108 protein-coding genes and 4 pseudogenes (1 of these 112 only partly in view) are annotated in these 113,285 nt (G+C 69.3%); 69 read left to right on the forward strand and 43 right to left on the reverse strand.

Features of this window, described 5'->3' with window-relative positions:
• Positions 1 to 70 carry the start of a hypothetical protein gene (locus AAD496_RS00740; protein ID WP_349826709.1) on the reverse strand. It extends 233 nt beyond the left edge of the window, so only the first 70 of its 303 coding nucleotides appear in the window; the start codon lies at positions 68 to 70; the stop codon falls past the left edge of the window.
• 85 nt (positions 71 to 155) lie between these two features.
• Here AAD496_RS00740 and AAD496_RS00745 point away from each other — a divergent pair, with 85 nt between their 5' ends.
• Genes AAD496_RS00745 through AAD496_RS00755 form a run of 3 tightly spaced genes read left to right on the forward strand, consistent with a single transcriptional unit; the run spans position 156 to position 3,135 of the window.
• Positions 156 to 773, forward strand: coding sequence for a hypothetical protein (locus tag AAD496_RS00745; protein WP_349826710.1), 618 nt, complete (start codon positions 156 to 158; stop codon positions 771 to 773).
• Positions 774 to 776: 3 nt separating this feature from the next.
• Entirely contained in the window at positions 777 to 1,823 is a 1,047-nt protein-coding gene (locus tag AAD496_RS00750; protein WP_349826711.1) for a response regulator transcription factor, read from the forward strand.
• A 1-nt stretch (position 1,824) separates the two neighbouring features.
• Positions 1,825 to 3,135 (forward strand): sensor histidine kinase, encoded by a 1,311-nt coding sequence (locus AAD496_RS00755; RefSeq protein WP_349826712.1) that lies wholly within the window; start codon positions 1,825 to 1,827, stop codon positions 3,133 to 3,135.
• 97 nt (positions 3,136 to 3,232) lie between these two features.
• Here the strand turns inward: AAD496_RS00755 and AAD496_RS00760 are convergent, their stop codons facing one another.
• From AAD496_RS00760 to AAD496_RS00790, 7 genes are all read right to left on the reverse strand, one after another.
• Positions 3,233 to 5,527: a heavy metal translocating P-type ATPase gene (locus tag AAD496_RS00760; RefSeq protein ID WP_349826713.1), complete on the reverse strand. Its 2,295-nt coding sequence runs from the start codon at positions 5,525 to 5,527 to the stop codon at positions 3,233 to 3,235.
• A gap of 5 nt (positions 5,528 to 5,532) precedes the next feature.
• The gene (locus tag AAD496_RS00765) at positions 5,533 to 5,751 is read right to left on the reverse strand and encodes a heavy-metal-associated domain-containing protein (RefSeq protein WP_349826714.1); all 219 of its coding nucleotides are present in this window, start codon (positions 5,749 to 5,751) and stop codon (positions 5,533 to 5,535) included.
• 5 nt (positions 5,752 to 5,756) lie between these two features.
• A complete protein-coding gene (locus tag AAD496_RS00770) occupies positions 5,757 to 6,092 on the reverse strand; it encodes a metal-sensitive transcriptional regulator (RefSeq protein WP_349826715.1) in 336 nt (111 codons plus the stop codon).
• Between the two features lie 156 nt (positions 6,093 to 6,248).
• Entirely contained in the window at positions 6,249 to 6,719 is a 471-nt protein-coding gene (locus AAD496_RS00775) for a hypothetical protein (protein ID WP_349826716.1), read from the reverse strand.
• 45 nt (positions 6,720 to 6,764) lie between these two features.
• Positions 6,765 to 8,183 (reverse strand): adenylosuccinate lyase, encoded by a 1,419-nt coding sequence (gene purB, locus AAD496_RS00780; RefSeq protein WP_349826717.1) that lies wholly within the window; start codon positions 8,181 to 8,183, stop codon positions 6,765 to 6,767.
• Positions 8,184 to 8,214: 31 nt separating this feature from the next.
• Positions 8,215 to 8,604 (reverse strand): TetR-like C-terminal domain-containing protein, encoded by a 390-nt coding sequence (locus AAD496_RS00785; RefSeq protein ID WP_349826718.1) that lies wholly within the window; start codon positions 8,602 to 8,604, stop codon positions 8,215 to 8,217.
• Positions 8,605 to 8,649: 45 nt separating this feature from the next.
• Complete coding sequence (locus AAD496_RS00790) at positions 8,650 to 8,841, reverse strand: hypothetical protein (protein WP_349826719.1); 192 nt, start codon at positions 8,839 to 8,841, stop codon at positions 8,650 to 8,652.
• 446 nt (positions 8,842 to 9,287) lie between these two features.
• Here AAD496_RS00790 and AAD496_RS00795 point away from each other — a divergent pair, with 446 nt between their 5' ends.
• Positions 9,288 to 9,896, forward strand: coding sequence for a LysR family substrate-binding domain-containing protein (locus AAD496_RS00795; protein ID WP_349826720.1), 609 nt, complete (start codon positions 9,288 to 9,290; stop codon positions 9,894 to 9,896).
• Positions 9,897 to 9,928: 32 nt separating this feature from the next.
• On the opposite strand, the gene AAD496_RS00800 is transcribed toward AAD496_RS00795, so the two are convergent.
• The 3 genes from AAD496_RS00800 to AAD496_RS00810 all read right to left on the reverse strand — a co-directional run bounded on the left by AAD496_RS00800 (position 9,929) and on the right by AAD496_RS00810 (position 12,811).
• Positions 9,929 to 11,212, reverse strand: coding sequence for an amidohydrolase (locus tag AAD496_RS00800; protein ID WP_349826721.1), 1,284 nt, complete (start codon positions 11,210 to 11,212; stop codon positions 9,929 to 9,931).
• Between the two features lie 87 nt (positions 11,213 to 11,299).
• Positions 11,300 to 12,133, reverse strand: coding sequence for a 3-oxoacyl-ACP reductase FabG (fabG, locus tag AAD496_RS00805; protein ID WP_349826722.1), 834 nt, complete (start codon positions 12,131 to 12,133; stop codon positions 11,300 to 11,302).
• A gap of 189 nt (positions 12,134 to 12,322) precedes the next feature.
• Complete coding sequence (locus AAD496_RS00810; protein WP_349826723.1) at positions 12,323 to 12,811, reverse strand: ASCH domain-containing protein; 489 nt, start codon at positions 12,809 to 12,811, stop codon at positions 12,323 to 12,325.
• Positions 12,812 to 13,072: 261 nt separating this feature from the next.
• Between AAD496_RS00810 and AAD496_RS00815 the strand changes: the two are divergent.
• Positions 13,073 to 13,909: pseudogene (locus tag AAD496_RS00815) on the forward strand (NAD(P)-dependent malic enzyme); the annotation flags it as partial.
• A gap of 350 nt (positions 13,910 to 14,259) precedes the next feature.
• Complete coding sequence (locus AAD496_RS00820; protein ID WP_349826724.1) at positions 14,260 to 17,214, forward strand: HNH endonuclease signature motif containing protein; 2,955 nt, start codon at positions 14,260 to 14,262, stop codon at positions 17,212 to 17,214.
• A gap of 48 nt (positions 17,215 to 17,262) precedes the next feature.
• Here the strand turns inward: AAD496_RS00820 and AAD496_RS00825 are convergent, their stop codons facing one another.
• Both AAD496_RS00825 and AAD496_RS00830 read right to left on the reverse strand, forming a co-directional pair.
• Positions 17,263 to 17,835 carry a Fic/DOC family protein gene (locus tag AAD496_RS00825; RefSeq protein ID WP_349826725.1) on the reverse strand — a complete coding sequence of 191 codons (573 nt, stop codon included), beginning with the start codon at positions 17,833 to 17,835 and terminating at the stop codon, positions 17,263 to 17,265.
• Positions 17,825 to 17,995, reverse strand: coding sequence for an antitoxin VbhA family protein (locus AAD496_RS00830; RefSeq protein ID WP_349826726.1), 171 nt, complete (start codon positions 17,993 to 17,995; stop codon positions 17,825 to 17,827). The genes AAD496_RS00825 and AAD496_RS00830 overlap by 11 nt, the downstream gene beginning before the upstream one ends.
• 230 nt (positions 17,996 to 18,225) lie before the next feature.
• Here AAD496_RS00830 and AAD496_RS00835 point away from each other — a divergent pair, with 230 nt between their 5' ends.
• Complete coding sequence (locus AAD496_RS00835) at positions 18,226 to 19,959, forward strand: hypothetical protein (RefSeq protein ID WP_349826727.1); 1,734 nt, start codon at positions 18,226 to 18,228, stop codon at positions 19,957 to 19,959.
• A gap of 36 nt (positions 19,960 to 19,995) precedes the next feature.
• Here the strand turns inward: AAD496_RS00835 and AAD496_RS00840 are convergent, their stop codons facing one another.
• The gene (locus AAD496_RS00840) at positions 19,996 to 20,880 is read right to left on the reverse strand and encodes a DNA-3-methyladenine glycosylase family protein (protein ID WP_349826728.1); all 885 of its coding nucleotides are present in this window, start codon (positions 20,878 to 20,880) and stop codon (positions 19,996 to 19,998) included.
• A gap of 27 nt (positions 20,881 to 20,907) precedes the next feature.
• A complete protein-coding gene (locus tag AAD496_RS00845; protein WP_349826729.1) occupies positions 20,908 to 21,729 on the reverse strand; it encodes a MerR family transcriptional regulator in 822 nt (273 codons plus the stop codon).
• A gap of 173 nt (positions 21,730 to 21,902) precedes the next feature.
• Between AAD496_RS00845 and AAD496_RS00850 the strand changes: the two genes are divergently transcribed.
• The gene (locus AAD496_RS00850; RefSeq protein WP_349826730.1) at positions 21,903 to 22,586 is read left to right on the forward strand and encodes a CueP family metal-binding protein; all 684 of its coding nucleotides are present in this window, start codon (positions 21,903 to 21,905) and stop codon (positions 22,584 to 22,586) included.
• 69 nt (positions 22,587 to 22,655) lie between these two features.
• On the opposite strand, the gene AAD496_RS00855 is transcribed toward AAD496_RS00850, so the two are convergent.
• Both AAD496_RS00855 and AAD496_RS00860 read right to left on the reverse strand, forming a co-directional pair.
• On the reverse strand, positions 22,656 to 23,249 hold the full coding sequence (locus AAD496_RS00855) for a nitroreductase family protein (RefSeq protein ID WP_349826731.1): 594 nt from the start codon (positions 23,247 to 23,249) through the stop codon (positions 22,656 to 22,658).
• Between the two features lie 117 nt (positions 23,250 to 23,366).
• Positions 23,367 to 23,693 carry a hypothetical protein gene (locus tag AAD496_RS00860; RefSeq protein WP_349826732.1) on the reverse strand — a complete coding sequence of 109 codons (327 nt, stop codon included), beginning with the start codon at positions 23,691 to 23,693 and terminating at the stop codon, positions 23,367 to 23,369.
• 673 nt (positions 23,694 to 24,366) lie between these two features.
• Between AAD496_RS00860 and AAD496_RS00865 the strand changes: the two genes are divergently transcribed.
• Positions 24,367 to 24,507, forward strand: coding sequence for a hypothetical protein (locus AAD496_RS00865; protein ID WP_349826733.1), 141 nt, complete (start codon positions 24,367 to 24,369; stop codon positions 24,505 to 24,507).
• 63 nt (positions 24,508 to 24,570) lie between these two features.
• On the opposite strand, the gene AAD496_RS00870 is transcribed toward AAD496_RS00865, so the two are convergent.
• Positions 24,571 to 25,500 carry an NAD-dependent epimerase/dehydratase family protein gene (locus AAD496_RS00870; RefSeq protein ID WP_349826734.1) on the reverse strand — a complete coding sequence of 310 codons (930 nt, stop codon included), beginning with the start codon at positions 25,498 to 25,500 and terminating at the stop codon, positions 24,571 to 24,573.
• Between the two features lie 159 nt (positions 25,501 to 25,659).
• On the opposite strand from AAD496_RS00870, the gene AAD496_RS00875 reads away from it, so the two are divergent.
• Together AAD496_RS00875 and AAD496_RS00880 are read left to right on the forward strand one after the other, a co-directional pair.
• The gene (locus AAD496_RS00875; RefSeq protein ID WP_349826735.1) at positions 25,660 to 26,211 is read left to right on the forward strand and encodes a GyrI-like domain-containing protein; all 552 of its coding nucleotides are present in this window, start codon (positions 25,660 to 25,662) and stop codon (positions 26,209 to 26,211) included.
• Positions 26,208 to 27,191, forward strand: coding sequence for a malate dehydrogenase (locus AAD496_RS00880; RefSeq protein ID WP_349826736.1), 984 nt, complete (start codon positions 26,208 to 26,210; stop codon positions 27,189 to 27,191). The genes AAD496_RS00875 and AAD496_RS00880 overlap by 4 nt, the downstream gene beginning before the upstream one ends.
• 75 nt (positions 27,192 to 27,266) lie before the next feature.
• On the opposite strand, the gene AAD496_RS00885 is transcribed toward AAD496_RS00880, so the two are convergent.
• Entirely contained in the window at positions 27,267 to 28,271 is a 1,005-nt protein-coding gene (locus AAD496_RS00885; protein WP_349826737.1) for an SRPBCC family protein, read from the reverse strand.
• A 3-nt stretch (positions 28,272 to 28,274) separates the two neighbouring features.
• Entirely contained in the window at positions 28,275 to 28,610 is a 336-nt protein-coding gene (locus AAD496_RS00890) for an ArsR/SmtB family transcription factor (protein ID WP_433913712.1), read from the reverse strand.
• A 479-nt stretch (positions 28,611 to 29,089) separates the two neighbouring features.
• Here AAD496_RS00890 and AAD496_RS00895 point away from each other — a divergent pair, with 479 nt between their 5' ends.
• The 9 genes from AAD496_RS00895 (at position 29,090) to AAD496_RS00935 (ending at position 37,267) form a co-directional block, all read left to right on the forward strand.
• Entirely contained in the window at positions 29,090 to 30,214 is a 1,125-nt protein-coding gene (locus AAD496_RS00895; protein ID WP_349826823.1) for a thiamine pyrophosphate-dependent dehydrogenase E1 component subunit alpha, read from the forward strand.
• A gap of 107 nt (positions 30,215 to 30,321) precedes the next feature.
• Positions 30,322 to 31,287: an alpha-ketoacid dehydrogenase subunit beta gene (locus AAD496_RS00900; RefSeq protein ID WP_349826824.1), complete on the forward strand. Its 966-nt coding sequence runs from the start codon at positions 30,322 to 30,324 to the stop codon at positions 31,285 to 31,287.
• Positions 31,288 to 31,304: 17 nt separating this feature from the next.
• Positions 31,305 to 32,735 carry a dihydrolipoamide acetyltransferase family protein gene (locus AAD496_RS00905; protein WP_349826739.1) on the forward strand — a complete coding sequence of 477 codons (1,431 nt, stop codon included), beginning with the start codon at positions 31,305 to 31,307 and terminating at the stop codon, positions 32,733 to 32,735.
• A gap of 444 nt (positions 32,736 to 33,179) precedes the next feature.
• On the forward strand, positions 33,180 to 33,416 hold the full coding sequence (gene rpmB / locus AAD496_RS00910; RefSeq protein ID WP_349826740.1) for a 50S ribosomal protein L28: 237 nt from the start codon (positions 33,180 to 33,182) through the stop codon (positions 33,414 to 33,416).
• Positions 33,416 to 33,583 (forward strand): 50S ribosomal protein L33, encoded by a 168-nt coding sequence (gene rpmG / locus AAD496_RS00915; protein ID WP_433913713.1) that lies wholly within the window; start codon positions 33,416 to 33,418, stop codon positions 33,581 to 33,583. The genes rpmB and rpmG overlap by 1 nt, the downstream gene beginning before the upstream one ends.
• A 6-nt stretch (positions 33,584 to 33,589) precedes the next feature.
• Positions 33,590 to 33,895: a 30S ribosomal protein S14 gene (gene rpsN, locus AAD496_RS00920; protein ID WP_349826741.1), complete on the forward strand. Its 306-nt coding sequence runs from the start codon at positions 33,590 to 33,592 to the stop codon at positions 33,893 to 33,895.
• 62 nt (positions 33,896 to 33,957) lie between these two features.
• On the forward strand, positions 33,958 to 34,245 hold the full coding sequence (locus AAD496_RS00925; protein WP_349826743.1) for an HU family DNA-binding protein: 288 nt from the start codon (positions 33,958 to 33,960) through the stop codon (positions 34,243 to 34,245).
• Positions 34,246 to 34,361: 116 nt separating this feature from the next.
• Positions 34,362 to 35,216 carry a nitrilase-related carbon-nitrogen hydrolase gene (locus AAD496_RS00930; protein WP_349826744.1) on the forward strand — a complete coding sequence of 285 codons (855 nt, stop codon included), beginning with the start codon at positions 34,362 to 34,364 and terminating at the stop codon, positions 35,214 to 35,216.
• The gene (locus AAD496_RS00935) at positions 35,213 to 37,267 is read left to right on the forward strand and encodes a bifunctional copper resistance protein CopD/cytochrome c oxidase assembly protein (RefSeq protein WP_349826745.1); all 2,055 of its coding nucleotides are present in this window, start codon (positions 35,213 to 35,215) and stop codon (positions 37,265 to 37,267) included. Before AAD496_RS00930 ends, AAD496_RS00935 begins: the two co-directional genes overlap by 4 nt.
• A 179-nt stretch (positions 37,268 to 37,446) precedes the next feature.
• On the opposite strand, the pseudogene AAD496_RS00940 reads toward AAD496_RS00935, so the two are convergent.
• Positions 37,447 to 38,388 (reverse strand): annotated as a pseudogene (locus AAD496_RS00940) (MFS transporter); the annotation flags it as partial.
• A gap of 206 nt (positions 38,389 to 38,594) precedes the next feature.
• Between AAD496_RS00940 and mmsB the strand changes: the two are divergent.
• The 8 genes from mmsB to AAD496_RS00980 all read left to right on the forward strand — a co-directional run bounded on the left by mmsB (position 38,595) and on the right by AAD496_RS00980 (position 48,564).
• Complete coding sequence (mmsB, locus tag AAD496_RS00945) at positions 38,595 to 39,509, forward strand: 3-hydroxyisobutyrate dehydrogenase (protein ID WP_349826746.1); 915 nt, start codon at positions 38,595 to 38,597, stop codon at positions 39,507 to 39,509.
• An 84-nt stretch (positions 39,510 to 39,593) separates the two neighbouring features.
• Positions 39,594 to 40,343 carry a YggS family pyridoxal phosphate-dependent enzyme gene (locus AAD496_RS00950; protein WP_349826747.1) on the forward strand — a complete coding sequence of 250 codons (750 nt, stop codon included), beginning with the start codon at positions 39,594 to 39,596 and terminating at the stop codon, positions 40,341 to 40,343.
• Between the two features lie 86 nt (positions 40,344 to 40,429).
• Positions 40,430 to 42,379 (forward strand): NHL domain-containing thioredoxin family protein, encoded by a 1,950-nt coding sequence (locus AAD496_RS00955; RefSeq protein WP_349826748.1) that lies wholly within the window; start codon positions 40,430 to 40,432, stop codon positions 42,377 to 42,379.
• Positions 42,376 to 42,870 carry a hypothetical protein gene (locus tag AAD496_RS00960; RefSeq protein ID WP_349826749.1) on the forward strand — a complete coding sequence of 165 codons (495 nt, stop codon included), beginning with the start codon at positions 42,376 to 42,378 and terminating at the stop codon, positions 42,868 to 42,870. The genes AAD496_RS00955 and AAD496_RS00960 overlap by 4 nt, the downstream gene beginning before the upstream one ends.
• A 34-nt stretch (positions 42,871 to 42,904) precedes the next feature.
• The gene (locus tag AAD496_RS00965) at positions 42,905 to 44,428 is read left to right on the forward strand and encodes a tyrosine-type recombinase/integrase (protein ID WP_349826750.1); all 1,524 of its coding nucleotides are present in this window, start codon (positions 42,905 to 42,907) and stop codon (positions 44,426 to 44,428) included.
• Positions 44,418 to 46,181: a hypothetical protein gene (locus AAD496_RS00970; RefSeq protein ID WP_349826751.1), complete on the forward strand. Its 1,764-nt coding sequence runs from the start codon at positions 44,418 to 44,420 to the stop codon at positions 46,179 to 46,181. Before AAD496_RS00965 ends, AAD496_RS00970 begins: the two co-directional genes overlap by 11 nt.
• Positions 46,178 to 48,196, forward strand: coding sequence for a hypothetical protein (locus AAD496_RS00975; RefSeq protein ID WP_349826752.1), 2,019 nt, complete (start codon positions 46,178 to 46,180; stop codon positions 48,194 to 48,196). Before AAD496_RS00970 ends, AAD496_RS00975 begins: the two co-directional genes overlap by 4 nt.
• Entirely contained in the window at positions 48,193 to 48,564 is a 372-nt protein-coding gene (locus AAD496_RS00980) for a hypothetical protein (protein WP_349826753.1), read from the forward strand. The genes AAD496_RS00975 and AAD496_RS00980 overlap by 4 nt, the downstream gene beginning before the upstream one ends.
• A gap of 266 nt (positions 48,565 to 48,830) precedes the next feature.
• Here the strand turns inward: AAD496_RS00980 and AAD496_RS00985 are convergent, their stop codons facing one another.
• From AAD496_RS00985 to AAD496_RS01000, 4 genes are all read right to left on the reverse strand, one after another.
• Positions 48,831 to 49,061, reverse strand: a complete 231-nt coding sequence (locus tag AAD496_RS00985; RefSeq protein ID WP_349826754.1) for a helix-turn-helix transcriptional regulator — start codon at positions 49,059 to 49,061, stop codon at positions 48,831 to 48,833.
• Entirely contained in the window at positions 49,061 to 52,171 is a 3,111-nt protein-coding gene (locus AAD496_RS00990) for a type I restriction endonuclease subunit R (protein WP_349826755.1), read from the reverse strand. The genes AAD496_RS00985 and AAD496_RS00990 overlap by 1 nt, the downstream gene beginning before the upstream one ends.
• Positions 52,168 to 53,265, reverse strand: a complete 1,098-nt coding sequence (locus tag AAD496_RS00995) for a restriction endonuclease subunit S (RefSeq protein WP_349826756.1) — start codon at positions 53,263 to 53,265, stop codon at positions 52,168 to 52,170. Before AAD496_RS00995 ends, AAD496_RS00990 begins: the two co-directional genes overlap by 4 nt.
• A gap of 92 nt (positions 53,266 to 53,357) precedes the next feature.
• Complete coding sequence (locus AAD496_RS01000) at positions 53,358 to 55,319, reverse strand: type I restriction-modification system subunit M (protein ID WP_349826757.1); 1,962 nt, start codon at positions 55,317 to 55,319, stop codon at positions 53,358 to 53,360.
• A 271-nt stretch (positions 55,320 to 55,590) separates the two neighbouring features.
• Between AAD496_RS01000 and AAD496_RS01005 the strand changes: the two genes are divergently transcribed.
• Entirely contained in the window at positions 55,591 to 56,640 is a 1,050-nt protein-coding gene (locus AAD496_RS01005) for a hypothetical protein (RefSeq protein WP_349826758.1), read from the forward strand.
• 571 nt (positions 56,641 to 57,211) lie between these two features.
• Positions 57,212 to 57,553 (forward strand): HNH endonuclease family protein, encoded by a 342-nt coding sequence (locus AAD496_RS01010; protein WP_349826759.1) that lies wholly within the window; start codon positions 57,212 to 57,214, stop codon positions 57,551 to 57,553.
• 24 nt (positions 57,554 to 57,577) lie between these two features.
• Here AAD496_RS01010 and AAD496_RS01015 read toward each other — a convergent pair whose 3' ends face one another.
• The 3 genes from AAD496_RS01015 to AAD496_RS01025 form a co-directional block, all read right to left on the reverse strand.
• Positions 57,578 to 58,591: a hypothetical protein gene (locus AAD496_RS01015; RefSeq protein WP_349826760.1), complete on the reverse strand. Its 1,014-nt coding sequence runs from the start codon at positions 58,589 to 58,591 to the stop codon at positions 57,578 to 57,580.
• Between the two features lie 84 nt (positions 58,592 to 58,675).
• On the reverse strand, positions 58,676 to 59,782 hold the full coding sequence (locus AAD496_RS01020; RefSeq protein ID WP_349826761.1) for a hypothetical protein: 1,107 nt from the start codon (positions 59,780 to 59,782) through the stop codon (positions 58,676 to 58,678).
• 135 nt (positions 59,783 to 59,917) lie between these two features.
• On the reverse strand, positions 59,918 to 62,470 hold the full coding sequence (locus AAD496_RS01025; RefSeq protein WP_349826762.1) for an LPXTG cell wall anchor domain-containing protein: 2,553 nt from the start codon (positions 62,468 to 62,470) through the stop codon (positions 59,918 to 59,920).
• A 245-nt stretch (positions 62,471 to 62,715) separates the two neighbouring features.
• Between AAD496_RS01025 and dcd the strand changes: the two genes are divergently transcribed.
• From dcd to AAD496_RS01085, 12 genes are all read left to right on the forward strand, one after another.
• Positions 62,716 to 63,372 (forward strand): dCTP deaminase, encoded by a 657-nt coding sequence (dcd, locus tag AAD496_RS01030; protein WP_433913714.1) that lies wholly within the window; start codon positions 62,716 to 62,718, stop codon positions 63,370 to 63,372.
• Positions 63,373 to 64,488 (forward strand): hypothetical protein, encoded by a 1,116-nt coding sequence (locus AAD496_RS01035; protein ID WP_349826763.1) that lies wholly within the window; start codon positions 63,373 to 63,375, stop codon positions 64,486 to 64,488.
• A gap of 127 nt (positions 64,489 to 64,615) precedes the next feature.
• Positions 64,616 to 67,693, forward strand: a complete 3,078-nt coding sequence (locus tag AAD496_RS01040) for a Na+/H+ antiporter subunit A (RefSeq protein ID WP_349826764.1) — start codon at positions 64,616 to 64,618, stop codon at positions 67,691 to 67,693.
• The gene (locus AAD496_RS01045) at positions 67,690 to 68,193 is read left to right on the forward strand and encodes a Na(+)/H(+) antiporter subunit C (RefSeq protein WP_349826765.1); all 504 of its coding nucleotides are present in this window, start codon (positions 67,690 to 67,692) and stop codon (positions 68,191 to 68,193) included. The genes AAD496_RS01040 and AAD496_RS01045 overlap by 4 nt, the downstream gene beginning before the upstream one ends.
• Positions 68,190 to 69,746 carry a Na+/H+ antiporter subunit D gene (locus AAD496_RS01050; protein ID WP_349826766.1) on the forward strand — a complete coding sequence of 519 codons (1,557 nt, stop codon included), beginning with the start codon at positions 68,190 to 68,192 and terminating at the stop codon, positions 69,744 to 69,746. The genes AAD496_RS01045 and AAD496_RS01050 overlap by 4 nt, the downstream gene beginning before the upstream one ends.
• A complete protein-coding gene (locus tag AAD496_RS01055) occupies positions 69,743 to 70,414 on the forward strand; it encodes a Na+/H+ antiporter subunit E (protein WP_349826767.1) in 672 nt (223 codons plus the stop codon). The genes AAD496_RS01050 and AAD496_RS01055 overlap by 4 nt, the downstream gene beginning before the upstream one ends.
• Entirely contained in the window at positions 70,411 to 70,992 is a 582-nt protein-coding gene (locus AAD496_RS01060; RefSeq protein ID WP_349826768.1) for an MrpF/PhaF family protein, read from the forward strand. The genes AAD496_RS01055 and AAD496_RS01060 overlap by 4 nt, the downstream gene beginning before the upstream one ends.
• Positions 70,989 to 71,396, forward strand: coding sequence for a monovalent cation/H(+) antiporter subunit G (gene mnhG / locus AAD496_RS01065; RefSeq protein WP_349826770.1), 408 nt, complete (start codon positions 70,989 to 70,991; stop codon positions 71,394 to 71,396). Before AAD496_RS01060 ends, mnhG begins: the two co-directional genes overlap by 4 nt.
• A gap of 34 nt (positions 71,397 to 71,430) precedes the next feature.
• On the forward strand, positions 71,431 to 72,183 hold the full coding sequence (locus AAD496_RS01070; RefSeq protein ID WP_349826771.1) for a response regulator transcription factor: 753 nt from the start codon (positions 71,431 to 71,433) through the stop codon (positions 72,181 to 72,183).
• A gap of 1 nt (position 72,184) precedes the next feature.
• Entirely contained in the window at positions 72,185 to 73,612 is a 1,428-nt protein-coding gene (locus AAD496_RS01075) for a sensor histidine kinase (RefSeq protein ID WP_349826772.1), read from the forward strand.
• Complete coding sequence (locus AAD496_RS01080; protein WP_349826773.1) at positions 73,609 to 74,313, forward strand: hypothetical protein; 705 nt, start codon at positions 73,609 to 73,611, stop codon at positions 74,311 to 74,313. Before AAD496_RS01075 ends, AAD496_RS01080 begins: the two co-directional genes overlap by 4 nt.
• A gap of 68 nt (positions 74,314 to 74,381) precedes the next feature.
• Positions 74,382 to 74,876 (forward strand): cysteine hydrolase family protein, encoded by a 495-nt coding sequence (locus AAD496_RS01085; RefSeq protein ID WP_349826775.1) that lies wholly within the window; start codon positions 74,382 to 74,384, stop codon positions 74,874 to 74,876.
• A 357-nt stretch (positions 74,877 to 75,233) separates the two neighbouring features.
• Here the strand turns inward: AAD496_RS01085 and aroD are convergent, their stop codons facing one another.
• Positions 75,234 to 76,016: a type I 3-dehydroquinate dehydratase gene (aroD, locus tag AAD496_RS01090; protein ID WP_349826776.1), complete on the reverse strand. Its 783-nt coding sequence runs from the start codon at positions 76,014 to 76,016 to the stop codon at positions 75,234 to 75,236.
• A gap of 333 nt (positions 76,017 to 76,349) precedes the next feature.
• On the opposite strand from aroD, the gene AAD496_RS01095 reads away from it, so the two are divergent.
• The 3 genes from AAD496_RS01095 (at position 76,350) to AAD496_RS01105 (ending at position 79,436) form a co-directional block, all read left to right on the forward strand.
• Positions 76,350 to 77,435, forward strand: coding sequence for a quaternary amine ABC transporter ATP-binding protein (locus AAD496_RS01095; protein WP_349826777.1), 1,086 nt, complete (start codon positions 76,350 to 76,352; stop codon positions 77,433 to 77,435).
• 2 nt (positions 77,436 to 77,437) lie between these two features.
• A complete protein-coding gene (locus AAD496_RS01100) occupies positions 77,438 to 78,313 on the forward strand; it encodes an ABC transporter permease (protein ID WP_349826778.1) in 876 nt (291 codons plus the stop codon).
• A gap of 82 nt (positions 78,314 to 78,395) precedes the next feature.
• Positions 78,396 to 79,436 carry a glycine betaine ABC transporter substrate-binding protein gene (locus tag AAD496_RS01105; protein ID WP_349826779.1) on the forward strand — a complete coding sequence of 347 codons (1,041 nt, stop codon included), beginning with the start codon at positions 78,396 to 78,398 and terminating at the stop codon, positions 79,434 to 79,436.
• A 136-nt stretch (positions 79,437 to 79,572) separates the two neighbouring features.
• Here AAD496_RS01105 and AAD496_RS01110 read toward each other — a convergent pair whose 3' ends face one another.
• The 7 genes and pseudogenes from AAD496_RS01110 to AAD496_RS01140 form a co-directional block, all read right to left on the reverse strand.
• Positions 79,573 to 79,827, reverse strand: a complete 255-nt coding sequence (locus AAD496_RS01110; RefSeq protein ID WP_349826780.1) for a hypothetical protein — start codon at positions 79,825 to 79,827, stop codon at positions 79,573 to 79,575.
• 134 nt (positions 79,828 to 79,961) lie between these two features.
• Positions 79,962 to 82,331 (reverse strand): heterodisulfide reductase-related iron-sulfur binding cluster, encoded by a 2,370-nt coding sequence (locus AAD496_RS01115; RefSeq protein WP_349826781.1) that lies wholly within the window; start codon positions 82,329 to 82,331, stop codon positions 79,962 to 79,964.
• Between the two features lie 287 nt (positions 82,332 to 82,618).
• Entirely contained in the window at positions 82,619 to 82,927 is a 309-nt protein-coding gene (locus AAD496_RS01120; protein WP_349826782.1) for a DUF4235 domain-containing protein, read from the reverse strand.
• Between the two features lie 86 nt (positions 82,928 to 83,013).
• Positions 83,014 to 83,322, reverse strand: a complete 309-nt coding sequence (locus AAD496_RS01125; protein WP_349826831.1) for a glycosyltransferase — start codon at positions 83,320 to 83,322, stop codon at positions 83,014 to 83,016.
• A gap of 603 nt (positions 83,323 to 83,925) precedes the next feature.
• A pseudogene (locus AAD496_RS01130) lies at positions 83,926 to 84,036 on the reverse strand (glycosyltransferase); the annotation flags it as partial.
• A gap of 95 nt (positions 84,037 to 84,131) precedes the next feature.
• Positions 84,132 to 85,007, reverse strand: coding sequence for an aminotransferase class IV (locus AAD496_RS01135; protein WP_349826783.1), 876 nt, complete (start codon positions 85,005 to 85,007; stop codon positions 84,132 to 84,134).
• A gap of 81 nt (positions 85,008 to 85,088) precedes the next feature.
• Positions 85,089 to 85,547: a DUF3817 domain-containing protein gene (locus AAD496_RS01140; RefSeq protein ID WP_349826784.1), complete on the reverse strand. Its 459-nt coding sequence runs from the start codon at positions 85,545 to 85,547 to the stop codon at positions 85,089 to 85,091.
• 139 nt (positions 85,548 to 85,686) lie between these two features.
• Here AAD496_RS01140 and AAD496_RS01145 point away from each other — a divergent pair, with 139 nt between their 5' ends.
• From AAD496_RS01145 to AAD496_RS01200, 12 genes and pseudogenes are all read left to right on the forward strand, one after another.
• Complete coding sequence (locus tag AAD496_RS01145; protein ID WP_349826785.1) at positions 85,687 to 86,628, forward strand: aldose epimerase family protein; 942 nt, start codon at positions 85,687 to 85,689, stop codon at positions 86,626 to 86,628.
• Positions 86,629 to 86,719: 91 nt separating this feature from the next.
• The gene (locus AAD496_RS01150) at positions 86,720 to 87,913 is read left to right on the forward strand and encodes a VIT1/CCC1 transporter family protein (protein ID WP_349826786.1); all 1,194 of its coding nucleotides are present in this window, start codon (positions 86,720 to 86,722) and stop codon (positions 87,911 to 87,913) included.
• A gap of 88 nt (positions 87,914 to 88,001) precedes the next feature.
• The gene (locus AAD496_RS01155; protein WP_349826827.1) at positions 88,002 to 88,382 is read left to right on the forward strand and encodes a flotillin domain-containing protein; all 381 of its coding nucleotides are present in this window, start codon (positions 88,002 to 88,004) and stop codon (positions 88,380 to 88,382) included.
• 88 nt (positions 88,383 to 88,470) lie between these two features.
• Positions 88,471 to 89,409 (forward strand): cation diffusion facilitator family transporter, encoded by a 939-nt coding sequence (locus tag AAD496_RS01160; RefSeq protein ID WP_349826787.1) that lies wholly within the window; start codon positions 88,471 to 88,473, stop codon positions 89,407 to 89,409.
• A gap of 127 nt (positions 89,410 to 89,536) precedes the next feature.
• Entirely contained in the window at positions 89,537 to 90,490 is a 954-nt protein-coding gene (locus AAD496_RS01165; protein WP_349826788.1) for a thioesterase family protein, read from the forward strand.
• A gap of 106 nt (positions 90,491 to 90,596) precedes the next feature.
• Positions 90,597 to 91,319 carry an NAD(P)H-binding protein gene (locus AAD496_RS01170; protein ID WP_349826789.1) on the forward strand — a complete coding sequence of 241 codons (723 nt, stop codon included), beginning with the start codon at positions 90,597 to 90,599 and terminating at the stop codon, positions 91,317 to 91,319.
• Complete coding sequence (locus AAD496_RS01175) at positions 91,316 to 92,191, forward strand: DUF1932 domain-containing protein (RefSeq protein WP_349826790.1); 876 nt, start codon at positions 91,316 to 91,318, stop codon at positions 92,189 to 92,191. Before AAD496_RS01170 ends, AAD496_RS01175 begins: the two co-directional genes overlap by 4 nt.
• A gap of 93 nt (positions 92,192 to 92,284) precedes the next feature.
• Positions 92,285 to 92,509, forward strand: coding sequence for a helix-turn-helix domain-containing protein (locus AAD496_RS01180; RefSeq protein ID WP_349826791.1), 225 nt, complete (start codon positions 92,285 to 92,287; stop codon positions 92,507 to 92,509).
• Positions 92,506 to 92,808, forward strand: a pseudogene (locus AAD496_RS01185) (HipA N-terminal domain-containing protein); the annotation flags it as partial. The gene AAD496_RS01180 and the pseudogene AAD496_RS01185, both read left to right, overlap by 4 nt.
• A gap of 90 nt (positions 92,809 to 92,898) precedes the next feature.
• On the forward strand, positions 92,899 to 93,780 hold the full coding sequence (locus AAD496_RS01190) for a HipA domain-containing protein (protein ID WP_349826828.1): 882 nt from the start codon (positions 92,899 to 92,901) through the stop codon (positions 93,778 to 93,780).
• 86 nt (positions 93,781 to 93,866) lie between these two features.
• Entirely contained in the window at positions 93,867 to 94,259 is a 393-nt protein-coding gene (locus tag AAD496_RS01195; protein WP_349826829.1) for a VOC family protein, read from the forward strand.
• Positions 94,260 to 94,498: 239 nt separating this feature from the next.
• On the forward strand, positions 94,499 to 95,065 hold the full coding sequence (locus tag AAD496_RS01200) for a DUF6199 family natural product biosynthesis protein (protein WP_349826792.1): 567 nt from the start codon (positions 94,499 to 94,501) through the stop codon (positions 95,063 to 95,065).
• A 72-nt stretch (positions 95,066 to 95,137) separates the two neighbouring features.
• On the opposite strand, the gene AAD496_RS01205 is transcribed toward AAD496_RS01200, so the two are convergent.
• Positions 95,138 to 95,494 carry an iron chaperone gene (locus AAD496_RS01205; protein ID WP_349826793.1) on the reverse strand — a complete coding sequence of 119 codons (357 nt, stop codon included), beginning with the start codon at positions 95,492 to 95,494 and terminating at the stop codon, positions 95,138 to 95,140.
• A gap of 37 nt (positions 95,495 to 95,531) precedes the next feature.
• On the reverse strand, positions 95,532 to 96,167 hold the full coding sequence (locus tag AAD496_RS01210; RefSeq protein ID WP_349826794.1) for a maleylpyruvate isomerase N-terminal domain-containing protein: 636 nt from the start codon (positions 96,165 to 96,167) through the stop codon (positions 95,532 to 95,534).
• A gap of 166 nt (positions 96,168 to 96,333) precedes the next feature.
• Here AAD496_RS01210 and AAD496_RS01215 point away from each other — a divergent pair, with 166 nt between their 5' ends.
• Entirely contained in the window at positions 96,334 to 98,229 is a 1,896-nt protein-coding gene (locus tag AAD496_RS01215) for a flavin-containing monooxygenase (RefSeq protein WP_349826795.1), read from the forward strand.
• Between the two features lie 12 nt (positions 98,230 to 98,241).
• On the opposite strand, the gene AAD496_RS01220 is transcribed toward AAD496_RS01215, so the two are convergent.
• Positions 98,242 to 99,114 carry a UTRA domain-containing protein gene (locus AAD496_RS01220; RefSeq protein WP_349826796.1) on the reverse strand — a complete coding sequence of 291 codons (873 nt, stop codon included), beginning with the start codon at positions 99,112 to 99,114 and terminating at the stop codon, positions 98,242 to 98,244.
• Between the two features lie 167 nt (positions 99,115 to 99,281).
• Between AAD496_RS01220 and phnG the strand changes: the two genes are divergently transcribed.
• From phnG to AAD496_RS01265, 9 genes are read left to right on the forward strand one after another with little or no spacing between them, the layout of a single operon-like run.
• On the forward strand, positions 99,282 to 99,788 hold the full coding sequence (phnG, locus tag AAD496_RS01225) for a phosphonate C-P lyase system protein PhnG (RefSeq protein WP_349826797.1): 507 nt from the start codon (positions 99,282 to 99,284) through the stop codon (positions 99,786 to 99,788).
• Positions 99,785 to 100,507 carry a phosphonate C-P lyase system protein PhnH gene (phnH, locus tag AAD496_RS01230; RefSeq protein ID WP_349826798.1) on the forward strand — a complete coding sequence of 241 codons (723 nt, stop codon included), beginning with the start codon at positions 99,785 to 99,787 and terminating at the stop codon, positions 100,505 to 100,507. The genes phnG and phnH overlap by 4 nt, the downstream gene beginning before the upstream one ends.
• Positions 100,507 to 101,724: a carbon-phosphorus lyase complex subunit gene (locus AAD496_RS01235; protein ID WP_349826799.1), complete on the forward strand. Its 1,218-nt coding sequence runs from the start codon at positions 100,507 to 100,509 to the stop codon at positions 101,722 to 101,724. The genes phnH and AAD496_RS01235 overlap by 1 nt, the downstream gene beginning before the upstream one ends.
• Entirely contained in the window at positions 101,721 to 102,584 is an 864-nt protein-coding gene (locus AAD496_RS01240; RefSeq protein WP_349826800.1) for an alpha-D-ribose 1-methylphosphonate 5-phosphate C-P-lyase PhnJ, read from the forward strand. Before AAD496_RS01235 ends, AAD496_RS01240 begins: the two co-directional genes overlap by 4 nt.
• The gene (locus tag AAD496_RS01245) at positions 102,581 to 103,447 is read left to right on the forward strand and encodes a phosphonate C-P lyase system protein PhnK (protein WP_349826801.1); all 867 of its coding nucleotides are present in this window, start codon (positions 102,581 to 102,583) and stop codon (positions 103,445 to 103,447) included. Before AAD496_RS01240 ends, AAD496_RS01245 begins: the two co-directional genes overlap by 4 nt.
• 41 nt (positions 103,448 to 103,488) lie before the next feature.
• On the forward strand, positions 103,489 to 104,328 hold the full coding sequence (gene phnL, locus AAD496_RS01250) for a phosphonate C-P lyase system protein PhnL (protein WP_349826830.1): 840 nt from the start codon (positions 103,489 to 103,491) through the stop codon (positions 104,326 to 104,328).
• Entirely contained in the window at positions 104,325 to 105,503 is a 1,179-nt protein-coding gene (locus AAD496_RS01255; protein WP_349826802.1) for an alpha-D-ribose 1-methylphosphonate 5-triphosphate diphosphatase, read from the forward strand. Before phnL ends, AAD496_RS01255 begins: the two co-directional genes overlap by 4 nt.
• A gap of 58 nt (positions 105,504 to 105,561) precedes the next feature.
• On the forward strand, positions 105,562 to 105,987 hold the full coding sequence (locus AAD496_RS01260; RefSeq protein ID WP_349826803.1) for a nuclear transport factor 2 family protein: 426 nt from the start codon (positions 105,562 to 105,564) through the stop codon (positions 105,985 to 105,987).
• Positions 105,984 to 106,448, forward strand: coding sequence for a MaoC/PaaZ C-terminal domain-containing protein (locus tag AAD496_RS01265; RefSeq protein WP_349826804.1), 465 nt, complete (start codon positions 105,984 to 105,986; stop codon positions 106,446 to 106,448). The genes AAD496_RS01260 and AAD496_RS01265 overlap by 4 nt, the downstream gene beginning before the upstream one ends.
• 125 nt (positions 106,449 to 106,573) lie before the next feature.
• On the opposite strand, the gene AAD496_RS01270 is transcribed toward AAD496_RS01265, so the two are convergent.
• From AAD496_RS01270 to AAD496_RS01280, 3 genes are read right to left on the reverse strand one after another with little or no spacing between them, the layout of a single operon-like run.
• Complete coding sequence (locus AAD496_RS01270; RefSeq protein ID WP_349826805.1) at positions 106,574 to 106,816, reverse strand: hypothetical protein; 243 nt, start codon at positions 106,814 to 106,816, stop codon at positions 106,574 to 106,576.
• A gap of 56 nt (positions 106,817 to 106,872) precedes the next feature.
• The gene (locus tag AAD496_RS01275) at positions 106,873 to 108,045 is read right to left on the reverse strand and encodes a hypothetical protein (RefSeq protein ID WP_349826806.1); all 1,173 of its coding nucleotides are present in this window, start codon (positions 108,043 to 108,045) and stop codon (positions 106,873 to 106,875) included.
• Positions 108,046 to 108,091: 46 nt separating this feature from the next.
• Positions 108,092 to 109,795: an N-6 DNA methylase gene (locus AAD496_RS01280; RefSeq protein ID WP_349826807.1), complete on the reverse strand. Its 1,704-nt coding sequence runs from the start codon at positions 109,793 to 109,795 to the stop codon at positions 108,092 to 108,094.
• Positions 109,796 to 109,980: 185 nt separating this feature from the next.
• On the opposite strand from AAD496_RS01280, the gene AAD496_RS01285 reads away from it, so the two are divergent.
• Both AAD496_RS01285 and AAD496_RS01290 read left to right on the forward strand, forming a co-directional pair.
• On the forward strand, positions 109,981 to 110,763 hold the full coding sequence (locus tag AAD496_RS01285) for a sulfite exporter TauE/SafE family protein (protein ID WP_349826808.1): 783 nt from the start codon (positions 109,981 to 109,983) through the stop codon (positions 110,761 to 110,763).
• Positions 110,764 to 110,977: 214 nt separating this feature from the next.
• A complete protein-coding gene (locus tag AAD496_RS01290) occupies positions 110,978 to 112,678 on the forward strand; it encodes a serine hydrolase domain-containing protein (protein WP_349826809.1) in 1,701 nt (566 codons plus the stop codon).
• Positions 112,679 to 112,704: 26 nt separating this feature from the next.
• On the opposite strand, the gene AAD496_RS01295 is transcribed toward AAD496_RS01290, so the two are convergent.
• Positions 112,705 to 113,241, reverse strand: a complete 537-nt coding sequence (locus AAD496_RS01295; RefSeq protein WP_349826810.1) for a DinB family protein — start codon at positions 113,239 to 113,241, stop codon at positions 112,705 to 112,707.
• Positions 113,242 to 113,285 lie beyond the last annotated feature (44 nt).

Below are 113,285 nucleotides of genomic sequence, written 5' to 3' on the forward strand. Positions count from 1 at the left end.
GGTCGGCGGGCGCGCCGGTACCGGTGGAGCGGGGCGAGGAGGGATCGGAGGTGTTCCGCGGATGCAGCATCCCACCATGGTACGGGCCGGGCCTGAACACCGGATCGGAACGGCGGAGATGTGCGTCCGAGGGCACGTGGCAGACTGGGACCACGATGAGACCTCCGCGCCACCACCGCCGTGGGCCCGTGCCATGCGGGTCCGCGCGCACCCTCCTGCGCCCGGCCCTCCTGGCCCCGGTGCTGGTCACGGTGCTCGCGACGGCAGGCTGCGGACCGGACGACTCCCTGCGGGTCGAGTCGACGGGTGTACCGGAGCCGGTCCCGGCGGCGGTGAGTGCGACCTTCGACGAGTCCTGGTGGGAACCCTTCGACGGGGCCGCGATCACCGAGGAGATCCTCGAGGGCGACTCCGGAGGGCAGGACCGCCCGATCCAGCAGGTGCGACGGGTGCTCCAGGACTGTGAGGAGTGCATGGAGGCGCAGAGTCCCCTGTTCGTCGACGACCAGAAGTTCCAGCTCGTCCACGTGAAGGCGGAACCGGGTGCCGAACGGTTCTTCGCGGGCCTCGTCGTCGGTGACGCCGGCCGGGCCCCCGAGATAGAACTCACCGTCACGGGGCACGATCTGCGACTCACGCCGGGCCGGGACGGTAATCTCGTCAAGGAGGAACAGGTGTTCACGGAGGACGACGACCAGCGCGGGGCCGTCACCCTCTACGACTACCGCGACGGTTCGTTCCGGGCCGGACAGCGGCTCATTTCCGGAGGTTGATGCATGCACATCGTGTTGGTGGAGGACGACGAGGTCATCCGGGAGACCACACAGCTGTCGCTCGAACGCTTCGGCTACACGGTCACCGGATTCGAGGACGGCCGTGACGGCTACGAGTTCGTCGCGGCGAACGGGGCGGACATCGTGCTGCTCGACCTCATGCTGCCCACGATGAATGGCGCCTCGATCACCCGCGCGATCCGCGAACGGTCCTCCGTGCCCATCGTCGTGATCTCCGCACGTAGCGAGCCGATCGACATCGTCCAGGCACTGGAGGCCGGCGCGGACGACTACCTGACCAAGCCCTTCGACATGCAGGTGCTCAACGCCCGGATCCGCGCCGTCGTCCGCCGGTTCATCACCGCCGGCAACGCACAGATGGGGTTCTCCCCGGACGAGATGGGCATGACGAGCGGTGGGCCCGCACCCACGGACCGCACGACCACCTCGCCCGCGGCCGCCGCACAGGCCTCCGGCGTGGGCCCCGGCGGGCAGATCGGTGCCGACGGGATCCCCGAGGTCCTGGGCCCCTCGCCGGGCATGTCCGATCCCGCCACCTGGGAACGGCCCCTCTCCGGCGCCGAGGACGAGGACGAGGATCTCATGGGAGTCCCGCAGTCCGGTGCGTCGAACGGGTCGTCCGCCGGCGCCTCGTCGGAGACCCGCACCCCCGCGACCGGGGGACGGGGCAACGCGGGTCGGGCGGCGACCGCACGCGGCGCGGAACCGACCGGGGACTCCGCCGGGCGGGAACAGTTGGGCCCCTACCGCACCCAGCTCGGCTCGCTCGTGCTCGACACCGGGCGCCTGACCGTCATGGTCGACGGTAAGGAGGTCCATCTGACCCCCACCGAGCTGCGTGTCCTCCTGCTGCTCACCGAGGAGCCCGGACACGTGTACTCCCGCGAGAAGATCGCCTACACGGTGTGGGGCTACGAGTGGGCCGGTGACTCCCGCGTGGTCGACGTCCACATCCAGCGCCTGCGTAAGAAGATCGGCGCCGGCATGATCGAGACGGTCCGCGGGTTCGGTTATCGGTTCGCGGGCTGACATGACGACACGGGAGGATCCCGGGACGCGCTCCCGCCCTCGACGTGGCATCAGCCTGTCGCTGCGGTGGAAGATCGCCCTGCTCATCGTCGTGTCCGTGCTCGTCGCGGTCCTGGCCTGTGGCGTCCTCGTCCGGCAGTCGGTGGGCCTCCAGGAGGACGACCGCGTGCGTGAGATCGCCGTCGGTGACCTGCAGAACGCGGAGAAGGTGCTCCTGTCCACCGGCGTAGTCTCGCTCAACGCGACCGTGAACGACCAGGAGCTCCCCTCCGACGTCCGGGAGTCCGCGCTCTCGGGGCGGACCGTGACCAAGCGCGGCGAGGTCGTGAACGAGGACGGGACGACCGTCGAGGTCGTGTGGGCCGCCTCGCCGGTGCGCCTGGGCACGAGCGAGGACCTCTCCGTCCTGTCGATCCGCTCCCCGACGGAGAGTTCGACGGACCTGTTGCGCAGCATCGACACCGCGATCCTGTGGTCGATGGTCGGTGCGGCCGTCGTCATCGGCGGGATCGCGATCATGATCTCCGGGCAGCTGTCCCGGCGTCTCACCCTCGGCGCCCAGGCCGCGCGGCGGATCGCCGGCGGTGACACCTCGGTCCGGATCTCCGACGTCATCGAGGCCGGCGACGACGAGGTGCAGGCGCTCGCCGAGGCGGTCGACTCCGCCGTGCAGCGCCTGCGGGAACGCCTCGACTCCGAGCAGCGGTTCACCTCCGACCTCGCGCACGAGATGCGCACCCCGCTCACCGGTCTGGTGAACGCCGCGAACCTGCTGGAGGAGGACTCCCGGCCGGCGGAACTCGTCCGGGACCGGGTGGGCCGTCTGCAGGTGCTCGTCGAGGACCTCCTGGAGGTCTCCCGCCTCGACGCCAACCGGTCGCAGCCCTCGATGGGGCCGATGAACGTCGACAACTGCCTGCGCAGCCTCCACGCGACCCTGCAGGCCTCCGGCGCGCTCGCCGGTCGGCAGGTCGTCACCGAGCTGCACGCCGGCGACACCGTCATCGACACCGACCAGCGCCGGTTCGAACGGATCGTGTCGAACCTCGTCATCAACTCGATCAAGCACGGCGCGGACCCCGTGACCGTGCGGTCGAGCCCACAGGGGGTCGTCGTCTCGGATGCGGGGGAGGGGTATCCCTCGGACATCCTGGCCCACGGTCCGTCCCGGTTCGTGAGCAGTGGGGGCGGCGGCATGGGCCTGGGCCTCGTGATCGCCCAGGGTCAGGCGAACCTGCTGGGCATCGACATCACTTTCGCCAACGGCCCCGCCGGCGGCGCGGAGACGACGCTCACCTTCCCCACGCGTTGAGGAACCGGCGGCGCCCCCGGCTGCTGAAGCAGAGAAGGCACATGTCGTCGGATCCCGGGCGGAGATCCGACGACATGTGGCTTCTCGCCAGAGGTCTTCAGCGGAACCGCAGCAGCCGGAGGCTGTTGAGCACCACGAAGACCGAACTGAACGCCATCGCCGCACCCGCGATCATCGGGTCGAGCAACCCGAAGGCCGCGATCGGCAGCGCGAGCGTGTTGTAGAGGAACGCCCAGAAGAGGTTCCCCCGGATCGTGCCGAGCGTGCGCCGTGACAGCCGGACCGCCTGTGCGACCTGGCGCGGGTCGTCACGCACGAGTGTGATGTCCGAGGCGGCGATCGCCGCGTCCGTCCCACCACCCATCGCCACGCCGAGGTCCGCACGGGCCAGGGCCGCGGAGTCGTTGACCCCGTCGCCCACCATCGCGACGACCCGACCGCGCTCCTGGAGGTCGGCCACGACCGCCTCCTTGTCCGCGGGTCGGACGTCCGCGTGGACCTCCTCGATGCCGAGTTCGGCGGCCACCGCCCGGGCGACGGCCGCGTTGTCCCCGGTGAGCAGGACGGGGTGGAGTCCCAGCGCGCGGATGTCGTCCACCGCTGCCGAGGCGCCCTCCCGCACGATGTCCGCGATCTGGATGATGCCGCGCAGTTCCCCGTCGACGGCCGCGGCCACGAGCGTGAACGCCTCCTGCGCCTCCTGTGCTTTCTCGGACGGGGTCTGCAGGCTCCCGTCCGGGATCCCGATCCCGCGTTCGCGCAGCAGGTCGGGGCGACCGACGAGCACCCGGTGTCCGTCGACCTCTCCCTCGACCCCGCCGCCGGGGACGTTCGCGAAGGCCGTGACGGTGCGATCCTCGACAGCGCCACTTTCGACACCGCCACCCTCGACCGTACCCGCATGGTCGACGACCGCGCGGGCGAGCGGGTGCTCGCTGCGGGACTCGACGGCGGCCACGAGCGCGAGCGTGGCGGCGTCGAGATCGGTGCCGACCACCCGGGGACGTCCCTCGGTGAGGGTTCCCGTCTTGTCCATGACGACGGTGTCGACGCTCCGCGAGTTCTCCATCGCCTGTGCCCCGGAGACGAGGATCCCCAGCTGGGACCCCCGTCCGGAGGACACCGCGAGCGCCGTGGGCGTGGCGAGCCCGAGCGCGCACGGGCAGGCGATGACGAGCACCGTGAGCGCCGCGTGGCCGCCCGCCACCCAGTCGCCGGTGAACAGGCCCCAGGCGAGCAGGGTGACGACCGCGAGCACGAGCACCGCGGGCACGAAGACCGCGCTGATCCGGTCGGCCAGGCGCTGGGCACGCGGTTTCGAGGCCTGTGCCCGGTTCACCAGATCGGCCATCATCGCGAGTGTCGTGTCCGCCCCGACCCGGGTGGCCCGGACCGTGAGCGCACCGGTCGTGTTGAGCGTGCCGCCGATCACCTCGGCGCCGGGGGACACGTCCTCCGGCACGGGTTCACCGGTGAGCATCGACCGGTCGACGGCCGACTCCCCGTCGACGACCACGCCGTCGACGGGGACGGTGCTGCCGGGGCGGACGAGGAGCAGGTCACCGACGTGCAGGTCGGCGACGGGCACCTCTTCGGCGGCCGAGGCGGACGGGGTGACCGCGGCTCCGTCCGCCGAGGGCAGGCGCAGTGCGGTCGGGGCACCCAGGTCGAGCAGGGCCCGCAGCGCCCGGGTGGCCCCGGACTTCGCGCGTTCCTCGACGAGGCGGCCGACGAGCAGGAACACCGTGACGGCCACGCCCGCCTCGAACCACACGTGGGTCCCCGCCGGCAGGTGGAGGACGTTCCCCGCGGCCGCGGCGGCGATCACCGTGACGAGCGAGTAGAGGCCCGCGACGGACACGCCCAGGCTCACGAGGGTGTCCATCGTCGTCGACCCACCCCGCAGGGCATGGACGGCGGCCCGGTGGAACGGCCAGGCGCCCCAGGTGACGACGGGCAGGGCGAGGGCCGCGACGACCCAGTGCCAGCCCGGGAAGTGCCAGGCCATCACCATCGAGATCACGACGGCGGGTACACCGAGCACGGCGGATCCGACGAGGCGGGGCCGCAGTCCGCGCGGGTCGTAGTCGACGACCTGCGGGCCGGGCGTGGTGCTCCCGGGTGCCGGTCGGACGCTCGCCCCGTAGCCGGTCCTCTCGACGGTCGCGACGAGGTCCTCGGGGGTCGTGTCCGGATCGCTCACCTGCACACGTGCGGAGTTGAGCGGCAGACTCACGGTCGCGCTCACCCCGGGCATGCGGGAGAGTTTCTTCTCGATCCGTGTCGAGCAGGCCGCGCAGGTCATCCCCGTGATGTCGAGGTCGATCTCGCGCAGACCCGCGGGAACGGAGTCCCCGTCGAGGACGGGGACGGAACCGTCGGTGGGTGCCACGGGGCTCACCCCTCGACGACCGCGTACCCCGCTTCGTCGACGGCGCCGGCCAGCGCGGCGGCGTCCAACGGGGCCTCGGAGGTGACGGTGACGGGCGAGTTCCCGCCGGCGTGCAGGTCGACGGCGACGTCCGTGACACCGGGGAGTGCGGAGATCTCCTCGGTGACGGCGGCGACGCAGTGGCCGCAGGTCATGCCGGAGACGGTGAGGTTCGTGGTGGACATGGGGATCAGCTCCTGATGAGTCGTGTGATGGCCTTCGTGGCCTCGTCGATCTTGGCGGCGGCGGCTTCCGGGGATTCGTTCGCGGCCGTGACGACACAGTGCTTCATGTGTTCGTCCAGCAGGGCGACGGCGACCGAGTGGAGCGCGGCCGAGGCTGCGGAGATCTGTGTGAGGACGTCGATGCAGTACGTGTCCTCGTCGATCATGCGGGCGACACCCCGGACCTGGCCCTCGATCCGCTTCATCCGTGCACGGTAGGCAGCCTTGTCGTGGGAGTACCCGTGGGGCGGCTGTGGCGTGGCGTCGGAGGGCGGCGTGTGGTCGGTGTGCGGTGTCTCCATGCCATGAACATACCCCTAGGGGGTATCCGAGGTCAACAGTGGATCCCGGGAAAGTCGCCCGGACGCCGTCGAGGCGCCCTGCACTTCCCATCGGAAGCTCAGGGCGCCTCGGGTGCGGCGACCGGGCACTCAGGATCCGTCTGCGTCGAGCACAGCTCAGCGGTGCGCGGCCAGCCACGCCTTGTGGCCCTCGACGAGGGCGGCGTGTGCGGGGCGGAAGTCGTAGCCGAGAAGGCGGACGACCGGGGGTTCCCACTCGGCGTACACCGGCCGGGCGGTGCCGTCGCGCAGGAGGACGAGCGCGGCCGTCCCCTTGGGCATGCCGGGGGCCGGCGGGTCGACGCGGACGACCTGGTCCCACCGGATGTGCCGTTCGGAGGTGAACGCGTACCCCCACCAGGTGAAACCTTCGGGCGTGATCTCCAGGCGGGTGCGACGCCGGGTCCACCGGTACAGCAATGCGAACCCGAAGAGAGGAAGGCAGGCGAGGCCGGTGAACAGCAACCACGGGTCGACGAGGATGCCCAGGAGCACCGCCGCGACGAGTAAGAGTCCGCCCAGCACGAAGAACATCACCATCAGGAAGGTGGTGATGCCTGCCAGGCTGCTCCGGATCGTGCGATGCATGGTCGGCTCAGTCGGTGGGGTGCCGGGGTCCGGGCGGCGTAGAGCTCAGCCGCGCCAGGCGGCGACCTCCTCGCGGGCCAGTGCCGCGGCGTGGCCGATGTAGGCGGCCGGGGTGAGGGCCGCCAGGCGCTCGGTCTCCGCCTCCGGCAGTCCGAGGCCGCGGACGAACTCCTGGAGCTCGGGCCGACCGACGGTGTGGCCGCGGGTGAGGTCCTTGAGCTTCTCGTAGGGGTTCTCCATGCCCGGCACGCCCTGCAGGTAGGCGGCACGCATGACGGACTGGATCGCCTCGGCGAGGACCTCCCAGTTGGTGTCGAGGTCGGCGGCCAGTGCCTCGGCGTTGATCGCCAGCTTCTCCAGTCCCTTGACCAGGTTGTTCATCGCGAGGACGGAGTGGCCGAAGGCCACACCGATGTTGCGCTGACTGGTGGAGTCCGTGAGGTCGCGCTGCAGCCGCGAGGTGACGAGCGTGGCGCCCAGGGTGTCGAGGAAGGAGCAGGAGAGCTCCAGGTTGGCCTCGGCGTTCTCGAACCGGATGGGGTTGACCTTGTGCGGCATCGTCGACGAGCCGGTCGCGCCCTCGACGGGGATCTGCTTGAAGTAGCCCATCGAGATGTAGGTCCACATGTCGGTGGCGAGGTTGTGCGCGATCCGGTTGAACCGGGCGATGTCCGCGTAGAGCTCCGCCTGCCAGTCGTGCGACTCGATCTGCGTGGTGAGCGGGTTGAACGTGAGGCCCAGCTTCTCGACGAAGGTGCGGGCGAGAGCCGGCCAGTCGGCGTCCGGCGCCGCGACGGTGTGCGCGGCGTAGGTGCCGGTCGCGCCGTTGATCTTGCCGAGGAACTCGGTGGCCGCGATCCGGCGGTACTGGCGGGCGAGCCGGTGGACGACGACGGCCAGCTCCTTGCCCATGGTGCTCGGCGTCGCCGGCTGGCCGTGGGTGTGGGAGAGCATGGGGGTGTCCGCCAGGTCCTCGGCCATCTGCGCCAGCGTGTCGATGAGGGTCTTCGCCCGCGGCAGCCACACCTGCTCGACGGCGCTCTTGATTCCCAGGGCGTAGGACAGGTTGTTGATGTCCTCGGAGGTGCAGCAGAAGTGCACGAGCTCGGAGAGGTCGTCGGCGCCGATCTGCGACAGCGAGTCCTTGATGACGTACTCGACGGCCTTGACGTCGTGGACGGTCACGGCCTCGAAGGTGGCCAGTTCCTGCACCGTCTCCAGGTCGAAACCGGTGACGAGGGCCCGCAGCTGGGTCTTCTCGTCCTCGAGGAGTTCCCGGGTGCCGGGGACGACCCCGTTCTCCGCGAGGTGGATGAACCATTCGACCTCGACGTGGATGCGGTCGCGGTTGAGCGCGGCCTCCGAGAGGTGGTCGACGAGCGGTGCGGTGTCCTTGCGGTACCGGCCGTCGAGCGGGCCGAGGGCGAGAGCGGGATCCAGGTCTGCGAGCGTCACGCGAGTCATGGCCTTCATTCTTCCATGACGGGAGTGACCGTCAGTCGCCGCGTTCGATCCCCCGCCACACGGTGTCGAAGGCGGCCCGGCACCGGGCCAGCGCATCGGGCCGGGTGGCCGAGACCCCGCGGACGACGTACTGGTAGTAGAAGACGCCGTTGAGCAGGTCGATCGTCGCCTCGACGTCGAGGTCGCGGCGCAACAGCCCCCGCTCGACCCCGGCGTGGAGGGCCGCGGCGAGCGATTCGCGGCGGCGGGTCACATGGGCGCTCCAGTAGGTGCGTTGGAGGGCCCGGTCGGCCATCACGAGGCGCAGACGTTCGCGCAGACGGGTCTCGGGGTAGGAGTCCAGCGAGGGGTGGAGGGTGTCGAACAGGGCGTGTTCGATGTTCGCCCGCAGGTCGCCGTCGAGGGGGATCTCCGGGTGCACCCGCCCGTGGTCGAGGGCCGCCGCGACGAGGTCGTCGATCCCACGTCACCGGCGGTAGAGCGTCGCCCGGCTGACCCCGGAGGCCCGGACCACCGCGTTGACCGTCACGTCCGCGCCGTCGTGCAGGAGCTCGAGGACGGCCTCGACCAGACGGTCGTCGAGCTCGTCACAGCGGGGGCGGCCCGGGCGACGGTGACCGGTGGAGGAGTCGGTGGCGGTCGGGGTGGGTACGGGCACGGGTGGGCCTCTCGGGGTCGGGGAACGTCGACGGGGGAGTCCAGCGGACGGGGCACGGACATTCCACAGGGTGGAGGTGACGGGACGTGCCGTCCGCGCCGGACCCGGAGGCGAACGCAGGGTGAACTCCGGGCGACGGGCGTCTCACCGGCTCCCATGCACAGCCGTCCACAGAAAATTTCCCCTGCTGTGGACAAGCCTGTGGACGGTCCTGTGTGAATTCCGGTGTGCCGTCCGGTGGATGCCGTCTGGAGGTGGCGCACTACCCTGAGGGCATGGCACAGAGCAGGGGATCCGCAGGCGGCCGCGGCGGTGGACGGAGCGGCGGACGGGGCGCACGAGGTGCGAGTGGCCGGTCGGGTGCACCGCGCGGGCCGAGAACCGGGGGCGCGAAGGCCGCCGCACGGAAACAGGCGAAGGGCGGGGCGCCTCGGGAGCGGGAGACCGTGGCACCGCCGGAACCGCGGACCCTGCGGTTCGGCGTCGTTCCCGGCGCCATGCCGGGCAAGTGGGTGGAGCGCTGGCGCGAGCGGATGCCGCACGTGACGCTCGAGATGATCGAGATCCCCGTGGCCGACCAGCGTCGGGCGCTCGCCGACGAACAGGTCGACGTGGCCCTCGTCCGGGAACCCTTCGACCGCACCGACATGCACGCCGTCGCGCTCTACGAGGAGCAGGCGGTCGTCGTGATGTCGGTCGACTCCGACCTCACCGTCGCCGAGACCCTCGACGCCGACGACCTGGCCGGCGAGGTCCTCGTGATCCCCGGTGACGACGTGCTCGGGGACCCCCGGGTGCCCGGGACCCTGGAGCCGGCCTTCCCGCGGATCCCCGACACCGAGGCGACGATCGCGACGGTGGCGACCGGGGTGGGCATCACGATCGTGCCGATGTCCCTGGCCCGCCTGCACCACCGCAAGGACGTGACCTTCCGGCCGCTGACGGGCGGGCCGGTGTCCCCGGTCCTGCTCGCCTGGCTGCAGCGCAAGGACTCCGAGGACATCCAGGCCTTCGTCGGCATCACCCGCGGCCGCACGGCGCGGAGTTCCCGGTGAACCCGTCCTGAGTCCTGAGGTCGGGAGTGCGGTCAGTCGAGAAATTCCAGAGCGGCGACGACGACTGCCTCGGCGCCCGCCTGCAGGGTCGGGTCCTGGACCGGCGCGAAGTGCGGCGAGTGGTTGCCGGGAGCCGTGTCCGGGTCCTCGAACCCGCCGAGGAACCAGTAGGCGTAGGGCGTCCCGAAGGCCTCGGGGATGTAGGCGAAGTCCTCGGAGCCGGTCGAGGGCTCGGGCGCCTCGATCGCGGCCTGCCCGAAGTGCGTGCCGAGCGCGTCGCGGACCCGGTCGGCCACCTCGGGGTCGTTGTCCGTGATCGGCCCGATGCCCCACTCGATGTCGGGCTCCCGAGGCGCCCCGGAGGCGGCGCACTCCGCACGGACGATCCGCTCGACGGCGGCCTGCAGGGTGTCGCGCACCTCGTCCGTGTAGGCCCGGCAGGACAGCAGCAGGGTGGCGGTCTCCGGGATGATGTTGTGCTTGTTCCCGGCGTTGAGGGCGCCGACGGTGACGACGCCGAACTCGCCGGGCTTCAGCTCCCGGGCCACGATGCCCTGGAGACGGACGACGATCTGCGCGGCGAGCAGCACGGGGTCGACCGTGAGGTGCGGCATGGAACCGTGACCACCGGTGCCGTGCAGTGTGATCGTGCAGGCCATCGCGGCGGACATCGTGGGCCCGGAGACGACGGTGAAGGTGCCCGCACGGGCACCCATGACGTGCTGTCCGAGCGCCACGTCGGGCCGGGGGATCGCGCTCGCCAGCCCGTCCTCGACCATCGCGCGGGCGCCCTGCAGGGTCTCCTCACCGGGCTGGAACAGCGCCATGAAGGTGCCCGACCAGTGCGCGCGTCCGCGGCTCATGAGCTCACAGGCGCCCAGCAGGGCCGTCACGTGGACGTCGTGGCCGCAGGCGTGCATGACACCGACCGTCGACCCGTCCTCAGGGGAGACCGCAGTCCGCGTCGAGGCGTAGGGCACGCCGGTGGCCTCGGTGACGGGCAGGCCGTCGAAATCGGCGCGGAACAGGACCGACCGGCCCGGACCGTTGCGCAGGACCGCGATGATCCCGCCGCCCACCTCGACGAGGTCGAACCCGTCCATCTCCTCCAGCCGCCGCCGGATCTCCGCCCGGGTCTCCGTCTCCTGCATGGAGAGCTCGGGGTGGGCGTGGAACCACTCATAGGCTGGGTGCATCCACTCCAGGGTGGCGTCGATCCCGGCGAGGATCCGCGCCGCCGAGGCGCCCTGACCGGGGGCACCGGACGTGGCGGGCACCTCGGGTGCGGTGGTGGACGTGGGGGTGGGCACGCTCATGGGGGACCTTCCGTGGGGATTCGGGGAGCGACCCCACCCTACAAAGGCGCCCCGTGAGCGTGCCCGCAGGTCGAATGTCCTGTCCGCTCACATGTCCTGTCCGCCGTTGACGCCCCACACCTGACCGGTGATGTAGGAGGACTCGTCGAAGGCGAGGAACATGACGACCCGGGCGACCTCGTCGGGCCGACCCAGGCGCTGCAGCTGGATGCTGCCCTTGATCTTGTTCAGCACCTTCTCCGGGACGGCCTCGACCATCTCGGTGAGCGTGTAGCCGGGCGTCACCGTGTTGACCGTGATGCCCATGGCGGTCTCGTCCTCGAGCTTGCCGGACTTGCCGAGCAGGAAGGCGGCCTCGCGGGCCAGTGTCTTCGTGAGGCCGAACAGGCCGGACTTCGAGGCCGCGTAGTTGGCCTGTCCGATGTTGCCGATCTCGCCGATGATCGAACTGACGTTGATGATCCGGCCGGTGCCCCGGTCGGCCATGTGGCGCAGAGCCGCCTGGGAGAGGTAGAAGGCGCCACCGAGGTTGACGTCGAGGACCTTCTTCCAGTCGTCGTCGTCGAGTTTGAGGATCGTCTTGTCGATCGTGATGCCCGCGTTGTTCACCAGGACGTCCAGGCGCCCGTGCTTCTCCAGCACCTCGTCGATGACGCGCCGGCAGTCGTCCGGATTGGCGACGTTGCCCTGGTGGACGGAGACCGGTGCGTCGAACTTCTCGGCATGTCCCTGTGCGAACTGCTCGGCCCGTTCGACGTTGCCGCTGAACCCCGCGGCGACGGTGGCTCCGTGGCGGCCGAGCTCGTGGCTGATCGCGGCGCCGATGCCGCGGGTGCCACCGGTGACGAGGGTGACCTTGCCCTTCATCCGCTCGGTGTTGGGCCGATACCCGGCGTTCGTCTGTTCCTGCGTCTGTGTCATGTCCGCCCCTCACTCCGTGATGATGCGTGGCTCGCATCGTATGCATGCCGGTCCTGGAGGAGGAACAGAGGTACGGGTGATTCTCCGGGTGGCAGCGGTACTCGCGAGGGGTTGCGAGGGGTGACACCCCCCTCCGACCGGACGTCCCGGACCCTCCCGTCCCGGACCCGGTGTCGGCGTGGAGCGGTGTCAGCGTGGAGCGGGCCGGGGGAAGACGAGTTCGAAGCGTTCGCAGACCACCGGCATGTGCGCGGAGAACCCGCGGTCGTGGCGGGCGTACCGGGTGAAGAAGTCCTGGTGGGTGCGGCGCCACGACCGGAGGGAACGGTCGTCCTCACCCTCCGCCCGGGCATGTGCGGCGGAGACCTCGCCGAACGGGACGATCTCGACGGCGACCGTCCGGATGACCGCCCGGGGCAGGCCCGCGCCGTCGAGGATTACGTCGAGGTCCCCGACCCGGGTGACCTCCTCGCCGGCGGCACGGTAGTCCCACAGGGATCCCGAGGTCCCCGTCTTCGTGCCCTCGAGGACGAGCCGGAGGAGTGTGTCGGCGTGCGCGGGGGTCGCGCCGAAGCCCCACACCCGGTCGGGTGGAGGCGGCTGGGCGGGGAGGTCGGGGGACGATCGCCGGGCGAGGTCCCAGAAGGTCGTGAGGGCATCGGGGGAGAGGGAGTGCACGGGGTGATCCTCGCACGCGGCCCGGCCGTCCCGGGTGTTCCGGCGGCCGTCCTGTCGGCGTCCTCCCTCGTGGGAGAAGTGAGACGAGACCGGTATGAACGTTTTCCGGCCAGGCGCACGTGACGCACGTTACGTTCTTCGGACCGTTCGGCCGGGCCTGCTCCCGGCCGCCGTCCCTGTCCCCGTCCGGCTGCCAGAAGGTTCACGATGACGTAGACCGACAAGTCCACCGCTTCTTCCACTGCCTCGTCCTCCGCTCCCATCACCGAGGGCGAGATCTTCGGCGCCCACGAGGGCGGCAAGCTCTCCATCTCCCTCTCCGCCCCGATCGAGACCAAGCGCGACCTGTCGGTCGCCTACACGCCGGGTGTGGCCCAGGTGTGCCGTGAGATCGCCGAGACCCTCGTCCACCTGCGGTCGAGCTTCGGTGCGGTGAACCTTGAGGACATCTCCGCCCCGCGCTGCTTCGAGCTGGAGCGAGGCGTCAAGGAGGCCCTCGACATGCCGGTCATGCACGACGACCAGCACGGCACCGCCGTCGTCGTCCTCGCCGCGCTCACGAATGCGGCCCGGGTCGTCGAGCGGGATCTGTCGACGCTCAAGGTGGTCGTCGCCGGCGCCGGTGCCGCCGGCATCGCGATCGCCGAGATCCTCCTGGGCGCCGGGGTCTCCGACGTCGTCGTCACCGACTCCCGGGGCGTCCTCGTGCCCGGCCGCCACAACCTCACCGACATCAAGGCGGAGTACGCGGAGAAGACGAACCCGTGCAAGGTCTCCGGTGGTATCGCCGAGGCGCTCGACGGCGCCGACGTCTTCGTCGGTGTCTCCTCCTCGTCGGTCCCGGAGGATCTCATCGCGACGATGAGTGACGACGCGATCGTCTTCGCTCTCTCGAACCCGGATCCCGAGGTGCACCCGGAGGTCGCGAAGAAGCACGCCAAGGTCGTCGCGACCGGTCGCAGTGACTTCCCCAACCAGATCAACAACGTCCTGGCCTTCCCCGGCATCTTCCGAGGCGCCCTCGACGCCGGGGCCACCGCGATCACCCAGGGCATGAAGATCGCCGCGGCGACGGCCATCGCCGACGCGGCTGCGGACTGAGCTGGTCCCGTGGGTTCAGGCGGTGCCGTGGGCTGAGCTGTTCTCGGGGGCTGAATCGCTCTCGTGTAGTGAGCCCGCTGCGCTGAGTCATTCCCGTGGGTTGAGCCGCTTCCACACGGCCGGTCGGAACGCTCGTTCCGGCCGGCCGTCGTGCTGTCCTGCATCATCTCTGGTCGTTATCGAATCGTGACATGCAGTCGCGTTCGATTGTGAAAGAATCGAACGCGAGAACATCAGTACGATTCTCATCGGCGATCCGCGACTTTTCACACAACCCGTTCCGGCCCGGGCGTCGAGGATCGTGCAGGTCGACGAGGACCGGTTCCGATGGGTGAGGGGTGGTGACGATGACCGCGACGACCGACGACACGACACACGGCACGACCGGTGTGCGTGCCGACGACTCCGCGCCCCGGAGCCGCAACGGTCGCGCTGCTGCCCGGCATCGCCTGTCCGTCCTCAAGGACCAGGCCGCCGCTTTCGACCGGGCCGGTCTCGAGCGGATGCGGACCATCGCCGACTACCTGCTCGCCGAGGTCGTCGTGTTCGGTGAGGAAGACCCCGATTCCTGCCTCGGTGCCACCGGCACGGCGGGCGCGGACGACAGCACTACCACCGATTCCACCGGCCGTGCAGGCAGTACCCCTGCGGGCGAGAGCGAGGCGCCGGTGGATCCGACTACTCGGCGGGTCGGGCGGCCCCGGCATGCCTCCCGGCAGGACCTGGCCGACTGGACCGGTCAGGTCGAGACCATCACGGATGTCCTCGAGCGGTGGGAGAAGGCAGCTGCGACGCTCGACGCCGCCGAGAAGGCCGCGGAGACTGCGAAGACCGCGCACCAGGCCTGGCTGGCCGCAGAGGCGACCATCGAAGCGGTGCTCGCCGAGGAGACCGTCTGCGAGGAGCGGGTCGCCGTGGCCCGGGAGGCTTTCAAGGTCACGCTCGCTGCCCATTTCGTCGCGTCGACGTATGTGGCCGGTGAGGCCGAGTACCTGTCCGCGGTGGCGGCGACGACGGTCCCGACCCACGCCGAAGCGGTATGTGCGCTCACCACGGTGATGACCCGCGAGGCCGATCACGCCTCGACGGCCTTCGGGGCCTGGACCTACTCGTTCTGGGTACCGGCACCCGGTCACGACTCGGGTGTGACGGAAGAGGACCTGTTCGAGCGATTCGGCACCGATGAGGACTGGGCCGACGAGGAGGGCCCCGACGAGGACCTGCCCGGCGAGGATCGTGATGGCCGTGCCGGGGAGGACTCCGACGACGTGGCCGACCAGGGTTCCGTCGACGTCCGCGATGGTGTGGGTGACAGTGCGGCCGGTGACGAGTCAGACGAGTCCGGCGAGGACGTCGAGGCCGGTGGGGTCGAGTGGGTGCCGCCGGCCTCGTGGGGTTCGTTCGTGCGGCGGGAGGCACAGCGGTGGTGGACCGGGGTGAGTGGAACGTATCTGGATCTGTTCACCGATCCGGCTCCCCGTCTGGTGGAACCGCTGCCGCAGACGATCGGTGAGGCACGGGCCGTCTTGGAGGACGCCGAGTCCCAGCGTGTGCAGGTGCTGTGCCGTCTGGGGCAGATCCAGGACGCTCTCGATGTGGCACAGGAGACCGCGCGGGATGCGGAACGGTCCCGGAAGGAAGCGGAAGCCGCCGCTACGGCAGGTCCTGCGGCCGGGGCCCGGGCGTTCCCGCACCTGCACGTGTCGCAGTCGTTGGTGGATTGGGTGAAGGCGCATGTCGATGTCGTCGATCTCACCCATCTGGCCGGGCAGTTGCGGTTGACGGATCGGGTGTGCACGTCCCTGGCTTATTCGAGTCTCACGCTCGTCCACGGTCTGCCGCGGTTCTTCGCGCGGGCGATCGCCGGGGAGTTCTCGTTCTCGCAGGTCGAGGCGGCCGGGCAGATGTGCAAGACGCTGCCGGCAGGTGTGCTGCGGGAGGTCGATGATTATCTGGCCGGGCGGCGGGCCGAGGTGAGCCTGGAGACGTTTAGGAAGACGGTGCGGGAGATGATCGCGACGGTGCAGACGCCGGAGGATCGTGCCGTGAAGGCCCACCGGTCCCGGAATGTGCGGTTCCAGCCGAATCCTGATGGGTCGGCGTCGTTGGTGTTCACGGCGGATCTGGAGCGGGTGTTCGCGTGGAAGCGACGCTTGGAGGCGACGGGGGTGGCGATCCTGAAGTCGGACACGGCGACGTTCGCCGAGGTTCCGGAGGGTCGGCGGATCGCTGATGACCGGACCTTGGGTGCGCTCATGTTCGATCTGGCCGAGGGGGCCGTGCCGCAGACCGAGGTCCGCACGATTCCCACTGCGGACACCGGTGACCTGATGGATCCCACCGACGGGGTGACGGCGACCATCGGTGACGACACGTCCGGTGGCGCCGGGGTCCCCGGCGACTCCACCGACGACTCTGCCGGTGACAGCACCGGTGAGGACTCGGGTGAGGACGATGCCGAGGACGCGACCGAGCCGGAGGACACCGAGGCTGAGGAGTGTGTGCGGTGGGTGCGGGTGCTCATGCCTGCGACGCGGGACTTCCTGTCCCAGCAGGCCGCGGTCCTCGTGACCGTCCCGGCGCTGACTCTGACCGGGCATGGTGACCTGCCGGGACTACTGCCGGACGGGTCACCGGTCCCGGCCCAGATGGCGCGGCGGATCGCGGCCGGGTGTACGACGTGGATGCGGATCCTCACGGATCCGGCGACCGGGACTCCGCTGGATGCCCGGGCGAGAACCTATCGGGTGTCGCGGGATGTGCGTGTGGCGGTGGGTGCCAGGTGGCAGATGTGTACCGCGCCGGGGTGTACCCGGCGGGCGTATCGGTGCGAGATCGATCATGTCGAGCCGTTCGATCTGGGGGATCCGTGTCGGGGTGGGTTGACGGTGTTCGGGAATCTGCATCCTTTGTGTAAGAGGCATCATCAGGCGAAGACGGACCGGCGGTGTGGTGTGTCCACGCGGGTGGATGGTGCGCGGGTGTGGGAGTTCGAGTACCAGGAGACCTTCGCGGTGCATCCGCCGGACCGGCCGATCGATGCCGCCCACGCCGAGGCGATGCGGAATCTCGATACGGACCCCGAAACCGGAAGCGAAGACGGTTCAGGGACCAGTGTGTCGGTCGACGGGACCGGTGTGTCCACGACCCCTGATGAGGCACCGGCCGGGAGTGCGGCCACGACCGACACCATGACGTCCTCGACCGACGCCACGACTGCGTGGGTCGACCCGTGGAAGTGTCCGCAGCTCGACCCGGACGACCCCGATGCCTGGGGCAGCAGCGGACCCCCGCCGTTCTGACCGAACGGCGCAGATCCGCCGGTCCTCTTGATCCGCCGGCCCTCTTGATCAGCTGAGGGGGCCACCGATCCGATAGACGTCATGTGTGAACGGATCCATCCCGTCCATCGGTGGGGCGAGGATCTCCTCGATCAGCCATTCGAACGGCCGCCCATTGCCTGCGCGGTGCGCCCGGACGGAAGCGCGAACATTGTCAAACTTGCCAATGTTCCTCCAGGTGAGACGCCTCCCGGCCCTGGCCGCGACGAGATCGAGAAATGCGCGCTGAGTCCGGCCGTTGCCTTCGCGGAAGGGATGCATGTAGTTGATTCGAGACAGGAGTTCAGCGGCGTCGCGGACGAACTCCTGGTCGGACGGTTCTCCGTTCAGGAGCGCGGTCTCGTTCAGGAATCCGAACGTGTGACCCGCGGCGTGGCGGAAGTCGCCACCGAAGAAGGTCGAATCGCCTTTGGCCATCGCCACGGTCCTCAGCTCTCCCGCCCATTCGAAGACGTCCTCCATCTCGACCCGACGACGCCAGGTGAAGACGTACTCGGCGTGTTCCAACTCGCGGGGATCCCGGAGGTCGAGGAGGTTTCTGAGGACTTCGGTCCCCGGGTACACGTGCGGGTCAGCCGACACCGTACTGCTCCTTGGCGCGCTCGATGAGCTCGGCGATGGTCACGCGCCCTTCGATGTACTCCAGCGCTTCGTCGAGATCACGGCGGGTCGGCTCCATCCCTTCGAGGGCGAGACTCGCGAAGGTGTCGATGACGAGATCGCGACGTTCGGCAGCGTCCATACGCAGCTCCTTCCCTTCATCCACGTGTCGGTCCCTCACTCGTTCCGGGGCGGCTCACCCACGTGTCGGTCCAGGATACGCACGGGCGAGACGGTCGTGTCGCGAGAACTGGGCGGGTGTGTGCACGAGCCTTCCGTTCTGCGCGGACCGGGCGTGGACAGCTCTGGAGAACTCGGATGACTCATGAGTAGGGTGAGACTGATCGAGAACATCGCTCGGAAGGGGTGGGCATGCGCCATGTCATCACGGAGAACGAGGCGGAAGCACTGGCCCGTGAGGTGTTGGCTTCCCGGGATGCGCCGATCGTCGTCATATCGACGAAGGAGGATGGTTCGTTCGCCTTCGATCCGCAGTACATCGCGCGGGAGTTGTCCGGGACTGCCGAAGTCGTCACTTTACGGACAGGAGATCCGTCGAAGCGGTTCCAGGAACTGCTCCCGGCCAGAACACAGGTATTCAACGGTGCGGCTCGGTCCTATCCGGCAGACTTCGGTTCCGACCCCCGAGCCGAACGGTCACCACTCCGATTCCCGTGGGCACACCCGGATGATCTGATCGATGACGCGCTCCGGCAGTATTCGGGTGACGACGGCCCCGGAGGCACCGAGCCGTCGAGAACATGGGCCTCGGGCAAGGTGCTGTTGGTCGGTGACGGTACCGAGGGCACGGCAGCGCAACTGGACAGCGGCGACATGGTCGCGGTCAACGTCGATCTCCTCGACCCCGGTCTCTCCCTCCGCGATGCCCTCGTGGTCGGCGATCGAGTGCACGGTTGGGTCAGTGGGCGTGACCTCTCCCCGGAACAAGCTGAGGTCGATCTCTCATGGTTCGATGACGGCGCCGTCCATCTGGCCCGCGTGACGAAGGTGACCGAGAAGCGCGCGTGGGTTTCCCTCCACCCGACTCTCGACGACATCGTCATGCGGAGACGTCATGTCTTCGGAGAATCCGGGGCCGACGACGATTCCACCGAAGAGGTCCCCGTGGCCACCGTGCTGATCCGCGGAGACGTCATCGCCTGTCGGGTGAGGCGCGACGACAAGGGTGAGGTCTCGGTGACCCTCCACGACGTCGGAGATGAAGAGCCCCGGCGGCCGGCACCGCCGATCGTCGCCGACGGCGGTCCCTGGCTCAGAGAGGAACACCGAGTTCCGAGGACGGAGCTTTCGGAGGACCAGGAAGGCTCGAACACTGCTGAACCAGCGGTCTCGACCGAAACTCGTCCGGATTCCGTCCCTGCCGACATGGCCTCTGTTGTCGCGGACTTCGACGACAGCGCGATCATCGACCAGCTGACCGCGCTCCGACGGGAGGTGCTGCAGATGTCCGTGGCGATCACGCGACTGTCCCGGGAGAACACCGGGTCGGATTCGGCCGTCGTGCGGTCGGCGCAGGTGGAAGTGGAGAAACTACGGGTCGACCTGAGGGACAGTGAGGACTCCCGCGGTCGTCTGCAGGCCAGGGTGACGGAGTTGCAGGGAGCCGCCCGCGCACGGAAGAGCGCCGCACGGGCCACGGTCGCCCGGGTTCCACGTTCCGAGCGCCGTGATCGTTGGCCGGATTCCGGGCGGTGGATCCGCCACGAGATCCTTCTCGCCTGGGTCGAGACCGTCCAGGCCGCTGAGAAGAGTCGCTTTCCGCTCCCGGAGGACTATCGGGTCGGGACGGACTTCGTCGGGTCTCTCGAGATTCTCGACGACGGGCAGTTCGACAAGGTGATGCGGACGGTCGTCCATGTCCTCACGGGGAGGGCCAAGGACATCGCGGGGATCGAGCTCCACCGATTGCGGTCAGGACCGGGAGGTGAAGACGCTCCCGTTGTCCGTTCGTCGGACGGGGCCCGGAGCTGGCGGGCGGCAGTGGAACAGAACACCTCGGCGGCACGACGACTGCACTACTGGGAACTCGACGGCGGGGTGATCGAACTCAGTCGTGTCGTCCTCCACGACGACATGACGCCGTGACCGGACCCTGAGCGGACCCTGACCGGGCCGAACGCGTCAGCGCATTCTCCGGGCGCGCAGAGCATGCCTCCAGAAGTGGGCACTCGCGTAGGACCTCCACGGAGCCAGGCGTTCGGCCCAGGTCGCCAGATCCTTCGGCGCGGCCGGGGCACCGGCGTGCTCAGCACCCTGCCGGAGCACGAGGTCGCCGGGGAGCAGGACATCAGGGTCGTGGGCGACGCGCATCCGCACGTAGTCGGCCGTCCACGCGCCGATTCCCGGTAGTTCCATGAGCGCACGCCGTTGGGCGAATGGGTCGTCCTCGGGACCGAGCACGAGGCTTCCTTCCGCGAGCGCCTCGGCCGCGCCGATGATCGCCGCGACCCGGCGGGTCGGGCCCCGGAGCACGGTGTGCCCGTCGGCGGCGAGCGCCTCGGCGGTGGGGAACAGGAGCCGGGTGGTCCCGGCGATCTCCACCCGCTCGCCGAGCGCCTCGGCCAGGCGGGTCAGGTGCGTGCGCGCCGCGGCGACGGAGATCTGCTGACCGACCATCGCGCGGACGAGCATCTCGTGCGGATCGGCCGCACCGGGGACGCGGATTCCCGGGACCTCGGCCACGAGCGGTGCGAGAACGGGTTCCGCAGCCAGCGCGCCGTCGATCTCCCGGGGGTCGGTGTCGAGGTCGAACAGGCGGCGGACGAGGGAGAGGAGGAGCGCCTCGTCGGCGGGGTCGGTCAGGTGGGCGGTGAGTTCAGGGCCACGTCCGCTGTCGATCCGGACCCGGAACCACGCCGGTCCGTGCGGGAGCCGGACGGTCCGGGAGAAGGAGTCCGCGTCGACCTCCTCGACGCCGGGGAGTGCGCGTGGTTCCATCCATGCGAGCACGCCGGCACCGTCGAAGGGTTCCGTGACCGGCAGCCGCGCGGTGAACTCGTGGGTCATGGTGTCAGCATCACACACCCGCTCGTCTCACCCACCCGTCTCTCTCACCTGCTCGTCTCTCTCACCTGCCGCGCGATCCGCCCAGACCCGCAGGGCATCGCGGACGAAGGTGACGGACTCCGGGCCGCCGTAGGTCTCCGTGAAACGGGTGTCGGCGACGTACATGTCGCCCAGGGCGCGGACGTACTCGGCGTGCTCGGCCTCGGTCCCGTCGTGGGCGGGCGTACCGGGGAACTGTCGGAGCCAGTCGGCCTGGCGCTGGGCCAGGTGCTGTGCTTCGGCGGAGCTCGGATCGATTCCCGCGCTGCCGGCGGCGATCCAGTCGGCGATGAGGCGTTCGCTCTCGGCACCCAGGCGCGCCCGTTCCTCGGGTGATCTACCGGTCCACCAGTCGTTGCTCCTCCGGTAGGCCTCGGCACCCCACCGTTCGGTGACCTCGTCCTCGTACCGCGAATTGTCGAACCCGTCGAACATGTCGGTGCTCACGGGGTCCTCCCCTCTCTCGATGCGTGCAACCGTGCGTAAGACCGCGGCGATCCGCCGGTCGATCCGGTCGCGTTCCGTGTGGAGCCACGTGAGGTGGGAGCGCAGGGCCGCCGACTGGTCGGTGTGTGCGTCGAGGATCTGTGCGATCCGGTCGAGGCCGAGCCCGGTCTCCCGCAGCAACAGGATCTGCTGCAGACGGACGAGTTCCGTCGACCCGTACATGCGGTAGCCGTTCGCGCCGATCCGCGTCGGACGCAGGAGACCGATGTGGTCGTAGTGACGCAACGTGCGACTGGTCGTGCCCGTTCGGCGTGCGACCTGTCGGATCGACAACTCCGGGACGTGATCGGTGTGATCGTTCATGCGGTCCCCCTCTCGTGACGTCTCCGACGGTAGAGGTTGACGCGACGTCAAGGTCAAGACCCGGAAGAGGAGGACGGGGAGGGGAGAGCCGACGATGCCGACCCCGATACCACTCACTTTCCGGCGGCCAGCGCTTTTGGCCTGGTGAGACCGGGTGACGCACGATGGATCCCATGACGATCGACGCCGGGTCCGCCCACCGGGTACCCCACCGTGTTCCCCACCGTGGTCCTCGCCGTGGTCCTCGCCGTCCACTCCTCCGTCCGGTCGCCGGTGTTGTTCTGGCGGCGGCACTGGCAGCGGGGTGTGTCCCGGGACAGGGCACCTCGGGCGCGGGCCCGGGGGCCGCGGGTGATGCCGTCACCGCGGACGCCGCCACGGGAATTCTGGAGGAACACGGACTGGACGGGCTGGACGCGGTGGAGATCATCGAACGGTTGGACGCGATGCCGGTCGACGACCGACCGGCGGACCTCTTCGCCTCGGTGCAGCCGGGAGCGCTCGTGGTCTCGGACGGTGCGGGAGCCCAGGTGCCCGTGGCGATGCCCGACGACGAGGTCTACATCGCCGTCGCCCCGTACGAACAGGAGACGCACGACTGCCACTTCCACAGCCTCACCACCTGCCTGGGCGAGTTGGGAGACACGGAGGTCGAGGTGACGCTCACCGGTGACGACGGCACCGTGCTCGTCGACGAGTCGCGGAGGACCCACGACAACGGCTTCCTGGGGCTGTGGGTGCCCCGCGGTTTCACGGGGTCGGTGACGATCACCCTCGCCGGGAGGGCCGGCGAGGCGCCCGTGTCGACGGTCTCGGCCGACGACCCGACCTGTATCACGACGCTGCGATTGACCTGAGGCCGCAGGGCGTCTCCGCAGGCAGTTCCGGGACCGGTCCCGGTCCGCGGCGGCCCAGTCCTCGGCAGCTCAGTCGTCGACGAGGACGGACTCCGCGACGGGGCGACGTTCCCGTGGGGCGGTCTCGCGGGCGCGGGTGGCCTCCGGAAGGGCGGAGGGGTCGCCGAGCTCGCCGAGGGCGATGAGGGAGACGACCTCGAACCGGTCGGGCAGGTCGAAGTGACGGTGGACGGCAGCGGCGTCGAACCCGGTCATCTGGTGGGCGAACAGGCCGTCGTGGTGGGCCTGGACGGACAGGTGCGCGACCGCCTGCCCGAGATCGTAGGGGGCGGTGTCGCGGGGCTTGCCGTCCTCGGTGTGCATCTCGGCGACGGTCACGATGATGACCCCGGCCGCCGGGGCCCACTGGGCGTTGAAGTCGATGAGGGTGCGCGTGAGCGCCGCATGCGACTCGGTGCCCCGCCGTGCCACGAGGAACCGCCAGGGCTGATGGTTGAAGGCCGAGGGGCTCCACCGGGCCGCCTCGAGCGCACTCGCGAGCTTCGTCTCGTCGATCGGGGTGGTGCCGTCGTAGGCGCGGGGGCTCCAGCGCTTGGCGAGGACGGGGAGGATCGGGACGTCGGTCGGCGCGGTGCGGTCGGTGGCGGAGTCGGTCTGAGTCACGGGTGGATCCTCCGGTCGTCGGGACGGTCGTCGTGCCCGGCGATCATGTGGGCCGGACACGCGACACGGTAGTGGGTGATCCGCTCCCGAGGCGCCCCGTCCGTCATCCCGGGACGGTCAGGCCGATCGGAGGAGATCCGGACGCAGATTCTCCTTGAGGGCGTGGACGAGGGCGGCTTCGACCGCACTGCTCGTTCCACCGTCGAGCGCCTCCATGAGCAGGGTCCGTGCGAGGGTGGAGACGGGGAGGTCGCGTTCGGCTGCGGCCGCAGCCAGGCGGGCGTGCTGGTCCGCGCTCAGGCGAACGGTGAGGAGCTTCGGCGCGGCGTCGCCGGTGCGTCGAGTGGCGGACACGTCATTCGGCAATGGGTCCGGAAGGAGCTCGTGACGTCGTTCCTCGGCCTCTTCGGAAGCATTCCGGAGTCGTTCTTCGATGGTGCTCATCGTTCTTCCGTCCTCTCGTAGATCATGGCATCGCGCTGGTTCGACTTCCAGGCATTCACGCCCCACAGGTGTCCGTCTTCGCTGCGGAGAACGATGACGGTGATCAGAAAGCCCGCGGAGTCCGACCAACCGATAACCCCGTCGGTGTCACCTGACCGGGACGCCGGATCGGGAGACACGATGACGGCGGTGGGGTCCTGTTAGCCTCGTTCGCCCACAACGGCTCGATGTCGGTTTCCGATTCGGAACCCTTTCGCCTCCGTCGTGACCGAATGTACTCGCCGCGGTGGCGCCAATCCGGAGCGGACATGTATGAGATCCTAATACGGTGCAGCTCCGGAGGGAATCCTCTGCGGTGTCCACGGTCGTAGGGTGAGGGTATGAGGACCCGGATCGTCGCCGCACAGCCGGTCTGCACCCCGCTCGACGTGGGTGCGAACGTGCGGGCACACGCCGCCGTGGTCCGGTCGGCCGGTGCGCCGGTGGAGGGGATTGCGCCGGTGGAGGAGAGTGCACCCGTGGAGGAGAGATCACCGGCCGAACACGTGACCTGGCGACCCTCGCGGACGACGACCTCGACGTCTATCTGGCCGGGGTCGTCCATCTGCCCGCCGAGATCCCCGAACAGCAGCGGCGTGGTCGGCACATCTCGGCGCTCACCGGGGCGCTCACGGTGTTCGCGAATGCGGCCGGTCCGTGCGGCACGACCTACCCGGACGCCGGCGGGCACTCCGCGGTGTTCCGGGACGGCGAGTGCCGGGCGGAGGCCGGTGGAGAACCCGGTGACCTCGTCGTGGCGACACTCGACCACTGATCCGGGGCCGTCCGATCGACCCAGCGCTCATTCGACCCAGTGCTCATTCACCCCAGTGCTCATTCACCCCAGTGCTTCCCACTCCGCGCGACCGACGACCGGTTCCCACCGGCCGTCCAGCCAGCCGGGGGCCTGGTCCTGGCCGAACCACAGCATCTCGACACGGCGGGCGATCCCGGTGAAGCGGGGGGCGATCCGTCCGGCACCGAACAATCCGGCGACGACACCCCGGGCGAACACGCGGGGGACGCGGATCGGCCGGTGCCCACCGAGGATCTCGAGGAGGGATGCGGTCGTGAGTCCGTCCGCCGGCTGCAGGACGATCGCCGGGGGCGGGTCCTCGGACAGGGCGGTGAAGGCGATGGCGTCGGCGACGTTGTCGACGTGCACCTGCGGGGTGGGGTCCGTCCCGGGGGACGCCACCGAGGCGAGTCTGCTCCGGGCGATCCGGCGGAGCGAGGCGGTCACGCGTCGTTCCGCGCCCTGGACGGAGGTCGGGCGGAACACGACGTGGCCGGGGTGGGCGAGCACCATTCGTTCGCCGAGTGCCTTCGACGCGGAGTACGGGCTGAAGGGGTGGACGGTCGTCGACTCGTCGAGCACCCGCGCGCGGCCCTGCACGGCCGCCGTGCTCACGTGCACGAACCGGGCGCCGACCTCGTCGCTCACCCGGGACAACAGGCTGGGCAGGAGGGCGTTTGCGCCGTACAGGCCGTCGTCGGCACCACCGGTGGGCGTGGCGAGCCCCGCCGCGTTCACCACGACCGAGGCGCCTGCGACCTCCTCGACCAACCGCGCGGTGAGGCCCGAGTGGGAGGGTGCCTCGGCGGCGAGGGAAGCGGTGTCCCGCGCGGTCGTCGTCACCTGCGGGGACGGCACCGGCCGGACCTCGGCGCCGCGCCGTTCGAGGGCGCGGGCGACGTGCCGGCCGACGAATCCGGTCGCGCCGAACAGCGCGACGGAACGCCGCTCATCGCCCGCGGAACCTGTCATGTGGTCCAGACTACGAAAGGTGTCGCGGGCGCGGTAATCCGACACGTGGCGGATCGGTGATACGTCGGTGCGCATCCGTCGGCCGTTGACACGGTCCGTGGCGGGGAGGATCGTTCTGGATACAGGTGATCCAGCCCACCCAGACCCCGGGAGCCCGCCATGTCCCAGTCCGACCAGACCACCTCCGAGCCCGGCGCCGCAGCGAACGGCACAGAAGAGACCGGTGCCGACCCGCGGATCATCACGGTGGCGGCGACGCCCGCGGCCGTCGTGTCCGGGACGAACGTCCCCTTCGCGGACATCGCGGGCTTCTACGACAAGGCCTATCCCGCGATCGCCGAGGTGCTCGAACACCACCAGCTCACCCCCATCGGTCCGGCCTACGGGCTCATGACCCGGATGCCGACGGAGACGATGGACCTGGAGGTCGGGTTCGCACTCGACCACGCGCTGCCTGTGGCCCGGAAATCCGCGGGCGGGGTGCAGGTCGAACCCTCCTCCCTGCCCGGCGGTCTCGTCGCGACGACGACCTACGTGGGGCCCTACGAGGGCCTGGGAGGCGCCTGGGAATCGTTCATGTCGGCGATCCCGGGTACCGGCCACACGCCGCGCATGCCGTTCTGGGAGGTGTACGTGACCGAACCGGGCCCCGACGCGGACCCGGCGACCATGCGCACCGACCTCTACGTCTCGGTCGGGCCGAACTCGTGACGGCGCCACTGAAGGTCGCCGTCACCGGTGCCGCCGGGCAGATCGGCTACAGCCTGCTGTTCCGGCTGGCCTCCGGGGCGCTCGCCGGTGACCGGCCGGTCGAACTGCGGCTCCTGGAGATCCCCCAGGCGCTCGACGCGCTCGAGGGTGTGGTGATGGAGCTCGACGACTGCGCCTTCCCCACCCTCGCCGGGGTCGAGATCGGCGATGATCCGCGGGTGGTGTTCGATCGCGTGGACCTCGCGCTCCTCGTCGGCGCCAAGCCGCGCGGCCCGGGGATGGAGCGTGGTGATCTCCTCGAGGCCAACGGCGCGGTCTTCGCGGCCCAGGGTGCCGCCCTCAACGCGGTGGCCGGGCCCGACGTGCGGGTCGGTGTGACCGGCAACCCGGCGAACACGAACGCCCTCATCGCCTCCGCCCACGCCCCGGACATCCCGGCCGAACGGTTCTCCGCGCTCACCCGCCTCGACCACAACCGGGCGATCGCACAGGTGGCGCAGCGGACCGGGCGGCCGGTCTCCGCGGTGCGCCGGATGTCGGTGTGGGGCAACCACTCGGCCACCCAGTACCCGGACCTGTTCCACGCCGAGGTGGACGGCACCCCCGCCGTCGAGGCGATCGGCGACCGGGCATGGATCGAGGACACCTTCGTCCCGACGGTCGCCGCCCGGGGTACCGCGATCATCGCGGCACGGGGGAAGTCCTCGGCGGCCTCGGCCGCCTCGGCGACGATCGACGCGGCCCGCGACTGGTTGTACGGCACGCCGGACGGCGACTGGGTGTCGATGGGGGTCGCGTCCGACGGCTCCTACGGCGTCCCGGAGGGACTGGTCTGTTCCTTCCCGGTCACGACCTCCGCGGGCGACTGGACGATCGTGCCGGACCTGGAGATCGACACGTTCTCCCGCGAGCGGATCGACGCCTCGGTCGCGGAACTCGGCGCCGAACGCGAGATGGTCCGGTTCCTCGGCCTGGTCTGAACGACCTGTATGGTCCGAACGACCTGACCGGGAACCGGACCACTTCTCCTGCAGGGCGCATCGGCGGCGCGGAGTTCACCCGGCCAGGACCGTCTCCAGCCGCACGTAGCCGGCCTCCATGCCGTCGGTCATCCCGGTGTCGAGCGCGGCCTTGCGGGTCGCCGCGTCGGGATAGGTGATGACGTAGACCAGGAGCGTGCCCTCGGGGACGGGGGTGAAGGTCACCTCGTTGTAGGTCTCGCCCTGTGTTCCCTCGGTGCCCGCTGTCCCTTCCGTGGACTCAGGTCCCTCCATCCGCTCGGTGTGGACGATCCGGTACGGCGCGTGGGACTCGAGCACCTCGCCGCCGATCGAGAAGCCCTCGCCGCCGTCGTCCGGGGCCCAGTCGTAGCGGAAGGTCGAGCCGGGCTCGCCGGGCGGGGTGCAGGAGGGCATGGACCAGCCGTCCGGTCCGAGCAGCCACTGTTTGAGCAGGTCCGCCTCGTGGTGGGCGCGCCACACGTCCTCGACGGAACCGGCGATGACGCGGCTGATGCGGGCCTTCGTGTCCCCGATGTGCTGCGTGTACGTGGGGATGTCCGCGGCGAAGCTGAGGAGATCGGCGAGCACGGCGTCGATCTGACCCATCGCCAGGCGGGTTCCCTCGATCATGCCCATCTCGACGAGCTGTTCGAGCTGTTCGAGCGAGCCGAAGTGGGTGACAGCGGTGAGCCTGCAGCCTTCGGCGGTCTCCTCGAAGGAGTAGACCATGCGCATGGAGGGCATGTCCGGGTTCTCCGCCCCGTCCTCCCCGGCGAATCCGTCGCGGACCTCGAAGTACTCGGGGGCCCGGACGTCGAGGAACTCCCAGAACCCGCTGGACATGTCCCCTTCGGGGCCGGTCATGTAGTACTCGGAGCGGCCGCCGGTGAACATGTCGTGCCGGGTGAAGGTGGCCGGATAGGTGGGTGGACCCCAGAACTTCTCGATCTGCCGGGGATCGGCGTAGGCGTCCCACACGCGCTGTCTGCTCGCCGCGAAGTCCGCGACGATCGTGAGGGTGAGGGCCTCGGGGTCCTTGATGATGTCGGTGACGGGCATGGGTCATTCCCCTTCCAGGAGCGCGTCGAGCCGGTCGATCCGGCCGCGCCAGATGTCTTCGAAGGTGGTCAACAGGTCCTGTGCGCGCCGGATGGCCTCCGGCTCGCCCCGGACCAGACGGTTCCGTCCGCGGGGTTCCTTGTGCACGAGTCCTGCCTTCTCCAGTACCGCGACGTGCTTCTGCACGGCCGCGAAGGACATGTCGTACCGGTCTGCCAGATCACTCACCGTCGAGGGCGACCGCAGGGTGCGGCGAACGATGTCGCGGCGAGTGGCGTCAGCCAGGGCTCGGAAGACCCGGTCGACCTCGGCATCGCTCATCTCTTCTCGTACAACCATCGGGTTGTACGTTACGCCGGGGTGACGATTCTCACAACCCCTGCTCCTGGGAGATGGCTGGACGTCCGACAGTCAGTCTTCCGAGCATTTGTGCGGCCCTCACAAGGTGTTTCAGGCCGTGGGGTGGCGCCGGGCCACCTGTCGGAGTCGGCTGCCTACCGTGGTGCCAACAGTCGGTTTCCGTTACCGTTTCGACCACATCGTGGAACACGTCACTTCCGAATTCCGGACAGGCGTCCACGGTGGGGCAACGGTGCCCCTCCGTGGGTGCTCGGGGGCCGGAGGGACGGTTCCACCGGACGCGAGGCGACCGCACACCCGCGGCGACCTCCATCAGCACGGGCGGATCCGCAGGCGAACCCGAGGATCCGCACAGGCGAACGGAGTCAGACATGACATCGCACATCGAACACACCGGGCCGCACCTCGACGCCACCGACGACGGTGGTGACATCCCCCGTTTCAGCGAGGAGCCCCGCATGATCCAGATGCTTTCCCCGGAAGGTGAGCGCGTCCACTCGGGCGAGTACGACGGTTTCGCCGCGGAACTCGACGAAGGGGACATGCGCGACTTCTACCGCGACATGGTCCTCATGCGCCGGATCGACCACGAGGGCGAGGCCCTGCAGCGCCGCGGCGAACTGGGCCTGTGGGCCCCGATGCGCGGCCAGGAAGGGGCGCAGATCGGCCTCGGTCGCGCCCTGCGCCCGCAGGACTTCGTGTTCCCCACCTACCGCGAGCACGCCGTCGGGTATATCCGTGGCCTGCCGCCGGAGTCGGTGATGGCCATGTTCCGGGGACAGAGCCACGGCGGCTGGGATCCGCAGGAGCACCGGTTCAACAACTACGCGATCGTCATCGGCTCGCAGACCCTGCACGCGACCGGCTACGCCATGGGCGTGGACCTCGACGGCGCGGTCGGCACCGGTGACGAGACCCGCGACACCGCGACGGTCGCCTGCTTCGGCGACGGCGCGTCGAGCCAGGGTGACGTCTCCGAGGCGCTCACCTTCGCCGGTGCCTTCGGGGCCCCGGTCCTCTTCTTCTGCCAGAACAACCAATGGGCGATCTCGGAGCCGACGACCGTCCAGACCCCGGTCCCGCTGTTCCGCCGCGGTGAGGGCTTCGGCGTGCCCGGCGTGCGGGTGGACGGCAACGACGTCCTCGCCATGTACGCGGTGGCCCGTGCGAGCCTCGACAGCGTGCGTGCCGGTCACGGACCGCTGCTCATCGAGGCGTACACGTACCGGATGGGTGCGCACACGACGGCCGACGACCCGACCAAGTACCGCGACGACGCGGTGACCGAGGCCTGGGCCGCCAAGGATCCGATCTCCCGGGTCCGGGCCTTCCTCACCAACCACACGGACACCCCGGAGGAGTTCTTCGACGAGGTCGACCGCGAGGCCGAGGCGCTCGCCGTCCGTGTCCGCGACGCCGTCCTCGCCATGGAGGAGCCGGCCCTCGACCAGCTCTTCGACCACGCCTATGCCACCGAGCACCCGCTCGTCGCACAGGAGAAGGCGCAGTACCAGGAGTACCTGGCCGGTTTCGCCGACGCCCCGGAGAGCCGGGACGCACAGGGGACGGGGGCCGCACGATGACGACGACCACCGCCACATCCGACACGGCCGCCACCGATCCGGCCGCCACCGAAACGGCCGCAGCGGCCACCTCGGCCGCGGACCCGCAGGCGCCTCGGGTGGAGAAGATGCCGCTGGGACGGGCGATCAACGCCGGTCTGCGGCGGGCCATGCAGGCCGACCGCAAGGTCCTCCTCATGGGTGAGGACATCGGCAAGCTCGGCGGCGTGTTCCGCGTGACCGAGGGGCTGCAGAAGGACTTCGGCGAGAAGCGGGTCATCGACACCCCGCTCGCGGAGTCCGGGATCGTCGGCACCGCGGTGGGTCTGGCGATGCGCGGCTTCAAGCCGGTCGTCGAGATCCAGTTCGACGCCTTCGTGTTCCCCGCCTACGACCAGATCGTCACGCAGCTGGCGAAGGTGCAGCAGCGCAGCCTCGGGCAGCAGTCCCTGCCCGTCGTGATCCGCCTGCCCTACGGCGGTGGCATCGGCTCGCCCGAGCACCACGGGGAGAGCCCCGAGGCGGTCTTCGCCCACCACGCGGGCTTCCGCATCATGGCCCCGGCGACCGCGCACGACGCCTACTGGATGATCCAGGAGGCCATCACCTGCCCCGATCCGGTGATCTTCCTCGAACCCAAGCGCCGCTACTGGCTGCGCGGGGACGTCGACACCGTGGAGGCGGGCGCGACCCCGGACACGGCACAGGTCATCAGCCCCGGCACCGACCTCACCCTCGTCACCTACGGCCCGCTCGTCCCCACCTGCGTGGACGTCGTCGCGGCCGCCGCCGAGGAGGGTACGAGCGTGGAACTCGTCGACCTGCGCAGCATCGACCCGCTCGACGTCGCGACGGTCGCCGAGTCCGTCAAGCGGACCGGTCGCCTCGTCATCGCGCACGAGGCGCCCGTCTTCCTGGGCCTCGGCGGCGAGTTGGCGGCCCGCATCCAGGAGGAGTGCTTCTTCCACCTGGAGGCCCCCGTCGTCCGTGTCGGCGCCTTCCACACGCCGTACCCCGGTGCCAAGCTCGAACACCACTACCTGCCGGATCTGGACCGCATCCTCGACGGTGTCGACCGGGCCCTGGCCTACTGAGAGGGGAGGAGTCACACATGACCGCAACGATCGATTCCAGCGCGTCGGAGTTCCTGCTCCCCGATCCGGGTGAGGGGCTCACCGAGGCCGACATCGTCAGCTGGCGCGTGGCGCCCGGCGACACCGTCGAGGTCAACCAGATCCTCGTCGAGGTGGAGACCGCCAAGTCGCTGGTCGAACTGCCCAGCCCCACCGCCGGCGTCGTCGCCGCCCTCCTCGTCGAGGAGGGGCAGACCGTCGACGTGGGTTCCCCCATCGTTCGGTTCGCCGGTGCCGGCTCCACCGCGGACACCGCCACGGACACCGCCGCCGAGGCGCCCGCCGAGGAGGCGGGTTCCGGCGAGTCCGGCCCCTCCCTCGTGGGTTACGGGGCGTCTTCGGCGTCCTCGAAGCGGCGGCCGCGGAGGAAGCCTGCGGGCCCGAGCGCCGCCCCGGAACAGGGCACCTCGACCGCGGGGAACACGACCGTGGAGAGCACCGCCGGCGAGAGCACTGCCGCGGGGAGGACCTCGCGGCCGCTGGCCAAGCCTCCGGTGCGCAAGCTCGCGAAGGACAAGGGCGTGGACCTGACGACGGTGCCCGCCACGGGTTGCCGGGGTGAGGTGACCCGCGAGGACGTGATGCGGGCGTCCGAGGGCGGCGCGGCCGAAGCCTCGACCGGATCCGACTCGCTCAGTGATTCCGGACTGCACAGCGCTTTCGAACTGCACGGTGCTCCCGGCCTGCACAGTGCTTCTGGACTACACAGTGCCGGTCCACGGGAGGAGCGGGTGCCGCTGGGTGCCGTCGGGAAGGTCATGGCGAAGTCCATGGTCGACTCGGCGTTCACGGCACCGCACGTCACCGAGTTCCTCGAGGTCGACATGACGCGGACGATGGACTTCCTCCGGCAGATCAAGGCCACGAAGATGCTCGGCGAGGACGTGCGGGTCTCCCCGCTGTTGCTCGTCGCGCGGGCGGCCCTGTGGGCGGCCGGGCGGAACCCGCGGATCACCGCGACGCTCGACGGGGACCACGTGGTCGTGAAGAACTACGTGAACCTCGGGATCGCGGCAGCCACGCCGCGGGGTCTCGTCGTGCCGAACGTCAAGGACGCGCACGCCCTGGGCCTCGCGGACCTGGCGCGGGAGATCGGTGAGCTCACCGCGACGGCGCGGGCCGGCCGGACGAGCCCGCAGGCGATGGCGAACGGGACGTTCACGATCACGAACGTCGGGGTGTTCGGCGTCGACTCCGGCACACCGATCATCAATCCCGGGGAGAGCGCCATCCTGGCCTTCGGTCAGGTGCGGAAGAAGCCCTGGGTGGTCGACGACGAGATCGTCGTCCGGGAGATCAGCCAGCTGTCGGTGAGCGCGGACCACCGCGTCGTCGACGGTGAGGTCATCTCGAAGTTCCTGGCCGACGTCGGGCGGGCGCTCGAGGAGCCGCTCACACTGCTGGTCTGAGCATGCCCGTCTGAGCCCACCGGTGTGACCTACGACCCCTTTGGATCGTTGAATTTGCGGGGCACGCGCGGTGCCGACTACGATTGAACCTCGTTGTGTCGGCACTGCGCGTGCCTCTCGCGTCAGCGGACGTTGGAGGACAGGTACGCTCCCGGGTCGGCCGCTGTGCTCGACGAGCGCTGCTCGACGCCAGGCCCCATCTCACAGGCCCGTGCTTCAGCGCTGGTGTGGCATCAGCAAGAACACAAACCCTTCACCGGGGTGACATACACCTATCACCGCCACGAATTCGGTGTCGGGAGACGGATCCGCGTGATCCGCCCACCGGCACGGTGACCCTCGGGTCGCCCGGGAAATTCCACCGGTGATGAACATGTGGTTGATGTCGACGGTGGCGCCGACACCCGTCCGCCACCGGCAGAAGCAAGGACTTGGAGGAGAACCATGGCAGCTGTGTGCCAGGTGACCGGGGCAGTTCCCGGTTTCGGACACAATGTGTCCCACTCGAACCGCAAGACGAAGCGTCGGTTCGACCCGAACATCCAGAAGAAGACCTACTACGTGCCCTCGCTCGGTCGTAAGGTGACGCTCAACGTGTCCACCAAGGGCATCAAGCTCATCGACAAGCGCGGAATCGATTCCGTCGTGCAGGACCTGGTCGCGAAGGGAGTGAAGCTCTGATGGCAAAGGCACAGGACGTTCGCCCGATCATCAAGCTCAAGTCGACGGCAGGCACGGGTTACACCTACGTGACCCGCAAGAACCGTCGTAACAACCCCGACCGCATCGTGCTCAAGAAGTACGACCCGAAGGTCCGCAAGCACGTGGAATTCCGAGAGGAGCGCTGAGCGCACATGGCCAAGAAGTCGAAGATCGCACGTGACAAGCAGCGCCGCGAGGTCGTGGAGCGCTACGCCGAGCGCCGCCTGGAGCTCAAGAAGCAACTGGTGAACCCGGAGTCCACCGACGACCAGCGCGAGGAGGCACGTCTGGCCCTCCAGAAGCTGCCCCGCGACGCGTCGCCGGTCCGTCTCCGCAACCGCGACCAGGTGGACGGCCGTCCCCGCGGTTACCTGCGCAAGTTCGGTCTCTCGCGTGTCCGCATGCGTGAGATGGCGCACAAGGGTCAGCTCCCGGGTATCACCAAGTCGTCCTGGTAATCTCTGGTACGTTCGTACCAGCGCAAGACCCCTTGTACCGTAAGTCCTGAAGGAGGACAAGCATGGCCAAGAACCGCAGTGAGCTCGTTTCCGAGGTCGCAGAGAGCACTGGTCTGACCCAGAAGCAGGTTTCCGACGTTCTCGACGGTGTCTTCGCCTCGTTCTCGAACGTGGTCGAAGCCGGCGAGAAGCTGACGATCCCGGGTTGGCTCTCCGTCGAGCGCACCGAGCGTGCCGCTCGCAAGGGTCGCAACCCGCAGACCGGTGCCGAGATCGAGATCCCGGCCGGCTACTCGGTCAAGGTCTCGGCCGGCTCCAAGCTCAAGGCTGCCGCAGGCAAGCCCGCCTGAGTCGTCCTTCCACGGACTCCCCGAGGTCCCGTTCCCTTCCGAGGGAGCGGGACCTCGGTCCGTTGTGCTCGAGGGTCCTGAGAACCCGCGCGAACGCCCGACGGTAGGCTTCTCCCATGCGCGTTTCAGCGATTCAATTGGCGTACACGGACGACGAGCCGGTCGAGGAGCGGATCACCCGCGCCTGTGATCTGGTGCGGGCCCAGCACGACGTCGACCTCGTCGTGCTGCCGGAGCTCTGGACGGCCAGTGGTTTCGGCTACCGCGAGTGGGGACACCGCGCGGAGACCGTCGAGTCAGGTCCCACGGTGGCCGCCGTCGCGCAGGCCGCCCGTGATCTTGGTGCGTACGTGCACGCCGGTTCGATCATCGAGGCGAGCCCGGAGGCGATGGATCGCATCCGTGCCCACGACTTCGACATGAAGGCCATGCCCGTCCTGCCCGACGGTGAGCGGGGTCTGTGGAACACCTCCGTCCTCGTGTCCCCCGCGGGCGAGGTGGTCACCACCTACCGGAAGATCCACCGGTTCGGGTTCGGCAACGGTGAGCCCAAGCTCCTGGAGGCCGGGACCGAGGTCGTCACCGCCGACATCGAGGTCGGTGGTCGGACCGTCACCCTGGGTCTGGCCACGTGTTACGACCTGCGGTTCCCGGAACTCTTCCGACGCCTCGTCGACGCCGGGACCGAGGTCCTCGTGGCCCCGGCCGCCTGGCCGGCCGCCCGTGTACGCGAATGGGACCTCATGGCGCGCGCCCGTGCCGTCGAGAACGAGTTCGCCGTCGTCGCGGTCAACACCGCGGGCTTCCATGCCCGGACACAGATGGGCGGGCACTCCGTCGTCCTCGACGCCGCGGGCATCGAACTCGCCCGGGCCGGCGTCGACGAGACGGTCCTCGTCGCCGACATCGACATCGACGCGATCCATGAACGCCGGGCGTCCTTCCCCGTACTCGCGGACCGACGCCTGTGACGGCCGGGCACACCACTCCGTCCCGCGCCCTCGTGTGGACGGCTCTCCTCGGTTATCCGCTCCTCGGGGTCCTCGTCGGCCTCGGCGCGCTCTTCGTCACCGGTGCGGCACTCCCGCAGCTCGTCGGTGACTCCGGAGCACTCGGCCGGTTCGGTCTGCCCTTCGCGGAGTTCGTCTTCGACACCGCGGCCGCCCTCACCGGCGGGGCACTCGTGCTCGCGTGCTTCGTCCTGCCCCGGGCGCCTCGGCGGCGGAGGACCGGGCCGGAGGACTCCGCGGAGGACACGCTCGATCCGGGCTGGACGGCGCTGCTGGGGGTGGCCCAGGTGTCCTCGGTCGTGTGGACCCTCTCCGCGCTGGCCGTGCTCGTGCTCTCCTACATCGACACCGCCGGTGCGCAGGCGTACGGCGGGGACTTCGGTTCTCAGCTCGGGTACTTCATCACCGAACTCGACTTCGGTCGGTACTACCTCTTCATCACCCTCGTGACCGCGCTCGTCTCGGCGCTCGTCGTGGTCGTCCGGTCCTACACCGGGGTCGCCTGGGCGATGGTGCTCAGCTTCGTCGCCCTCGTCCCACTGGCCCTCATGGGCCATTCGACGGGGGCCGACAACCACACGACCGCGGTGAACTCGATCGGGCTGCACCTCGTGGGCATCGTCCTGTGGGTCGGCGGACTGCTCACGGTCGCCCTCGTCTCGGGGCGCCTGACGGGCCGGGCGGACCTCCAGGAGATCGTCCGGCGGTTCTCGGCCATGGCCCTCTTCGCGTTCGTCGTGGTCGCCTACTCCGGATTCGTCAACGCCGACCTGCGCATGGGCCGGCCCGCCGACTGGGTGACTCCGTACGGGCTGCTCATCCTCGTGAAGATCGCCGCGACCGTGGTGCTCGGTGGCATCGGCTGGTGGCACCGGCGGCACGTGATCGAGCGGTTGGGCACGGTCGTCGACTCCTCCGCGCGCGCGGCCCGGCGTCTGTTCTGGCGTCTGCTCGGGGTCGAGACCCTGATCTTCGGTGCCGTCATGGGGCTAGGTATCGCCCTGTCCCGCAGCCGCCCGCCGGTCCCGGACGACCCGCCGGCCGCACCCACCCCGGCCGAGATCCTCACCTACTCGCCCCTGCCGCCGCAGCCCACCTGGGGCACGTGGTTCACGCAGTGGTACTGGGATCCGGTCTGGGTCGTCGTGACCGTCGGTTTCGCCCTCGCGTACGTCCTCGCCGTGGTCCGGCTGCGGCGCCGGGGCGACCACTGGCCGATCTGGCGCACGGTCTGCTGGGTGATCGGCATGGCCGGTCTCATGTGGGTCACCTCCGGAGGGCCGGCGGTGTACGGCAAGGTGCTGTTCTCCGCGCACATGATCCAGCACATGCTCATCGTCATGGTGGTCCCGATCCCCATGGTGCTCGGTGCCCCCATCACCCTGCTCATGCGGGGATTTCGACCGCGTCGGGACGGCTCGCGGGGCCCCCGCGAATGGGTCCTGTTGCTCGTCCACTCCCGGTACCTGCGGTTCTTCGCCCACCCGATCGTGGCGAGCGTGAACTTCGCCGGATCCCTGGTCGTCTTCTACTACTCCGGGATCATGGGGCCGGCACTCGCCACGCACCTGGGTCACGAGCTCATGATTCTGCACTTCCTCGGCGCCGGGTACATGTTCGCCCAGGGGCTCATCGGCGTGGACCCGGGTGCCACCCGGTTCCCGTACCCGGTCCGCCTCCTCATGCTGCTCATCACGATGGCGTTCCACGCCTTCTTCGGGATCTCGATCATGTCGAACACGTTCCTCATCGAGGGCGACTGGTTCGGCAACATGGGCCACGACTGGGGCTTCAGCGCTCTCGAGGACCAACAGACCGGTGGCGAGATCGCCTGGGGCATCGGCGAGTTCCCCGCGGTGACGCTCGCGATCCTCGTGGCGATCGAATGGGCCCGGTCCTCCGAACGCGAGGCGAAACGCACCGACCGCAAGGCCGCCCGGGACGACGACGCGGACCTGCGGGCGCACAACGCGATGTTCGCGCGCCTCAAGGCGCGCGACGACGCCCGGTGAGGGGTGGTTCCATCCGGCAGTTGGCATGACGTGTGCCGGGCGCGGCGTGGGCTGAGAACCACCCCTCCCGCCCACATCGGCATGACGGTCGGGTGAGTCCCTCTCCGGGGCGATCGACACGGGGCATGGAATGGATCAGCGGCGGGCGGCGTCCTCTCGGTCGACGTCGAGGAGGCCCAGGCGACGAGGCTGATCGCGGCGGCGACGGCCAGGTAGATCGCCACGGGCATGCCGGAGTCGAAGGAGCGCAGGAGGAACGTCGCGATGATCGGGGCGAAGGAACCGGCGACGATCGCGGTCACCTGGTAGCCCAGGGAGACGCCCGAGTACCGCATGCGGGTGGGGAACATCTCCGCCATGAAGGCCGGCCGGTCGGCGTACATGAGGGCGTGGAAGGCGAGTCCCAGGGTGATCGCGATGAAGATCGACAGTGCCTGCCCCGTGTCGAACAAGGGGTAGGCGAGGAAGCCCCAGGTGCCGGTGAGCAGGATGCCCACGAGGTAGGGCGGTTTGCGCCCGGCGATGTCGGTGAGACGGCCGACCAGGGGCACGAGGATCGCGTGGATGACGTGTGCGCCGAGCAACAGCCCGAGGATCTCGGCCTGTTCGATCCCCACCTCGAGGGACAGGTACGTGATCGTGAAGGTGACGACGATGACCGCCGACAGCCAGAAACCGATCCGCCAGCCCCAGGACAGGAACGCCTCGGACGAGAGGACCGCGGTGAGGCCGTGGAGCACACCGGTCGCCAGGAGGTTCCCCAGCGGCACCGCGGACTGCGGCCAGGACGCCCAGAAGCCGCGGGACTCCTCGGGGGAGTGCTCGGCGACCAGCAGCACCGCGCCGCCCCGCTCCCCACCGACGGCGAAGCCCTGGACGAAACGCAGGAGCACGAGGATGACCGGAGCGGCGTACCCGATCTGGCCGAAGGTCGGCAGACATCCCATGAGGAACGTCGAGGCACCGACGAGGACGATCGACATCTGCAGCAACTGCTTGCGTCCGTGTTTGTCGCCGAAGTGCCCGAACACGATCCCGCCGAGCGGACGGGCGAGGAAGCCGATCGCATAGGTGGCGAAGGCGGCGATCACCGCATCGAGCGGGTTGTCTCTGCCGGGGAAGGGGTGGGGGATGACATGTCGGGGATTCTCCTGACGTCGTCGGCAGGGGTGACACCTCGTCATCCTGGCCCGATCGGGCGCCGGACACAAGAGCCCTTGTCGAGTTCCCCGGGCCCGGTGTCCGCCGACGGATTCCGCGCTAGGGTGAGCGCGTACGAGGACGTACAGCGGGCACGCCCCGCTGCTGGACGTGCGAGGAGGCACGCATGACGACGGTGGCATGGATCGGGCTGGGCAACATGGGCAAGCCCATGACCAAGAACCTGGTGGACGCGGGACACACGGTTCGCGGATTCGACCTGAGCGAGGCGGCGCTGGCCGCCGCCGTGGAAGGTGGGGTCACCGCCACGGGATCCGCCGCCGAGGCGGTCGCCGGTGCCGACATCGTCTTCACCATGCTGCCCAAGGGCGAGCACGCGCGTGCCGTGTACGAGGGCGCGGACGGCGTCCTCGCCCACGCCGCACCCGGCACCGTGCTCGTCGACTCCTCGACGATCGACGTCGCGACCGCCGAGCACCTCCACACGGCGGCGACGGACAAGGGCTTCGAGTTCCTCGACGCACCGGTGTCCGGTGGCATCTCCGGGGCCGCGGCCGGCACTCTCACCTTCATGGTCGGCGGCACGGCCGAGGCGCTCGAGAAGGCCCGGCCCGTCATCGAGCCGATGGCCGGGAACATCTTCCACGCCGGGGGCGACGGCGCGGGCCAGGCGGCCAAGGCCGTGAACAACATGATGCTCGCGGTGAGCATGCAGGGCATGGTCGAGGGCGCCGTCCTCGCCCGGAAGCTCGGCCTCGACGCCAAGACCTTCCACGACATCGCCACGGTCTCCAGCGGTGACTCCTGGCCCACCCGCACCTGGTACGCCCACCCGGGGATCGTCGAGTCGGCGGCGGCCAACAAGGAGTTCGCCTCGACCTTCGCCTCGGTGCTCATGCACAAGGACGTCGGTCTGGCCCTCGCGGCGGCCGACACGGTGGGCCTCGACCTGCCCGGCGCCAAGCTCGCCTTCGCCCAGCAGCAGAAGCTCATCGACGACGGATACGGTGACCGCGACTGCACCCTCATCGTGCGGAACATCGACCCCGAGGCGCCCGGCGTCCCGTCCGACTGGGCCTGACGCCGCCCGAACCCCGGCACCCCGCCGCTGCTCAGGGCTGATCCCGCCGGTGACCGTGCCGCCGCGGTGGGTACCCTGGGAGTCATGAGCGACTCGACCATCCTGAGCCCCCAGGAGGAGCAGGGGATCCACGACCGCCTCGACGAGGCCCACGAACGTGCCGCCGCGGCGGCCGAACGCGTGGGCCGGAAGCCAGAGGACGTGCGGATCCTGCTCGCCACGAAGACGCAGCCGGCCGAGCGGATCCTCGTCGCGCTGCGGCACGGTTCGACCCTCATCGGGGAGAACCGGGTCCAGGAGCTCACCGGCAAGGCCGAGGCGCTCGCCGCCGTGGCACACGAGTCCCACCTCATCGGGCCGCTGCAGAAGAACAAGGTCAACCACACCCTGCGCGTGCCGTCGTGCACGTGCATCCAGTCGATCGACGACGCGGCGCTCGCCCGGAAGATCCACACCCGGCTGGAGACCGAGGCGTCGGAGGGTGTGGCCGACCGGACCATCGACGTGTTCGTCCAGGTGAACACGAGCCGCGAGGACTCCAAGAGCGGGATCGTGCCCGAGGCCGCCGAAGAGCTCGTCGCCGCCGTGCTGGACCTCGACCGTCTGCGTCTGCGCGGATTCATGACGATCGGCCTGCCCGGTTCGTCGCCGGAGGAGATCCGCCCGTCCTACCGGGACCTCGTCGCCGTGAAGGACCGGCTGCTCGACTCCGGGATCATCACGGCGGACCAGACCGCACTGTCGATGGGGATGTCGAACGACTACGAGCTCGCCATCGAGGAAGGGGCGACCATAATCCGCCTCGGCAGCTCCATCTTCGGCGCCCGCGCCTGATCCCCGCGGTCGAATGTGACACTGCATGACACGACTGTGACCCGGCACGCTGCGGGCGGGTGACCGGGGGTGGGAGAATGCAGGGCATGAGCACCGACACGACCCCCTCGGCATCCCCGCAGGCTCCCACACCGGCGCCGGCCGCCTCCCGCAGCCCCCGTCTCCGCGCCCCGGAACTCACCGGCCGTCGCTGGATCAACACCGGGGGGACGGACCTCGGCCTGGAGGACCTGCGCGGCAAGGTCGTGCTCCTCGACTTCTGGACCTTCTGCTGCATCAACTGCCTGCACGTCCTCGACGAGCTGCGGCCGATCGAGGAGAAGTACAAGGACGAACTCGTCATCATCGGCGTGCACTCGCCGAAGTTCGAGTTCGAGCGCACCGTCGAGGCCGTCGACCAGGCCGTCGAGCGCTACCAGGTCGAGCACATCGTCCTCGACGATCCCGATCTCGTCACGTGGCAGGCCTACACGGCCCGCGCCTGGCCCACGCTCGCGCTCATCGACCCGGAGGGCTACCTCGTCGCCTCGATGTCCGGTGAGGGTCACTCCGCGGGCCTGTCCTCCCTCATCGAGGAGGTCGTCGCCGAGCACGAGGCCAAGGGCACCCTGCACAAGGGGGACGGCCCCTACGTGCCGCCGGCCGCGCCCGAGACGGAGCTCTTCTACCCCGGCAAGCTCACCCGGCTGGCCGGCTCCGGCAACCTGCTCGTCTCCGACTCCGGCCACCACTCCCTCGTCGAGTACGACCCGACCGGCGCCGAGGTGCTCCGCCGGTTCGGTTCCGGTGAGCGCGGTCTGACCGATGGCCCGGCCGCCCGGGCCCGGTTCTCCGAGCCCGGCGGCGCCGTCCAGTTGCCCGACGACCTGGCGCGCGAGGTCGGCTACGACCTCGTCGTCGCCGACACCGTCAACCACGCCCTGCGCGGGATCGCACTGGAGTCCGGCGAGGTGACGACCCTGGCCGGTACCGGCGAACAGTTCATGATCGGTGCGATCGACAACGTCGTGGGCACGCACGAGGAGCTCGACCGGTACTCCGGTCCGGCCCGGGACGTGAAGCTCTCCAGCCCCTGGGACGTCACCTTCGACGCAGGTACCGGCACCGTGCTCGTCGCGATGGCCGGCAACCACACCATCTGGTCCTTCGACCCCCGCGCGGGCACGATCACCCACTACTCCGGCACGATGAACGAGGGCCTCACCGACGGTGACGCGACCACGGCGTGGTTCGCCCAGACCTCCGGTCTCTCCCCGGCCTCCGACGGCGGCGTGTGGGTCGCGGACTCCGAGACCTCCGCGCTGCGGCGCCTGGACCCGGCGACCGGAGCGGTCGAGACGAAGGTGGGCACCGGCCTCTTCGACTTCGGGTTCCGGGACGGCGCGGCCGACGAGGCCCGGTTCCAGCACCCGCTCGCCGCCGTCGAACTGCCCGACGGTTCCGTCGCGGTGGCCGACACCTACAACGGCGCGATCCGCCGCTGGGACCCGACGACCGACGAGGTGAGCACCCTCGCCCGCGGGCTCGCGGAGCCCTCCGACATCCTCGTGACCACGGAGGGCGCGGACGCTCCCTACCTGCTCGTCGCGGAGTCCGCCGCCCACCGCCTCACCGCGGTGTCGATCCCGGAGGAGGCCCAGCGCGTCGACGAGGGCGCCAAGCAGACGGCGCGTCCGGCCACCGAGCTCGGTCGTGGTCCGCTGCAGATCGACGTGTCCTTCGCGGTGCCCGTCGGCCAGAAGCTCGACGACCGCTGGGGCGACCCCACCCACCTGCAGGTCTCCTCGACCCCGCCGGAGCTCATCACCGCCGGGTCCGGAGGCGCCGAGGGCATGACCCGCACGATCGAGTTCGACCCGGCGATCACCTCGGGCGTCCTCCACATCACCGCCCGCGCCGCCAGCTGCGACGGCGAACCCGGCGGCGAGATCCCGCTCCACGCCGCCTGCCACCTCTACCAGCAGGACTGGGGCATCCCGGTGGAACTCGTGGACGGCGGCGAGAACGCCCTCCACCTCGACCTCCGCGGGGTGTGAGCGCCCACCACGCCCGCCGGTGCGTCCCGGCCGGCCTGCTCGCTCTGGCCACGCTCGCCGGATGCGTGCCGTTGGACACCACCGGAGCGCGCGAGACCCCACCCGCTGCCACTCCCGCCGCCGAGGCGCCCGCCCCAGTGGTGGGCACCGCGGGCACTCCGTCCTTCCCGGACCGCGCGGACGAGACGGGCTCCGCTGTCGCATCCGACTCCGCCCTGCTCCAGCTCGCCGAGCTGGAGGTCAAGGGGCGGGCACCGAAGACGGGGTACGACCGGGACCTGTTCTCGTGGCGGGAGGACGTCGATCACAACGGCTGTGACACGCGGAACGACGTGCTCCGCCGGGATCTCACCGAGATCGTCCTGCGGGAGGACGGTTGTGTGGTGGAGGACGGGGTGCTCGCCGACCCCTACACCGGGGAGACCTTCGACTTCGTGTACGGCTCCGGGACGAACGTGCAGATCGACCACGTCGTGGATGTTATGTCGTAATCGAGAACTGTTGGGCTTGTACTAGACTGTAGGTGTGACGGACCAGACAGTATCGACACCCCGGAACCTGGCTCGGGTGCTGGAAGTCAAGCCGAGGGTTCTGTCGGAACTGGTGGACCGGCCAGCCTGGGTGGACGAGGCCCTGGAGTTGGTTCGCGGGCTTCGTCACCGCAGCATTCCGCTGTTCATCCCGGTGACCGCCGATGGCGAGATTCATCGGGCGGTTGTCGAGTGGGCGCGAGGACTTCATTCAGCCCGTACGGCTGCGAGTTACGCCTCCGACGTTTCGGGATTCTTCCGCTTCTTGGGGCCGGGCTCTGATTGGTTATCGGTCGACCGTGCCAGCATTAATGCATATATCAACTGGCGTCTTTATGAAGCGCCGATTCGGCGTAGTGGCGGAATTCAACTTGGAGTTGACCCGACCACGATGGCTCGGAACCTGACGTCCCTGCGGGGCTTGTACGACGTGGCCGTCGGTATGGGGCTGGCTTCGGGCAACCCAGTGCCACGGGGTTCGGTGAACGCGACCTCGGGACGGCTGATCGCGGATGCCAACTGGCTGACGCGGCGGGCATACGAGCGCTGGCGGAGCGAAGGCTTAATGGGACTTGGCTCACCGCGTGAGGACTCGCTGGTGATGCGCGAACGAAATGTTGCCTTCGCAGACTTGGCCTACCATACCGGGATGCGCCGGGCGGAGGCCGCCGGGCTGCTCACAATCGAGGTACCGACAGCTGAGTTCAGCCCGCGTTTGGTTCGCGGCAGGGTGCCCGCTTCGTTGGCAAAGGGGTCACTCGAACGCGGTCGGGTATTCTACCTTGACCGGCGGGTGCTCCAGACGATTGAGGCCTACGTGTCAGGTGCTCGGGAAGTTGAGGTGGCTTTCGGCAAGGCGAGCGGCATCTTTGAGCGCGAGCCCGATCCGCTCATCGTTCGCCGAGTGCAGCGGGCTGGCGGGGTGGTCACACGGGTTTTCGTCGACCGACCTGCGTGTGGTGACAGTACATGGCTCTCCCTCGACAAGGCGACGTGGCAACAGCGGAAGCGGATGTACGCGCTCGACGCCGACGGGATGAGGAATCCGCTCGCGTTGTGGCTGGGACACGGCGGGCGAGCGTTGGCGGACCGGGCCTGGAACGGGATCTTCGAAGAGGCCTCAAAGCGCACTGCTCGCGGAAACGGTTTCAGCCAGGGCGGGTTGCTCATCGAGGACGAGACCCGCATCAAGGTCCATCCTCACATGCTGCGCCACTCGTTCGCGCTCTACGTGTTCGCGCTCGGGGCGCACATGGAGTTGGGCGACGGCTTCGCGCGGCAGTCGTTCAACCGGATGGTGCGTGAGCAGAACATCTGGCTACGGGTGCAGAACCTTCTCGGGCACAGCAGTCTGGAAACGACTCGTAAGTACTACCTCGCACCGGTGATGGCGCTGGAGTGGGACTGGTTCCTGGGGGCGGCGCACGACGCCCCAGCGGCTTTGGACGACGCCCTGTCTGCTGCTTCGACGGGTGACGACCGGGTCATTGATGCCGCAGGGGTCGACGATGCGCGTTGAGGTGGTTGGCGGCACAACTCTCATAGTCACAACGACAGGTCGTCGGTCATCGACGCAGACGCTTGACTTCGGCACGGTGGACGCGGGGCCGGCGCTACAACGGGCGCTGGCGGCGCGCATGGCGGCCCTTGCGGATGTCGACGGCACCTGGGGCAGCCCGCGCACGGTTGTGACCGCGCTGACGGCCCTGCGTTCGCTGTTTCGTGACGCAGGTGTTGTCGGTATCGAGGACCTGACGCCGAGGATGTGGCGTGAGGAACTCCTGCGTCTCTCACAGTCCACGCGTGAAGCACGGGCAGGGCAACTCGGCACGTTCTTCTCTGGCATGGATGGCCTGCCGACAGAGTTCGTACGGGCGGTTGAAGCAACCAGGGTGGTCCGCACCGACCCGGAAGAGGTCGGCGAACAGCTCAGCGACGCCCAGATTGAGATGCTCCGGCAGGTTTGCTTCGACACCATCCGGGATGCGCTCGACCGCGTACGGGCGGGTTGGCAACTCGTCGCACAGTACCGCTCGGGAACGGTCGGCGACCCGACCGACCGGGAGTACGCGGCTGTCCTGGACGAGATTGCCCGCACCGGTGACATCGCTGACCGGTTCCCGTCGGAGCCACACAGGCGGCGGGTCTCTCGGGCTGCCCTCGATCGGATGTATCCAGGCCGGTCGGTCGCGACGACGGCATCGACCATGCCAGCGTTCAGGGCGCTTTACCCGACGACAACTGAGATCGCCGCGTGCGCCTTCGCCTTGGTTGTCACCTGCGGGTGGAACCTGAGCACGGCTCTCAACCTGCTGGTCTCCGACATCACCCGCCTCGACGCGAGGGACGGCTCCGAGCCGGTCCACCTGCGGGTGCGACTCTCCAAGGGGCGGCTCGGCCAGGTCACCGACTGGACCGAGTCGTACTTCGACCGTGGCGCAAGGTCCAAGGCGCGTTTAGTCATGATGGTCCAGGAGTTGACCGAAGGGGCGCGCCAGACACTCGCCGCCGTCGGGCATCCCAACGAGCACCTGCTGGTGTGCCTGACGGGCGCTCTTCAAGGGGGAGCCCAGACCGCGACAGGCTGCCCCCTCCACGCGCTCGCTGACAGCGCCAGCAGCACTGTCATGACCTACCTCGCGAACTGGCGGGATAAACACCCTGAACTGGCGTTCGCGACGCCACGATCGCTGCGACACTATTTCGTGACCAGGGAGCACCCTCAGGGCCACTCTCTCGACATGAACGCCGACTATGTTCTGCGGGACCCGCGCGTTCGAGTGGAGGCTCAACCGGTGATCGCTGCGGGCATCCAAGCGGCGTTCGACGACGTGGTCGCCCGAGTGGTCGCATCGGATGTCGCGAGTCCGGCTGACGCGCCGAAGGCCAGTGGACTGGGTGTACTCGATGAGGTCAACGACGGGCGACGCGACACAGTGGCGGCCGCCTGCCAGGACTTCGACCACTTCCCGGACACGAACGAACCGTGCCGAGCCTCGTTCCTTACTTGCTTCGCGTGCCGCAACGCCGTCGTGCTCAAGCGACACCTCCCCAGGATTCTGGCCCTCCGCGACCACCTCGACCTGCTGCGGACCATGACCGACCCGGCGGTTTGGGCGGGCCGCTTCGCGGTGCACTACGCCCGCGTCTCATCTCTGACTGAGCCGACACGATTCTTCTCGGCCGCCGACATCGACGCTGCCTCGAACGCCGTGACAGACAACGACCGCCAGATTGTGAAGCGCCTGATGGCGCGGGAGTGGGACATATGAGCGAAGCCGCCTTCTCGGACCAGTGGGACCTCGCGCTCGGCACACCCGTAGTGCCCGCTCCCACGGACAATGCGTTCGCCAACCGGGAACGCCGACCAGACTGTGCGGACCTGCCGCCAACGTTGGTCACTGACGACGTCTGGCCCCTTCACCACCTCGTGCACTCCGACCATGGCAACTCGGCGAACGTCCGGTTCGACACCTTCCCCAGCGGCCTCAGGCAGTCGGTCAAGGTCTACTTGTACAACCTTCTCAACACACCACCCCAGCGGCGCACAGCGAGTATGAAGGCGACCCTGCCGTCACCGGGCTCTGTGGGGGTCATGATGAGATCCGTCCGCTATCTGACGGAGTGGATGTCCGATCGAAGGCTGACCTTCCCGCAGATGACCACGGACTCCTGGAACGCCTACGCGGAAGAGGTCGCCAGCAAACGCTGGGTCCGCGCCTACAAGCTCACCACGCTCATCGCGGTCAGTCGACTGTGGGCGCACAACTGCGGCCTTCCCGAGCCCTACTCTTTCTGCTCGCCGCCGTGGTTCGGCACCGACCTCGTCCGGTGGCTCGGACGAGCGCAGCCGACCTCGGACAACCGCACCGAGCCACTCCCCCCGGACCTCATCGCCGACCTGATGCACGCCTCTCTAGCCCTCATCGACGGCTACCTGGACGGGACCGTGACGCTCGGCAGCCGAGGGAACTACTGGAAAGCGGAAGCCCGTCAATGGGCCATCGCGCAGGGCCTCAGCATCCCAGCGGATGGCATCACCCGCGAGCAAGGCGAAGCCTGGAAGACCGCGACCAACTGGGCACCACGGTTCGACAAGGGCGACGTACGAGCGGCTTGCTTCATCGTGCTCTCGTACCTCACCGGGATGCGCCCACAAGAGGTCCTCCACCTCGAACGCGGGTGCCTCACGGTCGGCGAGGAGTCAGACGGGTTCGCAAGCACAGCGACGCGCTACCGCATCAAGGCGCGAACCTTCAAGAACGTCCGAGGCGCCGACGGCAACGCCATCGGAACAGGCCGTGAGCGCATTCAGCCATGGGTGACGATCGCGCCTGCCGCCAAGGCCGTCGAAGCGCTCGAACGATTGAACCCGCAGGCCCGGTACTTGTTCGCCCTCATCCTCACGAACATGGGCATCAACGGGCAGGAACGCCAGCGGCGAGGCGACATCGTGACCGTTACGGTGATGAGGGCGTCCTTCTACCGCCTCATCGCCAAGTGGAACCGCCACGCCGCCCATGACGGACGGCGGGCCATCCGACTCGCAAGCACCGCAAAGACGGTTACACGGCACAACGGACTCGACATCATCGACGCCGACTCCGCGATCCCCATCGCTCCGACACAGTTCCGTCGCACCCTCGCGTGGCACATCGCCAACCAGCCCGGCGGGGAGGTCGCCCTCGGAGTACAGTACGGACACCTCAAGACCGTCATCTCCCTCGGATACGCGGGACGAGCTGAGAGCGGCTTCCCTGACGAGTTGGAACTCGACGCGCTCCTCGGCAACTGGGACCGACTCGACGACCTCGCGAACGAAGTTCAGGACGGCTCCGCCGTGAGCGGCACCGCCGCACCGCGCGTCCGCGAAGCGTTCACCCACTTCGTCGAACGCTTCCAGGGCCACGTCCGGACCGACGCTGAACTCAACCGATTCAAGAGCGCCGGACTACACCTCATCCACGACAACCCGAACGCCCACAACGTCTGCGCCTATAATCCAGCCCTCGCGCTCTGCCATCCCGACCGGCAGCAAGACGACGCGCGGCAAACCCCGGACCTCACGAACTGCCAGCGTGGTTGTCCGAACATCGCGCTTCTCGACACACACGCAGCCGCCAAGGAACGCAATCGGCTCGCCCTCCTCGATGAAGCCGAACATCTTCCCGCGCCCCTTGCTGAACGCAACCGGCTCGTCGCCGCCGACCTTCAACGCGACCTCGACCGCCATCAGGCCGCCCAAGCGAACCAGCACTCCGCTACACGGAACGAGGAACTGTCATGACCAAACGGGGCGATGATGCCGCCGAACGCGATAACCTCATCGCCGCTCTCATCCGGACCCTGTGCGGCGAAGCACGCAGCGGCTCCGGCCGCATCAGCGCCAAGGCCATCGCCGAGGAAGCCGGGCTCGCCCGGACCGCCCTCACACACAAGCACGAAGACATCAACGACCTCATCAGGCTCGTCAAGGCCCTCGACAAGAAGGCACGGGACAACGGCTCCGACGAGGCCTCAAACCTCCGCACCGAGAACGCTGAACTGAAGACACTGGTTGACACCCTCGCCGCCCAGGTAACCCTCGCGACCATGCGCCTCCAGGACCTCAAGCCCACCCAGCCCCGGCTCACCGCAGTGCCGCCAGCCGAGTAGCGCTGACCACCAGGGCCGCGTGCGCGTCGTCTGCCTGCAGCAATGTACGGCGGCCTTAGCTCCTGCACTGCCTGGGCACGATCCAGGTTGTAGTGAACTCACACCCACCCGGAGCGACACCATGATGTGAGCGCGAGGGCCTTCGCACCCGAGCCAGCAACTACCGCATCATCTACACAATCGACAACGGCAGGTTGCTCGTTGCCGTCGTACACCTCGTACCCCGCGAAGACGTCTATGGGCGGTAATCCCCGAAGAGACTCCCATCAATCCCGGGGACCTGCGAGATCCTCCTCGACCCGCAGGCTCAGTCCCAGACTCGCGGCGACCTTCGCAAGCGTCGTCGTGCTCACGTCACGGCCGTTTTCGATTCGCGAGATCGTCACCCGGGAGACACCCGCCTGCTCGGCCAGCGCCTCCTGTGACAAGCACTGTGCCTCGCGGACACGGCGGAGACCCCGGGCGATGTGCACCATCGACTCGCTCTCGGGACTCATCAGCCCTCGTCGCCCTTCACACTGTGGTGCTGGGCGTGCATCGCTTCGGCTGCGATGAGGGCGAACTGCCGGAGCGTCTCCGGGTCGCTCACGGCCTTGCGCATCTCGTCCGAGTCCTCGAAGGCCCGGAACAGCGCATAGTCCACGGCATCGGTGAACTTCGTCGAGCCCTTGAGCTGCTCGACGGTGTTGTTCTTCGCCATGGCAGCCGCTTCCTCGTCGGCGTCGAGGTAACCCCAGAACGCCGTGATGAAGCCCTCGACGCTCGTCGGGTTCGTCTCGACACCCTTGGCCCGGAACATGTCGTTGACCTTCTCGATGGCCTCCTGCAGCGGACCCCGCGGTTTGGCACTCGTGCCCTGGGTCGAACTTGCGAAGTTCGGCAGTTCGATCGAGCGCTCGTCGTCCGTGGGTACCAGGCCGTAATCCTCTTCGACCTTCGCCGGCACGAGCTTCACGCCACCGAGTTGGACGCCCTCCATGTAGCTGTCGTCGTAGCCTTCCGCATCGAGCTTCAGCCGCCGGGCCAGCAGCGACATGACGATCGCGCGCAGACCCAGTTCCTCGTCCTGGAAGTCGACGATCTGGGAGAGGAACTGCCAGGCGTTGCGGTAACTGATCACATCGGACCGGAAGGCCTTGAGCGTCTCGTAGCGGTCCTTGTCGGTCTTGAGCTTCGCCTGGTTCACCTGCTGCTTCCAGGCCCGCACGATCGGGCTCACTGCCTGCTCGACGGCCTCACTGTCCTGATCGGCAAGATACGCCTCGGCGACCTGGCGCAGCTGCGTGTGCGTGTACAGCCCCACGGCGTCCAACCGGTCGGCCAGATCGAACAGGGCGTTCGGGTCGACCTCACCGGCAACGTGGGCACCCTCGTAGTACTGGGCGAAGTCGCGCTGGATCGTCGCTGGTTCATTCACGAAGTCGACGACCATCGGGGCACTCTTGCCCGGGAAGATCCGGTTGAGCCGGGAGAGCGTCTGCACCGTGGCGACCCCCGTGAGGACCTTGTCGACATACATCGCCATGAGGCGCGGTTCGTCGAATCCCGTCTGGAACTTGTTCGCGACGATGAGGACCTTCGCCTCGTCCTCCTCGCGGAAGGCCCGGGCGACATCACTGCGCTCGTTCATGGAGATCTCCGTGACCTCCTCGCCGGCCTCGTTCTTCACCGAACCCGAGAAGGCCACGAGGGTCTCCAGACCCGTGTAGCCACGGTCGGCGATGTAGGCGTTCATCTTCTCCGACCACAGCACGGCGTCCTTGCGGCCTGCGGTGACCACCATGGCCCGGGCCTGGCCCTGCAGGAGGCCTGCGACATTGCGCCGGAAGTGCTCGACGACGACCTGGACCTTCTGTGCGATCGCAGTGGGATGGAGCCGGGTGAAGCGCACGATGTCGGTCACTGCCCGCCGGGTCTCGACCTCGGTGTCCGCGGCTTCGTCGTCGAGCGTGTGCTTGACCCGGACGAACATGTCGTAGGTCGAGTAGTTCGTGAGCACGTCGAGGATGAAGCCCTCCTCGATCGCCTGGGCCATCGAGTAGGTGTCGAAGGCCTCCCAGCGGTCGGTGGCCGCGTCATGGGTGCCGAACAGACGGAGCGTCTTCGCCTTCGGGGTGGCCGTGAGTGCGATGAAGGTGATGTTCGCACTCCGGGCGATCGCAGAGTCGGTCGCCGCGAGCAGATCGTCGGCGCTGATCTCCTCGGTCTCGTCGAGGTCGACATCGGCGAGCAACCTCTTGAGCGCGCGCGCCGAGGAACCCGTCTGCGAGGAGTGGGCCTCGTCGGCGACGATCGCCCAGTTCCGGCCGCGCAGCTCGCTCGTGTCCTCGATGAGCCCCATGACGTGCGGGAAGGTCTGGAGGGTGCACGTGATGATGTGCCCGCCCTCGAGGAGAGCGTCCTTCACCTGTGCGGACTTCGCACCCGTGGCCGTGCCGATGTTCACGACGAGTCCGGCCGAGGACTGGACGAGGTTCATGTCCTCGCGGACGTTCTCGTCGAGCACTGTGCGGTCGGTGACGACGACCACCGAATCGAAGGTCGAGGTCGCAGAATCATCCATGTGCCGGATGAGACGGTGGCTGAGCCACGCGATCGTCTTCGTCTTGCCGGAGCCTGCCGAGTGCTGGACGAGGTACCGGCCGCCGGGCCCCCGGGCCTCGATGTCGGCGACGATGCGCTCGACGGCGCGCAACTGGTGGAAGCGCGGGAAGATGAGCCGGCCTGCGCTCTTCTTTCCCTGCTTGTTCGGCTCGTAGAGCGCGAAGTCCTTGAGGATACGCAGGAACATCGGCCGGGCGAGGATCTCCCGCCACAGGTAGTCCGTGGCTGAGCCTGTGTGTGACACCGGGTTGCCCTGGTGGCCGTCGTCGCCACGGTTGAAGGGCAGGAAGTGGGTGTTCTCGCCCTCCAACTTCGTCGTCATGTAGACGAGCTCGTTGGACACCGCGAAGTGGACGAGGGCGCGTCCCGGTTCGAGGAGCGCCCTGCCGGGACCGGGGATGCGGTCCGCCTTGTACTGCGCGATCGCATGGTTCACCGTCTGCGTGTTGTCGGTCTTGAGTTCGAGGGTCGCGACCGGCAGGCCGTTGGCGCAGAGCACGAGGTCGATGGTGTCGAGCTTCTGGGTGTCGAACCTGACCTGACGCAGCACCCGCAGCCGCACAGCGTCCGACTGCTCGATGACACTCGTGAGGTTCGGGTTCGCCGGTGGGAACGCGACGAGGGGACCGAACCGCGCCGCGGGCCGTCCGACCTGGGAGTAGGGGAGACCCTTGCGCAACAGACCCAACAAACCGCCGGACGGGTGGCCCGTCACCGGGTCCATGCGGGTCGGCTTCTTCCACTCCCGGATGAGGTGGTCCAGGAGCTTCGCCTCGGCGTGCTCCCGTGCACCGTTTGCGAGATCGGCCGGCACGGCCTTCTCGTACTCGTCCGGGTACTGCGTCGCCAGCCAGTGGAGGACATCGCCGGGGATCATGGCACGGGCGACGTCCCAGCCCGCAGCGCCGGGCCTCCCGTCGTCCTCGTAGAGCCAGCCGCGCTCGGCCAGGGCCTCGCAGATGGTCGTCTCGAAGGAGCGTTCCAGCAACGGTTCGGTGGTCATGCGGGGTCCTTCCGGCCGGTGACGACCTCGGTGATGAGCGCCGAACGACGCTCGAGGAGGAGGGCTTTGAGCTCTGCAGTCTTCGCGAGCATTTGGTCGATTTTGGAGATGACGTCGTCGAGGTGGTCGGCGATGCGCCGCTGTTCTCCAGGCGAGCACAACTTGATGGTCAGTGATCCGAGCCGTGCATTGTTGATGATCGGAAGCGTAGTCGTGACTGTATTCGCGAGAAGTTGTTCTTTCTCGGCTGCAAGAGCGTAGTAAAGATACCGACCGTGTACTCCGTCACGCGGAATGGCCGCCGTGACCTGCTGATTCGTGGTAACGGGAGTTTCTGCAAATCCGAGCTTTCCGACGCTCCCGATTCCGCAGACCAGCGTGCTATGGGACGGAACTACCGTCAGTTGATCTAATGCGGCAGCGGTCGGGAACCTCGTCAGAGCAAGTGTCGAATGAAGATCTTCAGGAGTGACCCAGCCGACTGCGCCCTCAGTAGCGAAGTTCTCTTCTCCGCTTCCGCCGCTGGGTGTAGACCCGGTAGTTAGGGTTGCCAGCCACTGCAGCGGGCGTGTTTCTTTCGCCCGATTGATGCCAGCAATAGACGCGATTACGGTGGTCCGGCGAATCTCCAGCGTCTTCGTCAGCTCGTCCAGCTTCGCCACCATCGCGTCGATCTCGCCCGTCTCGCGGTCGAGGTAGTCGGCGATGCGCTTCTGGATTTCGAGTGATGGCATCGGGATGGGGAGGTCGATCAGCTCGGCGTAGCCAAGGTTTTGCCGCACCCCGGCCCCCATCTCGTAGTACGCCTTTTGGATGTCGTAGGCCCGCAGGACGGCCGCGATGAAGCGCGGATCGGCCTTTGTCGTATCGGGCCGCACGGTGATGTACGCGGAAGTGATGAGTCCCCGCTCCAATGCCTGTCCGACCCGGATCGACTTCTTATCGTTCTGCAAGTCGGTCATACGGAGCACGACGTCGCCCTCTTCGACGATGTTGTAGGTCTCGTATGACTCCGGACGCAGGCCGCCGATGACGTTTATCGCTTTGCGAATGACACGACCGTAGGAAAGCGACAGCAGGTTGGTCTCGACCATGCCGATGTTCTTATTGACGACGCGAGGCGCGACAGACCATAGCGGTGCTAAATTCCACTCAGTTGGGCCAAGGTGCGCTGCAAGATCCATCCTCATGCCTCACGCACCCCCTCGAACATACTCGTCAGGTCACTCATGAGCCGCGCAACGTCCACGTCGATCTCCTCGAGCGGGCGAGGCTCCTCGGGCGTGTAGAAGATCCGTGTGAAGGGAATCTCGTTGCCGGCCTTCGCCTTCGAGACATCCCAGGTCGCGCCCTCGGCGAAGGGCAGCACCTCTTGCTTCATGTGCGTGGTGAGGTCTTCGCTCTCCGGGACCCGCTCGGTGATCTTCCATCCGTCGAGGAGCACCGGATTCCCCTTCCGGTCCACCGCCAGGGGAGCGTCCGGATCCTCGACACCCAGCGCCTCTGTTACTGCGTCGATCAACCCCAAGGGTGCCTTGAGTCCGGCGTTCTTGCACCGCTGCTTGAAGGCGTCTGGGATGCTGTTCCACACGAACCCGTCGAAGCTCTTTACGACCTTCTCGTGCTCAGCCGTATACGCACCGTGCTCGGCGATCTGTGCGAGCGCCTCGTCGGTGACGACGGTCCCCAGCCTCGCCTGCTTGTAGACCGGCACGTCGCGGAACATGAAGTCCGCGGGCTTCATCACGCGCGAGATCGCCGGATCCGCGTCCTCGAAGGCCTTGTAGGCCGCATGGACAATCGAGCGCTTGTCCTCGGTCATCTCCCGGCGCTTGTCACCCATGCCCTTGCGCATCGGTGACCACTGCCCCGAGGCGTCGATGAGCTGGATCTTGCCCTGACGCTCGGGCTCCTTGTTCGTGTCGAGCACCCACACGTAGGTCGCGATGCCGGTGCCGTAGAACATCTGGGTCGGCAGCGCGACGATCGCGTCGATGAGGTCCTCGTCGAAGAGCCACTGACGGATCGCGTTCGGACCCTTGTCGCTGGAGAACAGGGGCGAGGCGTTCGAGACGACCGCCGCCCGGCCGCCGTGGCCGGACCTACCGGCGGGCGCGAGCTTCGAGGCGCAGTGGGCGAGGAAGAGCATCTGGCCATCCCCCTTGGCCGGCAGCCCGTGCGAGAAGCGCGAGCCCGGGACCTTCGACTGCTCGAGGACGTCCTTGTGCTGCACGCTCCAGTCCGTACCGAAGGGCGGGTTGGAGAGCACGTAGTCGAACTGCCGGTCGGCGTACTCGTCGCGCACGAGCGTGTCGCCCAGGCGGATCGCATCGGGCAGGCCTCCCTGGATGAGGAGGTCGCCCTTGCCCAGGGCGTACGCATTGGGCATGAGCTCCTGACCGAAGAGGTTGACCTCGATGTCCGGGTTGAGCTCCGCGAGGTGGTCCTGGGCGACGAGCAGCATGCCGCCGGAGCCTGCCGTGGGGTCGTAGATCGAACGGGTCGTGTTGCGTCCGGCCAGCGAGTCCTCGTCGGAGGCGAAGAGGATGTCGACCATGAGACGGATGGCATCACGCGGGGTGTAGAAGCCACCGGCGGCCTTGCCCTTCTTGTCGAAGGCCCGGTACATGACGTTCTCGAAGAGGTCACCCATCGCGGTGTTCGGCATCGCAGCAGGGGAGAGGTCCAAGCCTGCGAAGTGTCGGATCACGGCGTGGAGCCTGTTCGCCTCGGCGAGCTTCGCCGTCAAGCGCTGGAATTCGAAGGAGGACCAGATGTCGGCGATGTTGTGCGAGAAGCCCGCGACATAGGACTCCAGCGAGGCCTGCACGTTGTCGTCCGTCGAGGCGATGGTCGCCAGACTCAAGGGCGAGGTGTTGTAGAAACTCAGTCCGAAGCGACGCTTGACCTCGGCATCGATGAACCGGGTGGGTGTGTCCTTCGCGACGAGATCCTCGACGAGAGGCACGACGTCGTCCTTGGTCTCGGCGAGCAGGCACTCGAGCCGCCGCAGCACGGTGAAGGGGAGGATGTAATCGCCGTACTCGGTCTCCTCGACGACGCTGCGGAGGAACTTGTCGGCGGTGGCCCAGACGACGCTCGCAGCAGTGGCGGCGCGCTGTTTCTGGGCGGGGGTACTCGGGGTCATACAGTGCCTCTTCGCAGTTCGTGTCGGGTCGCGGGCTGTAACAGGAATGCTACAAGGGATTCGGGCGAGAAGAAGGGCCTGCACGTGTTGGAGGCTTTGCCTTTTGCAGAGAACATCGGGGAGGCCTCGCTCGAGCGATGATCGAGTCATGGGAAAGACTTCACGCAGGCCGTCTCGACGTGATCGGCATAGAGCTCGACAGGACACGGGTGGGGGCATCACTGTCACGGTCGGGGTGACTCCTCGGCACAAGGACAGCGGACAACCGGACTTGGAAAGTGAGATCCGCCTGTTGAGAAGCTCGCTCCTGTACGCGGACAAGATTGAGCTGGTTGCGCCCAGCGCGGCCTGGATGACGGACTTTAGGCCATTACGGGAGGTCGATCCGGACGATGTCTGGAAGACCGTCATCGGTCTTCCAGATGTGACATTGCAGCGCATCGGACATGACGGCGTTCCGCCTCGTTTGTTCCGCCAGATGATGAAGGAGATGGGGCAACGTCCACTCGCTGATCCGGACCGGGCTGAGGCTGAGCGACTGTGGAAAGACGCCATCCCCGATATGAAGCGTCAGGCGGACGAGGTCTTTGACTCTGTGGAGTCGGAAGAACTCGACATGGCTCTCGACGCAGGCGCGGTCCAATTGGTCAGTGAAGGAACCCGCTTCGAGGACCCGCCTGATCAGCAGATTGCGTGGTTCCGCGACCGTATCGTGGCGGCGTTCAACGACCCCGACCGCCATGTGTTGCTCGACGAGCTGACGACCTGTCAGCTCCGAGATTCGGGATACGACGTGTCGGAAATGTCGAGGGTCGCCGATCGTCGGGCTCGGCAGGTGTCGGTGGGCACAGGGCTGATGCAGCGTCTGGAGACCTTCCCCGATGCTCCGATGAGTCTCGTCCTCGAGGCACGCGAGGAACTCGCTGACGGTAGGCGGACATACCGGAAAGCGGCGCGGAATCTAACTGCCAAGATCCAGTCGTCAGCGCTGGACCCTACCTTATCGAGTGATATCGCGGAACTATGGTTCGACGAAGTGGACCCCGCTCTCAGGGAACTGCGGAAGTCGACGTCGACTACGCACCTTGCCTGGGAGACCGGAAAGCGATTGCTCACCGAGGGGTTCGGAATCCCTACCCTTCTGGTAGGGGTTCTCAACTTCCCAGAGGTCGCCGACCATTTGCCTTCGGAGGCGGGTATCGCTGCAGGAGCCGTACGTGTTGCTTCGGCCGGGGCTCGGAAGGCCATCGAAGCTCAGGCCGCGAGGCGGAAGCATGATCTCGTGTACCTACTTGATGTAGAGAAGAAGCTGAAATGGTAACAATGCGCACGGTTCAGCGGCCGGGGAACCGCCTGAGCAGGGCCTCCTCGACGAGGCGGTACTCAGTGCACGGGAACGGGACTGGTTGATTGTTCGCATCGAGACATGTCACGCACACCCTGTCGACAACGACCTCGGAGTGGACGAGGGTGCTCTCGTTCACCGTCTGATGCTCATGGACCTCAGGTCGTGGACATGGCGCGCCGTAACTGGCGGGGCATAAATCAGGCACATCACGCGGAGCGTGGAGTTCGACGACGACATTGAGAACTTCGAGAAGATGCGCACCAGCTTCAAATGGGTCCGCGCGCAGGCGTGCCCTGGTATAGGTGAGGTAGTCCAACAGTGGGTTCATTCACTCATGATCGCTGGGAATGACCACCCAGGACCACCGTTCATCTGGGAATCGGTTCGGCGGCGCGGCTTTCGACGACCTCGCCTTCCTGGAGTCGCGCGCACTGACCCGGCCTACAGGAGCGCCCGGTAGTGCCCTGCGTTGCTCACCGGCACCTTGTTGCTTCAACCCACCCGAGCGAACACCTAACACTTCCATGGCGCCTATATAATCGCGATGTCGAACGCCTGGCAGACGGGCGCCCAGGCGCTCGCGGAGGAGGAACGGGTGGCCTTCGCCAACGACCCGCTCAACCTGCTCGCCGTCGACGGCCCGGCCAATCAACAGAAGGGCGCCGGGGACGCGGCGACCTGGTTGCCTGCGAACAGGGCGTTCCGCTGCGAGTACGTGGCCCGGCAGGTGGCGGTCAAACACGCCTACGACCTGTGGGTGACCCCTCCGGAGCACGCGGCGATCGAGCGGATCCTCACCGACTGCCCGGCGACGGGACCGGAGGACGGCGGGACCGTCGCCGCGGATCCCTGGCCGGACACCGGCGAAGGGGACCTGGCCGACTGAGAGGGAGGGCGCCTCGGCGGCGGTTCAGTGGGAGGCGGTGAGGTTGTGCCCGGCGCGGGTGGGGACGATCCGGACCTCGTCCCCGTCGACGACGACCGTCGCGGTGATCGCGAGGCTGACGGTCTCCTGGATGTCGGACACGTGGGCGGTGACGGCATCACGCTGGCGCATCGACACCGTCCAGTCCACACGGGTGGGGGAGGTCCGCAGGGTGTCGCCGCTCGTCTCCAGGGAGATGTCCGGGTACTCGTCGAGGGTCCAGGTGACGTCACCGAGCACGGTGTTGTCCGTCTCGTACCCGACCAGGCACCCGGTGGGCATGAGGACGGTCTGCTCGGCGCAGGAGTCGAGGTGGGCGTCGAACACCCGTTGGACCTCCTCCTCGAGGGCGGCCGTCGGCTCCGCGGTGAGGGACACCGCGGTCTGCGCCGTGGGGTCCGTGAGGTCCTTCTGGACCGAGTCCGCGCGGAACCACGTGTCCGAGGACCCGAGGGAGTACCCGGCGGGCACGAACACGGGCACCTGCCCGGTCGGGACGGTCACCCCGTTGATCTCGACGCTCGAGGACCCCTCGACGGACACGTCGAGCACGGGCCAGGTGTCCTGGTGGATGCGCCAGGCGTCCCACAGTCCGGCGGTGGACGGTGCCCGCACGAGGTCGAAGGTGATCTCCCGGGTCGAGTCACCGAGCGTGTACCGCACGGTCGCGGTGGCGGTGTCCTCGGCGACCTCGGTGTCGAGGACCCGGACGTCGCGCGGCAGGGCCGGGGCGTCGGCCAGGGTCTGGTCGGTGAGGGTGGCCGACCGGACCGAGGGCGTCTGCAGGTGTCCGAGGGCCCGTCCGGCATCGGCCTCCCCGAGGGCCCGCAGGTAGGAGGCGACGGTGGCGCCGGGTGAGTAGGCGACCAGATTGGTCAGCGGCACGCTCGCGACGCCGAGCACGAGGACGAGCATCGCGGCGACGAGCAGCGTGCGGGGGGACGCGGGGCCCGACCGGCGGGAGCGCCGCGCCGCGCACGGAGGTTCGTCGCTGCTCATGGGGCCATTCAACCAGGGAACCGTTGATCGGGGCGTCCGGGCCGTCACGTGTCAGGCCGACGTGTCGGACGAATGTGGCAGGACTCAGTCCGTCGGGTCCTCGACGGAGTAGGCGTGCATCCGCGTGGTGTCGACCTCGACCCACAGGCGGGTCCCGACGGTGACCCCCATGAGCTGGGTGGGAGCCTCGACGCCGAGGGCGGGGTGGAGGACGGGGTCGGTGGCCATGGTGGCCGGCCGGAAGTCGAGCCAGTCGACGGAGAGGGCCAGGCCCACCTCGGTGTCGGCCGGGGAGAGCGTCAGTTGGAGGAGATCGCCCTTCTCGCGGACAGCGACGACGACGGCCTCGAACACCGTCGCACCCTCGCTGAACACGGGGTCGAACTCGTCGCGGGACAGGGTGGCGGCGGCCGTCGGGATCGTCACGTAGACCTTCCCGTCCAGCTCCGTGCGGGCCCGCACCTGGGAGTGGCCGATCGACAGCCAGCCGCCCCGGGCGAGACCCGAGAACACGTTGACACCGGTGAATCCGGCGGCCAGGTTGCTGCGCGGTTCGGCCAGGTGCTCGGCCAGGGGCCCGCGCTGGGCCACCTGGTCCATCTCGAGGACGACGAGGTCACCACCGAAGAGCGCGGCGTCCTGCACGTGGGTGGTCGCGAGCACGAGGCCGAGTCCGTACTCGTCGAGCGTGGCGAGCACGGTCCGGCGTGCCGAGGTGCGGGCGCCGGCGGACAGGCCGGAGAAGGGGTCGTCGAGGACGAGGGTGGTGGGCTGCAGCGTGTGGGAGTGGTCTCCCGGGCGGGTCAGCCGCCCGAGGGCCAGCGTGAGGCGCAGGGCGAGGGTCTGGTCGGCGGTCAGGTCCCGCAGGCGGGTACGGGCAAGATGGTCGAGGGCGAGCCCCGAGCGCCGCGCGAGTGTGGCGGTACGGGTCCCGGCGGCCAGGTCCGCCTTGCCGAGGCCGAGTTCGGAACGCAGGTGGGCGGCGACGCGACGTCGACCGTGGACGGAGAGGTCCGGCATGACGAGGGCGCAAGCGTCCTGGGCGCAGTGGGTGATCGCCGCGGTGACCTCGCTGCTGCCACCCATGATGACGAGGCGGTCCCCGGGCCCGACGGGCCGGGTGGACAGCGGGGTGCCGGTGAGGCGGAAGGACGGGGCGTCGATCCCGGGGGAGGTGGCTGGCGCGTTCACAGCAGACGATTCTATTCCCCGCCGGACCGCACACACGACCGCCCCGCACACACTCCCCGAACACACGACGGGAGGCCGTCGGACGCCGCTTGCCCTCGGCGTCCGACGGCCTCCCGTCGAGATCGGGGTGGAGGATCAGTAGGTGGTGGGATCCTCCTCGAGGCGGGTCCGCCGGCGGGTGACGACCACGGCGGCCGCACCGATGGCCAGCAGGCCCGCACCGAGTGCGAGGCCGGTGACCTCGGAACCGGTGCGCGGCAGCGCGTCCGAGGCGCCCTGCTCGTCCACGGACTCCACCGTGCCGGTCTCGGTCGCCGAGCTGTTGGTCGTGACCGTGAAGGAACCGGAACCGGACTCCTCGGACTCCGCCGTCGACACCGATACCTCGTACTGGCCGAGGACCGGTGCGGTCTGTGCGTAGACGGAGAAGGCGGTACGGCCCTGCTCGTCGGCGGTCTGGGTCGAGGTGTACTGCTCGACCTGGCCGTCCGTGTGCTCGACGGTGAGGGTGACGTCCTCGCCGGGCTGGGCACCAACGACGGAGATGATGACGCCCTTGTCCTGATCGGCGAAGTCCTCCGAGGAGATCTCGACCGGCGACACGTCGACCGCGAAGTCGACGGCGGCGGTCTCGGTCTCCTCCGCGGGCGCCTCCTCGGCGGCCGCGGCGACCGTGACCGACTGGCTGGCGACGACCGCGCCGGACTCACCGTCGACGAACGTGAAGGTGTGGTCACCAGCCGGTGCGTCGGCGGGGATCGTCACCGTGACGGAGGTGGATCCGTCCTGGGCGACCGTGTAGTCACCGACGTCGACCGGGTCGGAGTTGAGGAACACGTCACCGCTGGAGCCGGGCTCCAGGTCGGTCGCCCGGAGGGTGACGGGCTGGCCGGGCTCGACCTCGCCGTCCTCGTCGTCCATGCCGATGGGCGCGGGCTCCGCCGGCTCCTCGGTCTCCTCCTCGGTGGGCTCGGGCTCCGGGGTCGGCTCCGGTTCGGGCTCCGGCTCCGTGGTTTCCTCGGGAGTGGGTTCCGGCTTCGGCTCGGCCTTCTCGGTCTCCTCCGGTGCCGGTTCCTCGGTCTTCTCCTCGGTGGGAGTGGGTTCCGGCTTCGGTTCTTCCGTCTTCTCCGGCTTCGGCTCGGGCTTCGATTCCGGCTTCGCCTCGACCTCGACGGTCTGCTCGGCGACGACGTCGCCGGACTCGCCGTCGACGAAGGTGAGCGCGAACTCGCCGGGCTCCACGTCCTGCGGGATCGTCACGGTGAGGGCGACGGTGCCGTCCTTCTTCACCGTGTACTCGCCGAGGGAGAGCGGCTCGACCGCGTCGGTCTCGTCCTGCTCGGCGCCGTCCGGGGTCGCGGCCGCGGGGCCGCCGTTCTCGGTCGCCTCGGTCGTCTCGGCCTCGTCGGTGTCCTCGGAGGCGGCGTCCTTCTCGGCGTCCTCCGTCTGCTCGGAGTCTTCCGCCGGCTCTGCTTCGTCGGCTTCGGCGGACTCGTCGACCGACAGGAACACGTCACCGGTGGAACCGGGCGTGAGGTCGGCGGCGGAGAGCGTGACCTCCTGGCCGGGGCGCAGCGTGCCGTCCTCGTCGTCGACCTCGAGGGCGACGGGCTCGACGGGCTCGGGCTCCGCGGTCTCGGTGGGCTCCGGCTTCTCCTCCGGGGCCGAGGTGGTGTTCGTCGGTTCCGGGGAGGGCTCGGTGGGCTCCGGGGTCGGGACGATGGTCTTCTTCGGAGTGGGTTCCGGCTCCTGCGTGGGTTCCGGCTCGGGTGCCTTCGTCTTCTCCGGTGCCGGCTCCTCGGTCTTCTCCTCGGTGGGCTTCGGCTCCGGCTTCTGCGTCTCCGTCGGTTCCGGCTCCGGCTTCTGCGTCTCCGTCGGTTCCGGCTCCGGCTTCTGCGTCTCCGTCGGTTCCGGCTCCTCGGTCGGTTCCGGCGTCGGCTCTGCCGTCTCCGTCGGTTCCGGCTTCTGCGTCTCCGTCGGTTCCGGCTTCTGCGTCTCCGTCGGTTCCGGCGTCGGCTCTGCCGTCTCCGTCGGTTCCGGCTCCTCGGTCGGCTCCGCCGTCTCCGTGGGCTCTGCCGTCTCCGTCGGTTCCGGCTCCTCGGTCGGCTCCGCCGTCTCCTCCGGCGCGGTGTTCTTCTGCGGCTCGAAGGGCGGTGCCACCTCGTCCGTCTCGGTGACGACCTCGAAGGTGACGATCGAGGAGTCCTCACCGGTCTCGTCGTCGGTGAGGAAGAGTTCGTAGGTGCCCAGCGGCACCTTCGCCCCACCGGACACGGTGAAGAAGTACATCCCGTTGACCTCGCCCTCCGCGTTGACGGAGAGGGGTTCGGGCGCCTCGTACGGGGTGCCGTCGGTGCCGATCACGGTGACGGTCGCGGTGGCGCCGGGGGTCAGGCCGGTGCCCTGGAAGCGGATGCCGGCCTCGGGGTCGGCGATCTCCGCCTGGCTGATCTCGGAGACGAAGACCTTCGCCTCGGAGGGGGCGCTCTTCTCGGTGGATTCCCCACCCTGCGCATCGGCCTCGGAGCCGTCGGTGGTCCCGGAATCGGAACCCTCGGTGGACTCGTCCGTGGAATTCGCGGGGTCGTCGGCGGGTGCAGAGGTGTTCGCGACGGCGGGCATGGCGATGCCACCGGTCACGAGCGCGGCCACTGCGGGGGCAAGAACAAGACTCTTGGAAGTCTTCACAGTCGGGCCTTTCGGTGTGTGGTCAGCACGCACCAGGCCGAGAGTCCCGGCTCTCCTAAGGCTTTAGGGGAAGGCACCATCGGCGCGGGCGTATGTCGGGCCCCACTCTAAGCCATGAACACAGCGGAATCCCAAGGAATTTTGTCGTTTCTCGGCGTGTCGGGCTGAAATCCCTCGTGACTTGCTGTAAACGACACGCGTGTAATTCGGGTTCCCATGCGGCTCCGGCGGTAGGATCGACCTCCGTGAGCCTGCTTTCCGACGTCGACATCCGCGCCCGCCTGATCCCCACCGCCGAGGGGTCCGTGCCCGGCGCAGGGCCCATCGTGCTCTGCCCCTGCGATCCCGGCCTCGTGCAGCCCTCGAGCGTGGACGTGCGGCTCGACCGCTTCTTCCGCCTCTTCGACAACCACAAGTACTCCTTCATCGATCCTGCCACGGAGCAGTCCGAGCTCACGCACCTGGTCGAGGTCGACCCGGACGAGGCCTTCGTGCTCCACCCCGGCGAGTTCGTGCTCGGGGCGACGCTGGAGGAGGTCACCCTGCCGGCGGACATCGCCGCCCGCCTGGAGGGCAAGAGCTCGCTCGGCCGGCTCGGGCTCCTCACCCACTCGACCGCCGGTTTCGTCGATCCCGGTTTCACCGGTCACATCACCCTGGAGCTGTCGAACGTCGCGACCCTGCCCATCAAGCTGTGGCCGGGCATGAAGATCGGCCAGCTGTGCTTCTTCGAGCTCAGCTCGGAGGCCGCCGCCCCCTACGGCTCCGACCCGCGCACCGTGAACCGTTACCAGGGCCAGCGCGGCCCCACCCCCTCGCGGTCCCACCTGAACTTCCGCAAGGGCATGCCGGACGATCCGGCCGGGGCGTGGGAGCTCTCCACACGTGAGGACGAGGCCTGAGTGCCCGGTCGGCACGACTCCCGTGATCCCCGCAGCGCCGCGGTGCTGCGGGAACGCCACCTGCTCCTGCTGAATGCGGAGGTCGAGGCGAGCGACGTCATCGCGCTCGTGACCAACCGTCTGCCGGACCTGCCCGACCCCCAGGTGCTCCACGAGGCCGAGCACGTCGGTGACGGCCTCTGGGTCCCCGAGGTCCGCCAGTGGCGGCTCTCCCGTCACTCGACCCTGGAAGGCCCCTTCGACCTCGACCGGACGACGGTCCGGGAGCTGGGCCTCGGCGACGACATCTCCGGCGTCTACTCCCTGTCGGCCCCGCACGACCGGGAGCCGGGCCCACCTCCGCCCTGGCTCGTCGACCCCGATCTCCTCCACCTCTTCTATCCCGGCGGGATGCCCAATCGGGACGAGGGGCGGCAGATCGCCCTGCTCATCGCGCTCGCCCGCCGTCTCCACACCGGTGTGCGGTTCGCGGACGAACCGCTGTACCCCGACGGCGCCCCACCGTCTCCCCGCAGGCGCGGCCGCCACGCCGCCCCTGATCCCGTGGAGAGCGGCACGGCAGGTGCCGAGGGACAGGGCGCCTCGGCGGCGGACGAGATCCCCCTGCGGATCCTCGTGCCGGATCCCGGGGCCCGGATCGACCTCTACGTGTACTCGCCGCTGTGGATCGCGCCGGACGTCCTGTACGACCGGCTGCACCGGGTCTCCGCGGCCGTCACCTTCCCGCAGGCGGCCCTCGACGCGCTCGACGCCGGCGCCGAACTCGACGGGTACGCGATCGACCTGCCGCTCACCGCCCTCGGGCCCCGCGCCGGGGCCCTGGAGGTCCGCGTCATGGAGGAGACGGCACTGCCGCCCATCGTGCGTCGGCTGCTGCCGCCGGCCCCGGGTACCGATGCCGCCGAGGCGCCCTCCCGTGTCGTCTACCACGTGCACTGGTCCGACGCTGAGGACGCCCGGTACCGGTCCGATCCCGATGCCGAGTTCCGCCGGTTGCGGCTGGCCGCGGCGGTCCGCCTGGAGAAGGTCGCGGCCGCCGTGCTCGCGGCCAGCGGTGGGATGGTGCTCGACGAGGACGGGTTCCTCGTCTCCCCCGGGCAGCTGCCGGAGGTGTGAGCGACCTCCGCCCGGGTGGGTCATCCGTCCGGCCTGTGACCTGCGGTTCTCCGGGCGAAACAGGACCGGGATCGGGGCCACCGTGGAATAATGGTCACTCATACCCAGGGCGACTTAAGGCGGTTCCATGGCAGTGATGGTGACGGTGTTCCTCATTGCTGCGCTGCTGGCCGTGCCACTGGTCCGTCTGCTCGGCCGCTCGGCCTTCCTCGTCCTCGCCCTCGTCCCCCTCGCCGGACTCGTGTTCTCGGCCCTCGTGGCGCCGGGCGTGCTGGCCGGGGACCCCCTGCTCCGGGTGTTCCACTGGTTGCCGGCCCTCGACATGGCCGTCGTGTTCCGGATGGACGCGCTCGCGTGGATCGTGACGCTGCTCGTCACCGGGGTCGGTGCCTGTGTGTTCGTCTACTGCGCGCGGTATTTCGAGACGGACGAACCGGGGCTCGGCCGGTTCGCCGGGGTCCTCATGGCCTTCGCCGGGTGCATGTACGGTCTCGTCGTCGCGGACGAACTGTTGCTCCTCTTCGTCTTCTGGGAGGGCACCACGGTGTTCTCCTACCTCCTCATCGGGCACGCCCATCCCCGGCGGGCCGCCCGGCGGGCCGCGCTCCAGTCCCTCATCGTCACGACGGCCGGAGGGCTGGCGATGTTAGTCGGGATGATCCTCCTCACCCGGGTGTACGGGACGGGGCGGATCTCGTTGATCCTCGAGTCGGGCTGGGAGTCGCTGCAGGGCGGTCACGCGCGGGCCGCCGTGATCGTCGCGATCCTCCTGATCCTCGTCGGCGCGGTCTCGAAGTCGGCCCTCCTGCCCTTCCACTTCTGGCTGCCCGGGGCGATGGCCGCGCCGACGCCGGTGAGCGCCTATCTCCACGCCGCGGCGATGGTGAAGGCCGGGATCTACCTCGTCCTCCGCCTGGCGCCCGGTTTCCACACCATGCCGTCCTGGCTGCCGGTCCTCCTGACCCTGGGACTCGCGACGATGGTGACCGGCGGATGGATGGCGCTGCGCCAGTTCGATCTCAAGCTCGTGCTCGCCTACGGCACGGTCTCCCAGCTCGGGTTCCTCACGGTGCTCGCCGCCTTCGGTACCCGCGACGTCACGACCGCCGCCCTCGCTCTGCTGCTCTCCCACGCACTGTTCAAGTCCGTCCTGTTCCTCACCGTCGGTGTCATCGACCACCACGCCGGGACCCGTGACCTGCGCAAACTCTCCGGGTACTGGCGGGCCTCGCCCACTCTCACGGTGGCCGCCCTCGTCGCCGCCGCCTCGATGGCGGGTCTGCCACCGACCCTGGGCTTCGTCGCGAAGGAGGCCGTCTGGACGGCTCTGCTGGACGCCGGGACGAAGGAGGCGTGGTTCGCGCTCCTCGGCATAGCCCTCGGGTCGGTACTCACGGTGGCCTACACGTGCCGGTTCGTCTGGGGTGCCTTCGCGCCCAAGCGCGGGGTCGAGCCGATGGCCCGTGGGCGTGAGTCCGCCCTGTTCGTCTCCCCGGCCGTGCTCCTCTCCGTGGGCACGCTCGTCCTCGGGATCGGGGCCGCGTGGTGGGTCGACCCGCTCGTCGCCGCACACACCGGAGCCCTCGACGGGGCGCACCCGGGCTTCGGGGCGCTCGACCCCGCCTACCACCTGGCGCTGTGGCACGGTCTCGAACCCGCACTCCTGTTCTCGGCTGCGACCCTGGCCCTCGGTCTGCTCGCCTTCCGGTTCCGGGAGGGGGTGTCCGTCTTCCAGGCGGCCATGCCCGACGGCATCGACTTCCACCAGCTCTACCGGCGGATGATCGACGGGCTCGAACGCCTGGCGGCCGAGGTGACGGCGCAGACCCAGCGCGGTTCCCTGCCCTTCTACCAGGGCACCATCCACGTCGTCGCCGTGCTCGCGATCGGGGTGCCGCTCGTCCTCAACGACACGTGGCCCACCGGGATCGACTTCGCGCAGTCCCCGGTGCAGGTGCTCGTCGCCGTGTGCATGATCGCCGCCGCGATCGCGGCCACCCGGGCCGACAAGCGGTTCGCCGCCGTCGTCGTCACCGGGGTCACGGGCTACGGGATGGTCGCGCTCTTCGCCTTCCAGGGCGCCCCGGACCTCGCGCTCACCCAGATCCTCGTCGAGACGATCACGATCGTCGTGTTCGTCCTCGTGCTCCGGCGCCTCCCGGCCCAGATCGGACGGAGCGAGGGTCGGCTGTCGCCGAGCGTGCGGATCGTCATCGGCGCGGCCTTCGGCGCCGTCATGATGGTGGTCGCCTGGGTGGCGATGGGGGCACGGACCGCGACCCCGGTCTCCGTCCGGTTCCCCGAACTCGCCTACGTGTACGGCCACGGGGAGAACATCGTGAACGTCACCCTCGTCGACATCCGTGCCTGGGACACCTTCGGGGAGACCGCGGTCGTCGTCGCGGCGGCCACCGGGATCGCGAGCCTCGTGTTCGTCCGCAGCCGCGAGGGCGTGCTCCAGCGGCTCAAGGGGGAGCGTCCCTCGGGTCTCGACCGCCTCACGCGGCACCGGGTGGAGGACCTGGCGGACCCGGCGGCCTCGGGTTCCCTGCTCGCCGATCCGCTCGCCGCCCTCGGCCAGAGGGAGACCCCTTCGCAGCGGCGCAACGCCTGGTTGATCGCCGGGCGCACGCTCGCGCCCCGTAACCGTTCGATCATCCTGGAGGTCACCGTTCGCCTCGTCTTCCACGCCGTGCTCGTGTTCGCGGTGTACCTGCTCTTCGCCGGGCACGACCTGCCCGGTGGCGGGTTCGCGGCCGGTCTCGTGGCGGGGATCGCGCTCATCGCCCGGTACCTGGCCGGTGGACGCTTCGAGCTCGCCGAGGCCGTCTCCCTCGACGCCGGGAAGCTGCTGGGTCTCGGTACGATCCTCACCTCGGGCACGGCACTCGCCGGGTTCCTGTGGGGCGGGGCGGTCCTCGAGTCCGTCTACCTCTCGACCGAGCTCCCGGTCCTCGGGTACCTGTCCTTCGGTACCTCGACGATCTTCGACATCGGCGTCTTCCTCATCGTCGTCGGGCTCATGCTCGACGTCCTGCGCTCGCTCGGTGCGGAGGTCGACCGGCAGCAGGAGGTCGACGAGAAGGAGATCGAGAAGTCCCTGTCCTCCGGCGACCATCGTCCCGATCCGGACCAGGTCCACCTGGTGCTCGGCAAGGTCGACGACGTCCGCGTGGGCAACCGGGGCCGAGGGGGTCGCCTGTGACCACCTCCTTCGTCCTCCTCCTCACCATGGGTGTGCTGCTGGCCTGCGGCATCTACCTCATGCTCGACCGTTCCCTCACCCGCGTGCTCCTGGGCTTCCTGCTCATGGGCAACGGCGTCAACCTGCTCATCCTGCTCACCGCCGGCCCGCCCGGCGCTGCACCCTTCACCGACGGGCAGGACCTGACGACGGAGGGCATGAGCGATCCGCTGCCGCACGCGCTCGTGCTCACCGCCATCGTCATCACCTTCGCGATGACCGCCTTCCTCCTCGCGCTCATCTACCGGTCCTGGCGCCTGGTCCGCAACGAGACGATCGCCGACGACCTCGAGGACGCACGGATCGCGTTCGCCCGGGGCCGCGACGTCGACTCCGAGGCGGACACCGGTACCGACCACGCCGACACGGAGTTCGGTGACGAGGCGCAGGTCCCCGTGCCCGGTGCGCTCGACCTCGACGAGGACGGGACGCCGGAGGAACGAGCGGAGGACCGCCCATGACGCTCGCCGACCTCGTCCCCCTGCCCACCGTCCTGCCCCTGTTGGGAGCCGGGATCGCCCTGTTCCTCGCCGGCCGGGTGCGGGCGCAGACCACGGTGTCCGTCGTGACGCTCGCCGCCGTCGCCGTCGTCAACGTGGTCTTGTTGTTCGGCGTCGACGCGGCGGGCACCCAGGTCATGGCCGTCGGCGGGTGGGAGCTGCCCTTCGGGATCGCCCTCGTCGTCGACCGGCTGAGCGCCCTCATGCTCGTCGTGGCCTCGGTCGTCACGCTCGCGGTGTTCGTCTACGCGGTCGGCCAGGAGATGACGGACACCAACCGGGACTCCCCGGTGAGCGTGTTCAACCCCGCCTACCTCATCCTGTGCGCGGGTGTCTTCAACGCCTTCCTCGCCGGTGACCTGTTCAACCTCTACGTCGGGTTCGAGATGCTGCTGGGCGCCAGTTACGTGTTGCTCACTCTCGGGGCCACCGAGGCGCGGATCCGGGCCGGCGCCACGTACATCGTCGTCTCGCTCGTCTCCTCGATCGTGTTCCTCGCGGCCATCGGGCTCGTGTACGGGGCGACGGGCACCGTGAACATGGCGCAGCTCTCGCAGCGCCTGGACGCCCTGCCGGCGGACGTGCAGATGATCCTCCACGTCGCGATCCTCCTGGGTTTCGGCATCAAGGCCGCGGTCTTCCCGCTGTCCTTCTGGCTGCCGGACTCCTATCCGACGGCCCCGGCCCCCGTCACCGCGGTGTTCGCGGGCCTGCTCACGAAGGTGGGCATCTACGCGATCATCCGCACGGAGACCGTCCTGTTCTTCGAGTCCTCCCTGCGTACCCCGCTCATGATCGTCGCGCTCGCCACCATGATCGTCGGGATCCTGGGAGCCGTCGCGCAGTCCGAGATCAAGCGCATGCTCTCCTTCACGCTCATCTCCCACATCGGTTACATGCTGTTCGGGGTGTCCCTGGGCACCGAGGCCGGTCTCACCGCTGCGATCATCTACACCGTCCACCACATCGTCGTGCAGACCGCGCTGTTCCTCGCCGCCGGCCTGCTCGAACAACGCACCGGCACCACCTCGGTCCGGCGTATGGGGTCCCTGCTCGTCCTCGCTCCGGGTCTGTCGCTGTTGTTCCTCCTCCCGGCCCTCAACCTCGCCGGGATCCCGCCCTTCTCCGGGTTCATCGGCAAGGTCGCGCTCTTCCGGTCCGGTGTGGAGACCGGCGACTGGCTGGTGTATGTCCTCATCGGCGGTGGGGCCCTGACCTCCCTGCTCACCCTCTACGCGATCGGCAAGGCGTGGAACTTGGGGTTCTGGCGGGAGGCCGCCGACGCCGAGGAGCCCAACCGTGACCTCGTCGCCCAGTCCCGCGGTGAGCAGGAGACCCCGTCCACCCCGTGGCTCATGACCTCCTCGACGACCGCCGTCGTCGCACTGTCCGTCGCCCTCACCGTCCTCGCCGGGCCCCTGTGGGAGTACTCGGCCCGGGCCGCGGAGAACATGCGCGGCCCCAACACGTACATCGCGAACGTCGTCGACCACGAGGGGGCGAGCAAGGGATGACCGACCGCGCCCGTTCCCGTGCCAGGTCCCGCGCACGCCGGCGGACCGTCCTGCAACAGGTGGTGCTCATCGTCGTCCTCGCCCTCCTGTGGGTGCTCCTGTGGGACACGGTGAGCGTCGTGTCCGTGCTCACCGGCGCGGTGCTCGCCTGGGTGGTTTCCCGGGTCTTCTACCTGCCCCCGGTGGAACTGTCCGGCCGGTTCCACGTGGGGTGGGCCCTCGTGTTCCTCGGGTGGTTCGCCTGGCAGGTGGTCCTCGGGTCGCTGCACGTCGCCTGGAGCGCCCTGGGACCGCACCGGGTGGGGGCCGGGAGCGTGCTCGCCGTCGACCTCCACACCCGGTCCGACCTCATGATCACGGTCGTGAGTCAGGTCAACGGCCTGATCCCCGGCTCCGTCGTCCTCGAGGCCGACCGTGTGCGCTCGACCCTGTACATCCACAGCCTCGATGCCGCGGAGGACCACGAGATCGAGGCGGCGCGGGCCCAGATCGGCCGGATCGAGCTGTTCCTCGTCCGCGCCTTCGGATCCCCGCACGACATCAGTGCGCTCAACGACCACCGCGCCGAGCAGGGACTGCCGCCGGTGCTGCCCGGCCGGTCGACCGCGGAACTCCGTGCCCGTGCCCTGCGGGAACGCGCCCACCGCGAGCGGAGGAGGGACACATGACGACGCTCACGACGCTCCTGGACGGTGGTCTCGTGGACCCGGCGATCGCCCGGATCGCGGTCCCCCTCCTCGTGCCCGTGTACGGGGCGGCGGCGGTGCTCGCCGTGTGGCGGATCGTCCGCGGTCCCTCGATCCTCGACCGGATGATCGGCTCCGACGTCCTGCTCGCCACGCTCGTGTGCGGCCTCGCCGGGTTCGTCGCCTTCACGGGGATGACGGAGGTCCTCGCGGTGCTCCTCGCCCTCGCGGCCCTCGGCTTCTTCGGCTCGGTGAGCGTGTCGCGGTACGTCTCCCGCGGGGAGTCCCGCGGGCGCGGGGTCATCGGCACAAGCGCCCTGCCGGCCGCGGTGCCGACCCTCGACGTGCGCACCCGGGCACGGGACACCGTCACCGTGGCGAACACCCCCTCGACCGAACAGGTGCCCGAGGCGCCCGCCGACCCCCGGGCCCGTGCACTCCTCGACCGCCTCGTCGAGGGCGGGGGCCCGCCCGCGCCGGGAGTGCAGGGTGGCACCGACGGACAGGGCACCTCGGGAGCGGGGAGCGCGGGCACGGACGGCGAGGAGGGACCGCGATGATCCTCGATGTCCTCACGGTCCTGTGCGTCGCCGCCGGTGGACTGCTGTCCCTGGCCGGGGCGATCGGCCTGTTCCGGTTCCCGGATCTGCTCTCGCGACTGCACGCGGCCTCGAAACCGCAGGTGCTGGGCCTGGCGCTCGCCCTCCTCGGGGCCGCGTTGCAGATCCCGCACTGGGGGCCGGTGACGACGATGCTGCTCGTGCTCGTCTTCCAGCTCGGGACCACCCCGGTCGGTGCCCACATGATCGGCAGGGCGGCTTACCGGACCAAACACCTGCGTCGCTCTATGCTGTACAGGGACGAACTGGCCGAGGCGGTCGACCGCGCCCAGGCCCGCGCCGATGCCGCCGTCGGCGAGGACGGTGCGAGTGACGGGGAGCGGGACGCCGACCGGTCGCACTGAGACACCGCCGCCGACGAACAGGAATCCGGAAACCATGACGAACTTCCCGCACGCGGACGAACGCCCCCTGGTCCTCGTCGCCGACGACGAGCCGGACGTCCTCGGGGCGGTCGTCCCCTTCCTCACCCGGGCCGGGTTCCGGGTCATCAGTGCCGGTGACGGCAAACTGGCGCTCGACGAGATCCTGCGTCACCGTCCCGACGCCTGCGTGCTCGACGTGCTCATGCCCGGTATGGACGGCCGGCAGGTGCTCCGGGCCCTGCGGCAGGAGGAGAACTGGGTACCGGTCGTGCTGCTCACCCAGGTCGGCGAGGCCGTCGAGCGGGCCATGGCGCTCGAAGAGGGCGCCGACGACTACCTCAACAAGCCCTTCGACCCGCACGAGCTCGTGGCCCGGGTGCGGGCGGTGCTGCGCCGGACCCGGACCGACGGGCCGCCACTGGCCAACGCACCCGTCCTGCAGTCGGTGTTCGGGCTCCAGGTCGACCGGATCGGCCGGCGGGCGTGGCTGGGCAACCGCGAACTCGTCATCACCCCCAAGGGCTTCACGCTCCTGGAGTACCTCATGGTCCACACGGACGAGCTCATCGAGCGTCCCCGGCTGCTCGAGGTCCTGTGGGGCTTCGACGAGACGGTCGGCACGCGCGCCGTCGACTCCCGGATCGCGGAGCTGCGCCGGGTGCTCGGTGAGGACGCCGCGGACCCGCGGTGGATCGCCACCGTCCAGGGCCGCGGGTACCGGTTCGTCGGGGAGGTCCGGGGCGCGAACGAGATCGTGCGGAAGTGACATGAACGCCTTCCTCGTCCTCGAACTCCGGGTCTGGTTCCTGCTCGTCCTCCTCGTCGTCCTCGCCGGGATCGGTGTGGGCGTGTGGTTCCTGGCCCGCCGGTGGCTGGCCGAACGGGAGGCGACCACCCGGGAACTCGCCCGGCAGGAGGCGGAACGCGCTTCGCTGGGCAAGCGCAACCGCATGCTCATCCGCCTCGACCACGAGCTGAAGAACCCGCTCACGGCCCTGCGGACCTCCGCGGCGACCGTGCGCGAACTCATCCGGGACGAGAGCCCGGACCCGGAGGAGATCGCCCCGGTCGTCCGGCAGATCGACATCTCGTCCCGCCGGGTGGCCCGTCTGCTCGCCGACCTGCGCCGTCTGGCCGACGTCGAGAGCCGCGACATCGAGTTCTCCCGCGTCGACATGGACCGGCTCATCCACCAGGCCGTCGAGGACGCGCGCACCGCGCCCGGCGCCGAGGACCGGATGATCGTCGCGACCGTCGCCCGCGCACCCTGGCGACTGCCCGACGTCGCCGGCGAGGAGGACCTGCTGCTCTCGGCGATCCTCAACCTGCTGGGCAATGCCATCAAGTACTCCTCGGACACCGACGTCGTCGAGCTGCGCGCCAACGAGCAGGTCATCAACGACCACCGTTGGGTCGTCGTCGAGGTGGCGGACACCGGACAGGGCATCCCCGCCGACGAGAAGGACGGGGTCTGGGACGAGCTCTCCCGCGGCAAGCGGGTGCGGCAGGTGGCCGGCTCCGGCATGGGCCTCTCGCTCGTCCGCTCGATCATCACCCGCCACGGCGGCTCCGTGGAGCTGTACTCCCAGGAGGGTGTGGGCACCTCCGTGCGGATCATCCTCCCGGTCCTCGCCGACACCCACCGAGGTGCCCTGCCCGGTGGCCGCGGTCCCGCCGGTGCACTGCCGGGACCGGGCGGACCCGCCGTCGCCGCGGCCGGGATGGCCGCCGGCCGGGCCGTCGGGGACATCGCCCAGTCGCGTCCGGTGCAACCGGTGCAGGACACCCGTGGTGTGCGGCCGGGTGGGCAGGGACCCGTGGGGTCCGGCCCGCGACCGGTCGAGGGAGGCGCCTATGTGCCCGGTGGTGGGTTCGTCCCGCCGCTCGGTCACGCCGACGGCGACCCGAGCAAGATCCTCGGTACCCCGCGGCGGACCTCCAGGCGCCGCCTGCAGACCATCGACGGGGCGATCGTCGACACCGCGACCGGTGAGGCCTTCGGGGGCGGGCCCGGCTCGGGCCCCCAGGGTTCCGGTCCGGCCCCGGGGGCGGAACCCGCGGACGAGGCGCCCGCCGAGGGTGCCACCGGGGGCCCGCCCGTCGGTTCGGGACCCGTCCCGCCGGTGCCCGAGGCGCCTCCCCGGCCGGGGAACGGTCCCGGCTCGGAGCCCGCACCCGGAGAGGGCCGCCCGTGAGTTCGCCGCGTCGTCTGCTCGCCGGGGCCGCGGCGCTGGGTGCCTGTGCGGTGCTCGCCGGGTGCGCCGTCGCGAACGTGCGGATCAAGGACGGTCCGGGCGGACCGGTGGGGATCGGCGTGCAGTCGACCCCGGGCCCGGCACCCGAGGAGGAGATCGAGGCGCAACTGCCGGACGTGCCGGACGGGTACGAACTGGAGACGGTCGCCTTCCCGGAGAACGGCTGCCCGGTCCCCGTCCACTTCGCCCGACCGGAGACCTGGTCGGTGTCCGGGCAGGTGACCGGGTCCTTCGCGCGGTACATGGACGCGAACGTGAGCCGTGACTACACGATCGAGATCCAGTGCGACAAGCCCTGGGAGGACACGGCCTCCGAGGCGGTCTCCGCCTCGCAGTCGACCACCTATCAGCAGTCCGGGTCGGAGATCGTGGTCCAGCGGTCGGGCACGCTCGGGGTCGGACACCAGTGGGTGTTCCAGACGGAGCTGGCCGACAGCGAGTTCGACGCCGGCCCCAATCCGACGACCGTGTTCGGCGTCGACTTCGCCACCGACTACGACGGGCAGTTGTGGATGGTGAGCGTCCGCGCCTTCGCCCCGACGGAGGACGGCCGGTACCAGCAGGCCGTCGTCGCCGCGATCGACCATCTCTCCATCGCCGACCGGCGACCGGTGGCCCCGGAGTGGGAGTTCGCGCAGTGAGGTGACCGTGTGGGTGCCCGGTGCCCCGTGACGGGTGTTCGGTGCCCCGGCGTGGGATCCTGGTGGGCATGGATGCACTTCTCGTCGTGAACACCGAGGCGGACCGCCCGGCCGCCGCCCAGGTCACCGAGGTCCTCGGTGACATCGTGAGCCGGGCCCGGATGACCGGGGGTGTGCTGATCTTCCTGTCCGCCCCGGTGCCGGATGCCGGGCCCGAAGACACGACCACGAGCGTCTACGAGGTGGGCGAGGACGAGCTGGGGATCGCCTCGGCGGAGGCCGACGCCTTCGACGGGATCGACGACCTGGCGCCGGGACTCCACGACCTCGGGGTCGACCGGATCGTCCTCGGTGGCGTCGACGCGATCCCGCAGGGTGGCGCCCCCGGCGGCAGGGGTGCGGTGTACCAGACCGCGATGGCCGGACTGGCCCTCAACTTCGACGTCATCGTCCTCGGCGACGCGACGGTCACCGAGATGGGCCCGCCGGTCCAGTGGGGCGACGAGGCGGAGGCCGAAGGTGTCATGGTCCGTCCCACCCGCGACGTCTGGCTGCGTATGTGAAGGTTCGCACGGACACACGGAAGAGCCCCGGCGGGGATGCAGCCCGCCGGGGCTCTCGTACGTTCTGGTGCGCTGTCGCGGTGTCGTGCCACCCGGGTCCCCGGAGGAAAATCCGCGAAAGGTGAACCGGGGACCCGGATGGTCGACGACTGACGTCCGTGGCGCTCTCACCTGCCACACGTGGAATTCTACAGGCGGTAGAAGTCATGCCCAGCGGTCGGAGATGACTGTTTCCTGTGAACAGTGGAGAGTGTGGGAAAACCCGCTGAAGCGACATCACGGCCATATGTCGTCATCCCGGTGGAAGACCACCGTGACGGCGACATACGGCCGTGATGTTTGGCACCGGCGCGGCGATCAGGCGCGGCCGAGGGCCTCCAAGGTGCCGCGCACCTCGTCGGCGGTGAGCTGACCGGGGGCCGAGAGTTCTCCGACGGCAGCCCAGGTGGCGGCCGAGCCGAACTCGGAGCCGACCAGACGGGTCGCCTTGCCCAGGTCGCCCATGGAGATCGTGATGACCGGGACCGTCATCTTCGCCTGCGCCCGGTCGGCGACACTGAGCACCTCGAGGACGTCGGTCCGCGTGTTCGGCATGACGGCGATCTTGGCCGTCTCCGCGCCGTCGCGCTCCATCTTCTGGAGCATCGAGTACAGGTACTCGGCCGGCGGTGTCTTCTCGAAGTCGTGGAAGGAGGCCAGCGGCACGACACCGGCGTCCTTGGCCCGACCGATGAGGGCCTTCGAATCGGCCCGCTGCCACTCGATGTCGACGGCGACCGGACCGCGGTTGACGATGTGGTCGATGAGGTGGGCGTACGCGGCGTCCGTGAGGTCGGCATGACCACCCTCGCCGACGGTCCGGATGGTCACGAGGACGGGGAACCCGCCGGGCACGCGGTCGCGGAAGGAGTCGACCGCCTCGGTGATGGCGGCGCGGACCGGCTCGATCTCGTGGGTGTCGAGCGTGTGGTCCGCATCGAGGAAGTACTGCAGGGTGTCGACGCGCCATTCGAGGGCGTGGACGCCCGGAGCGGTGACCGCCTGGACGGCGTGGTCGACGAGCGCCGGCACGGCGGCGTCCGTGAGGGGCACGATGACGGCCGGGAATGCGCCGGAGGGCACGAAAGGCAAGGACTTCATGCAACCAGAGTAGAGCGCGGGCACGCCCGGCGGCAGGGGGAACCGGGAACATCACACCGGGATGCAGGGGGCCTTGTCCGCCCGGGCCCGGATCCGGAAGACTGGCCCGAGACGCCGGTCACGAGACGTGTCACCGGTGATCGATCACCGATCATTACGATCGTGCATCCATTGCGTGATGTGCGTCCTCCCAGGTGAGAGCCGGTAGTCGGAATGTCCGCCCGGGCTCCTCAGGCCTCCCACCAGCCGGTTTTCCTGCCATGGGAACGCCACACGCTTGTAGCCTCGAGGGCGAATCCGCTGTGCATCACCCGAGGAAAGGCAAAGGCTTCCGTGACAGTCGTCAGAGCCGCGAACGTCTACAAGGTCTTCGGCCGGAAGGAACAGGAGGTCGTCCGCCGTCTGGAGGCGGGCGAGGACCGTTCCGCCCTCACCCGACTGGGGACCGCCGCCGTCATCGACGCGAGCTTCGAGGTCGACAAGGGAGAGATCTTCGTCGTCATGGGGCTCTCGGGCTCCGGCAAGTCGACGCTCATCCGCATGATCAACGGGCTCTGGGCCCCGTCCGCCGGCTCCATCGAGATCGCCGGGAAGGACATCGCTCGGATGAACGCCGCGCAGTTGCGGACCATCCGACGCGAGCACATCGCGATGGTCTTCCAGCACTTCGCGCTGCTCCCGCACCGCACCGTCCGGGAGAACGCGGCCTACGGCCTGCAGATCCAGGACGTGTCGACGGCCGAGCGCCTGGAGCGTGCGGAGACCTGGCTCGAACGCGTGGGCCTGGGCGGCTGGGGCGACAAGTACCCGGGCCAGCTCTCCGGCGGCATGCAGCAGCGCGTGGGTCTGGCCCGGGCACTGGCCGCGGAGACCGACATCCTCCTCATGGACGAGGCGTTCTCCGCTCTGGACCCGCTGATCCGTGGCGAGATGCAGGACCAACTGCTCGAACTGCAGAAGACGCTGGGCAAGACGATCGTCTTCATCACCCACGACCTCAACGAGGCCATGCGCCTGGGCGACCGGATCGCCGTCATGCGTGACGGGCGGATCGTGCAGACCGACACCCCCAAACAGATCCTCACGGCCCCGGCCGACGAGTACGTGGCCGACTTCGTCAAGGACGTCGACCGCTCCCGGGTCCTCACCGCCCGTTCCGTCATGCGCCCGGTCTCGGAGCTCCCCGCCGAGGTGGCCGCGACGACCGGGCAACTGCCCGTCGTCTCCGAGGACACCCTGGTCGCGGACCTCTTCACCCCCGCGGTGAACACCGGGGGCGACCTGGCCGTGACCGATGACGACGGCCGCGTCTGCGGTGTCGTCACGCAGACGGACCTGCTCGGATCGATGTCGCAGACGACACGGAAGACCGCCGCCGACGGCCCGCCGGCCGGATCGACGACGGGGAAGGAGGCCTGACGATGGGATTCAACCCGCTCAATCCGCGGATCCCTCTCGGCGCCTGGGTCGAGGATTTCACCGACTGGTTCACCGGCTTCTTTCGGCCGCTGCTCGATCTCATCGGCCTCGTGCTCGACGCCATGTACTCCTTCTTCGTGTGGACTCTCGGCTCGCCGGTGTACCTCCTGATGATCGTCGTCCTCGCGGGCCTCGCCTGGGCCGCGGTCGGGCTGCGGCGTGGCTGGGGGCTCGCGCTGTTCACCGTCATCGGCTTCTACCTCATCCGCGCCTTCGACCAGTGGGCGAACGCGATGTCGACGCTCTCGCTCGTCCTCGTCGCGGTGATCATCGCCGTGGCCCTGGCAATCCCGCTGGGCATCCTCGCGGCGAAGTCCGACGCCTTCTCGGCCTTCGTGAAACCGGTGCTCGACTTCATGCAGTCGATGCCGGCACTCGCCTACCTCGTCCCGATCATCGTGATCTTCGGCATCGGGATCGTGCCCGGCGTCATCGCGACCCTCATCTTCTCCCTGCCCCCGGGCGTCCGCTTCACGGAGCTGGCGATCCGACAGGTCGACGACGAGGTGGTCGAGGCCGGTCGCGCCTTCGGAGCCACGGACTCGCACATCCTGTTCCGCATCCAGCTCCCGCTCGCGATGCCGACGATCATGGCCGGGATCAACCAGGTCATCATGCTCGCGCTCTCGATGGTCGTCCTCGCCGGGATGGCCGGAGCCGGTGGCCTGGGTGGCGACGTCGTCGCGGCGATCAGCAGGATCGACCTCGCGCTCGGTGCCGAGGCCGGCGCGGGCATCGTCATCATCGCCGTCTTCCTCGACCGGATCACGGCGGCCCTCGGCAAGCGCGGTCCCCTGGCCCGGGCCCAGCGCGCTTGACCCGTTTCCCGCGGCTCCACCCACCGTCCTGACCACCCCGAACCCATCCCTCACGAACCCGAACATCGACTCAGGAGTGATCATGAAGAAGTTCAAGCTCTCCGCACTCGGCGGCACCGCTGCCGTCGCCGCACTCGTCCTCGCCGGTTGCGGCGTGTCCAACGAGGGCGGCGGTGAGACCGACACGGACACCGGTGCCGGCACCGAGGAGACGAGCGCGGAAGCAGGCGCGGAGTCGGAGGAGGAATCGCCCTACGCGAGCTGCACCCCGGGCGAGTCCGCGGCCGACACCGCCGACCTGGACGCCTCCGCCGATTCCGACCAGGACATCACCATCGGCGCCTTCAACGGATGGGACGAGTCCTTCGCCGCTTCCCACCTCATGAAGTACGTCCTCGAGGAGGACGGTTTCGAGGTGGACATCCAGGCCTTCGACGCGGGCCCCGGCTACACCGGTGTCGCCCAGGGCGACATCGACTTCCTCGTCGATTCGTGGCTGCCGCTCACCCACTCCGACTACATCGAGCAGTACGACGACTCGATGGAGGCGCAGGGCTGCTGGTACGACAACGCCAAGCTGACGATCGCCGTGAATGAGGACTCGCCGGCCCAGACCATCGGTGACCTCGCCGAGATGGGCGACGAGTACGGCAACCGCCTCGTCGGCATCGAGGCCGGAGCCGGGCTCACCTCGACCACCGAGGAAGCAGCCATCCCGACCTACGGTCTGGAGGACTACGACTTCCAGGTCTCCTCGACCCCGGCCATGCTCGCCGAGCTCAAGAAGGCCACGGACGCCGGTGAGAACATCGCCGTGACCCTGTGGCGTCCGCACTGGGCCTACGACGCCTTCCCTGTCCGTGACCTCGAGGACCCGGAAGGTGCCATGGGCGGCGCCGAGGGCATCTGGAACTTCTCCCGCACCGGCTTCACCGAGGAGAACCCCTACGTCTCGCAGCTGCTCAACAACCTGGTGATCGACGACGAGCACCTCGCCAGCCTGGAGAACGTCATGTTCTCCGAGGAGAACTACAACGGTGAGGACAACGACGCAGCCGTCGAGGAGTGGGTGGCCGACAACGCCGACTTCGTCGACGACCTGAGGGCGGGCGCCCTCGCCTGATCCCGGCCGCGCCTGATCTTCGGGCCGGCTCCTGACATCACGGCCGTATGTCGCCGTCACGGTGGTCTTCCACCGGGATGACGACATACGGCCGTGATGTCGTTTCAGTCCCAGAGAGTGTTTCAACCCCAGAGAGTCAGGTCGGGAAAGGCTCCGCGCTCCCGCCCGACTCGACCGACCAGTCGGTGCTCACCAGATCTTCCGGGTCGACGACCATCAGTGACGGCATGGGTACGACGTTTGCGAATCGACTGCCGCGACAGACGCGACTCAACTGGAGAACCTCGCCCTGCCGGGTCTCGATCTGCACGGGTTCTCCCGTGGCAGCGACGCGTTCGATGATCCCGTTCACGTTCATCCGGAACTCCGATGCGGTCAGGTTGGTACTCATACGTCCAGTGTGCACCGCGGAACTCCGGCCCCGCCGCGTCACGGGCACGACGAAGCCCCCGGTCCGATCGGACCGGGGGCTTCGTGTCGGTGGTCGGCGTCAGCCCGTCGGGGACGGTGCCCCGAGGACCGGACTCAGACTCCTGCGGGCTCGGGCTCCGGCGTCGTGCCGCCGCCACCTTGGCCGCGACGCACACCGGCGAGCAGCATCTGGGCGACGTCGAGGACCTCGATGCCCTCGTTCGCGTTGCCCTCGGACTGCTCCGCGGTGAGGCCGTCGGAGAGCATCACGCGGCAGAACGGGCAGCCGACCGCGATCTGCTCCGCACCGGTGGCCACGGCCTCCTTGGTGCGGTTGACGTTGATGCGGGAGCCGATGGTCTCCTCCATCCACATGCGGGCACCACCGGCGCCGCAGCAGAAGGACCGCTCCTGCGACCGCTCCATCTCCTTGTACTCCACGTTCGGCAGCGAACCGATGAGCTCACGCGGCGGGGTGTAGATCCCGTTGTGGCGGCCCAGGTAGCAGGGGTCGTGGTAGGTGACGGGCGTCTGCTGCTTGGCCGGCTCCGCGGGGGCGACCGGGGTCAGGCGCTTCTCGCGGACGAGCTGGTTGAGCAGCTGCGTGTGGTGGACGACCTCGAACTTGCCACCCAGCTGCGGGTACTCGTTCGCGATCGTGTTGAAGCAGTGTGCACAGGTGACGACGATCTTGCGGGCCTTGGCCTCGTTGAGCGTCTCCACGTTGGCCTGCGCGAGGGTCTGGTAGAGCACCTCGTTGCCGGCACGACGGGCGGGGTCACCGGTGCAGGACTCGCCGTTGCCGAGGACGGCGAAGTCGACGCCCGCGGTGTGCAGGAGCTCGGCGACGGCCTGCGTGGTCTTCATGGCACGGTCCTCGAAGGCACCGGCGCAACCGACCCAGAAGAGGTAGTCGATCTCGCCCAGGTCCTCGACGTCCGCGCCGACCTGCTTGATCTCGAAGTCGAGACCCTCGGCCCAGGCCATGCGCTTCTTGGCGGACATGCCCCAGGGGTTCTGCTTGCGCTCGAGGTTCTTGAACAGGCCACCGAGCTCGGTCGGGAAGGCCGACTCGATGAGCACCTGGTAGCGGCGCATGTCGACGAAGTGGTCGACGTGCTCGATGTCGACGGGGCACTGCTCGACGCAGGCACCGCAGGTGGTGCAGGACCACAGGGCGTCGGGGTCGATGACACCGAGCTCGGCGAGCTCCTCGATGTCCTGGGCACCGACGAGGGGGCGCAGCGCCTCGGCCTGCTGCGACTCCGAGAGGGTACCGAGCAGGTCGAGGTTCTCGTGCGGGTCTGAGACGGCGTTGTAGGCGTCCATCTCCTTCTGCCAGGCCTTGGTGGCCTTCTTGTCCGCGTCCTCCGGCAGCGGGGCCGGCGGGGTCGCGGCGGCCTGTGCCTTCTCGGCGGCCTCCAGCCACGGCGCCTTGGCGTGCGCGTGGTTCCGGAGGTTGATCATCATCATCTTCGGGCTCAGCGGCTTCTCGGTGTTCCAGGCCGGGCACTGCGACTGGCAGCGACCGCACTCGGTGCACGTGGTGAAGTCGAGCAGACCCTTCCAGGAGAAGTCCTCGACCTTGCCGACGCCCAGGCTCGACATGACCTCGTCGTCCTCCATCATCTCCTCGTCCGAGAAGTCGATGGCCCTGCCCTTGGCGGACAGCGGCTGGAGGGCGCCGAGCGAGGTCTCGCCCTCGGGGTGACGCTTGAACCAGATGTTGAAGAACGCGAGGAAGCGGTGCCAGGCGACACCCATCGTGGCGTTGAGGGCGACCGTCACCATCCAGGCGTAGGAGATGAGGATCTTGACGAGGGCGATCGCGACGATGAGGCCCTCGACCACACCCGTCGACATGCCCATGAAGAGCTCGCCGAGCCAGAAGGTGAGCGGGAAGTGGAGGATCAGGTTCGCGTATCCGGCCTCCGACTGGAGCACGTACTCCAGGGCACGCAGGAGCGTGATGCACAGGGCCACGCCGAGGATGGTGAATTCGACGTAGTAGGCCTGCCAGAAGTTCGATCCGGCGAAGCGGGAGCCGCGGTCCTCCGGGGACTTGGGCAGGTTCCGCTGACGGATGACCATGAGCACGACGATGCCGATCAGACCGGTGACGGCGAAGAACTCCGTGACCCACTCGTACGGGAAGAAGTGGCCGATGAGCGGCAGCACCGCGTGCGGGTCGAACAGCTGCATGGTGGCCTGCGCGAGCGTGAGCACGAGGACACCGAAGGAGATCATGGTGAACCAGTGCGCGATCGCGACGATCGGCAGGCGGGCCATGCGGGTGTGGCCCAGGAACTCGCGGATGAGCGTGACCGTACGGGCACCGGGATTCCCGGTGCGCTCACCGGCCAGGGTCGCGGCGCCGAGCTTGAAGAACTGGACGAACCGCGTGATCCGCCAGACGAACATGCTCCAGCCGCCGATGGTCGCGGCGACACCGATGACGATCGCGACGATCTGCAGGGCATTCATGCGTGGAAGGCCTCCTGTCGGGCCCCGGGGGAGCGGGGCGTCATGCTGGTCGTGCACACCCTCGACCGACGACGCCACAGGGGCGCCGGGTACACGTGTGCCATTCGATCGGAGTCTATCCGGCGTCTGAACGATTGTTAAAAGAACCGTGCGGGAAGCCCGGGTTACGGGCCTCCACGCACGGTTCCGTGGTATTTAGCTCAATCGCGACTGTGCGAAATGCCGCCGCCGAGGTGACTTCCGGGTAGGTCTGTCGGTGGGGTGCCGGGGCTCGGGCGGCGTCGGACTCAGTCCAGATCTGCCAAGCCGTTGGTGCCGCGCAGCTTCTTGGGCAGTGCGGCGTCGCCCCACTTGTCGCGGACGGAGCGGACGGCGTACCGCTGGATCACCAGTTGGACGACGGCGGCGCCGACGGTCGACACGACGGTCCAGGCGAGCGCCTCGCCGAGCGAGGAGTCGTCATCGTGCTTGGCCGAGGGGACCGGGCGGTGGGTGCCCTTCTCCCAGGCGAAGGTGAGGGCCTTCTTCGTGGCGATGGCGGCCAGGGCGGCGCCACCGACGCCGATGACCTGCCAGGCGATCTTGCCGGAGTTCATGTGCTCTCCTCGTGGAATGGGGGACGTCTTGGCACGAACTCTAGTCGGTGGGGCGTCGGGGTCGGTGCTACACGGGGCACAGTCGGTCACGCGTCCGCGATCCGTTCGAGGATCCGGCGCGTGGTGCCCGGGCCGTCCTCGGCGCGGATCCGCTCGCCCACCTCGGCGGCGCGCCCGTCGTAGGACGGGGTACCGACCAGGCGTCCGAGGCGCCCCGCGAGCTCCCGACCCAACCGGCCGCGGGCCAGGGGCGGCGGTCCGGCGCCGAGTTCGTGGCCCCGGTCGCTCCAGAAGGGCTGGTCGCCCAGGAACGGCACGATCTGGGTGGGTCGTCCGGCGCGCAGGCCGGCGGCCGTCGACCCCGCGCCGCCGGTCCCGGGGTGATCCCGCCCCATCCGGTGGCGACGATGCCGCGCAGTCCGGTCTCGGCGAAGGCGTCGAGGACGGCCGTCCGGCGTGCGTCGGCACCCTTGCCGAACCCCATGGACCCGAAGCCGACGTGGACCGGAGGAGGTCCGGCCTCCAGGAAGGCCTCGATCTCGGGAGAGAGTGCTCCCGTATCCGGCTCGTCGAGGAACCAGTAGCCGGTGACGTGCGCGGAGTCCGGGTAGTCCGCGGGGACCGGGAGGACGTGGCGACTGTAGGGGTAGAGGACCTGGACCGGGGATCCGTCCGGGGCGACGAGGGGGTCCTGGAACCGTCCGACCTTCCCGGTCAGGCCGATCCTCTCGCGGAACTCGCTGAGCATCCCGGCGTACATGACGTTGCCCATCCGTGCGACGCGGTAGCTGGCCCGGATTCCCCATGCCCCGAAGGAGGCGTCGCCGAAGAAGGGTGCCGGGTACGCGGCGGTCGGGGTGTAGAAGGGCAGGGGGAGCGAGAGAACCGCGGGGATCGGGCATGACGTCCTGGAGCAGCCCGAGCATCCGGGTGCCCGAGGAGTGCAGGGTGATCGAACCCGGGGCGTCGGTGACGTCCGGCGTGAGGTCGGCCAGCTGGTCCGGGGTCGCGAGGACGACCTGGTGACCGGCACGGGCGAGCTCACCCGCCAGCGCGGCGTAGGGCTGGATGTCCCCGCGGGTCCCGAAGGTCGTGATGAGGGCCTTCATGGCCCCAGCCTAGACCCGGGTGCGATCAGGCAGGGTGGGATCCGCGGGGCACGGGCGCGATCAGGCAGGGTGGGATCCGCGGGGCACGGGCGCGATCAGGCGGGGTGCAGGATCCAGTCGGTGAAGCGCTCGGTGAGCTCGGCGTCGACCGTGAGGTCCGCGCCGTCGAGGGCGGTGACCGGCACGGCCATGCGCACGCTGGAGAGCATCCACACACCGTCGGCCGTCAAGACGTCCTCGACGGTGATGTCGCCGTAGGTGGTCATGAGGCCGGCCTCGCCCGCACGTTCGAAGACGGTGCGCTGCGTGGTGCCGTGCAGCAGACCTGCCTTGGGATCCGGGGTCACGAGCTCGTCACCGCGGCGGATGATGATGTTCGAGGTGGGGCCCTCGAGGACGATCCCGTCGTGGGAGACGAACAGTGCGTCGTCGGCGCCCTGCTGCTTGGCGTAGCGGCCGACGGCCTGGTTGGTCGCGTAGGACAGGGTCTTGGCGCCGAGCAGCAGCCACGGGGCGTGCGCGCCGAGGTAGGCGTCGTAGCCCTTGTCGGCGGTCACCATGCGGATGCCGGTGCGCTGCAGATCCGTGTAGGCGGGGTCGAGCGGGATCGTCATCGCCCAGGCGGTCGGGGTGTCGAGCCCGCGGGACAGGGAGTAACGCACCGACAGCGACGTGATGCCGGGGTTCTTGGCCCGGAAGTCGGCGAGCAGCGCGTCGATCGCGGTGTGGAACAAGTCCGCGTCCGGGGTGGGCAGCTCGAGGATCCGCGCGGACTCGATGAAGCGTGTGAAGTGGGGGTCCTGTGCGTGGAGCAGATGGGTGCCGTCCTCGTGGAGCGTGACGAGCACGGTCTCGAAGATGCCGTCGCCGCGGTGCGGGGCCAGGTCGTCGACACGCAGGTGCGTGCCCGTGGGATCGGCGATCCGATGGGTGCCGGTGGCCGGATCGATGAGGACGAGCGAGTTCTCCATGCCCTCCAGGGTACGCCAATGGTGTGCCGTGCGTACCTTTGGCATCCCCCGGAAAGCAGGGTCTCGCTCACAGGGCCTTCGTCACACCGGCGGGCCGCTGATCATGAGGGCGACGAAGACGACGACCACGAGGCCGGCGAGGACGAGGCCGGCCAGGAGGGCGTGACCGAAGCACCAGCGCACGGCGCGTTCGAGGGCGGTGCGGGGCTCCCGGGAGTCGGGGCCGCCCGGGGCGAGCTGCCAACCGCCGTCGAGTCGACCGGACTTCGTGACCCACCAGTCGAAGGGGATGGTGAAGAAGGGTGGGATCGCCGACAGGACGCCCAGTAGCGTGACCCACCACTTCCAACCCTGGCTGAGGCCCACGACGAGAGTCGCGACGACGAAGGCGAGGAACATGAAGCCGTGGAGGGCGCCGCCGATGCTCACGAGGGCGTCGGTCGTGCGGGTGCCGTACTTGAGGACCATCCCGGCGATGAGGAGGGCCCAGGTGACGGCCTCTCCGATGGCGAAGACGGCGAAGAAGCGTTTGGGGGTCATACCCGCCATTGTCCCGGTCGGGCCTTCGGTTGTCCGACTCGCGGAACACATGTCCGGCTCGCGGGATTCTGCCCCGGGTGCAGCGGGAAATACCGCGCCGGGGCGCCGCACATCGGTCGTTCTGACGGATACTCGGGGCATGACGGACGACGCAGTGCCCACGGACCTTCCCACCGACGTCGCGGCCGGCCCGCCGACGCCCCGGACCCCGCACTACACGACCGCCGATCTGCAGGCGCTCTTCGACCACCACACCCCCGCGCCCGAGGTGCTCGCGGAGGACGCCGCGGCCGGGACCCGGGTGCTCGCCGGGTCGCTTGGGGACCTCGACGTGTTGCGCCTCGACGGGCCCGGTGGCTCCTCCTTCGTCACCCCCTTCGGGGCGCAGGTCCTCAGTTGGAGGCCGACCGGCGGGGACGACGCCCTCTTCCTGTCCTCGCGGGCCGCGCTCGACGGCTCCACCGCGATCCGTGGCGGGGTACCCGTGTGCTGGCCGTGGTTCGGCCCGCGCGCGCAGCCGCAGCACGGATGGGCGCGGATCGATTCGTGGATCCTCGACGCCTTCCGGGCCACCGACACCGAGGCGGCCGTCCGCTTCGCCTACACCCGTGAGGGGGCGGCGGCACTGGTCACGGTGCGGGTCGACACCGGTCTCACCGTGCAGCTGGAGCACAAGGCGGACGCCTGGGCCGGGACGGACGCCCCGGAAGAGGTGACCGCGGCGCTCCACACCTACTTCCTCGTCGGCGACCACCGTCACGTGACCGTCTACGGGATCCCGAACGGTGCGGACGACCCGATGTTCGACCAGGCCATCGGCCCGCGGGTGTACCCCGCGGAGGGGATCGACACCGTCCGCGAGCTCGGGACGCCCTTCGAGAGGGACCTCGATGTCGTCGACGGGTCCCGCACCCTGCGGGTCGTCGCCGACGGGTCCGATGTCGTCATGTGGAACCCCGCGACGGGCCTGGGAGACACCACTCCGGACGCCTTCACGCGGTTCGTGTGCCTGGAGCCGGCCCGGGTGTCGACGCCCATGGCGCCGGGCGACGTCCTGAGCTTCCGGCTCGAAGTGGGGTGAGGATTCCTGGACCCGGCCGGAGGTGAATCTCTCACTTAAGCAATTGCGCAAGTATTGATCTCGAGGCCGTCCGCGGCCTACCGTGGAACGCGTGAGTACACAGCACGTGACCCCGGAACGCCGCCCGGCTCCCCAAGAGCCCTCGGCCAAGCTCGTCCTGCGCTGGCAGCGCTACCTGGCGAACGAGGTGCTCGAGGAGAAGGTCTACCGCTCGCTCGCGGCACGTACGAAGAAGCCGGAGGAGAAGGAGATCCTGCTCGGCCTGGCCGATGCCGAGGCGCGTCACCAGACCTACTGGCGCGAACTCCTCGGCGAGTACGCCGAGCAGCGCCGGTACCCGGAAGCGGCGACCCTCATCCTGGCGTTCCTCGGACGGATCTTCGGCACGGTGTTCGTTCTCGCGCTCGCCCAGCAGTCGGAGACCCGCTCGCCCTACGACGCGGACGAGTACGCCTCGGCCGCGATGGCCGCCGACGAGAAGATCCACGCCGAGGTCGTCCGGGCGCTCGCCGCTCGCAAGCGTGCCAAGCTCTCCGGCAACTTCCGCGCCGCGGTGTTCGGCGCGAACGACGGCCTGGTCTCGAACCTCGCGCTCGTGCTCGGTGTCGGCGCGGCCGGGATGGCGCCGGGTCTCATCCTGCTCACGGGCATCTCCGGTCTCCTCGCCGGTGCCATGTCGATGGCGGCCGGGGAGTTCATCTCGGTGCGCAGCCAGCGAGAACTCGTCGAGGCCTCGCATCCCGATCCGGAGACCCGCAAGGTGCTCGCCGACCTCGACATCGACGCGAACGAGCTCGCCCTCGTGTTCCGTGCCCGCGGGATGCCCAAGGACGAGGCGGAGTCCACCGCGGTCTCCTACCTCAGGGCCGTGCACTCGCCCGACGGCGCGGTGCGCAAGCGGGCGCGGCACGCCTTCGTCTCCCGGGGTGCCGGGTCCGCCGGTACTACCGCGGTCGAGGGATCCGCCGGCGAGGCGCCCGTGGCCAAGGACGGCGAGCACGCGGAGCTCGGCACGGCCCTGGGGGCCGCCGGCAGTTCCTTCTGCTTCTTCGCCTCCGGCGCGATCGTGCCGATCCTGCCCTACGTCATCGGGCTGGAGGGTGTCACCGCGGTCGTCGTCGCCTGCGTGCTCGTCGGCATCGCGCTCCTCTTCACGGGTGGCGTCACCGGTCTGCTCTCCGGCAAGGCCCCGGCGCCCCGGGCCCTGCGCCAGCTGGCCATCGGCTTCGGCGCCGCCGGGATCACCTACATCCTCGGTCTGCTCTTCGGCACCTCGATCAGCTGATCCCGCCGCCGAGGCCTACGAGATCGACAAGCGCGAGCAGGCACGCGCCTCGGCGGACCTCTACCGCCGTGAGCGTGCGGCCGAGGCGCTGCGTATCGAGGGTGAGGCGGAGGCCGCCTCGATCGCCGCGAAGGGTGAGGCCGAGGCGTCGGCCCTGGAGAAGAAGGCCGCCGCCTACCGGCAGTACGACGACGCCGCGGTGCTCTCCGAGGTGCTCGGCACCCTGCCGGACCTGGCCGGGAAGTTGGTGGAGCCCTACGGCAACATCAAGGACCCGTCGATCGTCTCGACCGACGGGGAGTCGAAACTCGCCAAGAGCATGTCGAGCAACCTCGCCTCGACGCTCGAGGTGCTGCGCGGTACCACGGGCGTCGACCTCGCCGAGATGGTGAAGGCGGCGACGGGTGGCTCGACCGGTGGCACGGGAGCGGGCGCCTCGGGAGCGGGGACGTCCGTCGACAAGTCCTGACCCCCTGACCAGTGGGACGGTTCCGCGTTAACATATGAGTGTCCGCGCATATAAGCGCTCACTCATATGACGACCGAGAGGAACGCGGATGGCCCACGACCACTCCCACGCGGGGCACTCGCACGGTGCGGGTGCCCCGCGTGGTCGTCTCGCGATCGCCTTCGGGGTCGCGCTCGTCGTCCTCGTCGCCGAGGTGGTCGGGTCCGTCCTCACGGGCTCGCTCGCGCTGCTCACGGACGCCGGGCACATGCTCGTCGACGTCCTGGGTCTGGGCATGGCCCTCACGGCGGTCACCCTCATGCTGCGGCCCACGAGCGATCGGCGGACCTGGGGACTGCGGCGCGCCGAGGTGCTCGCCGCCGGCGCCCAGGCCGCGCTGCTCTCCGTCGTCGGGCTCTACTCCCTCGTCGAGGGCACGCGGCGCCTGTTCGCCCCGCCCGAGGTGCCCGGGCCCGAGTTGCTGATCTTCGGTGTCCTCGGGCTCGCGGCGAACATCGTGGGACTCCTGGTGCTCGCCTCGGGCCGGAACTCCGGGCTCAACATGCGGGCGGCCTTCCTGGAGGTCGCGGCCGATGCGCTCGGATCGATCGCCGTCATCCTCGCCGCCGTGGTCATCTGGACGACCGGTTGGGAGCGGGCGGACCCGGTGGCCGGTCTGCTCATCGCGCTCATCATCCTGCCGCGGGCCTGGCGGATCCTCCGGGAGTCCGTGTCGATCCTGCTGGAGTCGACCCCGCCGGAGGTCGACGTGCAGGAGATCCGGGACCACATCCTCGACCGACCGCACGTGCGCGAGGTCCACGACCTCCACGTCACCCGGATCGATTCGAACCTGCCGGTGCTCACGGCCCACGTGGTCCTCGACGAGGAGTGCTTCCACGACGGACACGCACCGGAGATCCTCCACGACCTGCAGACCTGTCTGGGCGAGCACTTCCCGCTGGCGATCGACCACTCGACCTTCCAGTTCGACCGCCCGGCCCACGTCGACCACGAGGACCTGCACCCCGAGCGCCGGGAGGGGTAGGGCGGGGCGCCTCGACAGCGGCTCGTGTCTCGCGGACGGGATGCGGACCTTGCGAGAACCGGTGGATCCGGCGAAGGTGAACCGTGGGCCCGTGACGGAGCGGGACCTGCGCGAAGGAGCATGTTCGATGACAGACGCACAGGCCGGTGCCGCGACACCGGAAGCCGACGACCGGGCCTTCTACACGGTCCTCGAGGAGTCCCGCGACGAGGCGGCGAACACGACGACCACCCTCGTCGAGACCCACCGGTGCACCACCGGCATGTGGGACCCCGGACACCAGCACGCCGGACCCCCGGCGGCCCTCCTGGCCCACTGCATCTCCCGGCACGACATGCCCGCCGACTTCCGTCTGGCCGACGTGAAGATGGACATCTTCGGGCCCATCCCGGTCGCCCCGCTCACCGTCACGACCGAGGTGATCCGCGGCGGCCGGACCATGGACCTCCTCCAGGCGACCGCCGCGCCGACGGACCGTCCCGACCGCCCGGCCGTGCAGGTGCGCGCCTGGCGGATCCGCCGGGCTCCGGAGACCTACCCGGTCGTCACCGGGCACCGGGAGGTCGCGGCGCCGGGTGACGGGGTCGGGGAGGACGGGGCGCCTCGGGCGCTGGGGCGTGCCGCGGGTGCCACCCTCCGGGGCGGTGAGACCTTCCCCGGCCCCGAGGACCTGGACGCACAGGCGCTCAACTTCAACCCGCACGCCACGAAGGAGGGGTACGGTTCGGCCGTCGAGTGGCGCTGGGTCTCCGGCGGTCCGGGCACGCTGGCGCCCGCGCTCGTGTGGGGGCGGTGCCTGGTGCCGCTGGTGCAGGGCCGGGAGACGAGTGGCTGGGAGAAGCTCCTGGTGCTCGCGGACTCCGCCGGCGGGATCAGCCTGCCCGTCGACACGCGGAAGTACCGGTATGTCAACTGTGACATGCACGTGGCGCTCGACCGCGACCCCGAGGGCGACTGGATCCTGCTCGACGCCCAGGCGATCGCGACACCGGGCCACGGCGGGATCGTGCACGACGAGCTCTCCGACCGCCGCGGGGTGCTGGGGGTCGGTGTCTCGACGATGGTGACCGGCGAGTTGTGAAGCGCGGGCCCGGCGGCCGTGGTCGGGGCGCCTCGGGGCCGGAACCGGGACTCCGTCCACAGCGAACATCCGTTGACTGTGGCCGGTGGAGTGGGAGTCTGGGGGCATGACCGAGACCAGCGCAGCCCCTGAGAACGTGTCCACCGACTACCCGCAGACCGTCGCCGTCGTCGGCGGCCACGGGAAGATCGCCCTGCTCCTCACCCGGATCCTCGCCGATCGTGGTGTCGGTGTCCGGAACCTCGTGCGCAACCCCGACCACGCCGCCGACGTCGAGGCGGCCGGCGGCACCACCGTCGTGTGCGACGTCGAGGTGGCCGGGATCGCGGAGATCACCGAGGCGCTCGGTGACGCCGATGCCGTGATCTACGCGGCCGGTGCCGGCGGCGGGTCCGACGCCTTCCGCAAGTTCTCGATGGACATGGCCGGGTCCGTGAAGTCGATCCAGGCCGCCCACGCGCTCCAGGAGTCGAAGGGCACGGCCGTGCGGTTCGTGCAGATCAGCTTCGTCGGCGCGCAGAACCCCGTCGCCGAGGGCACCGATGCGATCTTCACCGCCTACTGGGACGGCAAGCGGATCGCCGACGACGCGCTCAAGGCCTCGTACCTGCCGTGGACGATCGTCAAGCCCGGTGCGCTGCTCGACGACCCGGCGACCGGGAACCTCAGCGTCGACTCCGGCACGAGCCGCGGGGTGAAGACGATCCGGGGGGACGTCGCCGGCTTCATCGCCCTCGTCCTCGGTGATCCCCGGACCGTGAACCGCGAGTTCGACATCTGGGACGGCGAGCAGCCGATGGACCGGGCTCTCGAAGAGTTCCTGGCGTGAGCGGACTCGCCTTCGTCGGCGCCGGTGAGGTCGCCCGGATCTTCGCGTCCGGGATCCGGGAGCACGTCCGGGCCACGGGTGAGGAGGTGACGATCCGCGGGTACACCGCCGGCCGGCGGCACCGTCCGCCCTACGACCCCGGCTACCGCGCCGAGTGCGCGGCGGCCGGGATCGAGCTCGTCGACTCCGCCGCCGAGGCGCTCGCCGGTGCCGACATCGTGTTCAGTTCCGTCGTCGCCGACCAGGCCGAGGCCGTCGGCGGGTGGATCGCGGAGTCGGTGGAACCGGGTGCCGTCGTCGTCGACCTCAATGCGACGACGCCCGAGGTGATCCGGGGGATCGCCGCGGCCGTCCGGGCGCGTGGTGCCCGGTTCGTCGACGCGAGCATCATGGACACCGTGCCGGTCTTCCGGATGGGTGTGCCGCTGCTGCTCTCCGGTGACACGGAGGCGTTCCCCGCTGTCGCACTCGGCTTCACGAACACCCGTGACCTGCATGCGGAGGCGGGTGTCGCCTCGAGCGCGAAGGTGCTGCGCAGCGTCGTGATGAAGGCTCTGGAGGCCTCGCTCGTCGAGAGCTTCACGGCGGCCCGTGCCCTCGGGATCGAGGAGGTCGTGGCCGATTCCGTGATCGGGACCTTCGACTCGACGACGCCGGGGCGGACACTCGTCGAGGACCTGGTGAGCAGTCAGCGTCTGCACGCGCGGAGGCGTGCGGCCGAGATGGACGGCGCCGTGCGCACCCTGGAGCAGTTGGGGGTCGGGTCCTCGGTCTCCGCCGGGACGCGTGATCACCTGCGCCGGGTCGCCGCCGAACGTGAGGCGGAAACGGCGTCCCGGACCTGCGCCGAGACGGAGTCCGCACCTGCCTGACCAGCCTGAGGTGTGACCGACAGTGTCGTGTCGCCGTACGGCGACACAGTACGATGTCGCCGTACGACTACATCTGTGTGAGGAGGGCCTGCTGTGTTCACGGTGCGTGAGGCCGCAGTCGTCGTCCGCGAACTGCGCGAGGATCGCGGCTGGAACCAGTCCGTTCTCGCCGAGAAGGCGGTGGTGTCGCGCTCGTTCGTCGCCGATGTCGAGGCAGGAAAGGCGACGGTCGAGGCGGGGAAGCTGTTCGATCTGTTCCAGGCCCTCGGATTCGAGGTCGCCCTGCGATCGCTGTCGTCGGAGGAGGTCCGCTGGTGAGTGACAGGGAGCTGCGCGCCTACCAGGACAGCATTCCGATCGGGACGTTCGCCCAGACGGCGGCCGGCAACACCACCTTCACCTACGACGATGCCCACCGGCAGTCGCGTGATGCCACACCGTTGTCTCTTGCCATGCCGCTGGCCACTGCGCGCCACCGCAAGTGAGTGGCTCTGCCGTGGTTGGTAGGACTGCTACCCGACAGCGAGACCGCGCTCCGCGCACTCGGTTCGCGGTTCCAGGTCTTGTACCGGAATCCCTTCGCACTTCTCGAGCACATCGGTGCGGATGCTGCCGGTGCCGTCCAGCTTCTCCCGCCGGGTTCCACCTCGTCGGACGCCGCTGATCGGACGGCCGTGCGACGGGTGAGCGACGACGAGGTGTCCACGATGCTCGACGAGGTCGTCGCGGAGTACCGCGACGGTGCACCGGAGAGCGGGTCCTCCGGTCGATTCAGCCTTGCCGGTGCGCAACCGAAGATCGCCCTGCACCGGCTTCCCGACGGCACGTGGGGCGTGCCCGAGGACGCCACTCCGACGACGCACATCCTGAAGCCTGTCGTCGGCACTTTCCGTCGGATCGACGTGGTCGAACAGGTGACTCTCCGTGCGGCCCGTGTGCTCGGGAACGAGGTGGCCGATTCCCAGGTGGTCCGCATCGGTTCGTGGGACGTGCTCGTGAGTGAACAGTACGACCGTCGTGTCGACGGTGGACTGTGGCGCCGACTGCACCAGGAGGACATGTGTCAGGCGCTGAGTGTGCCGCCGCAGAAGAAGTACCAGCACCGTGACGGCGGGACCGGAGTGGCCCACGTGTCCGCGCTGCTCCGCTCTCTCCCGCTTCCGGGTGATCGTGTCGCGGCGGGCCGGGCCTTCTTCCGCGCCTTCGTCTTCAATGTCGTCGCAGGCTGTACCGATGCGCACGCGAAGAACTACTCGTTGCTTCTCGACGGGCGGTCCGTGCGCTTGGCACCTCTCTACGACCTTCTCAGCTTCGCCGCCTACTGGGACGGGGAGTCGCGCATCGACTCCGCGATGAGTGTGGACGGCGAGTATTCCCTCCACCGGATCTCCGAGTCGTCCCTCGCGCGGCTCGGTCCGCGCTTCGGTCTCGACGCGGAGGAGTCCGCGTCGATCGTCCACCTCGTGCGCCGTGACGTGCTGGGAGCATTCGAGGCGGCACGCGACTCGGTCACCGGGCACGGTACGGACGCGCTGTCCACCGCGGACGATCTGCTGGTGGGCCTCCGTCGGCTTCCCCTCGTGGGCTAGTCGCCGGACCCTGTCCGTGTGGCGGAGGGGTTCCCGTGGCGGGTGGGACGTGCTGTCATGGGTCCATGGATCAACGCTTGAGTCTGGTGACGCTGGTGGTCGACGAGGTGGCCCGCTCGCGGGAGTTCTACGTCGACGGTCTGGGGTGGACCCCGGAGTTCGACGGGGGCGACGGGGTCCTCATGTTCCGGGTGGGGGACCGCCTGCTCCTGTCCCTGTGGAGCAGGGCGCGCGCCCGGGAGGAGATCGGCGAGGTGGGGACGGGTGTGGACGCCCCGGTGACCCTGGCCCACAACCTCGCGACCCGGGACGAGGTCGACGCGGTCCTCGCCCTCGCCGCGAAGGCGGGCGCCACGCACGTGAGCCCGGCACGGTCACGCGACTGGGGCGGGTACTCCGGATACTTCGCGGATACCGACGGCTTCCGGTGGGAGATCGCGGTGAGTCCGACCCCGCTGGGTGACAGCCTCCTGCCCTGAGCGCGGGGCGTCCCGAGGAGGAAACCCCAGCGAACTAAACCACAGCCAGGTTTACCAAAGTTGACTGTGGTTTTTTCACCTGGGGTTTCGTTCTCGGAAACGCCTCGGTCGGCAGCGTCGTGGCGGGACCGGTACAGGGGTGGGGCGCCTCGGCGGCGGGAGGTCGGTAGCGTCGGGGACCGGCCGGGTCCGGTCGACGGACCCGTACCCGCTCGTCCGGAATCGTGGAGGTGGAACACGTGGTGATCCTCGTCGTCGTGGGCATCGCGCTCGCACTGTTCGGAGTGTGGCCCCTCGTCGCCCCGCTCCATTGCTGGAGGACCCTGCAGGCCTGGAAGTACAAGAATCCCGAGGCACACGAACCGAGCGCGGCAGCGCTCGCCTTCGAGAGGTTCGGCGGTGGGTTGGGGATCCTCGCCGGCATCGTGACCGCGGTGCTCGGTGGGCAGGCGGTGGCGAACGCCTCGGCCGCAGCAGCACGGTGTGCCGACGAGATCGCGCCGGCCTTCGAGGCGGCCTGGGACGCGGCGGACATCGAGAACCCGAACGGGGACGCGGTGGACGACTACCTGGGAATGGACGACGAGGACGCGGTCTCGGACTCGTCGTTCATGTCCTCCTTCGCCGCGGACCACGGGCTCGCCGTGTCGTCCGCGGGATCGACAGGGGTGGACACCGGTCGGTACACGTTCACCGACGACGGTGCGACGGTGATGACCGTCGACGTCTGGTACATGCAGACCGGTGTGAGCGCGACCCCGGACTGCGGGTCGCGGGCCGTTCCGTCGAACGAACACACGGAGTGAGTGGAACAGCAGCATGCGCTTTCCGCATATTGCTTGTTCGGTCTACCCCGCAGCCGATCTCCGGAGTGTGCCTCAGCCGCCGGTGTCGTCGAGGCGGGCGCCCATGAGGGTGCGGCAGAGGTCCTCGGGGACGTCCTTCGAGTAGGGGATCTTGAGGAACCCGGCACCGGACTCGTACCCGGCGGCCGTCACGGTGTCCTTGTGTTTGCCGAAGAACTCGGTGGAGAACCGCAACGAGCAGTGGTTCTTGAAGGCTTGCAGCATCCACTGCATGCCGTCGCGGCGGTAGGCCGGTTGGTTCCACATGAGGGCCTCGTCCACCTCGTCGAACTCGCGGCTCAACCGGCGCAGGGTCTCCAGGTGCGGGCGTTGGCGGGGTTCGAGGGCGTCGAGGAAATCGGCGACGCTCTGTCTCGGCGGTGCGGGCACGGGGATCGGGGCTCCTCGGTCTCGGCTTTCCTGAGTTTCAGGCTTCCTCGGTCTCGGCGACGGACGGGGCGAACACCGACCAGCCGGGGGAGCGGCCACTCAGTCCCATCGCGATCTCCAGGGGGTCCTCCGGGATCTCGATGAGGGTCGGCAGGATCATCGAGGCGCCGATCTCCAGGGTGTCGGGCACCGGGATGTCGACGGCGCGGCACAAGTCGATCCCGTGGAGCACGAGTTCGACCATCCGGGTGACCAGGTACGTGTCGGTGAGCATCGTTCCCGCCGGAGTGCGGATCCGCTCGGGGAACCCGTTCGCCGCCATCTGCTCCAACCGGGAGCATTCGCAGGTGAAGGCCGTGCGGACCTCCGCGAAACCTCCGCGCTCGTCCAGTTCCTTCCGCGCCCGGGCGTCGACCGCCTCGTCGGCGCCGGGCCGGTGGAGCATCACCCGGAAGTACTCCGCGGCGGAGTCCACCTCGACGTTCTCGCAGGGCGTCTGTTCCGCGTAGGTGAGCACCGTCGTGAGAGCCCGCAAGGTGTGGGCGGCGAGCAGGTCGACCGTCCACTGGTCGCCCGGATTGGGCACGGGGCAGGCGGCGGCCTCGTCCGGCAGCCCGACGACGACGTCGGTGACCGTCCGGACGCAGTCGATGTAGGCGGGAACGGTGCTCATGTCGACCTCTTCGTACCGTGGGCGGTGGGCGCCATGCTACGCCCGTATCGCTCCCGTCTGAAGGGGCGAGGGATCCCTGTGCTGCAACGACCCTGCAACGGTGGGGTCACTAGCCTCGCGGGCACCACCGTCGACGAGGAGGTCGGCGGGAGTTCGAGGAGGAACGATGACGGAGACCCTGGAACGTCCACTGGGAACGGAAGGTGCCCAGGAGCAGGGCACCTCGGCAGCAGATGCAGCGGCGGACCCCGCGGCCCGGTGGTTCGCGGACTTCGAGGCGGCACTCACGGCAGGTGACGCCGCGGCCGCGGCGGGAATGTTCGCGACCCGCAGTTTCTGGCGCGACCTCGTCGCCTTCTCGTGGAACCTCACGACGGTCGAGGACCCGGCCGGTGTCACGGATCTGCTGGAGAACACCCTGGAGCGGACGAAACCGCGGAACTTCACGCTGCGCGAGCCCTCGGAGACCGCCGACGGTGTGACGACGGCCTGGTACGACTTCGAGACCGAGGTCGGCCGCGGCTGGGGCATCGTGCGGTTGGTCGCGGAGGACGGGGCGAGCGACGGTACGGACGGCACTGCCGGCTCCGGGCTCAAGGCGTGGACATTCATCACCGCACTGCTCGAACTCAAGGGGCACGAGGAGCCGCGCGGCGTGCGCCGACCCAAGGGCGCCGAGCACGGGATCGACCCGAACCGGAAGACCTGGTCGGAGAAGCGCGCGGAGGAAGAGGCGGCCTGGGGCACCGACGCGCAGCCGCACACCCTCGTGATCGGCGGGGGACAGGGTGGGATCGCACTCGGCGCCCGCCTGCGGCAGCTGGGTGTCCCGGCACTCGTGATCGACAAGCACGCCCGTCCCGGTGACCAGTGGCGCTCGCGCTACAAGTCCCTGTGCCTGCACGACCCCGTCTGGTACGACCACCTGCCGTACATCAAGTTCCCTGACAACTGGCCGGTCTTCGCGCCCAAGGACAAGATCGCCGACTGGTTGGAGTCCTACACAAAAATGATGGAGGTGCCCTACTGGTCGTCGACCGAGGCGACGAGCGCGAGCTTCGACGAGGCGGCCGGCCGGTGGACCGTCGAACTCGTCCGCGACGGCGAGGCGATGACGCTCCACCCCGAGCACCTGGTGTTGGCCACGGGCATGTCCGGCAAGCCGAACGTCCCGAGTTTCGAGGGGCAGGACGTCTTCCAGGGCGAGCAGCAGCACTCCTCGCAGCACCCGGGCCCGGACGCCTACGCGGGCAAGAAGGTGGTCGTCGTGGGCAGCAACAATTCCGCCTTCGACATCTGCGGGGCGCTCCACGAACACGGTGCCGACGTGACGATGGTGCAGCGTTCGTCCTCGCACATCGTCAAGAGCGACAGCCTCATGGAGATCGGCCTCGGCGACCTGTACTCCGAACGTGCGGTGGAATCCGGCGTGACGACGGAGAAGGCGGACCTGATCTTCGCCTCCCTGCCCTACCGGATCATGCACGAGTTCCAGATCCCGCTGTACCAGCAGATGGCCGAGCGCGACAAGGAGTTCTACGACAGGCTGGAGGCCGCCGGCTTCGACCACGACTGGGGTGACGACGGGTCCGGCCTGTTCCTCAAATACCTGCGGCGAGGGTCGGGCTACTACATCGACGTGGGTGCGGCGGACCTCGTGGCCGACGGCAAGGTGAAGCTCGCGAAGGGCCAGGTCGACCGCCTCACCGAGGACTCCGTGGTGCTCGCCGACGGCACCGAGCTACCCGCGGACCTCGTCGTCTACGCGACCGGCTACGGCTCGATGAATGGCTGGGCGGCCGACCTCATCAGCCAGGAGGTCGCCGACAGGGTGGGCAAGTGCTGGGGCCTGGGCTCGGACACGACCAAGGACCCCGGTCCCTGGGAGGGCGAGCAGCGCAACATGTGGAAGCCCACGCAACAGCAGAACCTGTGGTTCCACGGCGGCAACCTCCATCAGTCCCGCCACTACTCCCTCTACCTGGGCCTCCAGCTCAAGGCCCGCCACGAGGGGATGGACACCCCGGTCTACCGCCTCCAGGAGGTGCACCACCTGTCCTGATGCGGCGCCCGCTCACCCGTGTTCGACGTCGAGCTTGACCCGCTGGGCGGCGAACCGGGTGAGCAGGTACTGCAGGGGAGTGCCGTCGGGCAGGGTGTCGAGGGCCTCCGACACGAGCACCACCGCGCCCGCACCGAGCCCGAGCGCCGCCGATTCCTCCGCCGTCGCGTGCCGGGCGCCGATCACCGTGCTCCCACGCAGGTAGTCGTCGATCCCGCACTCCCGCAGCGCCGCCGTCACCGACCCGGTCCGCTCCAGGGGCCCGGCGATCCCGGGTACCCGTGCGGCGTCGAACCACCGCGTGCTCAGCGCGAACGGGGTGCCGTCCTCGCCCGCCTCATCCGCTCCCGAGGCGCCCTGACCTCCGTGTTCCCCCGCCGCCGGTTCCCCCGCAACCGGGGCATCGCCGGCGTCCGTCCCGACGACGTTCACCGTCTCGATCCGCAGCACCGGGGCGCCGACCTCCAGGTCGAGGCGGGCGGCGACCTCGGGCGGTGCGGGCAGGGTCGTGGCTCCGTGGAGCACGCCGCGTGACCGATGACGTGCCGTGCTGGCCGCGCCCGGACGCCCGCCGAGGCTCCCACCGTCACCGCCGCTCGCGACCTCCAGGCTGCGGGACATGCGGGTGCGCGCGCCGATCCGGTGGACGAGGACCGGGGAGCCGGTGACGAAGGTGCCGCTGCCCCGGCGGGACTCGACGAGGCCGTCGGCCGCGAGCGTCGCGATCGCCTGCCGGGCGGTGTGCCGGTTGACGCCGAAGCGTTCGGCCAGCGCCATCTCGCCGGGCAGGCGCTCGCCACGGCGCAGGGTCCCGTCGCCGATCTCGGCACGCAGTTCCTCGGCGATGAGGCGCCATGCCGAGTAGCCGTCTCCGGTCCTGCTCATGTCCGCTCCTCGGGTCGCCGTCGGGATTCACCCGACGTTCACCGCCTCGTGGCCTGCAGGGGCCCGGGGCTTCCACTTCCGATCCTAACTTCTGAGTTGTCTAGAGAAATAGACAAATTGTCACGGGCAGGGGCTGCCCGGACCGATGGACGACCGGAGGGATCGACATGGAGACGAGTGAGGTCGGCACGCAGGAGCGTCGCCGGGCCGCCCGGGCGTTGGCGGGCGCCGCGGTCGAGGAACTGCAGGACCTGTGGTCGGCCTGGTCCGTGCCCACCGAGGTCGAGTACCTCCGTGAGCCGGAGGCCGGCCTGGTGATGGTCCAGGGCCGCATCGGGGGAGCGGGGGACCGCTTCAACCTGGGCGAGGCCACCGTCACCCGCGCCACCGTCAAAGTGACGTTGCCCGCCACGGACGCGCACCCCGCCGAGGAGGCGGTCGGTACGTCCTACGTGCTCGGCAGCCACCCGGACCACGCCGGTCTCGCCGCGATCTTCGACGCACTACTCGTCGCCGGCCGCACCCGTGACGCGGTGCTCGCCGAGGTCATCACCCCGCTGGAGACGCGCCAGGAGACGGCCGACGAGCGGAAACGGCGGGAGGGGAAGGCGACGGTCGTCGACTTCTTCACCGTCGCCCGCGAGAACTCCGGAGACGAGGAGGACGAGGAATGACGACCCCCGCACCCACGCCCGTCCGGGCCACCACTCCGGTGACCGCGACGACGGACCTGCCCGGCTTCGCCCACCCGGTCCACGACGCCCAGCAGGTGTTCCGCGCGGTCCTCGAGGCGACTTCCTTCCCCACCCGCCAGCAGACGGTCGACGTGGACCTCCGCGTCCCCGCTCCGCTCGGCACCACCGCCGCGGCGATCGCGCTCACGCTCTGCGACGAGACGACCCCGGTCTGGCTGGACCCCGCCCTCGCCACCGCCGAGGTGTCCGCCTGGCTCGCCTTCCACGCGGGCATCCGCACCGTCGAGGACCCGCAGCAGGCACTCTTCGCCTTCGCCGGAACCCCGGACGGGGTCCCCCCGCTCGAGGCGCTCGCCACCGGCTCCGACGAGGAACCCCACCTCTCCGCCACCCTCGTCGTCGACACGACGGGGCGCTCAGGGGATGCAGGCACACCGTCCATCCACACGGCCTCCGGTCCGGGCCTCAAGGGGCCCGTCACCTGGCACGGCGCCGGTCTGCCGGAGACCCTGCTGTCCGGCTGGGCCGCCAATCACGCGCTGTTCCCGCGCGGGGTCGACGTGCTCGTCGTGGACGACGACGCCCGGACCGTCACCGGCCTCCCGCGGACCACCGCGCTCGTGTCCGCGGCGCGCACCGCGGTCACCACGGCGGCTGCCGACCGCTCTCCCTCCGCCGACACCGAAGGAGCACGCTGATGTACGTCGCCGTCAAGGGTGGCGAGAAGGCCATCGCGAACGCCCACGCCCTGCTCGCCCGCCGCGGTCGCGGGGACGAGGACACCGCCCGCATCGCCTACGAGCAGATGCGTGACCAGATGGGTGTGCTCGTCGCCCGGGTCATGGCCGAGGGGTCCGTGTACGACCCCGACCTCGCCGCCAAGGCCCTGCTCCAGTCGCAAGGTGACGTCCTCGAAGCCGTCACGCTCCTGCGCTCCTACCGGACGACGCTGCCGCGATTCGGTACGACCGAGGCGCTCGACACCGCGGGCCTCCCCGGTGAACGCCGCGTCTCCGCCACCTTCAAGGACATCCCGGGAGGTCAGCAGCTCGGCGCGACCTTCGACTACACGCACCGGCTGCTCGCCGACGAACTGCAGACCCCGCCCATCGCGGGCGTCGACGACGTGTCGGAGGGTGCCGACGCGGACGGGAACCCGGCGGCGGACGGATCCGCGGACCCGCGGGTCGACGCCCACGGCATGCCCCGGGTGACGGACCTGCTCGGCCACGACGCCCTCGTCGAACCGGACCGGCCGGTCGAGGGATGGACGGACCCGGACCCGGCGGACCTCACGCGGGAGCCGACGGTCTTCCCGATGTCGCGGGCGGAGCGTCTGCAGGCGCTCAGCCGCGGCGACGAGGGGTTCCTGCTCTCGCTCGGGTATTCGACGCAGCGCGGGTTCGGCAACACCCACCCCTTCGTCGGCGAGGTGCGTGTGGGGGAGGTCGAGGTCGAGTTCCTCGCCCCGGAGATCGGCCACGCCGTGCCGATCGGGCGGATGGAGGTGACCGAGTGCCAGGTGGTCAACCAGTTCGTCGGCAGTGCCGAGCAGCCGCCCTCCTTCACCCGCGGCTACGGCCTGGTGTTCGGCCGCGCCGAGCGCAAGGCGATGTCGATGTCGCTCGTCGACCGGGCGCTGCGCAAGGACGAGTTCGACGAGCGGGCGGTGTCCCCGGCGCAGGACGAGGAGTTCGTCATCGCCCACGCCGACAACGTGCAGGCCACGGGCTTCGTCGAGCACCTCAAGCTGCCGCACTACGTGGACTTCCAGGCGGAGCTCGGGCTCATCCGCGGGCTGCGGAAGGAGTTCGCCGAGCGACAGGCCGAGCGCGCGGGCGAGGTGCCCGGGCAGGGCGCCTCGGGCGCGGAAGGAACGGTCGGAGTGAACGAGAACGAGGAGGCCCACGCATGAGCGCGCCACGGATCGTCTACAACGAGGGGTACCTGGACGAGAGGACCAAGCGGGTGGTGCGGCGCGCGCTGCTCAAGGGGCTCGCGGTGCCCGGGTTCCAGGTGCCCTTCGCCAGCCGCGAGGTGCCGATGCCGCGCGGCTGGGGGACGGGTGGCGTGCAGGTGACGGCGGCGGTGATCGGCGGTGGTGACACGCTCAAGGTCATCGACCAGGGCGCGGACGACACGACGAACGCGGTGTCGATCCGACAGTTCTTCGAGAAGGTCGCCGGTGCCCACGCGACGACCCGGACCGACGAGGCGACGATCATCCAGACCCGCCACCGGATCCCGGAGACACCGCTCACCGAGGGGCAGATCCTCGTCTACCAGGTGCCGATCCCGGAGCCGCTGCGGTTCCTGGAGCCGCGCGAGACCGAGACCCGCCGCCTCCACGCGCTGGAGGAGTACGGGCTCATGTACGTGAAGCTCTACGAGGACATCGCGCGCTACGGGCACATCGCGAAGACCTACGACTACCCCGTCATCGTCAACGGCCGGTATCTCATGGCGCCCTCGCCGATCCCGAGCTTCGACAACCCGAAGATGCATCAGAGTCCGTCGATCCAGTTGTTCGGCGCCGGCCGCGAGAAGCGGATCTACGCCGTGCCGCCCTACACCGATGTCGAGTCGCTGGGCTTCGAGGACTTCCCCTTCGAGCCGCAGACCTTCGACCGTCCCTGCGAGATCTGCGGGGCCGAGGGCGTGTACCTCGACGAGGTCCTCACCGACGACGCCGGTGGCGTCATGTTCGTCTGCTCTGACACCGACCACTGCGAGCGTCGGGCGGCCGCCGCTGAGAATTCCGAGGTGACCGCATGAATGCGCAGGTGACGACCGAGGAGACGCTCCCGTTGCTGAGCGTCGAGAACGCCGGGCACCGGTACGGGGACCGCTTCGGTTGCCGCGGGGTCGACTTCGATCTGTGGCCCGGCGAGGTGCTCGCCGTCGTCGGTGAGTCCGGCTCCGGCAAGTCGACGCTGCTGGGCATGCTCTCGCAGCGGCTGAGCACGGACGAGGGTGCGATCCGGTACCGGCCGCGGGGCGCCGCAGGTGAGGCGGGCGCGTCGGGACTGCAGGGTTTGTCGGAAGCGCAGGGCGCCTCGGCTGCGGTGGGCGACCTCGTCGACCTCGCGGGCATGAGCGAGCGGGAGATCCGCGCGCTGTGGCGGACCGAGTGGGGCTTCGTGCACCAGGACGCCGCACAGGGGCTGCGCATGCATGTGTCCGCCGGCGGCAACGTGGGCGAGCCGCTCATGGCGACCGGCCAGCGGCACTACGGCACCATCCGGGCGACGGCGGCCGACTGGCTGGCGCGGGTGGAGATCCCCGCCGACCGGATCGACGACGCGCCGACCACCTTCTCCGGCGGGATGCGGCAGCGGCTGCAGATCGCGCGGAACCTGGTGGTCGGGCCGCGGCTGGTGTTCATGGACGAGCCGACGAGTGGACTCGACGTCTCGGTGCAGGCGCGTCTGCTCGACCTGTTGCGGTCGCTCGTGTCGCAGCTGGGTCTGGCGGTCGTGATCGTCACGCACGACCTGGCGGTGGCGCGGCTGATCTCGCACCGGACGATCGTGATGAAGGACGGGGCCGTCATCGAGTCCGGCCTCACCGACCGGGTGCTCGACGACCCGCAGGCGGCGTACACGCAGCTGCTCGTGTCGTCGATCCTGCAGAGCTGATGGGTGGCGCGGAGATGACGGAGGACAGGGACGTGGACCAGATGCCCGAGGACGTGATGCCCGAGAACACCGTGTTGTCCGTGCGGGATGTGTCGAAGACCTTCACCCTGCACCTGCAGGGCTCGCAGGTGCTGCCGGTGCTCGACGGTCTGGAGTTCGATGTTCCACGTGGAACATGCGTGGTGCTCGGCGGCGAGTCGGGATCGGGCAAGAGCTCGGTCATGAAGATGGTGCACGGCAGTTACCACGTGGATTCCGGGCACATGTGGCTGCGGCACGCCGGCCGGGTGCTCGACCTCGCGAGTGCGCAACCGCGGGAGGTCATCGCGGCCCGGCGCGACACGATGGGTTACGTGAGCCAGTTCCTGCGGGCGGTGCCGCGGGTGCCGGCGCTCGACGTCGTGGCCGAACCCCTCGTCGAGCGCGGCGAGGACCAGGAGGTCGCCCGCGAACGGGCCGCCGGTCTGCTCCAGCGCCTGAGCATCCCGGAGCGACTGTGGACCCTGCCGCCGGCCACCTTCTCCGGGGGTGAGCAGCAGCGGGTGAACATCGCCCGCGGGTTCATCACCGAGCGTCCCCTGCTGTTGCTCGACGAGCCGACGGCCTCGCTCGATGCGCGGAACCGCGCGGTCGTCGTCGAACTCGTCCGGGAGAGCCTGGACCGGGGTGTCGGCATGCTGGCGATCTTCCACGATCAGGACGTGCGCGAGGCGGTCGCAGACTCGATCGTCGACGTCGAGGTGTTCGCCCGGCGGGCCCGGGAGAAGGCGGCGGCCGAGCGCGGTGCGGTCGCCCACGGTGCGGCCGCGGAGGACAGGGGTGAGGGCCGGGGGCAGGGCGCCTCGGCAGCGGAATTCGGGAAGGTGGAGGTGACGGCATGAGCCTGGTGCTGGGCAATGCGCGGGTCGTGGGGCCCGACGCGGTCGTGCACGGATCGGTGCACGTGGAGGACGGCGCGATCGTGGCGGTGTCCGACGACCCGCAGCTCATGGTGCCCGGTGCGCGGCACGAGGACCTGGGTGGCGATCTGCTCATGCCCGGGCTCGTCGAGGTGCACACGGACCAGGTGGAGTCGCACTTCCAGCCGCGGCCCAAGCGGTTCTGGGACCCGATCCCCTCGGTGATCGCGGACGACGCGCAGATGGCGGCGAGCGGGATGACGACGGTGCTCGACGCGCTGCGGATCGGTACCGGTCCGTCGGACAATAACCTGGCGGCGCAGGCGGACACGCTCGTCTCCGCCGTCGTGCACGCCGCGGAATCCGGGCTGTTGCGCGCCGACCACTACATCCACCTGCGGTGCGAGGTGTCGACGCCGGACGTCGTGGAGACGTTCGAGCAGGTGGGCGGGCACGAGCGGGTGCGGATGGTGTCGCTCATGGACCACGCGCCGGGGCAGCGGCAGTACGCGGACGTCGAGTCCTACAAGACGTACCTCATGGGCAAGAAGGGGATGAACGAGACCGAGTTCGCCGACCACGTCGCCGCGATGCACGACTACTCGGCCCAGTACTCCGACGAGCACCGGGTCGCGATGGCCGAGCGGGCGCGGGCCCGGGGCCTCACGATGGCCGCGCACGACGACGCGACGCAGGCGCACGTGGACGAGTCGGCGGCACTGGGGGTGCGGATCTCGGAGTTCCCCACGACCGTCGAGGCCGCGATCGCCGTGCACGAGGCGGGCCAGCTGGTCGTCATGGGTGCGCCGAACGTGGTGCGCGGGGGCTCGCACAACGGGAACGTCGCCGCGCTCGACCTGCTGCGGCGCGGTCTGCTCGACGTGCTCTCCAGCGACTACGTGCCGGCGAGCCCCATCCAGGCGGTGTTCCAGCTGGTGGGGGCCGGGGAGATCGATCTGCCGGCGGCCTCGGCCCTCGTGAGTGCGAACCCCGCGCAGGCGGCGGGGCTCGAGGACCGGGGATCGATCGCCGCGGGCTTGCGGGCCGACGTCATCCGCGTGGCCACCTACGACGAGGCGCCCGTCGAACACCACCCGCTCGGTTCCCCGGTGCCGATCGTCCGCGGCGTGTGGCGGGTCGGTGAGCGCGTGGCCTGAGGGTGTGAGGCTAGAGTCGGGAGCGGACGTCAACGACGACAGCCGAAGAGGTGTATCCGTGAGCCCCACCGAAGTCCCACCCGTCATCGTGGCCTGGCACGAGCTGGCCGAGAACCCCGATCCCGACCGGTTGCGGTCGATGCTCGCGCCGGACGCGGTGTTCCGGTCGCCGGCCGTGCACACGCCCCAGGAGGGTGCGGAGATCACCTTCGCGTACCTGTGGGCCGCGGTGCACGTGCTCGGACCGACGCTCACCTATGAACACGAGTGGTACGACGAGGCGTCCGCCGTGCTGAAGTTCGCCGCGACGGTCGACGGATACGAGGTCGGTGGCGTCGACATCATCGAATGGGACGAGGACGGGAAGATCACCGCATTCACCGTCATGGTGCGGCCCCTCAAGGGTCTGCAGGCGGTCATCGGGGCGATGGGCGCGCGGTTGGCCCAGCAGCAGGAGGCGTCGCAGAAGGAGACCTCGGCATGAGTGACGAGCGGCTCAAGGCGGAGGATCTACCGATCGGCGAGGAGATCGACCTCGGGACCTTCCACGTCACCGAGGACGCGATCATCGAGTTCGCGCAGCAGTGGGACCCCCAGTACTTCCACATCGACCGCGACGCCGCGGCGAGTAGTGACTTCGGCGGGATCATCGCCAGTGGCATCCACTCCGTGGCGATCTTCCAGCGGCTGTGCGTCGAGGGGTTCTACGGGAGGTACGACATCATCGCCGGGCGCAAGGTCACGGACCTTCGGTTCCACCGGCCGGTCTTCCCCGACACGACCCTGCGGGGTGCTGTGACGATCGAAGCCGTCGAGGCGGCCGGTCCCGGACGTGCTGCGATCACCTCGACGGGCACGCTCTACGACGAGCGGGGCCGCCCGATGTTCTCCCTGGTCAACGACGCACTCATCCGCACCCGCGAGGAGGAGTACCGCGCGGGGTGAGGTCCACGGGGGAGGTACCGGGCAGGGTGAGGGGTCCCGGGCAGGGCGCCTCGGCGGCGTTCGACGATGGGAAAAACGTCAAGTAGAACCTGTGAAAAAAGTACAGCAGAAAGTGTGAAATCAGTTCAGTAGGCTGTGTCGTCCCTGGTAGCTGGGTTGTGATGGGAGCCGTCCCCAGATGGATTCGACGGCTGGGTCCGGGTGGGTCGGGTGGTCGACCGGAAGACGAGTGCGGCGACGACGATCGCGCCCCAGGTCCCGAAGAACACGGCCGAGAATCGTCCCGGGGTTGCCGACCGTACGACCAGCCACGTGAAGAGCCAGGTGAGAGCCCCGAGCAGCGGCGCGATTCCGAGCTTCGTCGTCATGGCCCGCGACCATACCGAGTGCGTGCTTCTCCCACCAGGGGCGTCGGAAGTCGGGATCACCCGAGGCGGGTGATGGTGCCCTCCGTGCCGTCGTAGAGGTCGAAATTGCGTTCGCCGATGAGCTCGAGAACGTCGTCGACGGCCTCGTCGAGGTCGATCGGGGTACCGCGGTCGTTCACCTCGTAGGCGGTCAGCGCCGGTGGGGACACCTCGGAGTCGACGAGGATGACGAAGAAACGCTCGTACTGTTCCTCCCGGCCGGACGGGTCCTGGCGGCGGGTGAAGAGGCGGAACCGGGGGAAGACGTTGTCGAAGGTGCTCTTGCGGCGTGCCGTGTGGTCGCGGGCCGCCCCGACGTCGAGGAACAGGAACGCACCGAGCACCGCGTAGGGGAACCGGCGGTGGAGGGTGACCGCCTCGTTGAGCATGTCACCGCGACGGTTGGTGAGGTTCTTCTGGTAGTTCTGCGACTTCCCGTCGCGGAACATGATCGTCTTGACGGAGACGGCGTAGATGAGACCGCTCTCCTCCGTCGCCCACGTGACGTCGACCTTCTTGGCGCCGATGCCACCGGCCAGACGACGCTCCGCACCCATGTTGAGACCGGACTCGTCGCGGCGTGGCATGACCTCGGGCATCCCGCGTTCGCGCAGGTCGTCGGAGATCGCCAGGGCGAGTTCCGCACTCAGGCGCTCGTTCCAGTTCTTCTTGTCCGCCTGCCGGGCCTCGTCGCCCGGTTTCGGTCCGGCGTTGACGACGGCGTTCTGCAGGCGGAACTCCAGGGACGGACGAACAGGCGCCAGCCCCTCCATCCCGGGCAGGACCGGCTCGTCGTCCTCGGCGCCCCCGTCGTCCTCGGAGTAGAGGCGGGGCGCGGTGTCGGCGGTGGCGTCGGCCGATGGCTCCTCGGGGATGGGTGCCTCGGGGACCGGCGCCTCACCCGAAGACTCCTCGGCGGTGGGCTCCGCAGGGGACGGCGCCTCGGCGTCGGGGGCCTCGGGGGTGGGCTCCGCAGACGCGGGCGCCTCGGGGGCGACCGGCTCGTCGAAGAGGGAGACCTCCGGCTCGGGAGCCGGTTCGCGTGGGTGAGTGCCCGACGATGCCACGGGTGCAGCGGTGTCGGCGGCAGTCTCCGCGGGCCCGCCGTCCCCGTCGACGGGCAGCGCGACGTCGAAGACGGGGAACAGGGCGTCCTCGGGTGAGCTGTCGTCGGGATGGACGTGATCCATCGGGTGGCCTCCGGTGTGCGGTGCAGGTCTGCGAGCTGCGGGGGTGTCAGGTGCGGGCACGGCGTCCCCGGGCGCGGCGGCGGGAGGACAACTCACGATAGGCGTCCCGCAGCCCGTCCAGTTCGTTCTGCGACATCCCGGCGTGTCCGCGCAGCACGATCTCGTCGACGCACGTGACGGCGTCGAGCAGGCGGCCGGCACGCAGGTGTGCGGCGACCTCGGGGCGGGCGCGCCGGAGGTCCTCGGCGGCGGCGGCGAGCAGGTCCGGGCGAGGGACCGGCAGGCGGTCGGCCTCCTTGGGCTCGAGCTTGAGCATGCCACCGCCGTAGGACCGGCCCACCGTCTCCGCACCGACGAGCGTCACCGAGGTGAGCGCCCCGAGGGGAAGGGACGCCCGTCCGAGCGTCCGGAATTCGGGGCGCAGGTAGACCCCGTGGACGCTGTTGAGGTGCCGCACCCCGGCGCTGTTGGTGGTGATCCGGGGCGTGTTCGCGTTCATGTAGGTGAGGAACAGGTCCGCCGGGTCGACGAGGGGCACCTGCCACCACGTGCGGCGGACACGGCACTTGTAGGCACGGTCCACCTCGGCGTCCTCACCTGCAGCGATGTACGCGCGGGCGGCGTCGGAGGGGTCGTCGTCCGGGCGGAACAGGAAGGTGGCCCGGCCTGCGTGCTCGCCGAGGTCCTGCCACCTGTTCTCGTCGAGGTCGAGACCCCGCAGGTGAGCACTGCCCGGTGGGGAGATGCGTAGGACGTCCTGTCCCGAGAGGCCGAGGTCGCGGACCTCTGCCGGGGACAGGGTGAAGTACCGGTTGTTGCCCGTCACCATGCCCAGGGTCGTGTCGCCCCAGGTCTCCAGGTGGGTGAACTGCGCGGTCGCACCGGTGCCGTAGGAGTCCCATGCCGCGGTCGACAGGAGTGCGGGAGTCCACTTGCCGGCAGGATCCTGAGGCGTCCACCGGGTCGAGTCGAGCGGTCCGTCGAGCGCCGCGGCGTTCTGTGCACGCGTGATCGTGATGTCCGTGGCGGACCCCGTGCCGAACCCGTGGGCGATGAGCAGGACGACGTCCTCCTGCGCCTCGGGGAAGACCCGTTCGGTGAAGACGACGAGTTCGACCGAGGCGAAGTTCTCCAGCAGGAAGGAGCGGACGCCGGCGGCGTAGTTGACGCTCAACAGTTCCGCCGGGAGTACGAGCCCCATTCGGCCGCCGGGCTCCAACATGAGCGCCGAGTGCACCGTGAAGGCCGCCCACGAGGAGGCGAGCCGGGTGAGCGTGACACCGCCGCGCAGGGCCGCCTCCTGGGCGCGGGCGCGGGCGTGCCCGGTGAAGTCCTGATATCGGATGTACGGCGGGTTGCCGACCACGGCGGTGCAGCGCGGGGAGGCCGGTACCTCGAAGAAGTCCCGGACCTCGATGTGTGGGTCACCGCCGGCCGCGCGTACCAGGTCACCCGCCCGCGAGGCGCTCGCGGCGTGGATCTCGACCCCGTCGACGCGGGGGGTGACGTCGGAGGAGCGGGGCGCCTCGGGAGCGGTGGGGTGCGATGGCGCGGGAGCGCGCAGCGCGCGGAGACGGGTGACGGCGCCGGTGAGGAAGGCCGCCTCGCCGCAGGAGGGTTCGAGCACGCGGTCGTCCGCGGACAGGACGGTGCGCTCGACGAGGTGACGGGCGATCGGCTCCGGGGTGAAGAACGCGCCGCGGGCCTTCCGCACCTGGGCGGTGTCCTCGTCGTGGAGCGCGTTTCGCATGACGGTCATTCTCTCATTCCCCCGGTCGTGGAGCAGCGTGTTCCGACCCACGTGGGGCCGTGTCCGACTGCGTGTCGGTGCCGGTGCTCACGGTACGGAGGGCCTCGGACACAGTTCTCGGGTCCGTGGTGCGGGCCGGGCCCGACGGTTCGGGGTCGTGGACGTGTGTCCCCTAGGATCGTCCGGTGCCCGAACTGGAGATCACCACCCTCGTCCTGCTGTTGGTCGCCGGATTCGCCGCCGGCTGGGTCGATGCCGTCGTCGGAGGCGGCGGACTCATCCAGCTCCCGGCTCTCCTGCTCGTCCCCGGCGTGACACCGATCCAGGCGCTCGCGGCGAACAAGGTCGCGAGCATCATGGGCACCTCGGTCGCCGCGCTCACCTTCGCCCGGAAACTGAGACCGGAGCCCCGGACCTACGTCCCCCTCGGGTTGGCCGCCCTCGTCGGGGCGATCGTCGGCGCCATGCTCGCCACCTTCATCCCCGAACAGGCGTTCACGCCGGTGATCCTCGTCGTTCTCGTGGGCGTCGGGACGTTGACGCTGGCCAAGCCGACGATGGGCGTGCTCACCGATCTGCGATGGGACGGGTGGAAGCACGTGGGCGGCGCGCTCGCCATCGGCGCGGGGATCGGCCTCTACGACGGGGCGCTCGGCCCGGGGACCGGTTCGTTCTTCGTGATCCTTCTCGTCATGGTGCTCGGGTACGGGTTCATGCCCGCCTCGGCCCTGGGGAAAATCGCGAACTTCTGTACGAACCTGGGCGCGCTCATCTTCTTCGTTCCCGCCGGTCACGTCCTGTGGGAGCTCGGCCTGGCGGTCGGTGTCGCGAACCTGCTCGGCGGTTACGTGGGCGCGAAGACGGCGATGGCCAAGGGTTCCGGCTTCGTCCGCGTCGTCTTCATCGTCATCGTCGGTGTCCTCACGCTCAAGCTCGGTTGGGACCTGGTGAGCGACCTCGTGGGGTGAGGACAGGGCTCCCGGACTGGGACTGCGAGGTTCTTGTCGTTCGACAGGACAGATGTCTCGTAGTCATGCAGGACTGCGAGACATGAGTCCTGCGAAACGACATCGACCTCGACATCCTCGTGTCCCAGCGGAAGTCGGTCGCTCTCCCGTTGCTCTCGCGTGGCGTGGATCACCCTACGATGAGCTGATGACCCCGCCTCCGAAAGGCCTTCCCATGTCCCACCTCCCCGCCTCGCTCGTCCAGCAGCTCGACACGTGGTTCGAGGGGGTGGACGTGAAGGCCCCGGGTGCGGGATTCGCGGTCTTCGACCGGACCGGTGTGCTGTTCCACGCGGGCACCGGAACCTTCGACACGGCTCCCGGCGCCGAGGCGGCAGCCGCGGACTACCTGGCCGGTGCGGGAGGGCGCCTGGGCGTCGGGAGGGTGCACGGGACGGCGCCGACCGCGCGGACGGCGGCCCGGATCTGCTCGATGTCCAAGAGCTTCCTCATCGTCGCGCTCCTCGTGCTCGTCGAACGCGGCCGGGTCGACCTCGAGGCGCCGGTGAGCCGGTACGTCCCCGAGTTCACCGATCCGGTCGTCGACGGCGAGACCGTCCCCGTGACCGTGCGGATGATCTGCTCCAACTGCTCGGGCCTGCCCGAGGACAACGCCTGGGCCGACTTCCACCTGGGCCTCGACCACGCGGCGGTCCGCGACCTCGTGGCCCGGGGACTGAGGTTCTCCGAGGTGCCCGACACGTCCTACCAGTACTCGAACTTCGCGTTCGGCCTCGTCGGCATGGTGCTGGAGAACGTCACCGGTGAGCGGTACCAGGACTTCGTCACCCGCGAGGTCATCGCGCCGCTCGGCCTCACCCACACCCGGTACGAGTGGCGGGACTTCGAGCCCGGGACCGAACTCATGCTCGGGTTCACGAGCTTCGACGAGGGTGCGAGCTGGATCCACCGTCCCTACGTGGAGACCGGGATCCTGGGCGCCGCCGGTTCCCTGTGGTCGACGGCTGAGGACATCGCACGCTGGGTCGGGTGGTTGAGCGCGGCGTTCGCACCCGCGGAGGAACCGGCGCAGTCCGCGTCGGACGGACAGCTCTCATCGGAACTTCAGGGCGCCTCGGGAGCGGGGGAGGGGATCCTGTCCCGGCGCATGCGCCGGCGGATGCAGCGGATCCACACGCCCATCCACTCGATGCAGGAGCGGATGGTGAAGGACGGGCTGTTCGACGGGATCGGGTACGGTCTCGGGCTCGTCATCGAGATGGACAGCCGGTTCGGCACGATCGCCCAGCACTCCGGCGGTCTGCCCGGGTTCAGCACGAACATGCGCTGGCACTGCGACTCCGGCCTGGGCGTCTACACGTACGTGAACTCCGAGGGGCGCCCGGCCGCGCGCTGGGCGGAGTCGATCCTCTCGACCGTCCTCCGCGCGCTCGAGGTGCCCGCCCGGACCGTCGACCTGTGGCCGGAGACGGCCGCGGCGGCCCGTCGGATCGACTCCCTGCTCCACGCCATGGCGGACGGTTCTGACACGGACGGCGGCGGGTCGTTCGCGGACCTGTCCGACATCGCGGCGCCGAACCTGTTCAGTGACGTGCCCGTCGAGGTCCGGGACTCCCGAGCGGTACACGCCTTCGCACAGGCGGGAGGTGTGACGCAGGGCGCCCCGGAAGCGGAGGCGAGCTTCGCGGACCGTCTGCTGTGGTGTGTGAGCGCGGCGGACCTCGTGTGGCGGGTGCCGGGGAAGGACGCGGACCTGCAGGTGCGCATCGAGATCGCCGAGGTGCCCGCTCTCGGGGCCGCACCCGCGAACCCGTTGCAGCGCGTGGTGATCGAGCCACTGGGCAAGGAGAACCAGGGGCTGCCGACGGGACGGGACAAGGTGGTGCGGCACTTCGTGCCCCGGCTGCCGGGGTGAGCGCCGCCGAGGCGCCCGCGGGTCGGTCAGTCGCCGACCTTGCCGTCGATGTCCTCACGCAGGAGGTCGGCGTGACCGGCGTGCCGGGCGTACTCCTCGATCATGTGGACGAGGATCCAGCGGACGCTCTTGTGACCGCGGCGCGGCAGGTCCGGGTCCTCGGTGGGCCGGTCGAGGTCGGCCGGGGTCAGCCCCGCCTCGATCGCCCGTGAGCGGTCGACGTTCTCGCGGTACAGGGACATGATCGCGGCCGGTTCCATGTCGACGGCGACGTGCCAGTCCCAGTCGTTGTCCTCGTCCCACGGCGCGGAGGCCCAGGGTTCGCTGTCGGGGCGGCCCGCGATCACGTGACCGAGCCAGTCGTCCTCGACGCCCGCGAGGTGGACGAGCATGCCGCCGAGGGTCATCGTCGACGACCCGACGGTGTGCCGCAGCCCGGCGGCATCGAGTCCGTCCGCCTTGCGGTGGAGGATCGTCCGATAGAGGTCGAGGAACGACAGGAGCGTGCGGAGTTCGTCGTTCTGTTCGGGCGGATCGGTGAGGGTCGTGTAGTCGAAGGTCATGACGGTGTCCGTTCGCAGTGGGGGCGGTGTGAGAGCGGTGGCAC

Origin of the sequence: Brevibacterium litoralis (assembly GCF_040212315.1) — a bacterium.
GTDB classification, from domain to species: Bacteria; Actinomycetota; Actinomycetes; order Actinomycetales; family Brevibacteriaceae; genus Brevibacterium; species Brevibacterium litoralis.

Bases quoted from the DNA above. Each gene is read 5' to 3' on its own strand.
- AAD496_RS00745 (WP_349826710.1), top strand. From the start codon at position 156: ATGAGACCTCCGCGCCACCACCGCCGTGGGCCCGTGCCATGCGGGTCC.
- AAD496_RS00750 (WP_349826711.1), top strand. From the start codon at position 777: ATGCACATCGTGTTGGTGGAGGACGACGAGGTCATCCGGGAGACCACA.
- AAD496_RS00755 (WP_349826712.1), top strand. From the start codon at position 1,825: ATGACGACACGGGAGGATCCCGGGACGCGCTCCCGCCCTCGACGTGGC.
- AAD496_RS00765 (WP_349826714.1), bottom strand. From the start codon at position 5,751: ATGTCCACCACGAACCTCACCGTCTCCGGCATGACCTGCGGCCACTGC.
- AAD496_RS00770 (WP_349826715.1), bottom strand. From the start codon at position 6,092: ATGGAGACACCGCACACCGACCACACGCCGCCCTCCGACGCCACGCCA.
- AAD496_RS00775 (WP_349826716.1), bottom strand. From the start codon at position 6,719: ATGCATCGCACGATCCGGAGCAGCCTGGCAGGCATCACCACCTTCCTG.
- purB (WP_349826717.1), bottom strand. From the start codon at position 8,183: ATGACTCGCGTGACGCTCGCAGACCTGGATCCCGCTCTCGCCCTCGGC.
- AAD496_RS00800 (WP_349826721.1), bottom strand. From the start codon at position 11,212: ATGAGCGTGCCCACCCCCACGTCCACCACCGCACCCGAGGTGCCCGCC.
- fabG (WP_349826722.1), bottom strand. From the start codon at position 12,133: ATGACACAGACGCAGGAACAGACGAACGCCGGGTATCGGCCCAACACC.
- AAD496_RS00820 (WP_349826724.1), top strand. From the start codon at position 14,260: ATGACCGCGACGACCGACGACACGACACACGGCACGACCGGTGTGCGT.
- AAD496_RS00830 (WP_349826726.1), bottom strand. From the start codon at position 17,995: ATGGACGCTGCCGAACGTCGCGATCTCGTCATCGACACCTTCGCGAGT.
- AAD496_RS00835 (WP_349826727.1), top strand. From the start codon at position 18,226: ATGCGCCATGTCATCACGGAGAACGAGGCGGAAGCACTGGCCCGTGAG.
- AAD496_RS00840 (WP_349826728.1), bottom strand. From the start codon at position 20,880: ATGACCCACGAGTTCACCGCGCGGCTGCCGGTCACGGAACCCTTCGAC.
- AAD496_RS00845 (WP_349826729.1), bottom strand. From the start codon at position 21,729: ATGAACGATCACACCGATCACGTCCCGGAGTTGTCGATCCGACAGGTC.
- AAD496_RS00850 (WP_349826730.1), top strand. From the start codon at position 21,903: ATGACGATCGACGCCGGGTCCGCCCACCGGGTACCCCACCGTGTTCCC.
- AAD496_RS00860 (WP_349826732.1), bottom strand. From the start codon at position 23,693: ATGAGCACCATCGAAGAACGACTCCGGAATGCTTCCGAAGAGGCCGAG.
- AAD496_RS00870 (WP_349826734.1), bottom strand. From the start codon at position 25,500: ATGACAGGTTCCGCGGGCGATGAGCGGCGTTCCGTCGCGCTGTTCGGC.
- AAD496_RS00875 (WP_349826735.1), top strand. From the start codon at position 25,660: ATGTCCCAGTCCGACCAGACCACCTCCGAGCCCGGCGCCGCAGCGAAC.
- AAD496_RS00885 (WP_349826737.1), bottom strand. From the start codon at position 28,271: ATGCCCGTCACCGACATCATCAAGGACCCCGAGGCCCTCACCCTCACG.
- AAD496_RS00890 (WP_433913712.1), bottom strand. From the start codon at position 28,610: ATGGTTGTACGAGAAGAGATGAGCGATGCCGAGGTCGACCGGGTCTTC.
- AAD496_RS00895 (WP_349826823.1), top strand. From the start codon at position 29,090: ATGATCCAGATGCTTTCCCCGGAAGGTGAGCGCGTCCACTCGGGCGAG.
- AAD496_RS00900 (WP_349826824.1), top strand. From the start codon at position 30,322: ATGCCGCTGGGACGGGCGATCAACGCCGGTCTGCGGCGGGCCATGCAG.
- AAD496_RS00905 (WP_349826739.1), top strand. From the start codon at position 31,305: ATGACCGCAACGATCGATTCCAGCGCGTCGGAGTTCCTGCTCCCCGAT.
- rpmB (WP_349826740.1), top strand. From the start codon at position 33,180: ATGGCAGCTGTGTGCCAGGTGACCGGGGCAGTTCCCGGTTTCGGACAC.
- rpmG (WP_433913713.1), top strand. From the start codon at position 33,416: ATGGCAAAGGCACAGGACGTTCGCCCGATCATCAAGCTCAAGTCGACG.
- rpsN (WP_349826741.1), top strand. From the start codon at position 33,590: ATGGCCAAGAAGTCGAAGATCGCACGTGACAAGCAGCGCCGCGAGGTC.
- AAD496_RS00925 (WP_349826743.1), top strand. From the start codon at position 33,958: ATGGCCAAGAACCGCAGTGAGCTCGTTTCCGAGGTCGCAGAGAGCACT.
- AAD496_RS00930 (WP_349826744.1), top strand. From the start codon at position 34,362: ATGCGCGTTTCAGCGATTCAATTGGCGTACACGGACGACGAGCCGGTC.
- mmsB (WP_349826746.1), top strand. From the start codon at position 38,595: ATGACGACGGTGGCATGGATCGGGCTGGGCAACATGGGCAAGCCCATG.
- AAD496_RS00950 (WP_349826747.1), top strand. From the start codon at position 39,594: ATGAGCGACTCGACCATCCTGAGCCCCCAGGAGGAGCAGGGGATCCAC.
- AAD496_RS00955 (WP_349826748.1), top strand. From the start codon at position 40,430: ATGAGCACCGACACGACCCCCTCGGCATCCCCGCAGGCTCCCACACCG.
- AAD496_RS00970 (WP_349826751.1), top strand. From the start codon at position 44,418: ATGCGCGTTGAGGTGGTTGGCGGCACAACTCTCATAGTCACAACGACA.
- AAD496_RS00975 (WP_349826752.1), top strand. From the start codon at position 46,178: ATGAGCGAAGCCGCCTTCTCGGACCAGTGGGACCTCGCGCTCGGCACA.
- AAD496_RS00980 (WP_349826753.1), top strand. From the start codon at position 48,193: ATGACCAAACGGGGCGATGATGCCGCCGAACGCGATAACCTCATCGCC.
- AAD496_RS00985 (WP_349826754.1), bottom strand. From the start codon at position 49,061: ATGAGTCCCGAGAGCGAGTCGATGGTGCACATCGCCCGGGGTCTCCGC.
- AAD496_RS00990 (WP_349826755.1), bottom strand. From the start codon at position 52,171: ATGACCACCGAACCGTTGCTGGAACGCTCCTTCGAGACGACCATCTGC.
- AAD496_RS00995 (WP_349826756.1), bottom strand. From the start codon at position 53,265: ATGGTCGAGACCAACCTGCTGTCGCTTTCCTACGGTCGTGTCATTCGC.
- AAD496_RS01000 (WP_349826757.1), bottom strand. From the start codon at position 55,319: ATGACCCCGAGTACCCCCGCCCAGAAACAGCGCGCCGCCACTGCTGCG.
- AAD496_RS01010 (WP_349826759.1), top strand. From the start codon at position 57,212: ATGTCGAACGCCTGGCAGACGGGCGCCCAGGCGCTCGCGGAGGAGGAA.
- AAD496_RS01015 (WP_349826760.1), bottom strand. From the start codon at position 58,591: ATGAGCAGCGACGAACCTCCGTGCGCGGCGCGGCGCTCCCGCCGGTCG.
- AAD496_RS01040 (WP_349826764.1), top strand. From the start codon at position 64,616: ATGGCAGTGATGGTGACGGTGTTCCTCATTGCTGCGCTGCTGGCCGTG.
- AAD496_RS01050 (WP_349826766.1), top strand. From the start codon at position 68,190: ATGACGCTCGCCGACCTCGTCCCCCTGCCCACCGTCCTGCCCCTGTTG.
- AAD496_RS01055 (WP_349826767.1), top strand. From the start codon at position 69,743: ATGACCGACCGCGCCCGTTCCCGTGCCAGGTCCCGCGCACGCCGGCGG.
- AAD496_RS01060 (WP_349826768.1), top strand. From the start codon at position 70,411: ATGACGACGCTCACGACGCTCCTGGACGGTGGTCTCGTGGACCCGGCG.
- mnhG (WP_349826770.1), top strand. From the start codon at position 70,989: ATGATCCTCGATGTCCTCACGGTCCTGTGCGTCGCCGCCGGTGGACTG.
- AAD496_RS01070 (WP_349826771.1), top strand. From the start codon at position 71,431: ATGACGAACTTCCCGCACGCGGACGAACGCCCCCTGGTCCTCGTCGCC.
- AAD496_RS01075 (WP_349826772.1), top strand. From the start codon at position 72,185: ATGAACGCCTTCCTCGTCCTCGAACTCCGGGTCTGGTTCCTGCTCGTC.
- AAD496_RS01085 (WP_349826775.1), top strand. From the start codon at position 74,382: ATGGATGCACTTCTCGTCGTGAACACCGAGGCGGACCGCCCGGCCGCC.
- aroD (WP_349826776.1), bottom strand. From the start codon at position 76,016: ATGAAGTCCTTGCCTTTCGTGCCCTCCGGCGCATTCCCGGCCGTCATC.
- AAD496_RS01100 (WP_349826778.1), top strand. From the start codon at position 77,438: ATGGGATTCAACCCGCTCAATCCGCGGATCCCTCTCGGCGCCTGGGTC.
- AAD496_RS01105 (WP_349826779.1), top strand. From the start codon at position 78,396: ATGAAGAAGTTCAAGCTCTCCGCACTCGGCGGCACCGCTGCCGTCGCC.
- AAD496_RS01110 (WP_349826780.1), bottom strand. From the start codon at position 79,827: ATGAGTACCAACCTGACCGCATCGGAGTTCCGGATGAACGTGAACGGG.
- AAD496_RS01115 (WP_349826781.1), bottom strand. From the start codon at position 82,331: ATGAATGCCCTGCAGATCGTCGCGATCGTCATCGGTGTCGCCGCGACC.
- AAD496_RS01120 (WP_349826782.1), bottom strand. From the start codon at position 82,927: ATGAACTCCGGCAAGATCGCCTGGCAGGTCATCGGCGTCGGTGGCGCC.
- AAD496_RS01125 (WP_349826831.1), bottom strand. From the start codon at position 83,322: ATGGGGCGGGATCACCCCGGGACCGGCGGCGCGGGGTCGACGGCCGCC.
- AAD496_RS01135 (WP_349826783.1), bottom strand. From the start codon at position 85,007: ATGGAGAACTCGCTCGTCCTCATCGATCCGGCCACCGGCACCCATCGG.
- AAD496_RS01140 (WP_349826784.1), bottom strand. From the start codon at position 85,547: ATGACCCCCAAACGCTTCTTCGCCGTCTTCGCCATCGGAGAGGCCGTC.
- AAD496_RS01145 (WP_349826785.1), top strand. From the start codon at position 85,687: ATGACGGACGACGCAGTGCCCACGGACCTTCCCACCGACGTCGCGGCC.
- AAD496_RS01160 (WP_349826787.1), top strand. From the start codon at position 88,471: ATGGCCCACGACCACTCCCACGCGGGGCACTCGCACGGTGCGGGTGCC.
- AAD496_RS01165 (WP_349826788.1), top strand. From the start codon at position 89,537: ATGACAGACGCACAGGCCGGTGCCGCGACACCGGAAGCCGACGACCGG.
- AAD496_RS01170 (WP_349826789.1), top strand. From the start codon at position 90,597: ATGACCGAGACCAGCGCAGCCCCTGAGAACGTGTCCACCGACTACCCG.
- AAD496_RS01190 (WP_349826828.1), top strand. From the start codon at position 92,899: ATGCTCGACGAGGTCGTCGCGGAGTACCGCGACGGTGCACCGGAGAGC.
- AAD496_RS01210 (WP_349826794.1), bottom strand. From the start codon at position 96,167: ATGAGCACCGTTCCCGCCTACATCGACTGCGTCCGGACGGTCACCGAC.
- AAD496_RS01215 (WP_349826795.1), top strand. From the start codon at position 96,334: ATGACGGAGACCCTGGAACGTCCACTGGGAACGGAAGGTGCCCAGGAG.
- AAD496_RS01220 (WP_349826796.1), bottom strand. From the start codon at position 99,114: ATGAGCAGGACCGGAGACGGCTACTCGGCATGGCGCCTCATCGCCGAG.
- phnG (WP_349826797.1), top strand. From the start codon at position 99,282: ATGGAGACGAGTGAGGTCGGCACGCAGGAGCGTCGCCGGGCCGCCCGG.
- phnH (WP_349826798.1), top strand. From the start codon at position 99,785: ATGACGACCCCCGCACCCACGCCCGTCCGGGCCACCACTCCGGTGACC.
- AAD496_RS01235 (WP_349826799.1), top strand. From the start codon at position 100,507: ATGTACGTCGCCGTCAAGGGTGGCGAGAAGGCCATCGCGAACGCCCAC.
- AAD496_RS01240 (WP_349826800.1), top strand. From the start codon at position 101,721: ATGAGCGCGCCACGGATCGTCTACAACGAGGGGTACCTGGACGAGAGG.
- AAD496_RS01245 (WP_349826801.1), top strand. From the start codon at position 102,581: ATGAATGCGCAGGTGACGACCGAGGAGACGCTCCCGTTGCTGAGCGTC.
- phnL (WP_349826830.1), top strand. From the start codon at position 103,489: ATGCCCGAGGACGTGATGCCCGAGAACACCGTGTTGTCCGTGCGGGAT.
- AAD496_RS01255 (WP_349826802.1), top strand. From the start codon at position 104,325: ATGAGCCTGGTGCTGGGCAATGCGCGGGTCGTGGGGCCCGACGCGGTC.
- AAD496_RS01265 (WP_349826804.1), top strand. From the start codon at position 105,984: ATGAGTGACGAGCGGCTCAAGGCGGAGGATCTACCGATCGGCGAGGAG.
- AAD496_RS01270 (WP_349826805.1), bottom strand. From the start codon at position 106,816: ATGACGACGAAGCTCGGAATCGCGCCGCTGCTCGGGGCTCTCACCTGG.
- AAD496_RS01275 (WP_349826806.1), bottom strand. From the start codon at position 108,045: ATGGATCACGTCCATCCCGACGACAGCTCACCCGAGGACGCCCTGTTC.
- AAD496_RS01280 (WP_349826807.1), bottom strand. From the start codon at position 109,795: ATGCGAAACGCGCTCCACGACGAGGACACCGCCCAGGTGCGGAAGGCC.
- AAD496_RS01290 (WP_349826809.1), top strand. From the start codon at position 110,978: ATGTCCCACCTCCCCGCCTCGCTCGTCCAGCAGCTCGACACGTGGTTC.
- AAD496_RS01295 (WP_349826810.1), bottom strand. From the start codon at position 113,241: ATGACCTTCGACTACACGACCCTCACCGATCCGCCCGAACAGAACGAC.